Here is an 88,083-nt window from a genome sequence, read left to right as displayed (position 1 = left end):
GGAGACCGAGTAAGATGGGACGTAAACCAAAGAAAACTTGTAAAGAAATGACTGAGCTAGAACATATTCTGGAAGAGAATGAGCGTCTGCGTACCGAGGTAGCTTATCTAAAAAAGTTGAGGGAATTGCGCTTGAGGGACGAAGCCTTACAGCGCAAAAGGCGGAAACAGTTAGAGAACTGGTCTCAGGAGGATTTCGATTAGACCTCTTACTAAAAACCGCTAAGCTAGCTCGTTCTACTTATTATTATCAGTTGAAACGGTTTAATAGAGCTAAGAAAGATAAGAAGGTCAAAGAGATGATTCAAACCATTTACGTTGACCATAAAGGCAATTATGGATACCGTCGTATTTATTTAGAACTAAGAAACCGAGGATTTGTTATCAATCATAAGAAGGTTCAACGGTTAATGAAACTCATGGGACTCGCTGCTCGTACTCGTTGTAAGCGTAAATACTCGTCTTACAAGGGAGAGATTGGGAAGAAAGCTGATAATCTAATTCAACGTCAGTTTGAAGGGGCTAAGCCTTATGAGAAGTGTTATACGGATGTCACTGAATTCGCTTTACCAAATATTAGAGAGAAACTCTATTTATCCCCTGTTCTTGATGGATACAATAGTGAGATTATTGAATTCACCTTGTCACGCTCACCTGATTTAAAACAGGTTCAAACCATGCTTAAAAGAGCATTTCCGGCTACCTCTTACCAAGGAACTATTCTTCACAGCGACCAAGGGTGGCAATATCAACACCAGTCTTATCATGATTTCTTGGCATCCAAAGGGATTCGTCCATCTATGTCACGCAAGGGAAATAGTCCAGATAATGGCATGATGGAGTCCTTCTTTGGCATCTTAAAGTCTGAGATGTTTTACGGTTATGAAAAGACTTTTAAGTCGCTTGATAAGCTAGAACAAGCCATTACGGATTATATTTTTTATTACAACAATAAACGTATCAAGACAAAATTAAAAGGACTCAGTCCTGTGCAATACAGAACTAAATCCTTTCAATAATTTATTGTCCAACTTTTTGGGGTCAGTACACCTTGGATACTTTTTATTTTTTTTGTTTTCTGGCGATATTGTAACAGATAAATAGGAGGAGTCCAACTGATGATAACATTGTTCCTTCTTTAAAGCCTGTAGGCAGATAAGTCAGAACGACTTTGCCTTTTCCAGACTTGACGTCAACTTTCATAAAGCCGTCTTGAGCTTTTGATAAAGTGATTTTTTGGCCATTTTGAGTAGCTGTCCAACCTTTATCGTATGGAATAGTAAATAAGAGTGATGAAGCCTTGTCGGCTTTGTAGGTAGCTGTTACAGTGTTTTTATTGGTAGTAACTTTAACCTTTTGGCGATTAATGATTTCCATAGCCTTTTGATAGCTTGTCGTATCTAAGGCATAAAAGTTTGGTTGGTTAAAGGATACTTGGTTATTTTCAGGGAATGAAAGAGTAACATGCAAAGTTTGACTATCTTCAAAATATCCAAGATCAAAGAAAGTGTAGGCATTATCAGTTGTATATTCTGCCGTTTTACCATTGACAGTAATTTGGACCTTCTGGCTATTTTCATTAGAGAAGGTGATATTTGGAACGCTGATATAAAGTTGCGTATTAGGAGCGACAGTAAGGTTATAATCAGCATGCGAATTTAATTGTCCGTCATTACTAGTGGTTACACGACCATTTAGAATATTAGCTCCTCCTGATAATTGGGAGGGCACACGCGTGAAGTATTTTTCAGATAAGCCAGTGAGATTGTTCATCCAGTTAGTTTGGTTGTCAAGCGTGTTGACACTGAAGTCAACATCTTTGTACAGCCCATTGGTTAGAATTGCTAATTGGCTAGCGTATTGATTTTCATATAGTGATGTATTACCAGAGTTATCAAGGTAATGGAACCCAAATTTGTTGACATCAGTTTCTGAAAGATTGTATTTGACAGCAAATAAACTATCCATTAGCAAGGTATTATTTTGATAACGAAGGTTTAGATTTGTTCCAGTTGACTTAAAGCCAAGTCGATCAAGCGTGCTGCTGGATATCGTGTTTCGAATAGATGAGAACTGAGAAATACCATGATAATTGTATTTCATGCTGTCATTACCTGTTTGAGGAAGAAGCTCCTCGGTACGATAAAATGTCGTGTTTAGTTTTTGACTTTTTTGAATGAGTTTTTCAGTATCTGTCAAATTAAGCTCATAACTTTGCCGAGAAGGAAAGACCCATTCGCTATTTAGGGCTGTAATTTGATAATAGGTGTTAAGTGAAGTTTCAAATACTGTAAAGAGAACTGTAAAGCTAATGAATAAATTAAATGTTAAATACTGCTTAGCGTAGCTAATTAATATAATGGTGTAAGCAGCTAAGAAAGAAAAGGTGATAATGATTTGTGGTGCTTCTAAAAATTGATAATGATTTTTGAGCAGTACCGTAGTTAAAAAGCCAAGCCCTAGTGGAACAATACCAATAAGGTAATGCTTAACAGTTAATTTTTTGAGACGTGACAACGTTTCTGCGGCCAAAAGAATCACCATTAGTGAAAATGCCCAAGAATAACGGTGCAGAAACATATTTGGTGAGTGCATTCCTTGCCACATTAAATCTAATGGTTCAAGGTAAAAACTAGCAATAATGAGTAGTAAAACAATACCATAAGCTAAACGTGTTTGCCATTTGATTGACTTGATGGTAAAGAAGATAATAGCTAAGATTAGCGGGAAAATCCCTACATAAATCATAGGAATTGAGCCAAATTTTGTTGTGTCATAAGCACCAACAAAGTTTTTGGCAAACAAGTCTAGGAACCACGAATTTTCTGTAAACCATTCTGTAAAGGTAGAGAATTTCTCACCGTGTGTTGACAGGTCCAAGTAAGTAGGTAGCAGCATGACACAGCTAGATAACCCAGCTAAGATTGACACTACTGTAAAATCTACAAATTGACGTCCCCTTATTTTCCAGTGGCTTTCCTTGCTGATTTGAACAAGAAAATAAAGCACAAGGAAAATAGCAACCATATAACCAAAGTAGTAATTTTGAATAAAGAGAATGGTTAAAGTAAGGTAGTATAAGATGAATTTTTTCTGATTTAGTAATCGGTTAAGTCCTAGAATAATGAGCGGCAAAAGGATGAAAACATCCAGCCACATATTAATCTCAATCTGGCTAATAGCAAAGCTCATCAGCGCATATGAGCTTGAGAGGATAACGGTAAATGGTTTTAATACCTTTGGATACAGTTGGCGTAGGCTATGAAAGCTAGTTAATCCCATGCAAGCAACTTTTAGCAGGGTAAAGAGATAAATGGCATCGGGCATGCTTTTTAAGCTAAAGAAGTAGACAAAAGGTGAGAAGAAACTACCAAGATAATAGCTGATTAAAGCATAAAAATTTAATCCCAGCCCACTGGTAAAGGTATAAAATAGACTGTCTGAACCGTGTAAAATATTTCGTAAATTTTCAGCGAAAATAACGTATTGGTGAAAGCCATCACTAGCTAAAATAGTTGTCTCACCATTAAAGGAAATATTTTCAGCCAAAAGGGCTAGAAATAAAATCACGAAAGGCAAGAAGAATGCTGTTAGGTAGTAAATGGTGTTATTTGTTAGTTTAAAAGATTTTAGTTTCATAATGTTAGTAAGACAGGTTGAGATAATAATCCCAACCTGTTTCTTTTCTATAATGTAAAAATGTAAAATATGGTCATGTCATTTTTAGATTACGACATGATGATTAGTCTTTCCAAAGCTCTTTAACTTTTGCTTGAACTTCTTCATTTTCAAGGAATTCATCGTAAGTTTCATCGATACGGTCAATCACCCCATTTTTAGAAATGACAACGATGTGGTTGGCAAGTGTTTGGATGAACTCGTGGTCGTGACTCGCAAAGATGATAGATTCTTTGAAGTCTTTCAAGCCATCATTCAAGCTTGAGATTGATTCCAAGTCTAAGTGGTTAGTTGGGTCATCAAGGACAAGAACGTTTGATTTGAGAAGCATCAATTTAGAAAGCATCACGCGCACTTTTTCTCCCCCTGAAAGAACGCTAACTGATTTGTTAACTTCATCTCCAGAGAAGAGCATGCGACCTAGGAATCCACGAAGGAATGTGTTATCGTCTTCTTCTTTAGAAGCAAATTGACGAAGCCATTCAAGGATTGATTCACCTGAAGCAAAATCACGTGAGTTATCTTTTGGAAGGTAAGAGCGACTTGTTGTAACACCCCATTTGATAGTTCCTTCGTATTCGATATCATCCATCAATGCACGAATAAGAGCTGTTGTTTGAATATCGTTTTGTCCGATGAAGGCTGTTTTATCACCTGGACGTAGGATAAAGCTGATATTATCGAGAACAGTCTCACCATCGATTTTAACAGACAAGTTTTCGACTGTTAGAAGGTCCTTACCAAGTTCACGCTCAGCTTTGAAGTTGATGAATGGGTATTTACGACTTGATGGGACAATTTCTTCAAGTTCGATTTTATCAAGCATTTTCTTACGAGAAGTAGCTTGTTTTGATTTAGAAGCGTTGGCAGAGAAGCGAGCAACGAATTCTTGCAATTCTTTGATTTTTTCTTCTGCTTTAGCGTTACGGTCAGCTTGCAGGCGAGCAGCAAGTTCAGATGATTGTTTCCAGAAGTCATAGTTACCGACGTAAAGTTTGATTTTACCAAAATCAAGGTCAGCCATATGTGTACATACTTTGTTCAAGAAGTGACGGTCATGGGATACGACGATGACTGTATTTTCAAAGTCAATCAAGAAATCTTCTAACCAAGTAATTGATTGGATATCAAGCCCATTGGTTGGTTCGTCAAGAAGAAGAACATCTGGTTTACCAAAAAGAGCTTTGGCAAGAAGGACTTTCACCTTGTCACCATTAGCAAGTTCGCTCATGTTTTGGTAGTGAAGGTCTTCTGGAATATTAAGGTTTTGGAGCAATTGTGAAGCTTCACTCTCAGCTTCCCAACCGCCAAGTTCAGCGAATTCACTTTCTAATTCTGCTGCGCGGACACCATCTTCATCTGAAAAGTCAGGTTTCATGTAGATAGCGTCTTTTTCTTTCATGATATTGTAAAGGCGTTCATTCCCCATGATAACGACATCAATCGCACGTTCTTCTTCGTAGTCAAAGTGATTTTGACGAAGAACAGATAGACGTTCGTCTGGACCAAGGGAAATATGACCTGTTGTTGGTTCAATATCTCCTGCCAAGATTTTTAAAAATGTAGATTTTCCTGCACCGTTGGCACCGATTAAACCATAGGTATTTCCAGCTGTAAAGTTGATGTTAACCTCATCAAACAGTTTTCTATCGCTGAAACGTAGTGATACATCAGAAACTGTAAGCAATTTTTCACCTCATATTATTTATCTATAAGCTCATTGTACATGAAAAAGCCCCAATTTTCAATTAGAGAAGTGGGGCTTTGAGTTACGTTTGGATTACATTGGTAAAATGGCGTCTTTTTCGTTGAGCTTGTAGTATTTTTTAAGGCTGAAACCACGCCCCATAACTTGTGTAGCGGGCATCACAACGATAAAGGCAGCTTCATCGATTTTTTGAATATTTTTTTCTAAACGAGGGACTTCTTGGCGAGAAACGGTTGTCATTAACATAGTTTGACGGTCGCCAGAAAAACCACCAGTAACAGGGATTTCAGTGACACCACGGTCAGCTTCTGTTGAAATATAGTTTTTGATCAAGTCATTTTTAGGTGAAATAATTATCAAGTTACGAGATGAAGTAACACCGATTTGCATGCTATTTACCACGTATCCAATAACGAGTAAGGCAATAATCGAATACATTACTGTATCAGGATCAAAAGCAATAAATCCCATAGCAACACTACAGCCATCGACAATCGTCATGGCTACTGCTAAAGGAAGCGGTGTGTATTTATGGAGAATTTGGGTGATGATACCAGTACCACCAGTTGAAGAATTCCCCCAGAAAACAACCCCTAAACCAAAACCACAGATAATAGCTCCAAACAGAGCAGCTAGTAGCGGATTATGAGTCAGATTTGGTAGATTTTCTGTCAATTTGACAAAAATAGAATAAATCCATGACCCATAAATGGTTTTGAAGAAAGTTTCTTTTCCAAGGAAAAGCCAACAAGCTAACAATAAAGGAACGTTAGTAATCATAACAAAATTACCAGGATTCCAGCCAAATAGAGCTTTTAAGCTGACCGCTAGGCCGACCACACCACCAGATGCAATATGATTTTCAAGAAAAAAGCAATTGAAGCCAACAGCGGCAATAAAAGCTCCTGCAGTTACGAGTGCAAAATCAATCAGTCTTTTTTTCATAGTTAATCCTCTTTTTTATAATAAAACAAACGATTATATTATGGCAAAGAAGCAGCTTAACGTCAAGATTTTTGGGCAAAAGGAGTGTTTGGAAAATGCTGGTTTTAATCTTTCTAATTTAATTAAAATACAAAATGTATAATTATTCTTCGGGCATAAAGGAGCTCAAAATGCTGTACAAACTTGACAAATAACCCAGAATTTCATAAAATGAAGAAGATTCAGAAGAGTAATGTAAACGCGTACTTTTAGAGAGCTGATGGTGCTGTGAATCAGTAGTAAGCTTACATGAATGGGCTGATGGTAAAAGAGAATAATCTTTACATGAACCGTGTAAATTTTTATATAGTGGTAAGAGATGGTAGGCTAGTTCTATCAATTGAGGTGGTACCGCGTATTGACAACGCCCTCACGTAGTTTAACTACGTGGGGCTATTTTTTACTTTTGAAATTAATTTTGAGGTGATAATATGGCAAAACCAATTATTTTAACAGGTGACCGTCCAACAGGTAAATTGCACCTAGGACACTATGTTGGAAGTCTAAAAAATCGTGTTCTTCTACAAAATGAAGATAAGTATGATATGTTTGTCTTTTTGGCAGACCAACAAGCTTTGACAGATCACGCTAAAGAGTCTGAAATTATCAGAGAATCAGTTGGAAACGTTGCTTTGGACTACTTGTCAGTAGGACTTGATCCAGCTAAATCAACGATTTTCATTCAAAGTCAAATTTCTGAATTGGCTGAATTGACAATGTACTACATGAACCTTGTTTCATTGTCACGTCTAGAGCGTAATCCTACTGTTAAAACAGAAATTGCTCAAAAAGGATTTGGTAGCTCAATTCCAACAGGATTTTTGGTTTACCCAATTTCACAAGCTGCAGATATTACTGCTTTTAAAGCTAACTATGTGCCAGTCGGAAATGACCAAAAACCAATGATTGAACAAACACGCGAAATTGTACGTAGTTTCAATCACACTTACAAAACAGATGTTTTGGTTGAACCAGAAGGTATTTTCCCTAGAAACGAAGCAGCTGGTCGCTTGCCAGGGTTAGATGGTAACGCTAAAATGTCTAAATCTCTTGGAAATGGTATCTATCTATCAGATGATGCTGATACTGTTCGTAAAAAAGTAATGAGCATGTATACAGACCCTAATCACATCCGTGTTGAAGATCCAGGACAAATCGAAGGAAATATGGTTTTTCATTACCTTGACATCTTTGGACGTGAAGAAGATCAAGCAGATATCGCAGCTATGAAAGAACACTACCAACGTGGTGGTCTTGGTGATGTAAAAACAAAACGTTACCTTCTTGAAATTCTTGAACGTGAGCTAGCACCAATTCGTGAACGCCGTTTGGAATACGCTAAAGATATGGGCGAAGTTTTCAATATGCTTGAAAAAGGTAGTCAAGCTGCGCGTGAAGTTGCCGGTCAAACACTTGCTGAAGTTAAAGCAGCTATGGGAATCAACTACTTCTAAAATAAACAGAACTCTGAGGCGATGTCTTGGAGTTTTTTGGTAGATAACAACATTTGTTTTAAATGAGAATTGCAAAAATCATCAGTCTAATATAGGAAAGAATTTTTGGAAAAAATTGAATTTAATTTATTGACAAATGAATTTAGCGTGTTATTATAGTAACAATAAAAAATTAGCTAGGGTTAAAAATCCCCTACAAATATATAGAAAAGAGGGTTATTTAATGTCAAATTGGGACACTAAATTTTTGAAAAAAGGTTACACTTTTGATGACATACTACTCATTCCTGCTGAAAGTCATGTTCTTCCAAATGAAGTTAACATGCAAACAAAACTTGCAAAAAATTTGACATTGAACATTCCTATCGTGACAGCTGCTATGGATACTGTTACTGACAGTAAAATGGCTATTGCTATTGCACGTGCGGGTGGTCTTGGTGTTGTTCACAAAAATATGTCAATTCAAGAACAAGCAGAAGAAATCCGTAAAGTAAAACGTTCAGAAAATGGTGTTATTATTGATCCTTTCTTCTTAACACCTAAACATTCTGTCTCTGAAGCAGAAGAGTTGATGCAACGTTACCGCATTAGTGGTGTTCCGATTGTTGAAACCCTTGAAAATCGTAAATTGGTAGGGATTATCACAAACCGTGATATGCGTTTCATCTCAGATTACCATGCTCCAATTTCAGCACACATGACAAGTGAAAAATTGGTAACAGCTCCTGTTGGAACTGATTTGGAAACTGCAGAACGCATTCTTCACGAACACCGTATTGAAAAATTGCCTTTGGTTGATGAAGCTGGACGTTTGTCAGGTCTTATCACTATCAAAGATATTGAAAAAGTTATTGAATTCCCTAATGCCGCTAAGGATGAATTCGGTCGTCTTTTGGTTGCAGGTGCTGTCGGTGTTACTTCAGATACATTCGAGCGTGCTGAAGCCCTCTTTGAAGCAGGTGCAGATGCCATTGTTATCGATACTGCTCACGGTCACTCAGCTGGTGTTCTTAGTAAAATTGCTGAAATTCGTCAACACTTCCCAGAACGTACATTGATTGCTGGTAACGTAGCAACTGCAGAAGGTGCACGTGCCCTTTACGAAGCTGGTGTTGACGTTGTTAAAGTCGGAATTGGTCCTGGTTCAATCTGTACGACTCGTGTCGTTGCAGGTGTCGGTGTTCCTCAAATTACTGCTATTTATGACGCAGCAGCTGTTGCGCGTGAATATGGTAAAACAATTATCGCCGATGGTGGTATTAAATACTCAGGTGATATCGTTAAAGCTTTGGCAGCAGGTGGTAATGCTGTAATGCTTGGTTCTATGTTTGCTGGTACAGATGAAGCACCAGGTGAAACTGAAATCTACCAAGGTCGTAAATTTAAAACTTACCGTGGTATGGGATCAATTGCAGCTATGAAGAAAGGTTCAAGCGATCGTTACTTCCAAGGTTCTGTTAACGAAGCTAACAAACTTGTTCCAGAAGGAATTGAAGGTCGTGTAGCTTATAAAGGTGCTGTAGCCGATATCGTCTTCCAAATTCTTGGTGGTATTCGTGCTGGTATGGGTTATGTTGGTGCTGAAGATATCTCAGCTCTTCATGAAAAAGCTCAATTTGTTGAAATGTCAGGAGCTGGTTTGATTGAAAGTCACCCACACGATGTTCAAATTACAAATGAAGCGCCAAACTACTCAGTACACTAAGATAAACTGAGGTTAATCGTTAAATCTCTGATGAGTTTTCAAACTTATCAGAGATTTTTTTGTGTAGGCCTTTACAAAATAGTAGGTTTTATGATAGAATATGTAACTATGTTCGCAAAAAAAACATGAAATTTTCTTTTACTTTTCTGAAAAAGCGTTTTCATAAATAGCGAATGATTAATTATATATTTACAACAATGTAAATAACGTTTACTAATCTGTAAAACATATCGTAAAGGAGAAAAAATGCAGGGTATTTTATTTGCATTAATTCCCATGGTAGCATGGGGAAGTATCGGGTTTGTCAGCAACAAAATTGGAGGTAAACCAGATCAACAAACATTAGGAATGACTTTAGGGGCACTTTTATTTGCTTTTGTTGTATGGTTGTTTGTTCAACCAGAAATGTCAGTAACACTTTGGGTTGTCGGAATCATCGGTGGTATGCTTTGGTCTATGGGACAAAACGGCCAATTCCGTGCAATGCAATACATGGGTGTTTCAGTAGGTAACCCATTGTCAAGTGGAGCACAACTTGTATTTGGTAGCTTGATTGGTGCCATTGTATTTGGTGAATGGAGCAAACCAGTTCAATACACACTTGGTATTATTGCTTTGCTTCTTTTGGTTATCGGATTCTATTTCACAAGTAAACGAGATGCTGAAAAAGTTGAAACTAGCGAACTTACTGACTTTGGTAAAGGTTTCCGTGCTTTGACTTACTCAACAGTTGGTTACCTTTCTTACACTATTCTATTTAACAACATCATGAAATTCGATGCTTTAGCTGTTATCTTCCCAATGGCTGTAGGTATGGTTTTAGGTGCTGTAATGTTTATGAAATTTAACGTTAAATTTGAAACAGTTGTTATCAAAAATGCTATCGTTGGTTTGATGTGGGGTGTTGGTAACATCTTCATGCTTCTTGCTGCTGCTAAAGCAGGTCTTGCTATTGCCTTTAGTTTCTCACAACTTGGTGTTATCATTTCTATTATGGGTGGTATCCTCTTCTTGGGTGAAACTAAAACACGTAAAGAAATGCGTTGGTTGGTAATTGGTATTGCATGCTTTGTTCTTGGAGCTGTATTACTAGGAATTGTTAAATCTTACTAATTATCATTGACAACATTGTCAATTCAGTTGTAAACACACAAAAAAGCTGGCTTAGGCCAGCTTTTTTAGTTTTCTTCAATAGTTCCTTGATTAACAGTGAAAATTTTCAACTCTTCTGGAAGTTTTGAAAGGTGTTCAAGACTTGTCGTTGTGATAAAGGTTTGAACATTTTCAGCAATAATCATTTTTAACAATTCTGTTTGTCGGTAGTTATCTAGTTCACTCATGACATCATCGAGAAGTAGAATTGGAAAATCACCAGTAACATTCTTAATGAGTTCAATTTCAGCCATTTTAAGAGATAAAATCAAACTTCGGTGTTGTCCTTGGCTACCAAAATTGGCAGGCATATCGTTGATGAAAAATTCTAAATCATCACGATGAGGTCCAGCGCCAGTATTTTTTTTGAAGATATCACGTTTGCGATTCTTTTCCAATGTTTTTAAGAAGTATTCTTTGATTTCGCTTTTTTCTTGGAATGGCACAGATGATAGATAGCGAATTTTAAAATGTTCTAGGCCATTAGAGATGGCATAGTGATAGCGGTCGGCTGCTTTTTCGAGATTAGAGACGAAATCTAAGCGATGTTCCATGACGCGGCTACCAAAATCAGCTAATTGCTCATCAAGGACTGCTAAAAAGTCGATGTCAACTTTTTCAGCGGTTTTTAGGTAAGTGTTACGTTGTTTAAGAACATGATTGTAATTAGACAAATCAGAGAGGTAGACCGGCTTGATTTGCCCTAAATCAATGTCAATAAACTTGCGACGGAGACTAGGTGCTCCTTTGATAAGTTGTAAATCCTCAGGTGCAAATAAGACGACTGTCATCACTCCGATATAGTCAGATAATTTCGCTTGTTTGAGGTGATTAACTTTAGTGACTCGTCCTTTACTTGATAGATTGATTTCCAAAGGAACTGTCCCACTTGAGCGTTGCAGAATACCTGAGACGCGGAGTTCTTTTTCTTGAAAGTGAATCAGCTCTTTATCGGAACGTGTGCGGTGGCTACGTGTTAAAGATAAGAAATAAATAGCTTCTAAGAAATTTGTTTTTCCTTGAGCATTTTTCCCGATAAAGACATTTAGCCTGGGAGAAAATTCAAGCTCATTGGTTAAATAATTGCGATAATTTTTTAAGGCTATTTTTTGAATCCACATGCTTAAGTTCCTGGGAAGCGAACGGGTTTACGTTCTTTAGTTGGCTTCGCTTGTTTTTTCGCTTGATTTTGTTTCTTATCTTTTTTATTTTTAGCGTTTAATTCTTTAACGATAGCAGCAACACGAGCTTTTTCAGCTAAGGCTTCAAGATGTTCTTTCTTTTCTTCGTCTGTTGGTGCGATAATATCGATAGTGATACCATCTTCTGGAATGCTTACAACATCACCGAGACGAATTTTTTTACCGCGACGTTTTTCGCCTTCGCCGTTGAAGAGAACGGTTGTTTCTGCTAAATAGGCTTTAATAGCTCCACCGCTTTGGATAATACCTAGTTCTTTTAATAAAGCTTGTAAGGTAATATAGTCATCAAATAATTTGTATTCCATCGTTTTCTCCATTTTATAATTCAAGTAATTATAACATAAACGTGGTATAATTTTAGCTAATAAAGTGTTTTAGTAAGGAATTTGTAATGAAAATAGTTGATGGTGTTGAGTTACATCTAATCAAAAATGAGAAATTCAAAATGAACCACATTACCTTTCGGTTTTCAGGAGAGTTCAGCCAAAAAACGGTAGCCAGACGTGTTTTGGTGGCGCAGATTTTAGCAACAGCTAATGAGAAATACCCGACTGCACAGCGTTTTAGAGAGCGTTTGGCAAGCCTTTATGGAGCGACTTTGTCAACCAAGGTATCAACTAAGGGATTGGTTCATATTGTTGATATTGAACTAACTTTCATGAAGAATCAGTATGTGATGACTACAGAGAATCTCTTGGAAGAAGTGATTGAATTTTTATATCAAGTTCTTTTCTCACCGCTTGTAACAGTTGAGCAATATCAGTCTAAATTATTTGAGCTTGAGCAAGCGAACTTAATTAATTATTTAAAAGCTGATAAGGATGATAGTTTTTATAGTAGTGAGCTAGGTCTTAAAAAACTTTTCTTTACGAACCCAGCTTTTCAAACATCAAAATATGGGACAGCTGAATTAGCAGTTGCTGAAAATTCTTACACGGCTTTTCAAGAGTTTCAGAAAATGCTTCGTGAGGATCGCTTGGACATCTTTTTATTGGGAGAGTTTGATGACTATCGCATGTTACAATTGTTCAATCGATTTCCTTTTGAAGACCGTCAAAAAGATTTAGTATTTGACTACCAACAAGAATTTAGCAACATTGTTCAAGAAAAATTAGAAGTCAGAGAAGTTAATCAGTCTGTTTTGCAGTTAGGTTATTCTTTCCCAACTAGATATGGTGACAAGGATTACTTTACACTTCTTGTCTTTAATGGTTTGTTTGGAGGCTTTGCTCATTCTCGTTTATTTACAGAGGTTCGTGAGAAAGAAGGACTTGCTTATACTATCGGAAGTCATTTTGATATCTTTACAGGTTTACTGAATGTTTACGCTGGTATTGACAAGAAGAATCGCAATCGAGCGATGCAATTAATTAACAAACAATTTTCAACGATTAAGGTAGGTCGCTTTTCAGAAGCCCTTCTTAAACAAACGAAGAAAATGTTACAAGTCAATTTAAGATTGGCAGGAGACTCTCCAAAAGTATTAATCGAGCGTAGTTACAACGGTCAATATTTGAAGAATCATTACAGCGTTGACGATATGATTGACAACATTGACAAGGTTAGTAAAGCTGATGTGATGCAACTAACTAGAAAGATTAAACTGCAAGCACTGTATTTTTTGGAGGGAAAGTAAGTGACAAAATTAGTTGAAAAAGTTTTCCCTGAAATTGGTGAAACTTTGTATACTGCTGTACTGGAAAATGGATTGAAAGTTTTTTTGATTCCTAAGACTGATTTTCAAGAGTCTTGTGGGATGTTGGTTGTTAATTTTGGCTCCCTTGACAATAAGTTTACACTAGATAAAAGTGAAAAATGCTATGAGAAGGGGATTGCTCATTTTCTAGAACATAAGTTGTTTGAATTGGAAGATGGTCAAGATGTTTCAGAGCTATTTACAAATGCCGGTGCCAACAGTAATGCCTTTACAACCTTTGACAAAACATGTTTTTATTTTTCAACGGTAGATCATTTAAATGAAAACTTAGACTTGTTGCAGCATTTTGTGGCAGATACTGCCTTTACAGATGAGTCAATTGAGCGAGAAAAATCGATTATCGGTCAAGAGATTGACATGTATCAAGATGATGCGGATTATCGACTTTATCAAGGAATTCTTGAAAATTTATATCCTAAAACGGCTCTTGCTCAAGATATTGCTGGAACTCAAGAAAGTATTGCCAATATTTCAGTAGCGAACTTGAAAGAAAATCATGATGTCTTTTATTCTCCACAGGAGATGACACTCTTAGTTGTTGGCAATTTTGATAAGGATGATATCTTTAAGCAAATTCAAGAAAGTCAAAAAGGAAAAAATAAGACAGCTCATCATCTTGAGCGTCAAGAATTGGCTTACGAATCTGTTGTGCCGAAGGCATCGGTTCAAATGGAAGTGACACAACCTAAACTAGCTATTGGCTTAAGAGGCTCTGCTTTATCAGAAGGAGAATCTACCTTGCGTCAAGAATTAGCCTTGAGATTATTTTTTGCGATGATTTTGGGTTGGACTTCAAGACGTTATCAAGAACTTTATGAGAGTGGTCAGATTGATGACTCATTTGATTTTGAGATTGAAGTTTATCAAAATTTCCAATTCTTGATTATTTCTCTAGATACTTCAGTACCGATTGCTATGGCAACGAATCTGCGACAATATTTAAGTAAAGTAGCAATGTCTAGTGATTTGGAAGATTTGTCAGAAGAGCATTTTGAAATTGTTAAAAAAGAATTGTATGGAGACTTTTTCAAGAGTCTAGATTCAATTGATAACCTTTCAGCGCAATTTATCAATCATCTTGCTGATGAGGAAACTTATTTATCGGTGCCTAAACTACTAAAGACTTTAAGTTTTGAAGAAGTTCTTAAAAGAGGAAATGATTTCTTAATTCAATCAGACGCGACAGAATTCACAATCCTTCCAAAATAAAATCGAAATACTTATTAAAATTTGCTATAATAAATTTGATTATATTTTATTAAAGGAAACCTTGTATGAGAGAAGAAACGATTGGTGAAATCTTAAGAAAAGGTCGAGTTGCCAAAAACTTGACACTAGAAGATGTTGAAGAAAAAACAGCAATTCCTTCACCACATCTTTTAGCATTAGAGTTAGAAAAATTTAAATTAATTCCTAAAGATGAAGTTGAAACTTATCTTCAACAATATGCGGAATTGGTAGATGTAGATGCAGCAGAACTATTAAAGCGCTATCGAGCACAAATATTTGCATCAAGTATTGAAACAGCACCAGTGGTTGCTGAGGATGAGCAAATTACAATCGTACCGAGTCATAAAAAAGTAGCTAAAACAGCTCCAGTTTCAGTTTCTAAACCTAAACCTGAACAAACAGATGATTTTGGTGTTGGTTCACGTTCAAGTCGTTATAAAAGTTCAGAAAAAACAGCAACTTATCTTCCGATTATTCTGCTTTGCTTAGTTGCTTTAGGAATTTTAGCTTTTGTTTCATTTGTCACTTGGACACAGCTTCAAAGTGATAGCAATCAAGTAAAACCAAGCTACTCTGTTGTTCATAGTTCATCATCAAGTAGCTCATCAACTCCAGAAAGTTCATCAACCAGTGAATCTTCTTCATCTGAAGAAAAATCATTGAAGATGGAAACTGAAGGAGGCGGAAGCAATTTAACGGTTAATCTATCAAATGTTACAGATAGTTTGACAGTTGACATCAGCTTAGCTGGTGCTGATAGCAGTTGGGTTTCTGTAAGTAATTCAGAAGCTGGTGACGCAGGAACACTTCTTTCTTCAACAGGAGTTTCAAGTTATTCAGCAACCCTTCCTGCAGGTACAAAAACATCTGTGATTACACTAGGAGTCACTGCAGGTGTTAACGTTTCAATCAATGGTCAAGCGGTAGATACATCAGCTTTGACAAGTACAACATTAAGTTACATTACAATTAATATTCAATAATAAGGTAGGAAAATGAAAATCAATTTTACAAAAAAAGAAAACATCCCTAATTTGTTAACATTAGGTCGCATTGTTTTGATTCCAGTATTTATCTTGATTCTTTGTATCTGGAATAGCGTAGCTGGACATGCTGTTGCAGCAGTTGTTTTTGCGCTAGCAAGTATTACAGACTACTTAGATGGATACCTTGCAAGAAAATGGCAAGTTGTTACAAACTTTGGTAAATTTGCTGATCCATTGGCTGATAAAATGTTAGTGATGACAGCGTTTATTATGTTAGTTGAATTGGGAATGGTTCCTGCGTGGATTGCTGCGATTATTATTTGTCGTGAGTTAGCAGTAACTGGTCTTCGTTTACTACTTGTTGAAAATGGTGGAACAGTTTTAGCAGCTGCTATGCCTGGTAAAATCAAAACTTTTACTCAAATGTTTTCAATTATTTTCTTACTTTTGCATTTTTCAATGATTGGAACACTTTTGCTTTATGTCGCTTTGATTTTCACAATTTACTCAGGATATGATTATTTCAAAGGGGCAAGATTCCTCTTTAAGGACACATTTAAATGACAAATAGTATTGACGTCAAACATTTAAAATTCAAATATACTGATCATCAAGAACATTACACCTTAGATGATTTATCGTTTCACGTGAAACAGGGAGAATGGTTGTCCATTATTGGCCATAATGGTTCAGGAAAATCAACCACAGTTCGCTTAATTGATGGGCTTTTAGCAGCTGAATCAGGTCAAATCTTTGTTGAGGGAGAACTCTTAACTGAAGAAAACGTGTGGAACATTCGTCATAAAATTGGAATGGTTTTTCAAAATCCAGATAACCAATTTGTTGGTGCGACAGTTGAAGACGATGTCGCATTTGGGTTAGAAAACAAGGGAATTCCATTAGAAGAGATGCAAGCACGTGTCAAAGAAGCCCTTGAATTAGTTGGCATGTCAGCTTTTGCTGATCGTGAACCAGCTCGTTTGTCAGGTGGACAAAAACAACGTGTGGCTATTGCAGGTGCTATTGCTATGCATCCTAATATTATTATTTTGGATGAAGCGACTAGTATGCTTGATCCAGAAGGACGCTTAGAATTAATTCAAACAATCAAAGAGATTCGTGATCAATATAATATGACCGTTGTGTCTATCACTCATGATTTGGATGAGGTTGTGCTTAGTGATCGTGTCTTAGTCATGAAAAAAGGAAAAGTTGAGTCAAGTTCAACTCCACGCGAACTTTTTGCAAGAGGAGAAGAATTATTGACTTTGGGATTGGATATTCCTTTTTCAGCCAATCTTATCTCTACTTTAAAAGACAGAGGGTTTGAATTTACAGAGAATTATCTTACGGAAAAGGAATTAGAAGATCAGTTATGGGAATTACTCTTGAAGGCGTAAATTATACATATCAAGCGGGGACACCTTTTGAAGGGCGTGCCCTTTTTGACATTAATCTTACTATAAAAGAAGGCTCATATACAGCCTTTATCGGCCACACTGGGTCAGGTAAGTCAACAATCATGCAACTTTTGAATGGTCTTAACGTCCCTACAGAAGGGGCTGTTATTGTTGATGATATTAAGATTACGGCAAACTCAAAAAATAAGGAAATAAAACCCGTCCGTAAAAAGGTTGGACTGGTCTTTCAATTTCCTGAAAGTCAGCTTTTTGAGGAAACAGTTCTTAAGGATGTGGCATTTGGACCACAAAATTTTGGTGTTTCTATAGAAGAAGCTGAACAGTTAGCGCGTGAAAAACTTGCCATGGTAGGAATTCATGAAGAATTTTTTGAAAAGAATCCTTTTGAGCTATCTGGTGGTCAAATGCGTCGTGTGGCTATTGCTGGGATTCTAGCCATGGAACCAGAGGTTTTGGTTCTAGATGAACCGACAGCTGGCCTAGACCCTAAAGGACGCCGTGAATTGATGACTTTATTTAAAGAACTGCATCAAAATGGCATGACAATTGTTTTAGTAACTCATTTAATGGATGATGTTGCCAATTATGCTGATTATGTTAATGTTCTTGAAGGTGGTAAATTGGTTCGCTCAGGTTATCCTAAAGAAGTCTTCCAAGATGTCGCATTTCTTGAAAGTAAACAACTTGGTGTTCCTAAAATTACGAAATTCGCTCAGCAACTTGTCAAACGCGGCTTACATTTAGATGCTTTACCAATTACTATAGAAGAATTTGCAGAGGTGGTGAAACATGGATAAATTAATACTTGGTCGTTATGTACCTGGAGATTCCTTAATTCATCGTCTAGACCCTCGTAGTAAACTTCTTTCAATGATTTTATACATTATCATTGTTTTTTGGGCCAATAACCTTGTGACCAATCTATTGATGATTGCTTTTACTTTAGGAGTTGTCTTCTTATCGAAGATAAAACTTAGCTTCTTCTTAAAGGGAGTTCGTCCGATGATTGGAATTATTTTATTCACGACCTTATTTCAAATGTTCTTTACACACGGTGGTGAGACCTATTTCCAATTTGGTATTTTGAAAATTACTAGCTACGGGTTTAATCAAGCAATATTAATTTTCATGCGTTTTGTTTTGATTATCTTCTTTTCAACGCTATTAACCTTGACGACAACGCCTTTAAGCCTTGCTGATGCTGTGGAGTCATTGTTGAAACCATTTGTTCGTTTTAAGATTCCTGCTCACGAAATCGGCTTAATGCTGTCTTTGAGTTTACGTTTTGTCCCAACATTGATGGATGATACGACACGTATTATGAAAGCTCAGCGAGCGCGTGGGGTTGATTTTGGTGAAGGAAATCTCATTCAAAAGGTTAAATCAATCATTCCAATCCTTATTCCGCTCTTTGCTTCAAGCTTTAAACGTGCGGATGCTTTGGCTCTTGCCATGGAAGCACGTGGCTATCAAGGTGGAGATGGGCGTACAAAATACCGAATTTTACAATGGAAAATCAAAGATTCAGTGACCATTTTGCTTGTCATAATTTTAGGAATTCTCTTATTTTATCTTAAAGAAAGCTAAAACGTCTAATCTGTAGGCGTTTTCTTTATATTATAAGAATCTAATTGTAATATTTTTAATATAACTCTAAAGCCAGAGTAACATTAAGTCTGTATTATATAGTCTGTACTAATTTTTGAAACAAAAAAGGAGCATATAATGCAAACAAATATTTTTAAAACTAAATCGAAATCTATTAAACTTGGTCTTGCCGGTGTAGCAGCAGCAGCAGCACTTATTGCCCCAGCAGTTGCTAACGCTGATTCATACACAGTAAAATCAGGTGATACACTTTCTAAAATTGCTGTAACTTACAACACTACAGTTGAAAAATTGGCTTCAACTAACCAAATCGCTAACGTTGACTTCATCACTGTAGGTCAAATCTTGGAACTAGATTCAGAAGCTACTGCGCCAGCAGCAACTACAACTGAAACTGCAGCTGTAGAAGCAGCACCAGCTCCAGCAACAGTGGCAGCAGCACCAGCTGAAACAACAACTACTTCTTACTCATCAAACTTGGGTACTTCAGACGCTCAAGCTAAAGAAATCATTGCTCAACGCGAATCAAGCGGTAGCTACACAGCTCAAAACGGTCAATACTATGGTCGTTACCAATTGACAATGTCATACCTAAATGGTGACTTGTCAGCTGAAAACCAAGAACGCGTTGCCGATTCATACGTAGCAGGACGTTACGGTTCATGGTCAGCAGCCCTCGCATTCTGGAATGCCAACGGTTGGTACTAAGATAAGAGACTTTTCTTAGAGTTAATATTATTTACTATTTAGCGAATTACCAGTATTAGATAGATAAGCTTGAAGAATTTATCTTCAAGCTTTTTTATGTCTACAAAAGCTTGAATTTTAGCGTTTTCATAGTAAAAACGAGGTTAATTTCAATATCTCTGTAATATTTTTAACATATTTTCAATCTGCGAGTAATAAATAAATTATATGATAGGAAACAGGAGTTCTAGAGAGGTATATTTATTTAACATGTATAGTAGGATTACTAAAGCAAAACATAGAAAAATTAGAAATATTATTGTCAGCATCCTTGGAGCTATTTTAGTTGTAGCGATGGTTGTTGTCCTTATTCCAAAAATAGAAGCATTCGCAGAAACTATTACAACTCGTTCAGAGGCAGGAGCTGCGAAAGCTGTGTCAACAAGTTCTGAAAGCTCTGAAGTGTCATCAACAAGTATCAGTTCAACTACAGCAGAATCAGAAGAGTCTAGCAGTAGCTCATCAGAAGAAACTGAAGAAGTTGAGGCATCTTCTACCGAAGAGGTTCAAGAATCAGAATCAAGTTATGCTGAGGTTGCTCCAGCTAATGATAATACAACGACTGTAGCTGCAGCAACTACACCATCTTCAACGACATCCCAAACGGCACCATCAGTAGCTTCAAATGGTAATACAGCAGGTGCTGTTGGTTCAGATGCTGCTGCCCAAATGGCTGCTGCAACAGGTGTTCCACAATCAACTTGGGAAGTTATCATTGCACGTGAATCTAATGGAGATCCAACGGTTGCCAATGCTTCAGGAGCATCTGGTTTATTCCAGACTATGCCAGGTTGGGGATCAACTGCAACAGTTCAAGATCAAATTGCAACAGCAATTAAAGTTTACAATACTCAAGGACTGTCAGCTTGGGGATACTAATTTAATAGAAGAAAAAGCACTAATCATCCTATAAAGATGATAGTGCTTTTTTAATATCGTATGGATGGTGACAGATACTTTCTGCTCCATGTTCTTGTAAACTTTCTAAGCTACCAAATCCCCAGGTTACCCCAAGTCTTCGAACTCCTGTTTTTTGTCCACCAATCATATCAAACTTTGTATCGCCGATGATAACAGCTTCATGCGCTTGAATGCCTTGTTCCGTTAGACAGGCCTTAATTACATCAGCTTTGTGGAAGTGCTCGGGAGTAGACCCATAGACTTTTTTAAAGTGTGAAATAATACCAAGCTCTGTTAACATCAAGTTAGCCATAGGTTGGTGCTTACTTGTGGTAACAAATAGTGAGTAATTTAAATCATTTAATTCTTGTAGAGCTTCTGCGATACCAGTGTAAAGAGAGACTTGGTGGACTCCTTTTTCACCATAGTAATCTCTAAAGGTTTTGATAGCATGATTAACCTCGTCAGCTTGCTCAAAATAATGACCGAAAGTGACTTCTAGAGGTGGTCCGATAAATGTTGACAATTGTTTGTCAGTTTGTAAAGGTAGTTGTAACTTTTCAAAGGCATAATTAAATGCTGCTTTAATACCAGAACTTGAATTTACTAGTGTTCCATCAAGGTCAAACAAGATAGATTTCATGTTTACTCTCCTGTAAATTTTGTCAACAATGATTGATAAATACGTCAATTAGCAAGGAACCAAACAAATAGTATTCGAATACTATCGTCTATTCACCAAAGATTTTAGCTTGTAAGCGACGACCAGTAGGTGTGGCTGCTAAACCACCTTCAGCAGTCTCTCGAAAGGCTGTTGGTAAACTAGATCCTACTTGGTACATGGCATCAACAACTTCATCAACTGGAATTTGTGATTTAATGCCAGCCAGTGCCATATCAGCGGCAACTAAGGCAAAACTAGATCCAAGTGCGTTACGTTTGACACAAGGAACCTCGACAAGACCAGCGACAGGGTCACAGATCAAACCTAGCATATTTTTGATGACGAAGGCCACAGCTTGACTAGCTTGGTATGCAGAGCCTCCAGCAGCTTTAACAAGAGCTGCTGCGCTCATGGCTGAAGCAGACCCGACTTCGGCTTGACAGCCCCCTTCAGCACCGGAAATAGAAGCGTTATTTCCGATAACCAGTCCAAAGGCACCAGCAGTGAATAAGAACTCTAACTGCTCTTCTTCAGAGAGGTTTAATTTATCAATAGCCGTTGTTAAGACAGCAGGTAAGCATCCAGCAGAGCCTGCTGTTGGAGTTGCACAGACAAGCCCCATTTTGGCGTTTAGTTCGTTGACAGCAATTGCGTTTCGGACAGCTGTTAAAATGGTTGTATCAGACAAGGTTTTACCTGATTTTAAGTAGGCATCCATCTTGACAGCGTCTCCGCCTGTCAGTCCACTAATTGATTTACTAGGAGTGAGTCCATCAGTAACAGAATTTTTCATGACTTGAAGATTTTTCTTCATGATATGAAAAATTTCATCACGGCTACGTCCGTTCAATTCTGTTTCTGTGGAAATCATTAGCTCAGCAATATTGCCGTTAAAGTCTTTATCGGCTTGTTCAACTAATTCTTTAATAGAATAAAACATTCTTTTCCTTTCTAGTCAAAGAAATTGACATTGTGTAGGTGCGGAATGTGCTGGATTTGTTCCACAGCTTTATGACAATCACGTGAGTCAACTTCGATAATCATAATGGCTTTTTCCCCAGCGCGTTCGCGGGTCACATTCATTTGAGCAATGTTGATATTGTGTTCAGAAAGAATATCTGTTACTTTAGCAATCATACCAGGAATATCTTGGTGAACGATAATAAGAGTAGGGGTATTCATTTTAAGAGAAACAGAGAAGCCATTGAGTTCAGTAACTTCAATATTTCCTCCACCAATTGATACACCTGTGATACTCATGCTTTTATCCCCTTTTTCAACGGTAATCTTAGCAGTATTTGGGTGAGGGGCATTACTGTCCTTTAAAATATCCCAATAAATGCGTACCCCTTTTTGGTAAGCGTTTTCTAATGAATTTTTAATATCTGGATTGTCAGTATCCATTCCTAGGATACCAGCAACGAGTGCTTTATCAGTTCCGTGTCCACGGTAAGTTTTAGCAAATGAATTATATAAATGAAATGTTACGGAATCAGGAATTTCTCCGAAAATAGAGTTAACAATTTTTCCAATACGAACAGCACCAGCAGTGTGGCTGCTTGATGGGCCAATCATAACAGGTCCGATAATATCAAAGACGGATTGGAATTTTAGATTTTTCATATCTACTCCTTCTAGAATCTATGCTTACTTATTATAACAAAGGAAAGGAAATGGGTAAACGATAATAAATCATTTACTTTCATAGAAAATGAGAAAAAGATTTAAAAATAAGTCTAAATGCCTTACATAACTGGAAATTCATGTTATAATAGTCTTCGCGTGGATTTCTGCGCTCAAAATCGACCTTCAAATCGATTTTTGAAAAACAGGGCCCTTCAAGCCTATGTTCGAAAAAAATATCTTGATGGGAGGATTATCATGACAGATAATTCAAAAACACGTGTTGTTGTTGGTATGAGTGGAGGCGTTGATTCGTCTGTAACTGCTCTTCTTTTGAAAGAACAAGGTTACGACGTTATTGGTGTTTTCATGAAAAACTGGGATGACACAGATGAATTCGGTGTGTGTACAGCAACCGAAGATTACAAAGACGTAGCAGCTGTTGCTGACCAAATCGGCATTCCGTATTATTCTGTTAACTTTGAAAAAGAGTACTGGGATCGTGTCTTCGAATACTTCCTTGCGGAATACCGTGCAGGACGTACGCCAAATCCAGATGTAATGTGTAATAAGGAAATCAAATTTAAAGCCTTCCTTGACTACGCTATGACACTTGGTGCTGATTATGTGGCAACTGGGCACTACGCACAAGTCTCTCGCGATGAAGATGGTACAGTCCACATGCTTCGTGGTGCAGATAATAACAAAGACCAAACTTATTTCTTGAGTCAATTGTCACAAGAACAATTGGAAAAAGTAATGTTCCCACTTGGTCACTTGAAAAAACCAGAAGTACGTAAAATTGCTGAACGCGCGGGACTTGTAACAGCTAAGAAAAAAGATTCAACAGGAATTTGCTTTATTGGCGAAAAGAACTTTAAACAATTCCTTAGTCAATATTTACCAGCTCAAAAAGGTCGCATGATGACTGTTGATGGCCGTGATATGGGTGAACACGCTGGTTTGATGTATTACACAATCGGTCAACGTGGAGGTCTTGGTATCGGTGGTCAACAAGGTGGCGACAATGCTCCTTGGTTTGTTGTCGGAAAAGACCTTTCAAAAAATATTCTTTACGTTGGTCAAGGTTTCTACCATGAGTCACTAATGTCAACTAGCCTTGATGCTTCAAGTATTCACTTTACACGTGATATGCCTGAAGAATTTACAATGGAAGTTACTGCAAAATTCCGTTATCGCCAACCTGATTCAAAAGTTACTGTTCATGTTAAAGGTGACAAAGCAGAAGTTATCTTTGATGAACCACAACGTGCTATCACACCAGGTCAAGCTGTTGTATTCTACGATGGTGAAGAATGCCTAGGTGGCGGAATCATCGATATGGCTTATAAAAATGGCGTTGCTTGCCAATATATCTAGTTGACAAAGGTGTAAAGATAAGTTGACAGGTTTACTTTTGGGAATGATGCTAGGAGATTATCTTATGAGAGTGGGAGTTATTCAAGCGAGTACAAGGTCAGATATAAATGACCTCTTGTTTCAATCAGTGCAGAAAGCTGTAAAGTGACTACACGAAGTTGTTAACTTTGGAATGTTCCCAAATAAAGCAGCAAACTTTTCATATGTTGAAGTGGCTGTTATGGTAAGCTTGTTGATTGAAACACAAAGTCTAGATTTTGTGGTGACTGGTTGTTCATCTGGTCAAGGGATGATGCTTGCTTGTAATAGTTTACCTGGCTTGTGTTGTGGCTTTATTCAAACACCACAAGATGCTTATCTTTTTGGTCGTATTAATAATGGCAATGTTGTTTCTTTGCCATTAGGCTTAAATTTTGGGTGGTCAGGTGAGCTAAATTTACAGTACACTCTAGATAAGTTATTTGAAGATGAGTTCGGTTGTGGATATCCAAAAGAAGAAGCTAAACGTAAACGGCAAGACGCTGACAACTTGGTTAAGTTAGCGACTATCACCAAACGCTCTTTTAGTGATATCCTAGATCAACTCGATCAAAACCTTCTCCGAAAAATCTTATGTCGAGAAAGTTTTTATAACTATCTTATGACTAATGGGAAAAATCAACTATTGCTCGAAAAATTATCGGCGATTAAATTGACAATTTAACTTAATTTGATACAATAATCATAACAATAATCATGATGGTCAAAGCTCATGAGAATTGTGCGTTTTTGTCGCACAGTTTTCGAGGGTTTTGATCGTTTTTTTGTTTTACTAATCGTATTTTATATTTGGAAAGGAATGCTTTGAGTAGCTTAGCTAATCTTTTGATTATTTTAATTTGATAAAAAGAATGGCAAAGGTTTACTTGATATTGTAATTGAATCATGACACATGAATTTGCTGAAAATTATGATGTAATTGTTGTTGGTGCTGGGCATGCTGGTGTAGAAGCTAGTTTAGCTGCAGCTCGTATGGGTTGTAAAACAATGCTCGCAACAATCAATTTGGAAATGTTATCCTTTATGCCATGTAACCCTGCTATCGGAGGTTCTGCCAAAGGTATCGTCGTTCGTGAAATCGATGCTCTTGGTGGAGAAATGGGTAAGAACATTGACAAGACTTACATCCAAATGAAAATGCTTAATACTGGTAAAGGTCCTGCTGTACGTGCTCTTCGTGCACAAGCTGATAAGGCGCTTTACTCTCGTACAATGAAGCATACTGTTGAACAGCAAGAGAATTTGACATTACGTCAGTCAATGATTGAAGAAGTTTTAGTTGAAGATGGAAAAGTTGTTGGTGTTCGCACAGCTACTAATCAAAAATTTTCAGCTAAAGCTGTCGTTATCACAACTGGTACAGCTCTTCGTGGAGAAATCATTTTAGGAGAACTCAAATATTCATCTGGTCCTAATAACAGCTTGGCTTCTATCGGACTTGCTGATAACTTAAAAGAACTTGGTCTTGAAATTGGTCGATTCAAAACAGGAACACCACCACGCGTTAAAGCAAGTTCTATCAATTATGACGAAACAGAAATTCAACCAGGTGATGAAAAACCAAATCATTTCTCATTCATGTCAAATGATGAAGATTATCTCAAAGATCAAATTCCTTGCTGGTTGACATATACTAACCAAACAAGCCACGATATTATCAATAAAAACCTTTATCGTGCCCCAATGTTCTCAGGTATTGTTAAAGGTGTCGGTCCTCGTTATTGCCCATCTATCGAAGATAAAATTGTTCGTTTTGCAGATAAAGAACGTCACCAACTTTTCCTAGAACCAGAAGGACGTGAAACTGAAGAAGTGTACATTCAAGGATTGTCAACAAGTCTTCCTGAGGATGTTCAAAAAGAATTGGTTCACTCAATTAAAGGGCTTGAAAATGCTGAAATGATGCGTACAGGTTATGCGATTGAGTATGATATCGTTTTGCCACACCAATTGCGTGCAACACTTGAAACTAAGAAAATTTCTGGACTTTTTACCGCAGGTCAAACTAATGGTACTTCAGGTTATGAAGAAGCTGCAGGACAAGGGATTGTTGCTGGTATCAATGCCGCTCTTAAAGTTCAAGGTAAACCAGAAATGATTCTAAAACGTAGTGATGCTTACATTGGTGTTATGATTGATGACTTGGTAACAAAAGGAACTTTGGAACCTTATCGTTTGTTGACAAGTCGTGCAGAATATCGTTTGATTTTGCGTCATGATAATGCTGATATGCGTTTGACTGAAATTGGTCACCGTGTTGGTTTGGTTGATGAAGAACGCTATGAACGTTACTTGAACCGTAAACGTCAATTTGACAAGGAGTTGACAAGACTGTCAAGTCTTAAAATCAAGCCTATCAAGGAAACTAATGCACGTATTGAAGCACTTGGTTTCAAACCATTGACAGACGCCTTGACAGCTAAAGAATTCATGCGTCGTCCAGAAATCAATTATGAAATTGCAACAAGTTTTGTCGGTCCTGCGGAAGAAAAACTGGATAGCAAAGTAGTTGAACTTTTGGAAACTGAAATCAAATACGAAGGTTACATCAACAAAGCACTTGATCAAGTGGCTAAAATGAAACGCATGGAAGAAAAACGCATCCCTGCTAATATTGACTGGGATGATATCGATTCTATTGCGACAGAAGCTCGTCAAAAATTCAAGAAAATTAATCCTGAAACTATCGGACAAGCAAGCCGTATTTCAGGGGTTAACCCAGCTGATATTTCTATCTTGATGGTTTACTTGGAAGGTAAACAAAACCACCATCGTAACCAATAAGATTAAGTATCATTAAAACAAGAAAGCAACCCTTATTAACTGGGGTTGCTTTTCTGCTTTCCTACTATAAATTAAGCCTATTTTATGGTATAATTATAAGCTAAGAGGTTAACCAATGAAAAGATTTCGATTTGCAACTATCCACTTAGTCATGATTGGCCTTATTTTATTTGGCATCTTGGCTATCTGTGTCAAACTTTTTCAGACGGAGTCAGCTATTTTAGCTGCAATCTTTTTAGCGCTTTCTTTACTTGTAGCTTTGCTTTACTACCAAAAAGAAAATTACGAGTTATCGGAACTTGAACAAATTGAATTATTAAACAACCAAACAGAAGTTGGTTTAAAACACTTGTTGGAACAAATGCCAGTAGGGGTTGTTCAGTTTGATCAAGAAACAAATGAGGTAGAATGGTTCAATCCATACGCAGAGCTCATTTTCACTAGTGAAGAAGGAGAGTTTGAGGATGATGTCATTCGTAGAATTATTGGGGCTAAGCGAGAAGGGGACGCCACTCAGACATTTGAGTTAAATGGCAATAAGTACTCATCTTACATCGATTCTTCAACTGGGATTTTCTATTTCTTTGATACATCTATGGGAAATCGTCAGTTGGGGGATGCGGCCTTTTTACGTCCAGTTATTGGGATTATTTCCATCGACAACTATGATGATGTGACAGATGATTTATCAGACGCTGAGATTTCACAAATCAATAGCTTCATCGCCAACTTTATTTCGAATTTTACAAAGTCAAAAAATATTTTTTATCGTCGTGTCAACATGGACCGTTTCTACTTTTTTACAGATTATGCTGTGTTGAGTAGTTTGATTGACGATAAATTTGATGTTTTGGAAGCTTTTCGAAAACAAGCTAAAGAAGAACATAATTTGCCATTAACGCTTAGTATGGGTATTTCTTATGGTGATGACAATCACCAACAAATTGGACAAGTAGCTTTGCAGAATTTGAATACAGCACTTGTTCGTGGTGGTGATCAGGTTGTTATTTGTGAAAACGACGAGCATAAGAAACCATTATATTTTGGTGGTGGCTCAGTATCTACCGTCAAGCGTACACGTACGCGTACACGTGCCATGATGACAGCTATCTCAGACCATATCAAAGGTGTTGACCGTGTCTTTGTGGTTGGTCACCGTAATATTGATATGGATGCTCTTGGTTCAGCTGTAGGGATGCAATTTTTCGCAAGTAATATCAACAAAGAATCTTATGTTGTATACAATCCAGATGAGATGAGTCCTGATATTACGCGTGCTGTTAAAAGATTGCAAGAAGATGCTAAGACACGACTTATTACTATTAAGCAGGCGATGTCAATGATGACAGAACGCTCATTGTTAATTATGGTCGATCATTCTAAGATTGATTTGACCTTATCGCAAAAGCTTTACAATAAGTTTACAGATGTGATTGTTGTAGACCATCATCGTCGTGATGAGAACTTCCCAGAAAATGCTGTTCTCACTTTCATTGAAAGTGGAGCAAGCAGTGCTAGTGAGTTAGTTACAGAATTGATTCAATTCCAGAATGCTAAGAAGCGTTTGAGTAAAATTCAAGCGAGTGTCTTGATGGCAGGTATTATGCTTGATACAAAGAATTTCTCAGCAAGCGTTACAAGTCGAACATTTGATGTTGCAAGTTATCTTCGAGCTCACGGAAGTGATAGTATTGAAATTCAAAATATTTCTCAAACGGATTTTGAGGAATATCGATTGGTTAATGAATTAATCCTTAGAGGCCGAAAAATTTACGATAACATTATCATTGCTAGCGGGCGTGATGGTGTCAATTATAGTAAAGTGGTTGCTAGTAAGGCGGCTGATACCATGCTATCTTTAGCTGGTATTGAGGCGACATTTGTTTTGGTGCAAGTTGCTCCAAATAAAGTTGCTATTTCAGCGCGTAGTCGTAGTAAGATTAATGTTCAGCGCATGATGGAAGAACTCGGTGGTGGTGGTCACTTTACCCTAGCTGCATGTCAGTTGGAAAATATGTCAGTGAGCCAAGCAGAGAGTGCTTTACTTGATGTGATTGAAAATGATTTAAGAGAAAATATGGAGGCAGAGAGATGAAAGTAATTTTTCTAGCAGATGTTAAAGGAAAAGGTAAAAAAGGCGAAATCAAAGAAGTTCCAACAGGATATGCTCAAAACTTTTTGATTAAGAAAAATCTTGCAAAAGAAGCTACTAACCAAGCGATTGGTGAACTAAAAGGTAAACAAAAATCAGAAGAAAAAGCTCAAGCTGAAGTCTTGGCTGAAGCTAAAGCTCTTAAAGCTGAGCTTGAAAAAGAAGAAACTGTTGTTAAGTTTACTGAAAAAGTTGGACCTGATGGACGTACATTTGGTTCAATTACTGCTAAGAAAATTGTTGAAGAATTATCAAAACAATTTGGTCTAAAAATCAACAAACGCGCGATTAATTTGGATCATCCAATTCGTGCAATTGGTTCTGTTGAAGTACCTGTGAAATTACATAAAGAAGTTACTGCTGAAATCAAATTAAATATTAAAGAAGCATAATAATATTTGAGCTTATTAGGGGAGGTGAAAAAATTGGCAGAAGAGCCAGAATTGAGAGTTCAGCCACAGGATTTATTAGCAGAGCAATCTGTCTTAGGTTCTATTTTTATCTCGCCAGATAAACTCATTACTGTTCGTGAATTTGTTAGCCCAGATGACTTTTACAAATACTCGCACCGCGTAATTTTTAAAGCTATGATTACTTTGAGTGATCGTAATGAGGCTATCGATGCAACGACTGTAAGAACGATTCTTGATGACCAAGGAGACTTACAAAATATTGGTGGTTTGTCTTATATTGTTGAATTGGTCAACAGTGTACCGACAAGTGCCAATGCTGAATATTATGCTAAGATTGTTGCTGAAAAAGCAATGTTGCGTAATATCATCTCTAGGTTGACAGAGACTGTAAACCTTGCTTATGAAGGGGCAACTGATTCAGAAGATGTCATTGCGGGGGCTGAAAAAGCACTTATTGAAATTAATGAGCACAGCAACCGTAGTGGTTTCCGTAAGATTTCGGATGTCTTGAAAGTTAACTACGAAAACTTGGAAATTCGTTCACGTCAAACGAGTGATGTTACTGGTTTACCAACAGGATTTCGTGATTTGGATAAGATTACGACAGGTTTACATCCAGATCAGTTAGTTATTCTAGCTGCCCGTCCAGCCGTCGGGAAAACAGCCTTTGCTTTGAACATTGCTCAAAATGTTGGGACTAAGCAAAATAGACCTGTAGCTATCTTCTCTCTGGAAATGGGTGCTGAAAGTTTGGTTGACCGTATGTTGGCTGCTGAAGGGATGGTTGATTCTCACAACCTTAGAACTGGTCAGCTAACCGATCAAGAATGGAATAACATTACCATTGCTCAGGGAGCTTTGGCTGATGCACCAATCTATATTGACGATACGCCTGGTATCAAGATTACTGAAATTCGTGCACGTGCCCGCAAGTTGTCTCAAGAGGTCGAAGGTGGTCTTGGTTTGATTGTAATTGACTATCTTCAGTTGATTACAGGGATACGTCCTGAGAACCGTCAACAAGAGGTTTCTGATATTTCTCGTCAATTGAAGATTTTGGCTAAGGAATTGAAGGTTCCTGTTATTGCCTTGAGTCAGTTGTCTCGTGGTGTTGAACAACGTCAAGATAAACGACCAGTTTTGTCAGATATTCGTGAATCTGGATCTATCGAGCAGGATGCGGATATTGTAGCTTTCTTATACCGTGATGATTATTATCGTCGTGAAGGTGAAGAAAGCGATGATGCTGTTGAGGATAATACGATTGAAGTTATCTTAGAGAAAAACCGTTCAGGTGCGCGTGGAACGGTGAAATTAATCTTTCAAAAGGAATATAATAAATTCTCTAGTATTGCGCAATTTGAAGAGCGTTAAGCAAAAAAACTTTTATAAGGAGCAAACGATAAGATGAGTGATGCATTTGCAGATGTAGCAAAAATGAAAAAAATCAAAGAAGATATTAAAGCCCACGAAGGTCAATTGGTTGAATTGACACTCGAAAATGGTCGTAAACGCGAAAAAAATAAAATTGGTCGTTTGACTGAAGTTTACCCATCATTGTTTATCGTTGAATACAATGAAAACTCTGATGTTCCAGGTGCGATTAATAATTCATACGTTGAATCATACACTTATTCAGACATTTTAACTGAAAAAACATTGATTCGTTATTTTGATTAATTTTATCTAAGAATTAACATACAAAAGGCTTTACAGAGCCTTTTTTTTATGTTAAACTAAATTCCGTGTGAAATAATAGCGGGAGAGTATGAAGCTCGTCAACAGTTGGCTCTTCTATAGTTTTTCTTTCTATAGAAAAGCTTCTAGAAGTCGGAAAAGTAATCTTGGCTGTTTAGATGAAAGTCACCTGCACGAATCAGGATTCTCTAAATTGTTATTTCCTACAAAATTTTTATTTTATAGGAGGACATTTTAAATGTCACGTTATACAGGTCCATCATGGAAACAATCTCGTCGCCTTGGCTTGTCTCTTACAGGTTCAGGTAAAGAATTAGCACGTCGTAACTACGTGCCAGGTCAACACGGTCCTAACAACCGTAGCAAACTTTCTGAATACGGTTTGCAATTGGCTGAAAAACAAAAACTTCGTTTCACTTACGGTGTAGGTGAAAAACAATTCCGTAACTTGTTCGTACAAGCTACTAAAGTTAAAGGTGGAACTCTTGGTTTCAACTTTATGGTTCTTTTGGAACGTCGTCTTGACAACGTTGTTTACCGTCTAGGTCTTGCAACTACTCGTCGTCAAGCTCGTCAATTCGTTAACCACGGTCACATCCTTGTTGATGGTAAACGTGTTGATATCCCTTCATATCGCGTAACTCCAGGTCAAGTTATCTCAGTTCGCGAAAAATCAGCTAAAGTACCTGCTATCCTTGAAGCTGTTGAAGCTACTCTTGGGCGTCCAGCATTCGTATCATTCGACGCTGAAAAACTTGAAGGTTCATTGACTCGTCTTCCAGAACGCGACGAAATCAACCCAGAAATCAACGAAGCTCTTATCGTTGAATACTACAACAAAATGCTTTAATTCACTGTTTATTGAAGTATTTAAAACCACGGTTTTCCGTGGTTTTTTGTTTTCTTATTGAATATAAAAAAGCCACCTTTATGGTGGTTTCTGTTAAAGCGGCAAAAGTTTCAGGATGAGATTAGTCATTTGGCATGGTGATTCTTTTTTACCTTTAGCAATCCAGGATTGGCAAAGGCCGAAAAAGGCATAGGCGAAGTAAATACTGCTGTATTCTCTCTCAACAGGACTTAATTCATCACGGCCAAAACGGTCTTGTAAATCAGTATTAATGAAAATACGTACTTTATTAGTGATAAAAGCTTGGAATTCACGAGTTCCGTTAGCTGAAATCAAGGCAGATAAGAGCTGCTCACGTTTTAGAAATTCAAAAATTTCTAAAAAGGCTTGAGCTTTATTATCTTCGTGCTTTTCAAAAATGTATTCAACCTGATTAAAGAGCGTTTGTTGGCAAGAATCAATCAACTCAAATTTATCCTTGTAATGAGTGTAGAAGCTAGAACGGCTAATACCAGCTTCTTTAGCCAACTTAATCGTTGTAATATCATCAAAACTTTCTGTTTTTAGGAGGCTAACCATAGCTTCTTGAATAGCCCTCTTAGTGTTTGCTTTGCGGTTGTCATGTGCCATAAACAATTTCTTTTGAACACTTTTAGACAGAGTGTCCAAAATCTCCTTCTTTTGTCTTGAAATTATTTCATATCCTTGTATAATATATTTTATCATAATTTTTGAACAGTGTGTCTAAATTAGGAGAAAATATGTTAGAAGAATTAAAAGCACTTATTAAAAGTCCCAAACTTTGGGTAACAATGATTGGGGTTGCGCTTATTCCAGCTCTTTATAACTTGTCATTCTTAGGCTCTATGTGGGACCCTTATGGGAATGTAGAGAATTTGCCAGTGGCAGTTGTTAACGAGGATAAGTCAGCAACGCTAAATGATAAAACATTGACAATCGGTGATGACATGGTAGACAGTATGTCTAAAAATAAAGCCCTTGATTATCACTTTGTCAGCCAGAAAAAAGCTGATAAAGGTTTAAAGGATGGCGATTACTACATGGTTATCACATTACCAGAAGATTTGTCAGAGAAAGCCTCTAGCTTATTAACGGATAATCCGAAGAAATTAAACATTAAGTATCAAACAACAGCTGGACGTAGCTTTGTCGCTTCTAAAATGAGCGAATCTGCGATGACCAAGCTTAAAGATACTGTTTCTGAAAATATCACAGAAACTTATACAAAAGCTGTATTCAAGAGCATGTCTAGTTTACAAGATGGTTTACAAGAAGCAAGTGACGGTGGCAATGAATTGCTCTCGGGAAGCCAACAGCTTGAATCTGGTAGTCAAACCATTACAGATAATCTCAACACAGCAGCATCAGGCAGCCAAACTTTAGCAGACGGAACAGCAACACTTTCAAGCGGCTTGACAACTTATACAAATGGAGTATCCACTTTGGCGAGTGGTGCAAATGAATTAAATAGTAACTCAGTGGCTCTTATCAGTGGTATCGCTCAGCTAAAAGAAAGTTCTACACAAGTACAACGACTAGTTGATGGGGCTAATAGTTTAACAGATGGTTTACAGCAACTGGCAACCTCTACAACACTTTCAGCAGAAGAATCTGCAAATATTCAGTCATTAATTTCAGGTTTACCTCAATTAAATGCTGGAATTCAACAATTAAATGCTTCAGTTTCTGAGATTTCTACTAATGTTGGTATCACACAAATTTCGACTGTTTTAAGTGATATTGCTTCACAAGCTCAGGGAATTTTGAAGGCAGAAGAAAAGGATAGTTCAGACAGATTAGCTGCTATTCAAGCAACAGCTGCTTACCAAAGTTTAGATGCAAGTCAGCAGGCTGAACTGGTTAATGCATTAAATACTTCAGGAAACAGTGTTAGTCAACAAGCACAGCAAATTTTAACAGATGTTCAAACAATGAAGGCTTCTTTAACAGCGTTATCACCTTTATCAAGTAAGGTAACCGAATTGCAGGCGGGAGTTTCACAAATTGCAAGCCAATCAAATATTGCTTTACCTGGATCTGTTGCAGCTTTAACAAAATTATCTGCTGGTTTAACTAAGGTTAATACAGTTACCACTACACAACTTGTTCCTGGAAGTAGTCAAATCGCTTCAGGAGTCTCAACGCTTAACACAAAATTAAGTAGTGGTGCAAATGAATTGTTGACAGGGGCAACAACCTATACAAACGCTGTCTCGCAAATCGCTTCTGGTGCTAACCAATTGGTTGCTAATAATACTCAGCTAACAAGTGGTGCTTCTCAATTGCAATCTGGTGCAGAAGCATTAGCTTCTGGTTCAAGTCAGTTAGCTGCTGGCAGTGGCACATTGACAAGTGGCTTGACAACCTTGACAAGCGGTCTTTCAACATTGTCCTCTTCACTTACAGATGCAAGTAAGCAATTATCACTTGTTTCTGTAACAAATAAGAACGCCAAGTTGGTTTCCAATCCTGTATCAACAAAAGAAACAGACAATGATAACGTGAAAGTAAATGGTATTGGTATGGCACCTTACATGATTGCGGTATCACTTATGGTAGTTGCCCTTTCAACGAACGTTATCTTTGCCAGCTCATTGTCAGGACGCCCAGTGAAAAATCGTTTTGAATGGGCCAAACAAAAACTCTTTATTAATGGATTGATTTCAACTGTTGGTTCATTAGTATTGTATGGTGCTATTCAATTCCTTGGATTTGAGGCCAACTATGAATGGAGAACAATCTTCCTTATCATCTTAGGTGGTTGGACATTAATGGCTCTTGTAACGGCTCTAGTTGGTTGGGATAATCGTTACGGTTCATTCCTTTCGCTTGTTATGTTATTACTTCAAGTCGGTTCTGCAGGTGGTTCATATCCAATCGAGCTTAGTCCTAAGTTCTTCCAAGTTGTTCACCCATATATGCCAATGACTTACATTGTAACAGGTTTACGTCAAACCATTTCGATGACAGGTTCAATTGGTACACAAGTCGGTGTTCTTTCAGCATTCCTTGTTGCTTTCATGATATTTGGACTTATCATTTACAGACAACCAAAAACAGGAAATTAAGATTACTAGATTGAGGAAAACGTTCATTTTGGACAATTTCTTCAATCTTTTTTTGCTGTAAACGATGTTCTCAGTTTTTACAATCAGATTATTTGAAAAACGAAGGAAACTTTTATACACTTAAAGAGTTAACTAGAGAATGCTGATTAAGACAGCCTTTTTTTACAATATATTTACAGCGATGTAAATAATTAATTTGCTATTTAGATTGAGAAAACGATGTCACTTATTACTATTATTTTGTCATTATTGGTTGCTTTGGAACATTTTTATATTATGTATTTAGAAACAGTTGCAACACAATCACCTGCGACAGCGCGTGTTTTTGGACTACCGCAAGAAGAGTTAAAACGTGAGTCTGTAAGTATTTTATTTAAAAATCAAGGTGTTTACAATGGCTTGATTGCGGTATTTTTACTTTACGGTATCTTTACAGAAAATATTAGTATTGTGGTTATTTTTCTTTTGAACGTTATTTTGTCAGCAATTTATGGTAGCTTGACGGCTGATAAAAAAATCATACTTAAGCAAGGTGGCCTAGCTATTTTAGCTTTGTTAACATTTTTATTTTAATAAAATAAAAGGTATCGCATTGTGACCTGCACCCCAAAAGTTAGACAGAAAAAAATCTAACAATTGGGGTGTTTTTGTATGAAATTAAGTTATGAAGATAAACTCGAAATATATCAGTTAAGACAGGACAGCCTTTTCTAGTCTTATATTAGTCGAAAGTACGGTGTGTGTCTCTCCAATCTTAAATACATGGTACGGCTTATGGAGAGACATGGCGTTGAAGTGGTTAGAAAAGGTAAAAATAACTATTATTCTCCAGACTTAGAGCAGGAAATCATTAATAAAGTTCTTATTGAAGGCCAATCTCAGCTCACTGTATCGCTTGATTATGCTCTTCCCCACCAGTGTCTATACTCACAAATTGGATAGCACAATACAAGAAAAACAGGTATACTATTGTTGAGAAAACAAGAGGGAGACCAAGTAAGATGGGACGTAAACCCAAGAAAAATGGGAAGAGATAACTGAACTAGAACGTGTTTTTGAAGAGAATGAACGTTTTAGAACGGAGAATGCTTATCTAAAAAAGTTGAGAGAATTATGCTTGAGGGACGAGGCCTTACAGCGCAAAAGGCGGAGACAGTTAGAGAACTGGTCTCAGGAGGATTTCGATTAGACCTCTTACTGAAAACCGCTAAGCTAGCTCGCTCTACCAACTATTATCAGTTGAAACGGTTTAATAGAGCTAATAAAGATGAGAAAGTCAAAGAGATGATTCAAACCATTTACGTTGACTATAAGGGTAACTATGGTTACCGTCGTATTCATTTAGAACTAAGAAATCGTGGATTTGTTATCAATCATAAGAAGGTTCAACGGTTAATGACAGTCATGGGACTCGCTACTCGTACTCGTTGTAAGCGTAAATACTCGTCTTACAAGGGAGAGATTGGGGAAAGAGCTGATAAACTAATTCAACTTCAGTTTGAAGAGACTAAGCCTTATGAGAAATGTTATACAGATTTCACTGAATTCGCTCTACCAAACATTAAGGAGAAGCTCTACTTATCTCCTATTCTTGATGACTACAATAGTGAGATTATTGACTTTACCTTATCACGCTCACCTGATTTAAAACAGGTCCAAACCATGCTTAAAAAAGCCTTTCCAGCTGACTCTTACAGATGGACTATTCTTCACAGCGATCAATGGTGGCAATATCAACATGAGTCTTATCATGATTTTTTGGCATCCAAGGGAATCCGTCCGTCTATGTCTAGGAAAGAGAATAGCCCAGATAATGGGATAATAGAGTCTTTCTTTGGCATCTTAAAATCTGAGATGTTTTACGGTTATGAAAAGACTCTTAAGTCGCTTGACAAGCTGGAACAAGCCATTACAGATTATATTTTTTATTAAAATAATAAACGTATCAAGGCAAAATTAAAAGGACTCAGTCCTGTGCAATACAGAACTAAATCCTTATCATAATTAAGTGTCCAACTTTTGGGGGTCAGTACATATCAAATTAAACTAAAGAAAGCTGATTTTTCACCTGAGTAATAATGTAATGTTAGGGATTTGTCATAGTTTTTGGTGTTGTTTTAAAAGTGAGTAGTTAGGAGTAAAACAACCTTAAATTTCTTGTAGAGTAATTTCCATGTTTTAAGTGAAAAATCAATCGATTTTAGAATTATTTATCGTCTTTTTTAACCATATTTTTAACGCCTTCAATACCCCCTTCAACAGCCTCTTTGGTATCTTCGGCAACTTCTTTAACTTTTGAAACTACTTTTTCAGCAGCTCCTTCTTTTTCAGTTTTTTTATCATCAGTTACTTTTCCGATACCTTCTTTAATAGTACCTTTAGCTTGATTAAATTTTTCTTCTACTGACATAGTGTTATCCTCCATTGGGAAATTAGATTATTGAAAATGAACGTTTTTAAACTTTTTTAGGCATAAAAGAATTTAGTGAACTCTTGGTTCTGCTTTAGCTGTCGCTTCAGAGACAGTTCCAACACCTTCACTAACTTTTTCCTTTGCAGCTGAGAAGCCATCACTCAATCCCTCTTTTGCGCTTTCAAACTTATCGGAAGTAAATTTACTTGTTGATTCAACAACTCCAGTTGCTCGATCTTGCAGGCTTACTGAGTCTGCTTCATGTTGCTCTTTAGTCTTGATATCAACAACATCTACATTAACTTCAACTACTTCCAAATTAGTCATATTAGAAATTTCTGAAACAACAATCTCTTTGATTTTCTTGTATAATTCAGGAATATTCTTTTGATATTCGACAATTACGTTCAAATCAACAGCAACTTGCTTTTTACCGACTTCCACATTGACTCCGCTTGCAACGTTATCAGTATTGATAAGTTTTCCAGTTAGTTTTGAGAAAAAGCCGCCATCAATATCCAGTAAACCTGGAACATTTTCTAAAGAAAGACCAATAATTTTTTGAATGACTTTATCTTCATAGGTCAATTCGCCTTTTACTTCTTTTACTTCTTTTACTTTTTGTTCTACATTTGACATATAAATCACCTTTACTATTTAAATAATTGTTTTTGTTGAATATAATATCCAATTCCAACTCCTAGAGTGGCGCAAATCAAGACAAATAAAGTCTTAAAAAAACCATAGGATAGGATGAAGCACGCTAAGATAGCACCCGCCAATCCGGAAAGAAATAGATATTGGTATTTTTTAAACCATTCCATTTTTTTACTTCCTTACTTTACACGACTAACAGTTTTTTTACGTGGTGGTTTAGGCTTGTATTCTTTTACAGAAATATACAGTTTTACACGATGATTCATTCCAAAAAACTGTTTCAATCCATCAGCTATCTCATCTTTAATTATTTGAGTTCGTTTAATAATGTTGTCTGATGGAAGCATTTGTCCTTCTACGTGAACTAAACATTTATTCTTACGACAGTCTACCTTAATAGTAGGATCCTTTATAAAATTGTGATTAGCAACCACACAACGTACAAATCCTTCAATAGCTGAATTTTTTAATTTTAGGTTCCCATCGACATCAGGTAACTGAATCTCTAAATATTGTTTAGGATAAAAGAGTGTAACAAGCATTAGAAACAACACTACAGCTGAAAGTACTAGAGCACCCCAGAAAATATATCTTGAAAGATAAAATTCTAAAAAGGAATTTTTATTCCAACCAACTAAATGAAGTCCTAAGCCACTGAATTTAAGATAATCTAGTAAAATAGGAATCAAAATTGTCAAGATTATAATACATAAAATAAGGTAAAATATTTTTTTGTTTTTTGACATATTGAATCCTTTCATCAATAGAATTTGAATTTTAATCTATTCCTGTCAAGAAAGGTTCAAGTTCAATCTTTTCTCCCTAGGAAAAATGATACTACTGAAACAACAATAACCGCTCCTAAGATTGATGGAATTAATGCCATTCCAGCTAGACTAGGTCCCCATGCACCGAAAAGTGATTGTCCAACAGATGAACCGACTAAACCTGCAATAATATTAGCGATTATTCCCATGGAATCTCCCTTTTTAGTGATTCCACCTGCAATAAGACCGATAAGTCCTCCTACGATAATAGCCCAAAGCATAATGTCTTCCCCTTTCTAAATTGTGGAAAGTTAGATTATTTGGAAAATCAAATAATCTAAAGAGTTATATTTTAGCTAAAACATTTTTATATTAATCTTAACAATCATAAGATTAATGTTAGATATACCTGTTGACAACAGTATAAGTCAACCAAAATGATAAGTCAATTAAAATGTTTTCGTTTACAAAAAAAAATAGAATAAAAAGCATCAATCGCTTTTGCAAATGATTGCATAGATTTATAAGTATTTTATGTTATGATTCTTGTAGTTTTTTGAACAGTTTTGTAAATACTCTAAATATATAGTTATTATTATCAGACCATTCTGATAATTAAATGATTCATCAATAAAACATTTGATTATGTTGGTATATCCATAAGATTTTTAGTTAATTAAAACGTTAAAAAAACTCCCTAAGAAGCGAGAGTGACGAAAGTGGAAATAAAATGTATAATTGAAATATATAAACAATTACATACTTTTTCTTTATGAAGTATCATCCAATGAAAAGCCTAAATCATACACAGGATACTGTGTTATTTTCAGTAGGAGTTTAAAATTCAAAAAGCAGATAATTATGGATATTAGAGAAACATTGAATCGTCAGGATTACACTAAATTAGACGAATTTAGTAAACAGCTTGAGGGTTTTGAACGACTCTTTGCAGACAAAGATTTGCTTGAAATGCGTTAGGAATTGGCCAAAATTAATAAGGATGAGGCGTTGGTTTATGCTCATAAGTTAATGGATATAAAATTGGTTTTATGGATGCATTACCCCTATGGGATTCTGAACCAGATTTGCAAGCTTTCAAAGAATTGTTTGAGAAGTGGTGGATTAATTATGAATTTGATCAACGTATCAATGCACTACTTGGTCATTATCCTTATACCAATTTTGAGGAGAGAATTGATTATGAATTGAAAGAAGAATATGGAACAAGCTCTCGTAAAGAAGTTGCAAAAATAATGATTGACGATTTAGAAACATCATCAGAGGATGAAGCTAAAAAGTTATTTCTTCAGGAAATCCTTTCCTTACAAAAGAGATCAAATGATACCGATTAACTTCTTAAAAAGTGACTATACTAACAAAGAGGGAGTACTGTTATGGAAAAAATTTTGAAGGATGATAAACTTCATTCTTTAATTGAATTTAGGGAAAAAATCTATGAGGATTTAGAATTATCAAAAAGTGACTTAACCACTTTATTGTGTGCGATGTTGATTGCATCTATTGGTTTGAATATGAATTCTATTCCAACAATCATAGGGGCAATGTTGATTTCTCCATTGATGACACCTATCCTTGGAGTAGGTTTTGCGTTAGCAATATTAGATACAGAACTTCTCAAAAAATCGTTTAAAGTTCTTTTTATTCAAGTTGCAGTAAGCCTTTTAGCCTCTACACTTTATTTTTTACTTTCGCCCATTTCTTACGCAAGTACGGAAATTATTGCTAGAACTTCGCCCACAATTTGGGACGTTGTAATCGCATTCGTCGGTGGATTAGCCGGCATTATTGGAGCACGAAAGAAAGAAGCTAATAACATTGTTCCTGGTGTCGCCATTGCAACTGCTCTTATGCCACCCGTTTGTACCGTGGGGTATTCTATTGCCACAGGAAATCTTGAGTATATGATAGGGGCGTCATATTTGTTCTCCATTAACTGCAGTTTTATTATGATTGCTACATATATCGGCACTAATGTGATGATGGTTAAAAATCCTTATTTTAAACATAATCGTGAAGCCTCTAAAATGCGAAAAATATTAATTTTAGTCTCGCTTGTTCTTATTATTCCAAGTTTGGCTTCTGCAACTACCTTAGTTAGAGATACACTAATCAATGAGTCTATCAATAATTATCTATCTGATCAATTTGAAAACCATACTATTTTGAAAAAGAAATATAGTAAAGAAAACAATACACTAAAGCTAACCATTTCAGGTAAGTATCTTTCAGAATCTGAGTTACAAAGTATCATTAACAAACAAAATGAATATGGTTTGAAAAATATCTCGATTCAGGTTTCACAATTAACAAATGATAGATTAACTGAAAAAGAATTAGTCGACTACATCATTCAATATAAAAATGATGATGATCTTCAACAAATAGAAAAGGATAAGTATAAAGAATCCTCAAATAACAACAAGTAATGTGAGATATTAATTTGATAAGCATAAGAAATCGTTGAAAAGTATTGTCACTAGTAGTCCATAGGAGAAAATATCAATGAAAAAAGTAATGATAATTATTAATCCAACTTCTGGAGGAGAAACAGCATTAGATTATAAAGAGAGCCTGGAGAATAAGGCTAAAAAGTATTTTGATTATGTTGAAACTAAGATTACGCAAAAAGCCAAAGATGCAACTCAATTTGCTGAAAGGGCCTCTCAAGAAAAATATGATGCAGTAATTGTTTTTGGTGGGGACGGTACTGTAAATGAGGTTATTTCAGGGATTGCTGAAAAAAATCACATTCCAAAACTTGGTATTATTCCTGGTGGAACTGGTAATCTAATCACAAAGCTTTTAGAGATCAACCAAAGTATTGATCAAGCGATAGAAGAACTTGATTTCAATTTTACTAAAACCATTGATATTGGAAAAGCTAATCAAAATTATTTTGGCTATATTTTTAGTGTTGGATCTTTACCAGAAGCTATTCATAACGTTAATATTGAAGATAAAACAAAGTACGGTATCTTTGCATATGCAATCAATACGATGAAGTCCGTTGTGGAAGACGATGTATTTAATGTTCGTATTGAAAGCGAAAATGGCAATTATGAAGGTGAAGCTAGTCAGGTCTTAGTTCTTCTATCTAATTACTATGCAGACAAAAAACTATTTGATGAAAATACAGATGGATATGGAAATATCTTGATTTTAAAAGATGCAACTATCATTTCTAAACTATCGACTATCCCAGATTTGTTAAAAGGGGATCTAGTAGGTAACGATAATATCGAATATATCAAAGCGCGTAATATTAGGATTTCTTCAGAGGTTAAGTTAGAGTCAGATGTTGATGGAGATAAGTCGGATAATCTTCCAGTAGATATAAAAATACTAGGGAACCATATCGAAGTGTTTTCAGGCATGAAAGAATAGAGTATTAATATTGATAATTAGACATTAGTTCTATTTAATTAATCTAAGGAAGGGTATTTATGACAAAGGGAATACTAATTAAAGCTCCAGATCTTTTTACAGTTGACGAACAGTTAGAAATTTAAGAACGATTAAAAAGTAATGATATTGAAGTTGCTTTCCTTAGGGATGATCAGATTCAAGCTTCGTTTTATTCTTTTATTGAGATATTGGTTAATAATGACTTTTTAAATGAACTTAAAATAGCTCTATGTGTAGATATTTTGAAAGATATTATTAAGATTATTTCTAAAATAAAAAAAGAACGTAGTGATACTTGATGCTAAACAAAATGAAAAACCTGTTAAACTGACCATTAAATCTAATACCGATAAAGGAACAATATATCTAGAAGTGCCATGCGATATTCCTAACTATGGACTACAAGAGTCCATAGAAAAAATTATCGAAGCAAAATGTATTCTCGATAACAATAGCAATGAAGGTCTAAATGATTTGTATATTGTTGAAGATAAATCTGGAAATTTGTCAATTATGACATTAACCGAGTATATTAATTACAGGAAAAGTATTAGATAAGATATAATTACTATTATTTAATCATGATTAAGTTGACTTGGCTCAGTATGAACAGAAATCAATTAAGAAAAAGATAGAGTTTGAATTGAAATACCGTGCAATATATCTTATTTGGCAAAAAGAAAAAACGCTTGAAAATTGAACCGTACCCCAAAAGTTAGACACAAAATCTAACGATTGGGGTGCTTTTTGTATGAAATTAACTTATGAAGATAAACTAGGCATCTATAAACTCAGAAAAGAAGTAAGCGCATATAATTTCCCAGAGCCACTATTGCCAGCAATAGCTAGAGATGTCAATTTGTTAAATTTTAGAGTGAGATTTTTCATAATTGGAAGGATATCTTTTTCTTGCTTTTTTGAAAATTCCTCTAAATCTGAGATGATAAGACGTTCGGAAACTCCTTTTTTCCACGGAAAGAAGAGACCACGCTGAACGTGAATATCATCTGTATCAAGCGCCATAAAATAGGCTGAATTTTGCTTTAATAGGGTATAACGTGGATAAAGAGCAGCATTAGCGATTAGAAAAATTTTCTGATAAAGGTCATCATCAATGATATAGCCTGCTGGTAAGCGAGGAATAAACAGAAAGCCATTAGACATAATTTTAATATCAAAACTGTTTGTATAACTTGTTTCCCCCTGCATGAGAGCTCCAAGTCCCATATCGAGACTTTGGAGCAGATACTGGGATATCTCCTTGCTGGCCATTATTTTATCTCCTTGATACCACTTGCACGGAAATAGACATTATAGCCCACTTCACAGGCTTCCAATTTATCAAACTCTACCATTGCCATATAAGCTGGAAGCACCACTTCAGATTCAAATTTCACTTGAAATGGCGGTAGTCCCTTTTGAGAAAACCAAGATTTGTAGGCGATGATTTCGCGGGTTGGTTGTCCATTTTCAAATCTAATTTGTTGTTCAAGTTCAGTACTTAAGAAATAGATTGCTTGCTTGTTGTCAATATAATTATTGGCGGTATTAGAAGAATATCCAATTTTTCGGTTATTTGTTTTCATAATTTTTACCTCGTAAATTTTCTTGTCTTAGCTAAGAATACTTTTAGTTTATCTGGTTTTGACAAAATAGACTGTCAGAATTTCTGACAGTCTATTTTCATAATTGTGATATGAGTTAGCTACACATAAGGAAGTTCCATTGATAGAAATTTGATAATTGGAGTATAATATCAGTACTGATGTTTAAAAATAGTATTTGTTGAAATGTATATTTTATAGTGATTACTAATGTAAAAAGTAGTGTCATGAAAGAGTTCTGAAAAGCTATTAGAAAGGATAATATGAAATTTAAAGATTATAGTTGGGATAAGGAGTTTAAAATAAAAGGTTATTTTTCAGAATCTCCTGATGATATTGCAAACAAGAATAACTTAAGTGGTATTTTACATTATTCGCCAAGAGAAATTGTACTAGAATTATTTGGTGAGTTTGAAGAAGAGGGAAACCCATTCGGTTTTAGTAAGTATTTGGAAAAAATATATGGATTTTCAAATAATGGTGAAGTTTTAATTTTAAATACTTATGGTGAACCAATGTCCAACTTATCATATCCAGGATTTCCTATAACTAAATATAGGGTGAAGAATTTTAAAATTTATAAAGTCTTTTATCAAGAACTTGAAAATTTTGATGGTAGTTCGAAAGCTTTCAAAGATTTGCTTAATAAATTGAATCGTGAAGAAATCGATATGTATAAATTTAGTTTCGAACATATTGAGGAATGGATTGATAAATCATTGGTGACTATCAAATCTAGTGAAAACAAAACTGTTTTTGAAAGTGCAGTAGATGAATATCAATCAACAAATGTGTTAATAGAATCCTTGAAAATGAATTTTGAAGATACAGCGACTTTACATTCTTCATTTACAACTAAATTTTTTAGAAGTGACTATTTTATCAAACTTACCTCAGCTGATTCAGATAGAAGATGTTTTGATGAATATTACCAAGCTTCGCGTAAATTTAAAGATTTTATTGAGATTTTATCAAATATACCATTATCTTTTACTAATATTGGATTTCTTGTTCATTACAAAATGGTAGAAGATAAACGGTTACCGCTTATAACAGGAAAATTCTTTGTGCAGCATGACAGAAAGTTAAAAAAATGGAAAATAAATTCTCAGCAAGATATTTCTTTGAGGAAATTAGGAGGTAATTTTGAACAAATTTTAAATCAATGGTTTGATAAATCCGAGGAACTTGAATTTATAGTAAGACAATTTTCAAAGAATCTTCATGGTAATTTATACTTGGAAGATCAACTAGTTGATACTATTAGGAATTTAGAAGTTTACTCTAGGAATTTTAAAAACTTTGAAATTCCACAATGTTTATCTGATGATGAAGAAATGGCTAGACAATCTTTGATTGATTTTATAAATACACATATTTTAGAAGAATTTGGAAAAAAATTTAGAGGTAGGCTAAAAACTAAAAAAAAGGAGCCAAGGCTTGCTGAACGTTTGAAAAATTTATTTGATTCAATAGATGAAGTTAATCAAGATAAAATTTTTTCAGATAGAGATAAAGAACTACTAATAAAAAAATTAGTTGATACACGTAATTATTTTACTCACGGAGATTCAAAAGAAAAATATTCAGAATTAATTACAGATATTAATGAAATGTATGAAACCAAATTACTTCTTCAAGAAGTTTTGAGATATTATATCTATCAAGAATTGGAGATGGAATATGACTGTCAAGACTACTAAAGATATTATATTTCAATGAATTTCACAGTTGTGATATTAAGCAAGCAAACTCAGAAAATCAATCAGCTATTTTTTCAGCAACTTCGTAAGAAGTTTCTTCTTCTAAAAAATCAGGGAAAAAATTTGAAAGAGAAGTGAGAAATATTTTTTTGTGAGATTGAATAAAATTTTGAATATTTTTTTCAGAAAATCCGTCGATTTTTTGACTTAAATTTTGTCGTAAAAACGTGTTATTAAAGTTAGAGTCTATTAAAATAAGTGTCACTAATTGAATTAGCAACTTAATTTTAAAAGAATCATCTTGTATAAAAAAGAATCTTTGGTGTGCGATAATTAAGCGTTTCTTGAAAAGCAAGAGCAGCATTGTAAGTTATGTTTCGATTACCATTTAAAATTTGACAAACCGATGTTTCAGAAAGCAATACAGTCTCTTCATCAGTATCAGTGTAACAAATCTGATTTTGCAAAATATTCGCTTCTTTTAACTTATTTTTAATTGTTTTACCTAAAATTTTACAGTAAATTGATGCTATTAATTTTGTATATGTCATTTTTGTCCTGTTCTTGTTCAAAGAACAGAAAGAAACGAAAGCAGCACAAAAAGCGCACCAAACAAGTGATAAAAACTTTTTAGATACAGCTGTTTTTGCATATAACTGTATTTTGTTTCAATCTGTTCATTTGATGCGCATCAATTTTAACTAAAAAAATAAAATTACAAGATTTAAATCTTGCCACTTTAATTATATGAATTTCAATTGAAAAAAGATAGCGAATTTTCCTATGATAGATTTTTTGAATTTCTAACGTTTCAAAAGCTGATATAAAGGGTTTCGTCTATCTTTTTATAAATCTATTAAAAGCAGTTACATTAGTGATAAAATAATAAGTAAGATAAAATTTAGAGAATGAGGTTATTAGTGTAGTGGATGATGCTAAATGGGGAGTTGAAACAATTCAAGCAGCGGTTGTGTTGAACAATTTTGTTAAGAATGAAGAAGATTCCAATTACTAGTTGTTTTTATTGGAGTTTCTTAATCGTTCTAAATATTTTCAAGGGAAATCGAAGTATAATTTATATCAAAAGCCAGTCAAGGAAAGTAATGGAGAATGTGATGCCATCTCTATTGAGTATAGTATAGATTTTAAGTTATTAGTTTCACCATCTTGTTGTAAAGCGTTGAGATTAACAAGTAATTCAATTAAAAAAACTATAATGGGTATTGGTTATGGTAATGCAAGAACGAGAGAAAGTCAGAAAATGACTTGGCTTCATAATTTATTTAAAGATAAGAAATTAAATGATTTACTTTTGATACGTAACGAAGAAGAAAATATAAGTTCTGAAGATATCCATGACTATGATATCCTTAATACATTAAAAACGATGGAAACCCAAAAGAATTTATTATTATTTTTCCCATTTCGTTTTTATACTGATGAAGCAATAGCATTTGATAAAATGTTAAAGATAATTAACAAGAATTTGCAGTATTGGTTTGGAACATTAGCAGAATATAGGGAATTGTTTGGCACAGATTTTGAGGCATATCTATTAACTGAATATGACAATCACTTTTTGTTGTATTTGTTTTCTTCAAGTGGTTTTGAATTATTAGAAGTTTTGATGATTCTCAACTACCTACTTATCAAAAGTTATTAGATTATGCGGATCCACTAAGACATATTCTATTAGATTAGTGAAGGTTGAAAAAAGTACTAAATTACTTTATATGCTGTATCTTTCAAATAAAAAACACCCTAGCATTATTGCTAGGGTGTTTTTGAATATTCAAATTTCTAATTTTATTTCACAAAAAATGTAGTCATTTGGTTGATTTTTAATGCAATATACTGAAATTAAAAAAATCAATAATCGCATAAAATCAAGGTTTTAAACGTCAACTGACGTGTAATGACCTATTTATTTAACTTCAGTAAAGATTACGTGTTTACGCAATTTTGGTGAGTATTTTTTCAATTGAAGACGGTCTGGAGTGTTACGTTTGTTTTTTGAAGTAAGGTACAAGCGTTCACCAGATTCTTTGTGTTCAAGTGTAATATTTACGCGCATGGTATCTCCCTTCTATTATTTAGCTGCCTTAGCGATTTTACGTCCTTTGTAGTATCCTTTAAGTGATACACGGTGAGAACGTGAGTAATCTCCAGTAGTTTCGTCAAATTTAACTGATGGAGCAGTCAATTTGTAGTGTGTACGACGTTTGTTTTTCTTCGCTTTTGAAGTGTGACGTGCAGGTACTGCCATGTTTTATTTCCTCCGATAATATTTTTAATTTGTTCTTGATTTTGAATCAACTTTAACATAATAACATATCTTTTTTGTAAAGTAAAGTTACTTGACAAAAAAATTGAAAAAGTTGGCAATTTAACGTTTTCAGGCGAGTTTGGATTTAATAAAATACGAAAAATAAATAGTCCCTTCTTCTTTAGCTGCCCTTTTTATGATAAAATAAAGAGTGATTGAATAGCTACAATAGTAGAAAGGAATTAATGGGCTGAATTTGCAAAAATTTGGTGCCGGTATATCTTATTTATGAAATTACAAAAACCTAAAGGAACACAAGATATTTTACCTAGCGAAAGCGCTAAATGGCAATATATCGAAGCTGTTGCACGTGAAACCTTCAAAAAATATAACTACAGTGAAATTCGTACACCAATGTTCGAACATTATGAAGTTATCAGTCGTTCAGTCGGTGATACAACTGATATCGTAACAAAAGAAATGTATGATTTCCATGATAAAGGTGACCGCCATATCACTTTGCGTCCAGAAGGAACAGCGCCAGTGGTTCGTTCTTTTGTGGAAAATAAATTATTTGCACCAGAAGTTCAAAAACCAGTTAAAATGTACTACATTGGCTCAATGTTCCGTTACGAACGTCCACAAGCTGGTCGTTTACGTGAATTCCACCAAGTCGGTGTTGAGTGCTTTGGTTCAGCAAATCCAGCTACAGACGTTGAAACAATCGCTATGGCTTACCAATTGTTCCAAACATTGGGTATTAAAGATGTGACACTTCACTTGAACACTCTAGGAAGTGCTGCTAGCCGTGCTGCTTACCGTCAAGCTTTGATTGATTATTTGACACCTATGCGTGACAAATTGTCAGCAGATAGCCAACGTCGTTTGGATGAAAACCCACTTCGTGTTCTTGACTCAAAAGAAAAAGAAGATAAAGTAGCTGTTGAAAATGCACCATCAATCCTTGATTACCTTGATGAAGAAAGTCAAGCTCACTTTGATGCCGTGCGTGAAATGCTTGAAACACTTAACATCCCATATGTAATTGATACTAATATGGTTCGTGGACTTGACTACTACAACCACACTATCTTTGAATTCATCACAACTGTTGATAAATCTGAGTTGACAATCTGTGCAGGTGGTCGCTACGATAGCCTTGTTGAATACTTTGACGGACCAGAAACACCTGGATTTGGTTTTGGACTTGGTCTTGAACGTTTGCTTCTTATCTTGGACAAACAAGGTATTGAATTACCAGTTGAAAAAGAAATGGACGCCTACATCGCTGTCTTGGGACAAGGTGCTAACATTAAAGCTTTGGAATTGGTACAAGCTATCCGTAACCAAGGCTTCTCAGCTGAACGTGATTACCTTGGACGCAAGATTAAAGCACAATTCAAATCAGCTGACGCTTTCAATGCTAAAACAGTCATCACATTAGGTGAAAGCGAAATTGAAGCAGGTCAAGTCACTGTTAAAAATAATAAAACACGTGAAGAAGTTTCAGTCAGCTTTGCAGATATCGAAACAAACTTTGCAGAAATCCTTGCTAAATTAAGCTAAGAAAGCAATCTTTGCAAAAAGTTATGAGCTCTTTGTTAATGAAAAGGCTTAATGAGAAAAGAATTTGAAAAACTCCCCCACATGGGTGGGGTTTTTCTTTGCTTTTTGCTATAATAGATGGGAATGAATAAATTTAAAACGGAGAATCATATCAAATGAAACGTACAATGTATGCTGGTCGTGTTCGCAGCGAACATATTGGCCAAGAAATTACTCTAAAAGGTTGGGTCGGACGTCGTCGTGACCTCGGTGGACTTATTTTCATCGATCTTCGTGACCGCGAAGGTATCATGCAATTAGTCATCAACCCAGAGAAAGTTTCAAGTGATGTTATGGCAACTGCAGAAAGCCTTCGTAACGAATTTGTTATCGAAGTAACTGGTGTCGTTGCACAACGTGAACAAGAAAACACTAACTTGCCAACTGGTGCTGTTGAATTGAAAGTATCAGCATTGATAGTTTTGAACACCGCTAAAACAACACCATTTGAAATCAAAGATGATGTGGAAGTTAGTGATGATAACCGTCTTCGTTACCGTTACTTGGATCTTCGTCGTCCAAAAATGCTTAATAACTTCAAATTACGTGCAAAAGTTACTCACTCAATCCGTAACTACTTGGATGGTTTAGAGTTTATTGATGTTGAAACACCAATGTTGACAAAATCTACTCCAGAAGGTGCGCGTGACTACTTGGTACCAAGCCGTGTGAACCAAGGTCATTTCTACGCTTTGCCACAAAGTCCACAAATCACAAAACAATTGTTGATGAACGCTGGTTTCGACCGCTACTATCAAATCGTTAAATGTTTCCGTGATGAAGACTTGCGTGGTGACCGTCAACCTGAATTTACACAGGTCGATATGGAAACTTCATTCTTGTCAGATAAAGATATCCAAGATATCACTGAAGGAATGATTGCTAAAGTCATGAAAGATACTAAAGGAATCGACGTTACATTGCCATTCCCACGTATGTCTTATGATGATGCAATGAACAACTACGGTTCAGATAAACCTGATACTCGTTTCGAAATGCTTTTACAAGACTTGACAGAAGTTGTCAAGGATGTTGACTTCAAAGTCTTCTCACAAGCTCCAGTTGTAAAAGCTATCGTTGTTAAAGGTAACGCAGACAAATATTCACGTAAGAACATTGATAAATTAACAGAATTCGCGAAACAATTTGGTGCCAAAGGTCTTGCTTGGGTTAAATTTACTGATGGTTCTCTTAACGGACCTGTTGCCAAATTCTTGACAAGTATTGAAGATAAGTTGACAGCAAGTTTACAACTTGAAGACAATGATTTGGTACTTTTCGTTGCTGATACACTTGAAGTAGCTAACAACACACTTGGTGCACTTCGTACACGTATCGCTAAAGAACTTGATATGGTTGACAACTCTAAATTCAACTTCCTTTGGGTTGTTGATTGGCCAATGTTTGAGTGGTCTGAAGAAGAAGGGCGTTACATGTCTGCTCACCACCCATTCACATTGCCGACTGAAGAATCAGCTCACGAATTAGAAGGTGACCTTGCTAAAGTTCGTGCTGTTGCATACGATATCGTTCTTAACGGTTATGAACTCGGTGGTGGTAGCCTACGTATCAACCAACGTGAATTGCAAGAACGTATGTTCAAAGCTCTTGGCTTTACAGCTGAAGAAGCAGCTGACCAATTTGGTTTCTTGCTAGAAGCTATGAATTACGGATTCCCACCACACGGTGGACTTGCTATCGGTCTTGACCGTTTCGTTATGCTTCTTGCTGGTGAAGACAACATTCGTGAAGTTATTGCCTTCCCTAAAAATAACAAAGCAACTGACCCAATGACACAAGCACCTAGCCTTGTTTCAGACAAACAATTAGAAGAATTGGCCTTAGCAACTAAAACTAATAACTAATGATTAAAAAAGCATCTTTAAAAAAGAAAACAAAGTATATCGTTAGCCGTTGGGCTAAGAAATATGGCCTTTTAAAAACGATGCAAAGCATTTCAAGAGAGAAGTACGCGGAAAAAATTTCCGCTTCTCTTTTTTATGGTTTGCTTTCAGCTATCGCGGTAAACTTCTTCTTCCAACCAGGACATGTCTATTCAAGTGGCGCAACTGGTTTGGCACAGGTTTTGTCAGCGATTAGCGAGCGTTTGATTGGTTTTAGATTACCGATTTCTATCGTTTTTTATGCCATTAATTTGCCGCTATTAATCTTGGCTTGGTATAAAATTGGTCATAAATTTACCGTTTTTACTCTGATTACAGTTTCTATGAGTTCATTCTTCATCCAAATTGTTCCAGAGATTACGCTAACAGCGGATCCACTTGTCAATGCTATTTTTGGTGGTTTGGTTATGGGTACTGGGGTTGGATTTAGTTTGAAATCACGTATTTCTAGTGGTGGTACTGACATTGTCAGCTTGACCATTCGTAAAAAAACGGGACGTGATGTCGGAAGTATTTCCCTTGTGGTAAATGGCGTCATCATGATTTTTGCGGGCATCCTATTTGGTTGGCAGTATGCCCTTTACTCAATGGTGACTATTTTCGTCTCAAGTCGTGTGACGAATGCGATTTTCACAAAACAAAAGAAAATGCAGGCAATGATTGTAACCAGCTGCCCAGAAAAAGTTATCGCTATGATTCACACTAAACTTCATCGTGGAGCGACACAGATAAATAATGCTGAGGGAACTTACAATCATGAAAAGAAAGCAGTTCTGCTAGCTATTATTACTCGTGAAGAGTACAATGATTTCAGATATTTGATGAGGAAAACAGATCCTAAGGCCTTTGTTTCGGTTGCTGAAAATGTTCATATTATTGGACGTTTTGTTGATGACTAACCTTTTGATTAATTTCCTATAATTAGTTTTAGGAGGAGTGTAATATGGCTCAAAAGCTTAGACAAGTACGAAGTTTATTGTTGATTGCTCTTGGTGTAGCAATGTATACCTTTGGTTTTGTTAAATTTAATATGGCAAACGCTCTTGCTGAAGGTGGAGTTGCAGGGGTAACCTTGATTATCCATGCGCTTTATAAAATTGACCCAGCTTATACTTCTCTCATTTTAAATATTCCTTTGTTTATCATGGGAGCTAGAGTTTTGGGGCGAAAATCATTAGCTTTGACCATTTATGGGACAGTTTTACTTTCCTTCTTTATCTGGTTTTGGCAACAAGTACCAGTGAAAATTGTGTTACAAAATGACATGATGTTGGTTGCTGTTGTTGCTGGTTTATTTGCTGGTGCAGGTAGTGGACTGGTTTTTCGATATGGTGCAACGACAGGTGGTACAGATATCATTGGACGCGTGATTGAGGAAAAATTTGGCTTTAAATTAGGTCAAACGCTTCTATTTGTGGATGCCCTTGTATTGACAGCGTCACTTGTTTACATTGATTTGCAACACATGCTTTACACTTTGGTAGCAAGTTTTGTGTACAGCCAAGTGCTAACAATTGTGCAAAATGGTGGTTATACAGTACGTGGTATGATTATCATTACCCAAAAATCGCAAGAAGCTGCGGATGCTATTTTGAATGGTATTAACCGTGGTGTCACTTACCTAAATGGACAAGGGGCTTACTCAGGAAATGAAAAAAATATCTTGTACGTTGTTTTGAATCCAGGTGAAGTTCGTAATGTCAAAGCTATCATGGCTGATTTGGATCCAGATGCTTTTATTTCCATTATAGATGTTGACGAAGTTGTTTCTTCTGACTTTAAAATCAGAAGAAACAACTACGATAAATAGTCAAAAAGACGAGGTGATTTCACCCGTCTTTTTTTTGATTGACATAAGTGCGGAAAATTCATAAACTAAAGAAAACGATTACAATGCATAGGAGTGATTTGAGATGGCAAAAAGAATTAATATCACAATTGCCAAAGTTTCCATGATTATTAAAGGTTATGAATGTGGACCAGGTGTTCCAAAACTTTTGGTACAGTTAACGCATAAAGTGTCAGGAGTTGTTGCTGATAAGCTCCTAGTCAGGACTGCAGGTAAAGAACGTCAGATTAGTAGAGTGTACTTGTCAGATGATAAGGGACAAGAAGTCAGCAGTGCCAGTGAGTATCTAGTTATCAAAATGCCAGTGACTTTTGATAATCAGAAAAATGCAGCTATAGCTTGTCCATTTTATTACAATCTAGAAACCTTGCATAACACTTGGTTGGAAGATTATCCAGTTACTATAAATGGATTAGAGGTAATTTGTGACGGTGAAGTGGCTGAACTATCTGGAAGCTATGATATTATTCATAACCGTCTATCACCTGATACTGATGTCTTTAATAAGCGTGGCTTTTATTCTGGGACTTACCTCAATCCATTAACGAAGCAAACAGAAAAACTCACCCTTCATTATGTGGCTTACGAACCTAAGCACTTAAAATCGGGAGAAAGTTTTCCTTTGTTAATCTGGTTGCATGGTCAAGGTGAAGGTGGGGTAGACACGGACATTACCCTTCTTGGAAATGAAGTTGTAGCTCTTGCAAGACCTGAGATTCAATCGCATTTTTCAATAAATGATCAAAAAGGACTTTATGTTTTAGCGGTTCAAACCCCAACATATTGGATGGATGAGGGCGATGGGAACAATGGTGCTGGCGCTGGCGATTCGTGTTACACAGAGATTCTGATGGATATCATCAAAAATTATGTTGCGAGTACGCCTGCTGTGGATACCAATCGCATTTACCTAGCAGGTTGTTCAAATGGTGGCTACATGACGATTAATCTTGCTATTTCAAATCCTGGTTATTTTGCGGCTCTAGTTCCTCAAGCGGCAGCCTATTCTTATTATCAATATGAGAGAAACGCTGACGGTTCATACGCCACTTCACCTTTTTCTAATAGCTTCATTCGTAAAGATGCCCTTTATTTTGATGAGGAAAAAATGCTAGCGTTAAAAGAGACACCAATGTGGTTTATTCACGCAGCCAATGACACTATTGTCAATCCAAAGGATTATTCATTGCCTATTTATAAGACTTTGCTAGATAGTGGAGCTGAGAACAAGTGGTTTTCTTACTTTGAAAGTGTCGAGGGAACAGACATGCAAGGTGTCTCTTACATTGGGCATTTGTCTTGGATTTATTTCTTTAAAGACCAAGTGTCAGGGGTGCAGGATGCCTCTGCTATCAAAAGTGCGAAAGACTTATCAGGCTTTTCTCCAAGTAATAAAGGAAAAGGCGGCACAAGCACAACTAAAGTCTCAGGGAAAACCTATCACAATATCTTTGATTGGTTAAATGACCAGAAGAAAGCGTAAAAAAAGACCGTTAAAATGGTCTTTTTGACTATGGATGAAAGAGGCTGCCTAGCATAATAGCAGTAGCGGCATGACCTTTATATTTTTCAGGGCTGTCAGCAATTTCTTTGTAAAGTGCTGTAATTTCAGGTGATGTCTTGAGTTTATGCGTTAGCAAATACATAGAAATGGCATGAGCCAGTTTGGTACGTGCTAGTTGATCGTGTTCGTTTTTTTCCAAATCTTTAGCAAGTGCAAAGATGTCTGCTTTTAGAGGTTCGGTTCGCTATCAGGTAAGCTAGCATAAGCTTTACCGAGCAATTCCATGAGATGATTTTCCCTTGTCATAATAAAAATCTCCTTTATGATTATGGCAATAGTTTATTATTTTAGCTCAAAAAGATCAAGAAAAAAGAGAGTGGACAGATTCCAACTCTCTTTTTTATATATTGTCAGAAATGATTACATTTCGTTTGGTGCTTCAACGCCAAGAAGACGAAGTGCTTCTTTAAGAACTGTAGCAGTTGCGTAGCTGAGGGCTAGACGGCTGTCACGTTCTGGACTTTCGTCAAGGATACGTGTGTGTGCGTAGTATTTGTTGAAGCTTTGTGCAAGGCTGATAGCGAATTTTGCAATGATTGATGGTTCAAAGTTGTCAGCTGCACGTTTGATAATGCGTGGGAAGTCTTGGATAAGTTTCACAATTTCCCAGCTTTCAGCATCATCAAGGCTGTAAACGTCGTTTACAGATGGTGTAAACTTGGCTTTACGAAGGATTGATTGGATACGAGCGTGAGCGTATTGCACGTAAGGTCCAGTTTCACCTTCAAATGATACCATAGCGTCAAGGTCGAAGTCGTAACCGTTCAAGCGGTCTGTTTTCAAATCGTAGAATTTGATAGCGCCGACACCGACAGCATGAGCAATAGCTTCTTTATCAGCAAGGTTAGGGTTTTTAGCGTTGATTTGATCTTCAGCTCGTTTAACAGCTTCAGCGATTGTTGGTTCAAGAAGGATAACGTTACCTTTGCGAGTTGAAAGTTTTTTACCTTCTTTAGTAACAAGACCAAATGGCACGTGAGTGATGTCTTCATTCCATTCAAAGTCCATTTCGTTAAGAACGGCTTTCAATTGTTTGAAGTGAGCTGATTGTTCGTTACCAACAACGTAGATAGCTTTGGCAAAGTCATAAGTACGTTTGCGGTAAAGAGCGGCAGCCAAGTCACGTGTGATGTAAAGTGTTGCACCATCAGATTTTTTAATCAATGCTGGGTGTTCGATACCGTATTTTTCAAGGTTAACAACTTGAGCACCTTGAGATTCTTCAAGAAGGCCTTTTTCAGTCAAGATATCGACAACTTCATCCATTTTGTCATTGTAGAAAGCTTCACCGTTAAAGCTATCAAATGAAACACCAAGTTCATTGTAAAGGCGGTTGAATTCTACAAGACTTTCGTCACGGAACCATTGCCATAGTGAGATAGCTTCTTCGTCGCCTGCTTCCAATTTACGGAACCATTCGCGAGCTTCTTCATCAAGTTCTGGTTTAGTTTCAGCTTCAGCGTTGATACGAACGTAAAGTTTCAAGAGTTCGTCGATTGGATGAGCTTTAACAGCTTCTTCGTCACCCCATTTTTTGTAGGCAACAATCAACATACCGAATTGTTTACCCCAGTCACCGAGGTGGTTGATTTTAACAGCTTTATAACCAAGTTTTTCAAAAATGTTAGCCAAGCTATCACCGATAACAGTTGAACGAAGGTGTCCAATTGAGAATGGTTTAGCGATGTTTGGACTAGACATATCGATAGCAACATTGCGGCCGTGTCCTTCATCCTGGCTAGCGTAGTCGCTTCCGTTTGCGATAACTTGCCCTAGGACATCAGCAGAGATGCTTTTTTTGTCAAGGAAGAAGTTGATGTATGGTCCAACAGCTTCGATTTTTTCAAAACCAGCTGTGTCCATTTTTTCAGCAATTTCTGCTGCAATCATTTGTGGTGCTTTACGAAGGATTCGAGCCAATGAGAATGCTGGAAAGGCAAGGTCCCCCATATCAGAATTTTTTGGCACTTCAAGCAGATTAACAATTTGTTCTTGGTCTAATTCTGGAACAATAGTGTGAATGCGTTCTGCAATTGTACGTTTAGTATCCATGATTTTCTCCTAAATTAGTTAGTCACATTATTTTAACATAAAAATAAGAAATAAACGAGGCAAGTGACAAGAAAACGTTTGAAGGAGTAAAAATTAAGACTTTATAAGGAAGATAGCCCAAGGAAAGGTGAAAAAATTCCATTTTTTTGGTATAATTTTAAGGATAAATATACACAAAGGGAAAGTTAAATGAATAAAATAGAACGTCAAAATCGAATCAAACGTTTGATTCAATCAGGCCATATCGGCACACAAGAGGAAATCAAGCGACATTTGCAGGAAGAAGGCATTAACGTCACTCAAGCGACCTTGTCACGTGACCTTCGTGAAATTGGACTGTTGAAATTGCGCGATGCTTCTGGAAAACTTTATTACAGTTTGTCTGAAACGTCAGAGACCACTTTTGGAGCTAACATTCGCTCATATATTTTGAAAGTGGCTCGTGCTGGTTTCATGCTTGTGCTTCATACTAATCTTGGGGAAGCTGATGTTTTAGCCAACTTGATTGACAGCAGCGATATCGCTGAAATTTTAGGAACTGTGGCTGGCGCTGATACTTTGTTGGTCATTTGTAAAGATGAAGAAACAGCAAAAGCCTTTGAAAGTGACTTGTCAACAGGCTTATGAGCAACTATGAAGAAGCCGTAGAACGATTGCTAGAAGTCATAAAAAAGCATGATAGCGTCATCGAATTTCAAAAGGCTGAAGAAAAAATAAAGGACTTTCCAGAACTAGAAGAATTGATCAAAGATATGAAGGCTTATCAGCAGGAGGCTGTGCTTTTTCACAAGATTGATAAAGCGCACGCTGAGAAAAAAGCTGGTGAGCAAGCTGACCAGTTGCAAGAAGAACTATCAGACCTTCCAATTGTCAAAGATTATCGTGCAAAAATGCAGGATGCCAGTGACCTAGTTCAATATATTACAAATAGCTTGGAAACGAAAATTAACGAGGAGTTAAGTAATGGCAAAAGATAAAATTTCTCCAGGCATGCAACAGTATTTGGATGTCAAAAAAGACTATCCAGATGCTTTTTTACTTTTCCGCATGGGAGACTTTTACGAACTATTTTATGAGGATGCTGTTAAGGCGGCACAGATTTTAGAGATTAGTTTAACTAGTCGTAATAAAAATGCTGACAATCCTATTCCAATGGCTGGTGTTCCTTATCATTCAGCCCAACAATACATTGATGTCTTAGTTGAGATGGGGTATAAGGTTGCCATTGCTGAGCAGATGGAAGATCCGAAGCAGGCAGTTGGTGTGGTTAAGCGTGAAGTCGTTCAGGTGATTACACCAGGGACAGCGGTTGATTCTTCTAAGCCAGATAATGCTAATAATTTCTTGGTAGCTATTGATTCTGATGGCAAAAACTTTGGTTTGGCTTATATGGATGTGTCAACGGGTGAGTTTTACGCGACAAGTTTGTCTGATTTTACAAGCCTAAAAAGTGAGATTTTAAACCTCAAGGCTCGTGAAATCGTGGTTGGTTATGACCTTTCTGAAGATGAGCAACACAGCTTGGTTAAACAACTCAATCTCTTATTATCGTTTGAGCAAGAGCGCTATGAAGATGTGCATTTGATTGACCTGAATTTAACAGCGTTAGAGATTTCTGCTGCTGAAAAATTACTTCAATACGTTCATACGACACAAAAACGTGAACTCAGTCACCTGCAAAAGCTGGTTCACTATGAAATCAAAGACTATCTTCAAATGTCTTATACGACAAAATCAAGTCTTGATTTACTAGAAAATGCCCGCACAAGCAAGAAGCACGGTAGTCTTTACTGGTTGCTTGATGAAACTAAGACGGCTATGGGGATGCGTTTGTTGCGTAACTGGATTGATCGTCCATTGGTTAATCAAGAACAAATTGAGGAACGCCAAAATATTGTCCAAGTTTTCTTAGACAACTTCTTTGAACGTAGTGATTTGACGGACAGTCTAAAAGGCGTTTATGATATTGAGCGTTTGGCTAGTCGTGTGTCATTTGGAAAAGCCAATCCAAAAGATTTGCTTCAACTTGGTCACACTTTGGGACAAGTGCCAACTATTAAAGCTATCTTGGAATCTTTTGATAGTCCTTACCTTGACAAGCTTGTCAACAGCATTGACACTTTACCAGAGCTAGAGTCATTGATTAGCTCTGCTATTGACCCAGATGCTCAAGCAGTGATTACGGAAGGAAGTATTATCAGAACTGGTTTTGATGAGACTTTGGACAAATATCGTAAAGTCATGCGCGAAGGGACAAGCTGGATTGCTGAGATTGAAGCCAAAGAACGTGCGGCAAGTGGTATTACAAACCTAAAAATTGATTACAATAAAAAAGATGGTTACTATTTCCATGTAACAAATTCTAACCTTTCTTTGGTGCCAGATTACTTCTTCCGTAAAGCAACTTTGAAGAATTCAGAGCGTTTTGGTACGGCAGAATTAGCTAAAATTGAAGGTGAAATGCTTGAGGCGCGTGAGCAATCAGCGAGTCTGGAATACGATATTTTCATGCGCGTTCGCGCACAGGTGGAACGTTATATTTCACGTCTGCAAGATTTGGCAAAAGCTATTTCTACAGTCGATGTTCTGCAAAGTTTGGCAGTGGTTGCGGAAAACAACCATTATGTTCGTCCAAGCTTTAATGATAGCCATGAAATAAAGATTGAAAAAGGTCGCCATGCGGTTGTTGAAAAAGTCATGGGTACGCAAGAATATATCCCAAATACCATCACATTTGGCAGAAATACTAATATTCAGCTGATTACTGGTCCAAATATGAGTGGTAAGTCAACTTATATGCGTCAGTTAGCTTTGACGGTTATCATGGCGCAGATGGGGTCATACGTTGCTGCTGAGAGTGTCAGTCTTCCCGTTTTTGATGCGATTTTCACACGTATTGGTGCGGCGGATGATTTGATTTCAGGTCAATCAACCTTTATGGTGGAAATGATGGAAGCCAACCAAGCCATCAAACGAGCCAGTGAAAAATCTTTGATTCTCTTTGATGAATTGGGACGCGGGACAGCAACTTACGATGGAATGGCTTTAGCACAATCTATTATTGAGTATATCCACGATCACATTCGTGCTAAGACCATGTTTGCGACCCATTATCATGAGTTGACATCGCTGTCAACTGCCTTGACACACCTTGTCAACGTCCATGTTGCAACGCTTGAACGTAATGGTGATGTGACTTTCCTTCATAAAATCGCAGAAGGACCAGCTGACAAATCTTATGGTATTCACGTTGCGAAAATTGCAGGTTTGCCAGAAGATTTGTTGCAACGAGCAAATAGTATTTTAACCAATCTCGAATCAGGTGCTGCGCAGCTTCATTTGACAGCAGAAACTGAAGAGAAAACTCAAGTGAAGACAGAAGCGGCAGAACCTGTTGCAGAGCAGCTTAGCTTATTTGCAGATGACTCAAGTAACCAAGAAGTGATTGAAGCTCTTAAAAAAGTGGACTTGATGAATCTAACACCAATGCAAGCTATGAATGTCATTTATGAATTGAAAAACATGTTATAAAAGTAAGAGGCAATCTAAAAGCAGATTGCCTTTTTACTTTGTGTTATAATTAAAGGTAAACAATCCTGAATGAAAGGAAAAGGAATGCCGCTTCAAAACTGCATTCTATCAGATAAATTATGAGCAAAATTATTGAGTTGCCAGAGGTTTTGGCCAACCAGATTGCTGCAGGTGAAGTGATTGAACGACCGGCCAGTGTGGTTAAAGAATTGGTTGAAAATTCGATTGATGCTGGAAGTAGTCAGATTACCATCGAGATTGAAGAATCAGGTCTTAAGAATATTCAAGTCACTGATAATGGTGAGGGAATTTCTCAAGAGGATGTGGCTTTAAGTTTGCATCGCCATGCTACAAGTAAGATTAAAAGCCAAGCTGACCTTTTTCGTATCAGAACTTTGGGATTCCGCGGTGAGGCCATTCCTTCCATTGCCTCAATTAGCCACTTTACAGTGAAAACAGCGACTGCTGATGAACACTATGGAACGCTTTTAGTGGCAAAGGGGGGCGAGATTGAGCGACAAGAAGCAATTTCAACACCTGTCGGGACAAAAATTACCGTTGAAAATCTTTTTTACAACACTCCTGCTCGTCTCAAATATATGAAGAGCTTGCAATCAGAGTTGGCTCATATCGTTGATGTGGTTAATCGCTTGAGCCTAGCTCACCCAGAAATTGCCTTTACTTTGATTAATGATGGTCGTCAAATGACAACGACTTCTGGGACAGGTGATTTGCGTCAAGCCATCGCTGGTATTTACGGTTTAAATACAGCTAAGAAAATGATTGAAATCTCAAATGCTGACCTTGATTTTGAAGTCTCAGGTTATATTAGTTTACCAGAATTGACGCGTGCAAATCGCAATTACATTACCATTTTAATTAATGGTCGCTACATCAAAAACTTCTTGCTCAACCGTGCGATTTTGGATGGTTATGGATCAAAATTGATGGTTGGTCGTTTCCCAATTGCGGTCATTGACATTCAAATCGACCCTTATCTTGCCGATGTCAATGTTCACCCAACTAAACAAGAAGTTCGTATCTCAAAAGAAAAAGAACTCATGGGCTTAATTAGCTCAGCTATTGCAGAGAGTTTGCGTGAGCAAGATTTGATTCCAGATGCTCTTGAAAATCTAGCTAAGTCAAGTACTCGAGGTTTTTCAAAACCTCAGCAAACGAGTCTGCCTTTAAAACAAACCAACCTTTACTATGATAAGGAACGTCACGATTTCTTTGTGAAATCAGATACGGTTGAAGAAGAGCCAGCGCAGTTATTTAATGAGGTTGACAAAGCTGTCAAGCAAGTTGACAAGCAATCTTCAGTTAGGTATGCACAGCGTTCATTGGCAGGTCAAGCGTATGATGAGCATGATGATCTTGATTTTAAAAATAAAACGAAAATCAATCGCATGATTGAAAGTCTTGATAAGGAGGAAGTTTCTACTTTCCCTGAGTTAGAGTACTTTGGGCAAATGCACGGCACTTATCTTTTTGCGCAAGGCAATGGTGGGCTTTATATCATTGACCAGCATGCGGCTCAGGAACGTGTCAAGTATGAGTATTATCGTGACAAAATTGGCGAAGTTGATGATTCATTACAACAGTTGCTGATGCCATATCTATTTGAGTTTTCTGGGGCAGATTTCATCAAAATTCAAGAAAAAATGGAGCTTCTAAAGCAAGTTGGCATTAATTTAGAACCATACGGCAATAATACTTTTATCCTTCGCGAGCATCCTATTTGGATGAAGGAAGAGGAGATTGAGACAGCTGTTTATGAAATGTGCGACATGTTGCTGTTGACCAATGGAGTTTCTGTCAAGAAATACCGCGCTGAGTTAGCGATTATGATGTCATGTAAACGATCAATCAAGGCTAACCATACACTTGATGACTATTCAGCCCGACAACTCATTGTTCAATTATCTCAATGTAAGAACCCTTATAACTGCCCACACGGACGTCCAGTACTTGTTAATTTTACCAAGTCAGACATGGAAAAAATGTTCCGTCGTATTCAAGAAAATCACACAAGTTTAAGAGAGTTAGGAAAATACTAAATGTACGATTATATCAAAGGAAAATTAACTAAAATTACTGCGAAATACATTGTCATTGAAGTAGGGGGATTAGGCTATATTGTCAATGTTGCTAATCCTTACAGCTTTTCAGATTTGATGAATCAGGATATCCAAGTCTACCTTCATCAAGTAATTCGTGAAGATGCTCAACTTTTGTTTGGCTTTCATACTGAAGACGAAAAGGCTGTTTTTCTTAATCTGATTTCAGTTTCTGGGATTGGTCCTACAACTGCGCTAGCTATTATCGCAGTGGATGATAATGAAGGTTTGGTCAATGCTATCGACACAAGCGACATCAAATACTTGATGAAATTTCCGAAAATCGGGAAAAAGACTGCCCAACAAATGGTATTGGATTTGGCAGGAAAATTCGTCGATGTTTCTGTGGAAAATGGCAAAGTTTCTCAGACCAAAGCGGCAGCAAACGAGCAGCTTGAAGAAGCCATGGAAGCTCTTTTGGCACTTGGCTACAAAGCAGCAGAGCTTAAGAAAATTCGTAAGTTCTTTGAAGGCACAAATGAAACAGCAGAACAATACATCAAATCAAGCCTTAAGATGCTGATGAAAGGCTAAGAATCAAGGAATTTTAGGAGATGTTTCACATGAAACGTTGTAGTTGGGTAAAGGAAAGTAATCCTTTATATGTTGCTTACCACGATACGGAGTGGGGAAAACCATTGCATGATGATCAAGCATTGTTTGAACTTTTGTGCCTTGAAACTTATCAAGCTGGTCTTTCGTGGGGGACCATTCTTAATAAACGCGCCTCATTTAACCAAGCCTTCTATGATTATGATGTGGCAAAGGTAGCGCAGATGTCTGATGATGAACTTGAGGTTCTTCTTCAAAATCCAGCAATCGTTCGAAATCGTCGTAAGATTTATGCGACACGTACAAATGCTAAAGCTTTTATCAAGATTCAGAAAGAGTTTGGCTCTTTTGATGAGTATCTTTGGCGTTGGGGTGGTTACGCTCCTATCGTAAATAAGGTGGAGGATTACGCGAATTTTCCAGCTAGCACGCCTTTATCTGAAAATCTTTCTAAGGATTTAAAAAAACGTGGCTTTAAATTTGTAGGTCCTGTTTGTGTTTATTCTTTTCTTCAGGCAGCAGGTTTGGTAAATGACCATGAAGTAGATTGTGATTTTAAATCAATTTAGTCATCTGATAGTGTCAGGTGGCTTTTTTTGACACTCTTGTCAATTATCTGTAAAACATCTTGACAGTATTAGTGAAATAAGGTATTTTGTAAAGAAAATTCTGTGAAGGATTGGTGGGGGATATGGAAAGTTTAAGTATAAAAAGGAACACATTAGTTTTTTTACTATCAAATTTTCTGGTTAGTGTGGCTTATTCGCTGCCGCATTCTATTTTGACAGTAATTTTATTAGCAAAAGGTTTAAGTTTATCACAAATTCTAATCATTCAGTCAGCTTATAGTATTGCTATCGTCTTATTTGAATTTCCAAGTGGACTATTAGCAGATAATTATTCCAGAAAAAATCTTTACAGCCTGTCAAAGCTATTTTTAATCATCATGTTTTTGATTGTGCTATTTAGCAATCAGTTTTACTTGATTTTTGCGGCTTGGTTTTGTTACGGGATTGCCGCAGCTTTAGATAGTGGAACGCTTGATGCTTACATTATTAATCAGCTTAAATTAGCACACCATGGAGCAGAACTTCGAAAATTTCTGGCCTTAAGTAATCGTCTAGAAATCGTTGGACTCTTACTAGGAAGTAGTTTAGGTGGGATTCTTTATCACTTTATCGGGATTAACATTTATGTCTTAGGAACAGTTTTTCTTGTGGCTTCAACCCTTATCAGTTTTTTCTTTTTTAAGGAAACAACAAAGTCAGACTTACTACAAGATAGTCATGTAATGGTTTTGAAAAAGCAAATTACTGATAGTTTTAAAGAACTTCGCAAGCAGCCACGTTTGAGTTTAATTCTAATTTTTGATTTTCTAACTCAGATTTTCTTTCAGACACATTTTCAGCTTTGGCAATCATTTTTCTTAAGCAAGGGGATTGATAGTCAGTATTTTCCGTTCTTTTATATTACTTTTCAAGTCATCACGCTTTTTTCATATTCTATCAACATTGATGGTGTTAAAAAGTATGCTGGTGTGCTTAAGTTCAGTCCGTTGATTGTTTTTCTACCGTTGACATTCTTTTTAGGGAAGATTGAGATTTTCTTGACAGCTTATTTCATATTTGTTTTTGTCTTTTATGTGATTGAATTTATTTTAAATTATCAATTTAACAAAATGGTTTCTGTTGAGAATATTTCTTCTTTGATTTCATTTAAGTCAACAGTAAGTCGTATAGGAAGTGTTTTACTACTATGCATATTAAGTTTTATGGTGAAGCAAATGTCTGTTTCAGCAGTCATGGCAATCAACTTTATGCTATCTTTGGTTTTGCTTGTAGTCTTGTCTGTGATAATTATGAAAAAAACTGTCGTTGACAGTGATGTAAAGTAAGTTTACAACATTTTTACACTTGTTTACGTGAAGCTTATTGCAAAAAAACGTTAATTTTCAGCAATTTTTGATAGAATAAAACTAAATTACGAATAGATAAGTAGGTGGCAATTATGAAAGCTGAGATTATCGCTGTAGGAACAGAGATTTTAACAGGACAAATCACAAATACCAATGCGCAATTTTTATCTGCAGAATTTGCCAAGTTAGGGATTGATGTTTTTTTCCAAACAGCTGTTGGGGACAATGAAGAGCGTCTTTTGTCTATCATTGATTTGGCAAGTAAGCGTAGCGATTTAGTTGTTCTCTGTGGTGGTTTAGGACCAACTGAGGATGATTTGACAAAGCAAACCTTAGCAAAATATTTAGGGCGTAACCTGGTCTTTGACGAACAGGCAAGTAAACGTCTAAATGAGTTCTTTGCGACACGTCCTCAATTTACAAGAACAGCTAACAATGAACGCCAAGCTCAACTGATTGAAGGTTCAACTCCTTTGCAAAATAGCACTGGTTTGGCTGTAGGTGGAGTGATTGAAGTTGACGGCGTCACTTATGTTGTTCTTCCTGGCCCACCAAGTGAGCTTAAGCCCATGGTCTGGGATTATTTAGTGCCTTTGTTATCTAGCGACCATAAGCAACTTTATTCACGTGTTTTGCGTTTCTTTGGCATAGGAGAAAGCCAACTGGTAACTGTTTTATCAGATTTGATTGACAACCAAACTGATCCAACCATTGCGCCATATGCTAAGACAGGTGAAGTAACGCTGCGTTTGTCAACGAAAGCAGACGACATTGAATCAGCTAAGGAAAAACTAGACCAGCTAGAGCAAAAAATTCTTTCTAAGAAGACTTTAAATAGCATTCCGCTTGAGAATTTGCTTTATGGTTATGGTGATGACAATAGTATGGCGCGTGTTGTTTTTGATTTGCTTAAGAAAAAACACAAGACTATCACAGCTGCAGAAAGTTTAACAGCAGGGCTATTTCAATCAAGTATTGCAGACTTCTCAGGCTCTTCATCAGTCTTTAATGGTGGTTTTGTGACTTATAGCATTGAAGAAAAATCAAAAATGCTTCAGATTCCATTAGAAGAGTTGCAAGAACACGGGGTTGTTAGTCACTTTACAGCTGAGAAAATGGCTGAGCAATCTCGCAAGTTAACAGATGCTGATTTTGGGATTGGATTGACAGGAGTTGCAGGACCAGATAGCTTAGAAGGTCACCCAGCGGGAACAGTTTTCATTGGTATTGCTACTAGAGAAAAAGTTCATTCTATTCGTGTTCTCATAGGTGGACGAAGCCGTTCAGATGTGCGTCATATTGCATGTTTGTATGCATTTAACTTAGTACGTCAAGCTTTATTACAAGATTAAATTCTGCTATAATAGAGCTAGTTTGAACAAACAGAAAGGGAAAAATTTGGCTAAAAAGACAAAGAAAACAGAAACTATCACGAAGAAATTCGGTGATGAGCGTAAAAAAGCACTTGATGATGCTTTGAAATTAATTGAAAAAGATTTTGGTAAGGGAGCTGTTATGCGCCTTGGCGAACGCGCTGAACAAAAAGTTCAAGTGATGAGTTCAGGTAGTTTGGCTCTTGATATCGCTCTTGGTGCAGGTGGTTACCCTAAAGGACGTATCATTGAAATCTATGGTCCTGAAAGTTCAGGTAAAACAACTGTTGCCCTTCATGCTGTAGCACAAGCTCAAAAAGAAGGCGGTATCGCAGCCTTTATCGATGCTGAACATGCCCTTGACCCAGCTTATGCAGCAGCCCTTGGTGTTAATATTGATGAACTTCTTTTGTCACAACCTGATTCAGGAGAACAAGGTCTTGAAATCGCTGGAAAATTGATTGATTCAGGTGCGGTTGATCTTGTTGTTGTCGACTCTGTTGCAGCTCTTGTTCCACGTGCCGAAATCGATGGTGATATTGGTGATAACCACGTTGGTTTGCAAGCTCGTATGATGAGTCAAGCTATGCGTAAACTATCAGCTTCTATCAATAAAACAAAAACAATTGCCATCTTTATCAACCAATTGCGTGAAAAAGTTGGTGTTATGTTTGGTAACCCAGAAACTACACCTGGTGGACGTGCCCTTAAATTCTACTCTTCAGTTCGTCTAGATGTGCGAGGAAACACACAAATCAAAGGTACTGGTGATCAAAAAGATAGCAACATTGGTAAAGAAACTAAAATCAAAGTTGTTAAAAACAAAGTTGCTCCACCATTTAAAACTGCTGAAGTGGAAATCATGTATGGTGAAGGAATTTCACGCACTGGTGAATTGATTAAAATCGCTAGTGATTTGGATATCATTAAAAAAGCTGGTGCTTGGTTCTCTTACAATGGTGAGAAGATTGGTCAAGGTTCTGAAAATGCTAAGAAATATTTGGCAGATCACCCAGAAATCTTTGACGAAATCGACCACAAAGTTCGTGTTCATTATGGACTTGTTGAAGAAACTGAAGATGAAAAAGCAGCAAAACTTTCTGAAGAATCAGCAGTAACTACTGAAAATGTAGATGAAGTTATTCTTGATTTGGATGATGCGATTGAAATTGAAGAATAATTTTGAAAGCACTTTAAAGCTTGAAACGATGCGTTTCAGGTTTTTTTTGTTATCTGTGGTTCAAAAGTCGTTAATTTTTGCAAAAAAATAAATCTTTTTAATTGACTTTTCGAAAAAAATAGGTCTTAGGTCCCATGTGCTCCATTATGTATGTGTGCTATAATACAACTATCATGGGATAGAAAGTGAGAGTGCACATGATTAAAATTTACACAATTTCAAGTTGTACAAGCTGTAAGAAAGCCAAAACATGGCTCAACGCTCATCAGCTCCCTTATAAAGAACAGAATTTAGGAAAAGAACCACTATCACGAGAAGAAATCTTAGCGATATTAACAAAAACAGAAAACGGTATTGAAAGTATTGTTTCATCTAAAAACCGTTATGCAAAAGCACTTGACTGCGATATTGAGGAATTAAGTTTAAGTGAGGTTATCGACCTTATCCAAGCTAATCCACGTATCCTAAAAAGTCCAATTTTGATTGACGATAAACGCCTTCAAGTAGGGTACAAAGAAGATGATATTCGTGCTTTCTTGCCACGTTCCATTCGTAATGTGGAAAATGCAGAAGCTCGCCTTCGTGCAGCACTGTAATAAATATCTAAAAGCTCCGTTTTGGAGCTTTTTTAATATTTTCCTTAGCGTGGATTGTTAGAACCAAAGAATTTTTAAAGGTTATAGTAGTTGATTGCGCGTGGAAAAAACGAGTGCTTTGCTCTTTTTTATTTTTATAAAGATAGTAAAAAGTTCGGTGATAGTTGAGGTATGGGGAGCAAAGGTTGCTTAATGGGACAATTGAAACGAAGGATTTGAAAATGAAAATAAACTTTGGTGAAATAAAGTCAGATTCTTGTGAAATCTTTGTGAATAAGCTATAATGAATGGTGACAGCTATTTTAGAAAGAAGGTGTAAGTATGGGATTTACAGATGAAACTGTACGCTTTAATTTAGACGATAGCAACAAGAAAGAAATTAGTGAAACCTTAACAACTGTGTATCGTTCTCTCGATGAAAAAGGGTATAATCCAATCAATCAGATTGTTGGTTATGTCTTAAGTGGGGACCCTGCTTATGTTCCTCGTTACAATGATGCCAGAAATCAAATTCGTAAATACGAACGAGATGAAATTGTTGAAGAGCTTGTCCGCTACTATCTCAAAGGAAATGGAATTGACTTGAAATGAGAATCATGGGACTAGACGTTGGCTCAAAAACAGTTGGCGTTGCTATCAGTGATCCGCTAGGCTTTACAGCACAGGGCGTAGAAATTATCAGAATTGATGAAGAAGCTGGCGAATTTGGTTTTGAACGACTTGGAGAGTTAGTTAAACAGTATAAGGTTGATAAGTTTGTTGTTGGTTTGCCTAAAAATATGAATAATACAGAAGGCCCTCGCGTGGAAGCTAGTAAAGTATACGGCGATAAAATCAACAAACTTTTCAATATTCCTGTTGATTATCAAGATGAACGTTTGACAACTGTCCAAGCAGAGCGAATGCTGGTTGAACAAGCTGATATTAGCCGTGGAAAACGTAAGAAAGTTATTGATAAACTGGCTGCACAGCTTATTTTGCAAAATTATTTAGATAGAATGTTTTAATCTAATCATTAATTCATTAAAGGAGAAACTTTATGGCACATAACCATAATCACGATCATAATCATGATCACGAACATGAAGTTATTACACTTGTAGATGAACAAGGTAATGAAACACTTTTTGAAATTCTTTTGACTATTGATGGTCGTGAAGAATTTGGTAAAAACTACGTTCTCTTGGTACCAGCGGGTGCTGAAGAAGATGAACAAGGACAAATTGAAATTCAAGCTTACTCATTTACTGAAAATGAAGATGGAACTGAAGGAGACCTTCAACCAATTCCTGAAGATTCAGATGCTGAGTGGGATATGATTGAAGAAGTTTTCAATAGTTTTTTAGATGAGGACTGATATTGTCTTGATATGTTGAAGGGAAGTGTAGGTTGTGCCTATGCTTTTTTTCATGCTCTTTTACGAATACTAAGTAAAGGAGGTGTGAATCATGATAAAGAAAGCGTGTTTGAGCCAAGAAGAAAGAAGCTTCTTGAAGCGCTATAAAACCAAGCCTTATCACCGTTTTAGGGAAATTTTAGTTTACTGTGCTATACTCCCTAAATTGACTAATGATTAGTTTCTGTTATACTTAAAGTATGATAATTCAAGGAGAGAATAAGTGAATACATCAGAACAAGTAAATGTAGATCAGAGTACTGCACAATCTTACAGCTGTTCAAGTCGTTCAGCTCGTAAGGTTAGTGAGAACAAAAGTCACCAAGAGGCGTCTAGAAGAACAAAAGTCCCACAACCTCATAAACTTTACCTTTAATATTGAGTGTTGTTATTAGTTGTTTGTCTGTATCAATGCCAGTCTTTACAGATATGGCAAATAGTGTGCAATCTCAAAACCTTTACATTGGTTTAATGTTTACTAAAGGACAACTTCCGTTTACAGATATGTTTGCGACAGGTGGTTTTCTTTATTATGCTTTGATTGCTTTGGCTTACTATCTTGGTTCTACGTTGTGGTTGGTGCCAATTCAAATTGCAACATTCTACTTGTCAGGAATCTATTTCTATAAATTGGTCAATTACTTTACTAGCAGTCAACGTGTAGCAGTTGCTTTTAGTGGTATTTTTTACCTATTAAACATTGCTCTTGGTTTTGGTGGTCTGTACCCTATCCAATTTGCGATGCCATTTGTCATGGTATCTTTGTGGTTCCTAACAAAATATTTTGCGGATATTATCAAAGACGAAGCCTTTATCCTTTATGGATTTGCTGGCGCAGCAGCAATGCTTTTAGAGCCACGTACTTTGGTGTTCTGGGGAATTTCTTTCCTAACTATTATCGTTTATAATTTAACACAAAAACATTTTGCTCGAGGATTTTATCAATTATTGTGTATCATTTTCGGAACAATTCTTGTCTTTTACACAGTTGGTTACTTTATCCTAAATTTGCAGGTATTATCATCCTATATTTCTCAAGCAATTGTTTATCAATTTACGTATTTTGCGACAAGTGATAGTAATTTTATCTTGACATTGCTATTCCAAGTTGTTGTGGCTCTAGTTTCAGGGATTTTACTTGGTGCCTTTTCTTTTGGAAAAATCATCAAGGGAGCTAATGACAAGGTATCTAAATGGCTTATTTTTCTTGTTTTTTTAGGCTTCTTAATCATAGATCTTTTGTCACAAAGTTACCATTTCTATCATTTATTAATAGTATTGCCTTTTGGTTTGTTGTTAACTGCAATGGTATTGAGTGAATGTTATCAACGCCATTTAACGAAAATATCACATCGTCGTAAAAAATCATCTAGTGATGACAAAGGCATTTTTGGATTATATCTAAGTCGTCATCTTTATTTTCCGATTTTGTTGCTTATTATCGGTGTAGGGCAACCTGTGGTTTCTTATTTCTTATCATCTGGTACTGATAGTGAACGCTCGACTATTGCAAGCTATTTGAAAAAACAAACATCTAGTAACGATAAGATTTATGTCTGGGATACGTCATCTAAGATTGGTATTAAGAGTCAATTAGCAAGTAGTTCACAATTTACATCACCTGTTGTGAATACAACTAAAACATCTAATGAAAAAATATTAGAAGATGAGTTGTTACAAAATCTAGCGTCATATATTGTGGTTAATAATGATGAAAAAATTTCTGATACGATAAAAAATGATATTTCTTCAAACTATGAAGAGGTCTCAATCAGCGGTGTATCAGGCTTTACCGTCTATCATAAAAAATAGAGACTAAACGCAATATCTTGTGGTCTAATAAAAAAACGACCACAAGATATTGATTTTTTTTTCTTGCGTGTTATAATAGACGAGTAAGAAGGAGTGTTCATATGATTACATTAGAAAAAGAAACAATTGCGACTCAACCAGCTGTCAAAGTTATCAAACGTGATGGACGTTCTGTGAACTTTGATGCAGATAAAATTTATAATGCTTTGGTTAAAGCAAGTAATAATGTGACAAAAATGTCACCAGTTGTTGAAGCAAAATTGGAAGCTATTTCAGATAATATCATTGCTGAAATTTTTGATCGCTTCAAAGATAATGTCAAAATTTATGAAATTCAAAATATCGTTGAGCATGAACTTTTAGAAGCAAATGAATACGCGATTGCACAAGAATATATTAATTATCGTACAAAACGTGATTTTGCGCGCTCTCAAGCGACAGACATCAACTTTACGATTGATAAACTATTGAAAAAAGACCAAACTGTCGTAAATGAAAACGCTAACAAGGATAGTGAAGTTTTCAATACACAACGTGACTTGACTGCAGGTATTGTTGGTAAATCAATTGGCCTTAAAATGTTACCAGCTCACGTTGCCAATGCTCACCAAAAAGGTGATATTCATTATCATGACCTTGATTACAGCCCATACACTCCGATGACAAACTGCTGTTTGATTGATTTTAAGGGTATGCTTGCAAATGGCTTCAAGATTGGTAATGCTGAGGTAGAAAGTCCAAAATCTATCCAAACTGCAACAGCGCAAATTTCACAAATTATTGCGAATGTTGCGTCAAGCCAATATGGTGGTTGTACAGCTAACCGTATAGATGAATTTTTGGCACCATATGCTGAACTTAACTATAAAAAACACCTTAAAGATGCTCAAGATTGGGTAGCAGAAGACCGTCGTGAAGATTATGCTCGTACAAAAACGAAAAAAGATATTTATGATGCTATGCAAAGTCTTGAATATGAAATTAATACGTTGTTTACATCAAATGGACAAACACCATTTACTTCTCTTGGATTTGGTCTAGGAACGAACTGGTTTGAACGTGAAATTCAAAAAGCGATTCTTGAAATCCGCATAAAAGGTCTTGGAAGCGAACACCGCACAGCTATTTTCCCTAAACTTATCTTCACTTTGAAGAGTGGTCTTAACCTTGAAGTGGGAACACCAAACTATGACATTAAACAATTAGCTTTGGAATGTGCGACAAAACGTATGTATCCAGACGTTCTTTCATACGATAAAATCGTTGAATTGACAGGTTCATTTAAAGCACCAATGGGATGCCGTTCATTCTTACAAGGTTGGAAAGATGAAAATGGTGTCGAAGTTAACTCAGGTCGTATGAACCTTGGTGTTGTGACTGTAAACCTTCCACGTATTGCTATGGAATCAAATGGCGACATCAATAAATTCTGGGAAATCTTCAACGAACGTATGGGTATTGCTAAAGATGCACTTGTTTATCGTGTAGAACGTGTCAAAGAAGCGACACCAGCAAATGCGCCAATTCTTTACCAATACGGTGCTTTTGGTAAACGTCTCGGCAGATATGATAATGTTGATGAACTTTTCCGTCATCGCCGTGCAACGGTTTCACTTGGTTATATCGGACTTTACGAAGTTGGTACAGTCTTTTATGGTCCAGAATGGGAAACAAATCCAGAAGCCAAAGAATTCACCGTTGATATCATTCGTAAGATGAAAAAATTGTGTACAGAATGGTCAGATGAATTTGATTATCATTTCTCAATCTATTCAACACCGTCTGAAAGCTTGACAGACCGCTTCTGCCGTCTTGACACAGAAAAATTCGGTATCGTTAAAGACATTACAGATAAAGAATATTACACAAATTCATTCCACTATGATGTTCGTAAGAACCCAACACCATTTGAAAAATTAGACTTTGAAAAAGCTTATCCAGAAGCAGGTGCAACAGGTGGATTTATTCACTACTGTGAATACCCAGTTCTTCAACAAAATCCAAAAGCTCTAGAAGCTGTTTGGGATTATGCTTACAGCCGTGTTGGTTACCTTGGAACAAATACGCCAATTGACCATTGTTATAATTGTGGATTTGAGGGTGATTTTACACCAACTGAACGAGGTTTTGTTTGTCCAAACTGTGGTAACAGCGATCCTAAAACAGTAGATGTAGTTAAACGTACTTGTGGCTATCTTGGAAACCCACAAGCTCGTCCAATGGTTAATGGTCGTCACAAAGAAATTTCTGCTCGTGTAAAACACATGAACGGATCAACAATTAAAAATTCTGGTGACTACCACATGCACAAAGATAAGAGTTGTTAATAAGACTCGTTAACCAATAATTATGGTTTAGACAGTTTCATGACATATTGAAGCTGGAGACGCTTGTCCCAGCTTCTTTATTATATTGATAAAAAACTTGAAGAAAGGAAAAAATCGTGGGAAAATACCAATTAGATTATAAAGGCATGCAACAGGTTGAGCGTTTTCATGAAAAACATTCAACTGCTAAAGGTAATAAAAAAGCGCGTGTCAATGAATTGAAAGCACAATTTTTGGAAAAAGCGAAGAAAAAAAGTAAATAAGAGGTAAGCTTATGCAATTACGAAGACCTGAATTATCAGATAAAGCAGCCGTTATTGAGATGATGAAAGAGTTTGAAATGAGCCAGTCTGCCCACGATGGTGGTTTCTGGGATGTGGATAACTTTGATTACGAGGATTGGCTTGAAAGCAATCGCCTGAGTGAGATGGGGATTAATGTGCCTGCCAACTTTGTTCCAGCCGTTCAGTTTGTGTCTTTTTCTGATGATGGCAGGGCTTTAGGATTTTTGCATTTGCGCTTACGCTTAAATGAGAATCTTTTGAAGCAAGGTGGACATATTGGGTATTCTATCCGTCCATCTGAACGTCGTAAAGGATATGCTAAAGAACAGCTACGCTTAGGATTATTAGAAGCGAAGAAGAAAAATATCACCAAAGCTTTGGTCACATGTCATGATGACAATGAAAGTAGTCGTAAGGTAATATTAGCCAATGGTGGCCAGCTTGAAGATGTTTTAGATGCTGTTGAGCGTTACTGGATAACTTTGGAGACTGATTAATCAGTATAATAGAAATAAAAAGGTAGAAAGAAGGCTAGGATGGAAGAAAAAAACTGGAATACTCCCAAGCCTGGTGAATGGAAGTCAGAAGATTTAAGTGAAGGTCGCGTTATCGATTATAAAGCCTTTAACTTTGTTGATGGTGAAGGGGTGCGTAACTCACTTTACGTATCAGGTTGTATGTTCCACTGTAAAGGGTGTTATAATGCTGCAACTTGGTCATTTAAGGCAGGGCAGCCTTACACACAAGAGTTAGAAGAGCAAATTATGGCTGACCTGGCGCAGCCTTATGTTCAAGGCTTGACGCTTCTTGGTGGAGAACCTTTCTTAAATACAGGTTTTCTCTTGCCACTAATTAAGCGTGTTCGCCGTGAACTTCCTGAAAAAGATATTTGGTCTTGGACTGGATATACTTGGGAAGAAATGATGCAAGAAACACCAGATAAACTAGAAATGCTAAGCCTAATTGATATTTTGGTAGATGGTCGCTTTGATATCACTAAGAAAAACTTGATGCTACAATTCCGTGGGTCATCTAACCAACGTATCATTGATGTTCAGAAATCTTTGAAAGCCGGAAAAGTTGTGATTTGGGATAAATTAAATGATGGCGATCAAAAATTTGAACAAGTTAGTCGTGATGACTTACTATAAATGTGGAAAAAGAAGCTGATTTTCAAGAATTGGCTCCTTTTTTTTGCCCAAAATAACCTAAAAATAGAAGTTATTAACAGAAAGTTTTCCAAAAATGTGGATAGCTCTCAAAGCTTGATATAAAGGTATTTGTTCTTAGTTTATACACAAGTTATCCCCAATATATAGCCATACTTATCCACAACTTGTGAATAACTCTGTGTAAATTGTGTAAAAATAAGCGAATTTTCAAGATATTTTACCATTTTTAATAAAATAGGCTTAAATGATATGAAAATTTCATGTAAAAAAGCCGGCAAAAAGAAGTTTTTACCGACTTTTATCTATTTAAGATCTCCAAAGAGACTTATTATAAACGGGAACAGAAAATAAAGAATAGTTTATCAAGTAAGTTTTACTGAACGATTTCCTTTTAAACTATGAATAAGTTAATACTATTAGTGATTGCTTAGCTAACTAAGTATTGAATTCTTGTCAACTAACAATGGCATAGTGTCAACTTATAGGAAAATGGGAACGGTAAATCTGTCAATGTTAGCGTTTTTCTTGTCAACTTTATGGTAAAAAGATGTCAAGAAAGGTGGGTATAGGCATGATTACGAAAATTTCAGAAAATAAATATCCCTATCTTTTATTTCTTATCTTTATATGTTCTTCTGAAGGGGCATTGAAGTAACTAGGGATAGAATTAAAAAGAAGGGATAAGTTTTTTGCAATGAGTTCAGGTTCTTCAGGCTCGTCTTTACTTAGCCAAAATTGTAGGATGTTAAGATAAGCACCGAATAAACCTTTGGAAATGTAATCGATATTGCTATCTACAGTATCATCAACACACCATGGCAGATTGATGGTTTTATAGATTTGAGCAGATTTTTGATTGAATTTTTTTGTTAGTAATGAAAAGTGCCCACTTTCAACAAGTGATGAAATAAAGGCTTTGTTTTCATACATAAAATTCAAAGTAACTAAGAATACATCTTCAGGTTTTTTCGCCAAGATAAAATTATCTCGCTGAAGATAATATCCTCTGACAAAGTTTTCTAGACAGAAATCCATTAAATCAGTTTTATCATCAAAGTAGCGATAAAATGTTCGACGTGAGATAGTGGCCTTATCTAAGATTTGATAGATAGTGATTTTGTCATAATGTCGTTCAGTAATCAGTAGATAAAGTGCTTTTGATAAACGGTGTTTAGTTTCTAAAACTTGTTGGTGTTTTTTTGATAAATTTGTCATAAACAATCCTCTACTTGAATGATGTAATATTTCTGAAAAGACAAAAAATTATACCTAATCAATTTAGCATTGTAACATAAAGCTAAAAATTAAGCTACATCAATCCTACGAAATTAACAATATATGACTTTAGATATTTATCATTGTTAGCTTTCCTAACAATGATAGAGGACGAAATATTAAGAAAATTAGAACTAGGAAACAAAATCTTAAAAAAGTATCACTTGTACAAAATCCCTTTTCAAAATCGCGAAAAATATTATAATGCTCTTCAAAACGCCTATATATAAAACGACAAAATGAAAAATGTTTATCTAGTCTTTATTTTTTCAAAATTAGAATAAATATACATTTAAAATTATGTGAGTTTTATGTGAAAACGAATACTAAAAAGAAGGCCCTAACGTGCTTGATGCTAAACAATTAAGAAAACTTCGTCGTTCAGATTTGTTTGAGCTGCTTGTAGAGCAAGCTAAAGAAATTGAAGAGCTTCAAAATCAAGTAAAAGAACTTGAAGGTAAACTTGAGAGTCGTGAGCTAGAAGTCACTGATGAGGGTTCCATCGCTGAAGCAGCCTTGGCAATTAGTAAAGTTTTTGAAGAAGTTCAGGCTGCGGCAGACACGTATCTTTATAACGTCAAACGTATGGCGGATGCAAAAAAGAATACTGAGGATGAGGCCTAAGGGGTTAAGCTTTTTAAATGAAACCACTATTTGAGAAAAAATCAGAGAAAATTGCCTTAGCTGACTTACCGAAAGCTGAGGAGCTTTCAAAAGAGTTAGGAAAAATTAAGTATCGTGAGCGCTACATGCGCACCTTACGTAGCACTGTTTTCACCCTAGTAACCGTAGCAGCTTTGGCTGTATTGGTTGCGACAATTTGGTTACCTGTTTTGCAAATCTATGGAAATTCGATGACTCCTACTTTGAAAGCTGGAGACATGGTTGTTTCTGTTAGTAAAAAGAATTTGAAACAAGGTGATGTGGTCGCTTTTTATTATAACAATAAAGTTTTGGTTAAACGTGTTATTGCCACATCAGGACAGTGGGTCAACATTGACAAAAAAGGTAATGTCTTTGTTGATGGGAAAAAGATTAATGAGCCTTACCTACAAAGCGGTGAAAAAAATTATGGAGAAACCAATATCGAGTTACCTTATCAAGTACCAGATGGAAAGTACTTTGTGATGGGAGACCACCGTGAGGTTTCAGTCGATTCACGTAATGAAGCTGTCGGCCCAGTAGACAGTGAATAGTTAGTTGGGAAACTAATCTTAAGAATTTGGCCACTTAACCGTATGGGGTCAATCGATTAGAGAGTTAACAAAAATTATGTTTAGAAAGGAGTTTGGATGTTAAAGCTATGGGCAAGGTTAGCAATTTTAGTAAAAAAGCGAGTCCGAGATAGTATCATTGCAAAGATTGCTTTGGTGCTATCTCTAGTCGTTGTCTTTTGTACGACTTACTTTCTAATATTACCAGCCCTAACAATTAGTACGGGAAATAGTTCATCTGTTTTCCAATCCTCGGAAAGTACCTCCTCGCAGGTTGAGTCTCCGACGGATGATTCTCAAAAAGAAAATAACCAGACAGAAGCTTCTTCACAAGCCAGTCCGACTGACTCAAGTCAAGAAAAGAAGGACATGTCACAAGCAGGTACTTTGACTACTGAAACGTCAGATGTGACGGTAACGGTCTCGTATGAGGGAGATACCTTTACAGAGCCAGTTCAATTAAAGGTAAAGCCTGTTTCTGACACGACTGCCATTGATAACAAGTTAACATCGCTTTTAAGCGAAAGCAAGCAAAGCTTGTCACAAGCACATTCTTATGATATTTCATTTATCACTGATGGTGGCAAGGAGCACGAGCTCACTTTCTGCTCCCTTTACTCTTGCAACGGTGGGGAGAGCTCTTTAATATGTTGAAAAAATTCAAAGAAAATTTTTTGACAAATTCACTTATTTTTATCTTAATAATCGGGCTGTCTCTCTTGTTGTATCCGACAGTTAGCGATTATTGGAACTCATTTCACCAATCAGAAGCGGTAGCAGGATATGTCCAGAAGGTTCAGGACATGGGTCAGCAAAAGAAAGATGACATGTTGGCAGCAGCTAAGTCTTATAATCAGACCTTGGCTAAGGGTGTTATGCCTGATTTGAATTTATCAAATGCTGAGAAGTCTGTTTATAATAAAACCCTTGATGTGACTGGTACAGGAATTATGGCTTATGTCGATATTCCAAAGATTAACACGACTTTGCCAATCTACCATGGTACGGATGATGCGATTTTGCAGGTCGCTGTTGGTCATATTCCTGGAACATCTTTACCGGTTGGTGGCAAGGGAACACACGCTGTGATTTCAGGTCACCGTGGTTTGCCATCGGCTAAGCTCTTTACAGACATCGACCGTTTGGTTGATGGTGATACCTTCATGATTCAGGTCTTAGATGAATCCTTGACTTATGAGGTTGACCAAATTCTGACGGTCTTGCCAGATGATGTTTCAGCGCTAGCCATTGACCCAAATCAAGATTATGTGACCTTGGTGACGTGTACGCCTTATGGTGTTAATAGTCACCGTCTCTTGGTGCGTGGTCACCGTATTCCAAATAAAATTAAGAATGCGCGTGTGATTTCTGAGGCTAGTCGTGTTGAACCGTTATTGGTTGCACCGATTTTAGCAATCTTTATCCTCATTTTGCTTTTGTTGGTGATTGCCGTTTATCGTAAACTGCGGTACTAAGGTGTGAGTTATCCAAAAGTTGGCTTAGAGATAGGCTGGCTTTTGGATTTTTTTGTTTGGGCGATAAAAGCAGAGCTTGGAAATTTATTTTTAAAAATCCTTGTAACTGTTATTCTTCTGAATTTTTGATAGAATGTTCTTAACAGATTAGAAGGAGATTCCTATGACTCGATACCAAGATGATTTTTATGAAGCCGTCAACGGCGAATGGGAAAAGACAGCTGTCATTCCTGATGATAAACCGCGTACTGGAGGTTTTTCAGATTTAGCTGATGAGATTGAAGACTTAATGCTAGCAACCACAGATGAGTGGTTGGCTGGTAAAAATCTTCCAGACGATAGCATTTTGCAAAATTTTGTTAAATTCCACCGCATGACATCAGATTATGAAAAACGTGAAGCTGTTGGTGTAGCACCAGTTCTTCCTTTGATTGAAGAATATAAGAAATTGTCTTCTTTTGCGGATTTTGCCGGACAAATTGCGGATTTTGAAATGGCTGGAAAACCAAATGAATTTCCATTTGGTGTGGCACCAGATTTTATGAATGCGCAGCTTAATGTTTTGTGGGCAGACGCACCTGGAACAATTTTGCCTGATACAACTTATTACGCTGAAGACAACGAAAAAGGTAAAGAATTGTTAGCGACATGGCGTCAGATGCAAGAAGAATTGTTAGCAAAATTTGATTTTTCAGTAGAAGAAATCAAAGATTTGCTGGATAAAACCATCGAACTCGATGCCAAATTAGCTAAATATGTCTTGTCACGCGAAGAATCTTCTGAGTATGTTAAGCTTTATCACCCTTATGATTGGGCTGATTTTACCAAACTAGCACCAAATCTTCCTTTGGATAGCATCTTCACACAAATTCTTGGGGAAATTCCTGACAAAGTCAATGTTCCAGAAGAACGTTTTTGGAAAGAATTTGCGGCAGAATATTATTCTGAAAAGAACTGGGAATTGCTTAAAGCAGATTTGATTGTTTCAGCAGCGACAAGTTATAATAGCTATTTGACAGATGAGATTCGAGTGCTTTCAGGGACTTACAGTCGTGCTCTTTCAGGAACACCACAAGCCATGGATAAGAAGAAAGCAGCTTACTATCTAGCATCTGGTGCCTATAGCCAAGCCCTTGGTCTTTGGTATGCAGGTCAAAAATTCTCACCTGAAGCAAAAGCTGACGTAGAACATAAGGTTGCAACGATGATTGATGTTTACAAGAAACGTCTCGCATCTGCAGATTGGTTAGCTAAAGAAACACGTGATAAAGCGATTGTCAAACTCAATGTCATCACGCCTCACATTGGTTATCCGGAAAAATTACCAGAAACTTATGCGAAGAAAATCATTAATGAGTCTTTGTCACTCGTTGAAAATGCGCAAAACCTTGCTAAGATTTCTATCGCACACAGCTGGAGCAAGTGGAACAAGCCTGTTGATCGTAGTGAATGGCACATGCCAGCTCACATGGTCAATGCTTATTATGACCCACAACAAAACCAAATTGTCTTCCCAGCGGCTATCTTACAAGCTCCATTTTATAGCTTGGAACAAAGTTCATCTGCTAACTATGGTGGGATTGGAGCGGTTATCGCCCATGAAATTTCACATGCCTTTGATACTAATGGAGCATCATTTGATGAAAATGGTAGCCTAAACAACTGGTGGACTGAGGCAGATTACAAAGCCTTCACGGAACGTACCGATAAAATCGTTGAACAATTTGATGGGCTAGATTCTTATGGCGCTAAGGTCAATGGTAAATTGACAGTCTCTGAAAATGTGGCTGACCTTGGTGGTGTGGCTTGTGCGCTTGAAGCAGCAAAACAGGATGACGATTTCTCAGCACGAGATTTCTTTATCAACTTTGCAACCATTTGGCGCATGAAGGCGCGTGATGAATACATGCAAATGCTAGCAAGCATTGATGTGCACGCACCAGCCAAACTTCGTACCAATGTCACTTTGCCAAACTTCGATGACTTCCATGAAGAATTTGACATCAAAGCAGGTGACCCAATGTGGCGTGCACCAGAAAATCGAGTTATTATTTGGTAACTATTATCGATAAAATCGTGAGAAACAAGAACTTGGTTTAACCAAGTTCTTGTTTTTTGCTATTCCTTTTTTAAAAATGTGATACAATAAACATTAGTATACCTAGAATATACCTAGATTTTTAAAATAGAAATATAGACTATGATTTTTCTAAGTTGTTTAGGATAACAGCTAAAGACCTTTTTTGCTGGGAGAATTTGAAAATCATAGATTCAAAAAAGGAGACTGTATGAAACTCGAAAAATCAATGCAATTGGGTGAACTTTATCGCGAACTGCGAATCGCGCGTGGTTTGAAACTAAAAGACGTTGCACGAGAAAACCTCTCTGTATCTCAACTCTCACGTTTTGAAAATGGACAATCCATGCTTGCCGCAGATAAACTCTTAATCGCCATCTCAGGAATCCACATGACCTTCTCAGAATTTGGCCACGCGATTAATAACTATCAAGAACCGAAATATTTTCAATTATCAACGAAAATAGCTGAGTTATATAACAAACAAGATATTGAAGGTCTTAAAGCTTTACTTGAAAGTGAAAAAGGATCTGAAGTTTTTGATGTTTATGAGCGTTTAAACGGATTGATTATAAAAGCTTATATTTATAATCTTGATCCCACTTATGTAATACCTGAAGAAGAGACAAATTTTTTGACTTCGTATCTTTACGAAATTGAAGAATGGACAGAATTTGAATTATTTATTTTTGGAAATACTATGTCCATTCTATCAGAGTCGGATTTGATTTTTTTGGGAAAAGCTTTTGTGGATCGAGATAAGCTTTATCAATCACTTACAAGTCATAAAAAAAATGCAGAAGTTGTTTTCTTAAACCTAATTGTCTTATTGGTTACTTATCGAAAGTTTTATCAAGCTACTTATTTTATTGAATCTCTAGAAAAAATAATTACTTACCAAGACATGCTTGCCATGACTTATCTTAATTTTTTAAAAAAATTAATTGCTAATCTTGAAGACGGGACAGATGACTTATCGGATTTGGAGCATTTTATTGTCTGTGTTGAAGAGATTGGGAACCCTTTAGTTGCTTCGTATCTCAAGATGAATTTATTAAGAATTACTAATAATAGTGAGAAATGATATTGACTGGATTCTAAAACATAAAGATAATGGGGAGAAGAACAGCAGGACCAATCAAAGCATAGTTAACCAATTGTTTAGCGGTTTTTTTCAATGTGAACATAATAAGTATCCTCCAAATTTTATATATTACGTATTATTCATAAGTTTTGTGAGTAATAACATTTATTAGGGCAGGGGAAGGGATGAATGTTATTACTTGGGGCTGATTGATTATTTTGAATAGGTTTTACGGGTAATGTACAAAGAATGTAAGTACCAGAACGACTGTTTTAAGTAATTGTTTAAGGGTTAGTTTAAGCATTAGTAGTATCCTCCTTAATGTTATGTCTTCATTGTATCAGCGAAAATATTAAAATCGGTTTATTTGCAAATACGCAAATAAACTTTTTTTGTTAAGAAAATATACAATTTTCAGAAATCTTAACTTTAGGATGATATGATGTTAGTGTAATCTGTTTAGATAGTTTACGTTATCGGTAATTATTTTTCGAAAAAGAACACCTGATAGATAAGAGTGATTTGCCATTTGTATGGGCATTTTTTGTCCACTTATTTTTAAAAAGTTGAAAGGAAAACATAAGATTATGTTGGGATTTATGGATAACTACTTGGTTGCTTTGCAAGCTAAATATGCTTCAAAAGTGACTGTTAAGTGGGTTTGGGCAGTTTGCGCTCTTGTCTCTGTCATTGCTGTCATTGGTTATGCGGCTTATTGTACGTCACAATCAGGGAATTTTGCTGGTGGAATCAAGTTAGGTGTTCCTGATGTTATTCATGTAACATTTAACTGTACTAAATAATATCGCTCTTCTTTTTATTTTTAAGAGAAGGTGTTAGAATAAGGAATTTATGATTAAGATTGAACACTTATCTAAAACATATAAGCGCTTGGTTTTAAATGATATTTCAGTGACTTTCCCTGAAAGACAAGTGAGTGTTATTGTTGGTATTAATGGTAGCGGTAAGACGACATTTTTAGATTGTGTCGTTGGTTTGAAACGCCCGAGTGAAGGAGAGATTTGGATTGATAGTCACCATAATCAATCTGATCCCTTCAAGGAGCAAGTCTTTTACATTCCATCTGATTTTTATCTTCCGGATTACATGACAGGAGATGAATACATTCAATTTGTTTTGGCGCGTTATCAAAATGCAGACCTTGATAAGGTCGATTCTTTCTTTGAATTATATAATTTAAAGGAAGCTAAGAATCAGCTTTTAGAATCTTATTCTTTTGGGATGAAAAAGAAAGTTCAAATTATCGCTGCTGTCTTATCAAATGCTCCTTATGTTTTGGGAGATGAAGTTTTTAATGGTTTGGATTTTGAAACCACTTTGATTACAGTAAAACTATTTCAGGCTTTACTTGATCATCGCAGTTTTGTCTTAATTTCACATAATATGACCATAATCAATCACTTTTGTGACCATATCTTTTTGATGTCTAATGGGAAATTAGTTCCTTTTACTGGCGATGCTAGTCAATTGAAAGCAGAGGTGTTACGCACGGAGTCTGTTCATGATAAAATCACGTTCATTCAAAGATACGCAACTTTTGATGACAATGTTTCTGAATAATGCTTTGAAAGGTTTCTTAAATCGCCCGATTTTCAAATCAAAATGGGTAAGACGTTCCTTTGTCACTTTCCTATGCCTGCTTTATATTTTGTATTATCTCTACAACATGAAAGAGCTGGCAAAAATATCATCCATCAGAACAAATGTTCCTCTTGCTATTTTGGAAACAGGGCAAAAGCAAATCTTTTTTAGCTATTTCAGCAATACTTTTGTCTTGGGTTGCTTGCCCTTCCTTTTCGTTGAGGCAACCTTGGCTTTGGACAAGACGTCTTTGTATTTCGTTAAAGCTTTACCATTTCGAAAGCGTGATATTCAAAGGGCTTACTCTTTGTTTCGTTTGTTGTTAATGGTTGGGATTTATGAATTAGTCATGATCATTGCAACGCCTGCTATCAAGTTGGTTACAACTTCTGTGGGAGATTTTGGCTTGTTTTTCCTTAGTCAACATTTTTCGTTCTTTCTTGTTATCATCAGCTTAGAATGCTTATCTTTAGGGCTAGACAGGCTTTTGCAAAATCAGATAAAACACTTGCTTGTGATTAAACTACTCCTAGCAAATTTAATTTTAATAACTAGTTTGGCTTATTTCTTTCAATGGCGTTATGCACTAGAATCACGATTAGCTTCTTCTCCATTTTCCATTCATGAGTTGATTCTAGGGGCATTCCTTGGTAGTTTTGGCTGTCTAGTTTTCGTTGTTTATTTGCTTTTACATTTGCCTTTGGCTGACACTTTAGTTACTAGTCGCAGTCGCTTTATTAAAGTACCTGTTCTTGATAAAGTCACCTTTCGTTATAAAACAAATTGGTATTACTTGATTTTTCCTGTGATTGTTATTGACATTATGGCTTATCAGAGTGGTGTAAAAGCAGTTCTGGCAGTCTTACCAACATTACTTGCATTTAATGGCTTATTATTACTTTCACATGGCGATAGCACAGAGAATTTCCGAAATCAGTATAATCTCCTGAGGATTACAGTATGTGAAGAATACTTTGGTCAGTATTTACTTCTTGTATTGTTGGAAATATCTTTATTGATTTGCTTTGCCTTTCATTGAGCTACCATTAACCAAGTGATGGTGTCAGTTGCTTTTGTTTAATCTGCTTTTATGCTGGGCTATCTTTTCCCAAAATCACGCGGAAATCTCAATGAGATCACGTCAATGTTTTTATTAGGGATTGTTTTTATCTTAGTCACGCTTGTTGTGAAAAACGCGAGCTTGGGTTTGATAGTTATTATCCTATTAGCAGGTATTCACTATAGTCTTCTTAGGAGGTTAAGATATGAAAGATTTTAGTCGTTGTCTTGGGATTAGTGTAGTGACCTATGCTGCCTTAGTTGTGTTTACAAGCCTTTGGAAATTATTTCAGCTTGGCGGATCGTCAGCTTCAGTAAAAACTTTGTTAGGCATCACCATTGATAACAAAATTACTGAGCATAATATTTCCACAACGTTTGGCTTGTCTTGGCAAACATTAATTGCATTTATCATTTCTTTTTGCCTTGTCTGTGCTTTAACTTATCTCACTGATAAATTCAGCGAAAAGAAACATGACTGAGTTATTCATTCTAGTCGTTGTTACGATTCTGTCAGTTTATGCTGCGGTCAGATTACATGAGATATTGCATTACTTGGTGGCACGAGCATTGCATTACCAAGCGTGTTTTAAACACGTTGGTGTTCTGGCTTTTCAAGTAGAGTATAGAAATCAAAACCGTCCCTTAGACAATTTCTTAATTGCTTTTATATCACCATTTCTGTTAACTCTAATTGGCATTTTAATCCCTCTAAATTACTACACCCTCGTATTGAAGGTAACTTGTCTAATGAATCTGTTTAACCTCTTACCATTCACAGCAGATGGCGAGGTGATTTTACTGTCAATTGTTCAACTGATTCAAAAGGAGAAAAATAGTGAAAAATAAAAAACTGTGAAACTTGGTCTCTTTATCATTTTGTTTGTGATTATTTTTGGTGGTAGTTATATCGTTACCAATAAATTAAACGGAACAAGTGCTTATGTTGATGAAACGGCTCAGCTGGTTAAAGATAATCAAGATGATGTGGTTAGTCGCTTAGAAGCTAAAGAACAAGGCATGTATTATTCTGGCTTTCCAACCTGTCCGTGGTGTGTTGAGTTATTGCCTGTCTTAGACAAGGAATTACAAGCAGACCATGGTAAAGCCTATACAGTCGATGTTCGAGGTAAACATTATAGCGACGCTGACAATGCTATCGTGAAAAAATTCTCTCAAACTTATACCAAAGAAGACAAATTATACGTTCCTTTTGTCGTTGCAATTAATAGTTCAGAAGATGTTAAAGTTCACGTTGGTATGGTCGATGACCATGATGCCACTAAAGATAAAATGACTAAAGATCAAGAACAACGTCTAGTTAAAATCCTAGATAAAATGATTGCATTTAGTCAAAGCTGAAAGATAAATAAATACGCCCTTTCGTTTTAAAACGAAAGGGCGTATTTTTGAATTGAGGTTTTTAACATCAACTATTCTATTTTTTATTGTAACTTCTTTAGTTTCCTGAATTGTGATTCATTACAGGGGAGTTTTATTCCTTGATATGGATAGATAATTCATCAGTGTCAATGCTTGCTTGGGCGCCGATAGTGATTGTAAAGAGTGGCTGAGTGTGGGCAAAATCAAGGTCATACATGACAGGAATGGTTTTAAGAAGTGGGTGCTTGTCTAGGATATAGGTTAATATTTCGAGTGTCATTTGGCATTCCTTTGGGAAGCGTCCGATAAGCACTGCTTTTGGATTGGGGTAAGCTTGTAAAATGGCTGCTAAATTGCGGTCAAAATCATGATAGTCATCTTCTTCTGCCTCTTCTAAGAAAAGGACATAATCGTTGACTTGAGGGGCGTAAGGTGTCCCGCGAAGAAGTCCAAAAGTAGACAAATTTCCACCAATAATGGTTCCAGAAGCTTTCCCTGCGTTGTAAATTTTCCATTCTGTTGGCATAAAATGACGTGGTTGTGTTGGGTCATACCAAGGGTCGCTTGACCACTCCTGACTTGGAACAAGGTCATAAACTGATTTTGTCATGGCATTTAACCAAGCCTTGCTCTGGTAATCTTGACCTTCTTTCATTTTAAAACTAGAATATGACGGTCCCATGTATGTCAGCATTCCAGTTTTAGCATAGATAGCATTTAAAAAAGCTGTTGAATCAGAATAACCGCAGATAATTTTGGGGTGTTTGGCAATTAAGTCGTAGTCAAGATAGGGCAACAGTTCGTTAGAATTAAAACCACCAATCGTAGCCAGAATGGCATCAACAGAGTCATCAGCAAAAGCAGCGTGCAAATCAGCAACACGGCTCTTGATTGAAGAAGAATAGAGCATATCAGATTCTAAATAATGTTCTGAAAATGACACACGAAATCCCAGATTTTCTAAGGTTTCTTTGGCAGAAAGATTGGCTTCAACTCCGCCTAAGCGAGCAATAGAAGATGACGGACTAAGGATACGAATATGACTGTTAGGACTTAGTTTTTTCATAAAACACCTCCAAAGATTTTTAGTATTATAGCATAGATTGTTGAAATTTCAAGGGTAAAGCCGTGAATTCTTTTATTTTCATAATCCTCTTTCAGAATTTCACGAAATAGGCTTGACGTGTTTTTGATTTTAGGGTAAAATATTATCTGTTATGGCGGTATAGCCAAGTGGTAAGGCACGGCTCTGCAAAAGCTTGATCGTCGGTTCAAATCCGTCTACCGCCTTCATAATGCAAAGTAAGCTCGATTAATCGAGTTTTTTTGTTTTTATCTTGGAAAAAATCGTGAAAATATAGTGGTTATTTTTAGTTATCAAAAGGCTCCAAAAAGCCTAAAATAAAAACTCTTTCAAGCCGTATATGGCTTGCCAATAGCTTGCTTTTATGGTAAACTATGATAGTTGTATTATGCAACAAATACTCATTCTGGATGTATTGTGAGTCTGTTGCTCATTATGAGTGGATTTGCAAGATGAAGTCTGGAAGAGGAAAAAACATTTTATAAAGGAGAAACTACTCATGGCAGTAATTTCAATGAAACAACTTCTTGAAGCTGGTGTTCACTTCGGTCACCAAACTCGTCGCTGGAACCCTAAGAT

At 36.4% G+C, this 88,083-nt stretch carries 85 protein-coding genes, 1 tRNA gene, 5 pseudogenes and 1 other annotated feature; of the genes and pseudogenes, 67 read left to right on the top strand and 24 right to left on the bottom strand.

The window, feature by feature from the left end; genetic code table 11:
• Positions 1-1,018 (top strand): annotated as a pseudogene (locus STRINF_RS02705) (IS3 family transposase); the annotation flags it as partial.
• Positions 1,019-1,061: 43 nt separating this feature from the next.
• Here the strand turns inward: STRINF_RS02705 and STRINF_RS02700 are convergent.
• From STRINF_RS02700 to STRINF_RS02690, 3 genes are all read right to left on the bottom strand, one after another.
• Positions 1,062-3,638, bottom strand: coding sequence for a YfhO family protein (locus tag STRINF_RS02700; protein ID WP_006531482.1), 2,577 nt, complete (start codon positions 3,636-3,638; stop codon positions 1,062-1,064).
• 103 nt (positions 3,639-3,741) lie between these two features.
• Positions 3,742-5,364 (bottom strand): ATP-binding cassette domain-containing protein, encoded by a 1,623-nt coding sequence (locus STRINF_RS02695; RefSeq protein ID WP_006531481.1) that lies wholly within the window; start codon positions 5,362-5,364, stop codon positions 3,742-3,744.
• 93 nt (positions 5,365-5,457) lie between these two features.
• Complete coding sequence (locus STRINF_RS02690; protein WP_006531480.1) at positions 5,458-6,330, bottom strand: YitT family protein; 873 nt, start codon at positions 6,328-6,330, stop codon at positions 5,458-5,460.
• 207 nt (positions 6,331-6,537) lie between these two features.
• Positions 6,538-6,744, top strand: a binding site (T-box leader).
• Between the two features lie 56 nt (positions 6,745-6,800).
• Here STRINF_RS02690 and trpS point away from each other — a divergent pair.
• From trpS to STRINF_RS02675, 3 genes are all read left to right on the top strand, one after another.
• The gene (gene trpS / locus STRINF_RS02685; protein WP_006531479.1) at positions 6,801-7,823 is read left to right on the top strand and encodes a tryptophan--tRNA ligase; all 1,023 of its coding nucleotides are present in this window, start codon (positions 6,801-6,803) and stop codon (positions 7,821-7,823) included.
• A gap of 223 nt (positions 7,824-8,046) precedes the next feature.
• Positions 8,047-9,528, top strand: coding sequence for an IMP dehydrogenase (gene guaB / locus STRINF_RS02680; protein ID WP_015695840.1), 1,482 nt, complete (start codon positions 8,047-8,049; stop codon positions 9,526-9,528).
• A 246-nt stretch (positions 9,529-9,774) separates the two neighbouring features.
• On the top strand, positions 9,775-10,641 hold the full coding sequence (locus STRINF_RS02675; RefSeq protein WP_006531477.1) for a GRP family sugar transporter: 867 nt from the start codon (positions 9,775-9,777) through the stop codon (positions 10,639-10,641).
• A 65-nt stretch (positions 10,642-10,706) separates the two neighbouring features.
• Here the strand turns inward: STRINF_RS02675 and recF are convergent, their stop codons facing one another.
• Together recF and yaaA are read right to left on the bottom strand one after the other, a co-directional pair.
• On the bottom strand, positions 10,707-11,801 hold the full coding sequence (gene recF / locus STRINF_RS02670; RefSeq protein ID WP_006531476.1) for a DNA replication/repair protein RecF: 1,095 nt from the start codon (positions 11,799-11,801) through the stop codon (positions 10,707-10,709).
• Between the two features lie 2 nt (positions 11,802-11,803).
• Positions 11,804-12,187 carry a S4 domain-containing protein YaaA gene (gene yaaA, locus STRINF_RS02665; RefSeq protein ID WP_015695838.1) on the bottom strand — a complete coding sequence of 128 codons (384 nt, stop codon included), beginning with the start codon at positions 12,185-12,187 and terminating at the stop codon, positions 11,804-11,806.
• An 86-nt stretch (positions 12,188-12,273) separates the two neighbouring features.
• Here yaaA and yfmF point away from each other — a divergent pair, with 86 nt between their 5' ends.
• From yfmF to STRINF_RS02620, 9 genes are all read left to right on the top strand, one after another.
• The gene (gene yfmF / locus STRINF_RS02660; protein ID WP_006531474.1) at positions 12,274-13,518 is read left to right on the top strand and encodes an EF-P 5-aminopentanol modification-associated protein YfmF; all 1,245 of its coding nucleotides are present in this window, start codon (positions 12,274-12,276) and stop codon (positions 13,516-13,518) included.
• Positions 13,519-14,808: an EF-P 5-aminopentanol modification-associated protein YfmH gene (gene yfmH / locus STRINF_RS02655; protein WP_006531473.1), complete on the top strand. Its 1,290-nt coding sequence runs from the start codon at positions 13,519-13,521 to the stop codon at positions 14,806-14,808. It begins immediately after the preceding gene.
• A gap of 65 nt (positions 14,809-14,873) precedes the next feature.
• A complete protein-coding gene (locus STRINF_RS02650) occupies positions 14,874-15,812 on the top strand; it encodes a helix-turn-helix domain-containing protein (RefSeq protein ID WP_006531472.1) in 939 nt (312 codons plus the stop codon).
• A gap of 12 nt (positions 15,813-15,824) precedes the next feature.
• On the top strand, positions 15,825-16,379 hold the full coding sequence (gene pgsA, locus STRINF_RS02645) for a CDP-diacylglycerol--glycerol-3-phosphate 3-phosphatidyltransferase (RefSeq protein WP_006531471.1): 555 nt from the start codon (positions 15,825-15,827) through the stop codon (positions 16,377-16,379).
• A complete protein-coding gene (locus tag STRINF_RS02640) occupies positions 16,376-17,215 on the top strand; it encodes an energy-coupling factor ABC transporter ATP-binding protein (RefSeq protein WP_006531470.1) in 840 nt (279 codons plus the stop codon). Before pgsA ends, STRINF_RS02640 begins: the two co-directional genes overlap by 4 nt.
• Positions 17,191-18,033 carry an energy-coupling factor ABC transporter ATP-binding protein gene (locus STRINF_RS02635; RefSeq protein WP_006531469.1) on the top strand — a complete coding sequence of 281 codons (843 nt, stop codon included), beginning with the start codon at positions 17,191-17,193 and terminating at the stop codon, positions 18,031-18,033. The genes STRINF_RS02640 and STRINF_RS02635 overlap by 25 nt, the downstream gene beginning before the upstream one ends.
• Positions 18,026-18,823 (top strand): energy-coupling factor transporter transmembrane component T family protein, encoded by a 798-nt coding sequence (locus tag STRINF_RS02630; protein ID WP_006531468.1) that lies wholly within the window; start codon positions 18,026-18,028, stop codon positions 18,821-18,823. Before STRINF_RS02635 ends, STRINF_RS02630 begins: the two co-directional genes overlap by 8 nt.
• Before the next feature lie 138 nt (positions 18,824-18,961).
• Positions 18,962-19,552 carry an aggregation-promoting factor gene (apf, locus tag STRINF_RS02625; protein ID WP_006531467.1) on the top strand — a complete coding sequence of 197 codons (591 nt, stop codon included), beginning with the start codon at positions 18,962-18,964 and terminating at the stop codon, positions 19,550-19,552.
• 249 nt (positions 19,553-19,801) lie between these two features.
• A complete protein-coding gene (locus STRINF_RS02620) occupies positions 19,802-20,470 on the top strand; it encodes a transglycosylase SLT domain-containing protein (RefSeq protein WP_043878301.1) in 669 nt (222 codons plus the stop codon).
• A gap of 28 nt (positions 20,471-20,498) precedes the next feature.
• Here STRINF_RS02620 and STRINF_RS02615 read toward each other — a convergent pair whose 3' ends face one another.
• From STRINF_RS02615 to sdaAB, 3 genes are all read right to left on the bottom strand, one after another.
• Positions 20,499-21,134: an HAD hydrolase-like protein gene (locus STRINF_RS02615; protein ID WP_006531465.1), complete on the bottom strand. Its 636-nt coding sequence runs from the start codon at positions 21,132-21,134 to the stop codon at positions 20,499-20,501.
• 88 nt (positions 21,135-21,222) lie between these two features.
• Positions 21,223-22,095: an L-serine ammonia-lyase, iron-sulfur-dependent, subunit alpha gene (gene sdaAA / locus STRINF_RS02610; protein ID WP_006531464.1), complete on the bottom strand. Its 873-nt coding sequence runs from the start codon at positions 22,093-22,095 to the stop codon at positions 21,223-21,225.
• Between the two features lie 11 nt (positions 22,096-22,106).
• Positions 22,107-22,778, bottom strand: coding sequence for an L-serine ammonia-lyase, iron-sulfur-dependent subunit beta (gene sdaAB / locus STRINF_RS02605; protein WP_006531463.1), 672 nt, complete (start codon positions 22,776-22,778; stop codon positions 22,107-22,109).
• Positions 22,779-23,036: 258 nt separating this feature from the next.
• Between sdaAB and mnmA the strand changes: the two genes are divergently transcribed.
• The 8 genes and pseudogenes from mnmA (at position 23,037) to rpsD (ending at position 32,094) form a co-directional block, all read left to right on the top strand.
• Complete coding sequence (gene mnmA, locus STRINF_RS02600) at positions 23,037-24,158, top strand: tRNA 2-thiouridine(34) synthase MnmA (RefSeq protein ID WP_015695831.1); 1,122 nt, start codon at positions 23,037-23,039, stop codon at positions 24,156-24,158.
• Positions 24,159-24,222: 64 nt separating this feature from the next.
• Positions 24,223-24,861: pseudogene (locus STRINF_RS02595) on the top strand (RpiB/LacA/LacB family sugar-phosphate isomerase).
• A gap of 221 nt (positions 24,862-25,082) precedes the next feature.
• Positions 25,083-26,981: a tRNA uridine-5-carboxymethylaminomethyl(34) synthesis enzyme MnmG gene (mnmG, locus tag STRINF_RS02590; protein ID WP_006531460.1), complete on the top strand. Its 1,899-nt coding sequence runs from the start codon at positions 25,083-25,085 to the stop codon at positions 26,979-26,981.
• A 115-nt stretch (positions 26,982-27,096) separates the two neighbouring features.
• Positions 27,097-29,076, top strand: a complete 1,980-nt coding sequence (locus tag STRINF_RS02585; RefSeq protein ID WP_006531458.1) for a DHH family phosphoesterase — start codon at positions 27,097-27,099, stop codon at positions 29,074-29,076.
• On the top strand, positions 29,073-29,525 hold the full coding sequence (gene rplI / locus STRINF_RS02580; RefSeq protein ID WP_006531457.1) for a 50S ribosomal protein L9: 453 nt from the start codon (positions 29,073-29,075) through the stop codon (positions 29,523-29,525). The genes STRINF_RS02585 and rplI overlap by 4 nt, the downstream gene beginning before the upstream one ends.
• Positions 29,526-29,558: 33 nt before the next feature.
• Positions 29,559-30,920: a replicative DNA helicase gene (gene dnaB / locus STRINF_RS02575; RefSeq protein ID WP_043878300.1), complete on the top strand. Its 1,362-nt coding sequence runs from the start codon at positions 29,559-29,561 to the stop codon at positions 30,918-30,920.
• Between the two features lie 33 nt (positions 30,921-30,953).
• Positions 30,954-31,226 (top strand): Veg family protein, encoded by a 273-nt coding sequence (locus tag STRINF_RS02570; protein ID WP_004233634.1) that lies wholly within the window; start codon positions 30,954-30,956, stop codon positions 31,224-31,226.
• A 256-nt stretch (positions 31,227-31,482) separates the two neighbouring features.
• The gene (gene rpsD / locus STRINF_RS02565; RefSeq protein WP_006531455.1) at positions 31,483-32,094 is read left to right on the top strand and encodes a 30S ribosomal protein S4; all 612 of its coding nucleotides are present in this window, start codon (positions 31,483-31,485) and stop codon (positions 32,092-32,094) included.
• Positions 32,095-32,187: 93 nt separating this feature from the next.
• Here the strand turns inward: rpsD and STRINF_RS02560 are convergent, their stop codons facing one another.
• Positions 32,188-32,724, bottom strand: coding sequence for a TetR/AcrR family transcriptional regulator (locus tag STRINF_RS02560; RefSeq protein ID WP_174221230.1), 537 nt, complete (start codon positions 32,722-32,724; stop codon positions 32,188-32,190).
• 131 nt (positions 32,725-32,855) lie between these two features.
• Between STRINF_RS02560 and STRINF_RS02555 the strand changes: the two genes are divergently transcribed.
• The 3 genes and pseudogenes from STRINF_RS02555 to STRINF_RS09795 all read left to right on the top strand — a co-directional run bounded on the left by STRINF_RS02555 (position 32,856) and on the right by STRINF_RS09795 (position 37,187).
• Positions 32,856-35,183 (top strand): YhgE/Pip domain-containing protein, encoded by a 2,328-nt coding sequence (locus tag STRINF_RS02555; RefSeq protein WP_006531453.1) that lies wholly within the window; start codon positions 32,856-32,858, stop codon positions 35,181-35,183.
• A 219-nt stretch (positions 35,184-35,402) separates the two neighbouring features.
• Positions 35,403-35,756, top strand: a complete 354-nt coding sequence (locus STRINF_RS02550) for a DUF1304 domain-containing protein (RefSeq protein WP_006531452.1) — start codon at positions 35,403-35,405, stop codon at positions 35,754-35,756.
• Between the two features lie 78 nt (positions 35,757-35,834).
• Positions 35,835-37,187, top strand: a pseudogene (locus tag STRINF_RS09795) (IS3 family transposase).
• Between the two features lie 202 nt (positions 37,188-37,389).
• On the opposite strand, the gene STRINF_RS02540 reads toward STRINF_RS09795, so the two are convergent.
• The 5 genes from STRINF_RS02540 to STRINF_RS02520 form a co-directional block, all read right to left on the bottom strand.
• Positions 37,390-37,593: a CsbD family protein gene (locus STRINF_RS02540; protein WP_043878299.1), complete on the bottom strand. Its 204-nt coding sequence runs from the start codon at positions 37,591-37,593 to the stop codon at positions 37,390-37,392.
• Between the two features lie 72 nt (positions 37,594-37,665).
• Complete coding sequence (locus STRINF_RS02535; RefSeq protein WP_006531448.1) at positions 37,666-38,235, bottom strand: Asp23/Gls24 family envelope stress response protein; 570 nt, start codon at positions 38,233-38,235, stop codon at positions 37,666-37,668.
• Between the two features lie 14 nt (positions 38,236-38,249).
• Positions 38,250-38,420 (bottom strand): DUF2273 domain-containing protein, encoded by a 171-nt coding sequence (locus tag STRINF_RS09790; RefSeq protein WP_006531447.1) that lies wholly within the window; start codon positions 38,418-38,420, stop codon positions 38,250-38,252.
• A 12-nt stretch (positions 38,421-38,432) separates the two neighbouring features.
• A complete protein-coding gene (gene amaP / locus STRINF_RS02525; RefSeq protein ID WP_043878302.1) occupies positions 38,433-38,999 on the bottom strand; it encodes an alkaline shock response membrane anchor protein AmaP in 567 nt (188 codons plus the stop codon).
• A 62-nt stretch (positions 39,000-39,061) separates the two neighbouring features.
• The gene (locus tag STRINF_RS02520; protein WP_006531445.1) at positions 39,062-39,301 is read right to left on the bottom strand and encodes a GlsB/YeaQ/YmgE family stress response membrane protein; all 240 of its coding nucleotides are present in this window, start codon (positions 39,299-39,301) and stop codon (positions 39,062-39,064) included.
• Between the two features lie 768 nt (positions 39,302-40,069).
• Between STRINF_RS02520 and STRINF_RS02515 the strand changes: the two genes are divergently transcribed.
• From STRINF_RS02515 to STRINF_RS02500, 4 genes are all read left to right on the top strand, one after another.
• Entirely contained in the window at positions 40,070-40,372 is a 303-nt protein-coding gene (locus STRINF_RS02515) for a hypothetical protein (RefSeq protein WP_006531443.1), read from the top strand.
• A gap of 42 nt (positions 40,373-40,414) precedes the next feature.
• Complete coding sequence (locus STRINF_RS02510) at positions 40,415-41,467, top strand: TIGR00341 family protein (protein WP_006531442.1); 1,053 nt, start codon at positions 40,415-40,417, stop codon at positions 41,465-41,467.
• A 76-nt stretch (positions 41,468-41,543) separates the two neighbouring features.
• A complete protein-coding gene (locus STRINF_RS02505; RefSeq protein WP_006531441.1) occupies positions 41,544-42,425 on the top strand; it encodes a diacylglycerol/lipid kinase family protein in 882 nt (293 codons plus the stop codon).
• A gap of 309 nt (positions 42,426-42,734) precedes the next feature.
• Complete coding sequence (locus tag STRINF_RS02500) at positions 42,735-43,004, top strand: hypothetical protein (RefSeq protein ID WP_006531440.1); 270 nt, start codon at positions 42,735-42,737, stop codon at positions 43,002-43,004.
• A gap of 228 nt (positions 43,005-43,232) precedes the next feature.
• Here STRINF_RS02500 and STRINF_RS02495 read toward each other — a convergent pair.
• A pseudogene (locus tag STRINF_RS02495) lies at positions 43,233-43,718 on the bottom strand (cell division protein FtsK); the annotation flags it as partial.
• Positions 43,718-44,032 carry a hypothetical protein gene (locus STRINF_RS02490; protein WP_006531438.1) on the bottom strand — a complete coding sequence of 105 codons (315 nt, stop codon included), beginning with the start codon at positions 44,030-44,032 and terminating at the stop codon, positions 43,718-43,720. The gene STRINF_RS02490 and the pseudogene STRINF_RS02495, both read right to left, overlap by 1 nt.
• A gap of 281 nt (positions 44,033-44,313) precedes the next feature.
• Between STRINF_RS02490 and STRINF_RS02485 the strand changes: the two genes are divergently transcribed.
• Positions 44,314-45,753 carry a HEPN domain-containing protein gene (locus STRINF_RS02485; protein WP_006531437.1) on the top strand — a complete coding sequence of 480 codons (1,440 nt, stop codon included), beginning with the start codon at positions 44,314-44,316 and terminating at the stop codon, positions 45,751-45,753.
• 58 nt (positions 45,754-45,811) lie between these two features.
• Here STRINF_RS02485 and STRINF_RS10440 read toward each other — a convergent pair whose 3' ends face one another.
• Positions 45,812-46,018 (bottom strand): hypothetical protein, encoded by a 207-nt coding sequence (locus STRINF_RS10440; protein ID WP_223903597.1) that lies wholly within the window; start codon positions 46,016-46,018, stop codon positions 45,812-45,814.
• A 31-nt stretch (positions 46,019-46,049) separates the two neighbouring features.
• Positions 46,050-46,304 (bottom strand): hypothetical protein, encoded by a 255-nt coding sequence (locus STRINF_RS10435; RefSeq protein ID WP_006531435.1) that lies wholly within the window; start codon positions 46,302-46,304, stop codon positions 46,050-46,052.
• Positions 46,305-46,777: 473 nt separating this feature from the next.
• Here STRINF_RS10435 and STRINF_RS02475 point away from each other — a divergent pair, with 473 nt between their 5' ends.
• The gene (locus tag STRINF_RS02475) at positions 46,778-47,416 is read left to right on the top strand and encodes a hypothetical protein (protein WP_223903596.1); all 639 of its coding nucleotides are present in this window, start codon (positions 46,778-46,780) and stop codon (positions 47,414-47,416) included.
• Between the two features lie 261 nt (positions 47,417-47,677).
• Here STRINF_RS02475 and rpmG read toward each other — a convergent pair whose 3' ends face one another.
• Positions 47,678-47,827 carry a 50S ribosomal protein L33 gene (rpmG, locus tag STRINF_RS02470; RefSeq protein ID WP_002262412.1) on the bottom strand — a complete coding sequence of 50 codons (150 nt, stop codon included), beginning with the start codon at positions 47,825-47,827 and terminating at the stop codon, positions 47,678-47,680.
• A gap of 15 nt (positions 47,828-47,842) precedes the next feature.
• On the bottom strand, positions 47,843-48,019 hold the full coding sequence (gene rpmF, locus STRINF_RS02465) for a 50S ribosomal protein L32 (RefSeq protein ID WP_003066947.1): 177 nt from the start codon (positions 48,017-48,019) through the stop codon (positions 47,843-47,845).
• 288 nt (positions 48,020-48,307) lie between these two features.
• Here rpmF and hisS point away from each other — a divergent pair, with 288 nt between their 5' ends.
• The 5 genes from hisS (at position 48,308) to STRINF_RS02440 (ending at position 54,860) form a co-directional block, all read left to right on the top strand.
• Positions 48,308-49,585 (top strand): histidine--tRNA ligase, encoded by a 1,278-nt coding sequence (gene hisS, locus STRINF_RS02460; RefSeq protein WP_006531431.1) that lies wholly within the window; start codon positions 48,308-48,310, stop codon positions 49,583-49,585.
• Between the two features lie 155 nt (positions 49,586-49,740).
• Complete coding sequence (gene aspS, locus STRINF_RS02455; RefSeq protein ID WP_006531430.1) at positions 49,741-51,489, top strand: aspartate--tRNA ligase; 1,749 nt, start codon at positions 49,741-49,743, stop codon at positions 51,487-51,489.
• Positions 51,489-52,427 (top strand): YitT family protein, encoded by a 939-nt coding sequence (locus STRINF_RS02450; protein WP_006531429.1) that lies wholly within the window; start codon positions 51,489-51,491, stop codon positions 52,425-52,427. The genes aspS and STRINF_RS02450 overlap by 1 nt, the downstream gene beginning before the upstream one ends.
• A gap of 44 nt (positions 52,428-52,471) precedes the next feature.
• Positions 52,472-53,338: a YitT family protein gene (locus STRINF_RS02445; protein WP_006531428.1), complete on the top strand. Its 867-nt coding sequence runs from the start codon at positions 52,472-52,474 to the stop codon at positions 53,336-53,338.
• Positions 53,339-53,441: 103 nt separating this feature from the next.
• A complete protein-coding gene (locus STRINF_RS02440) occupies positions 53,442-54,860 on the top strand; it encodes a prolyl oligopeptidase family serine peptidase (RefSeq protein WP_006531427.1) in 1,419 nt (472 codons plus the stop codon).
• Positions 54,861-54,888: 28 nt separating this feature from the next.
• Here the strand turns inward: STRINF_RS02440 and STRINF_RS10430 are convergent, their stop codons facing one another.
• Together STRINF_RS10430 and argS are read right to left on the bottom strand one after the other, a co-directional pair.
• Complete coding sequence (locus STRINF_RS10430) at positions 54,889-55,080, bottom strand: bacteriocin immunity protein (protein WP_006531426.1); 192 nt, start codon at positions 55,078-55,080, stop codon at positions 54,889-54,891.
• A 221-nt stretch (positions 55,081-55,301) separates the two neighbouring features.
• Positions 55,302-56,993 carry an arginine--tRNA ligase gene (gene argS, locus STRINF_RS02430; protein ID WP_006531424.1) on the bottom strand — a complete coding sequence of 564 codons (1,692 nt, stop codon included), beginning with the start codon at positions 56,991-56,993 and terminating at the stop codon, positions 55,302-55,304.
• 189 nt (positions 56,994-57,182) lie between these two features.
• Here argS and argR point away from each other — a divergent pair, with 189 nt between their 5' ends.
• The 18 genes and pseudogenes from argR (at position 57,183) to nrdG (ending at position 75,230) form a co-directional block, all read left to right on the top strand.
• Positions 57,183-57,620: an arginine repressor gene (argR, locus tag STRINF_RS02425; protein WP_006531423.1), complete on the top strand. Its 438-nt coding sequence runs from the start codon at positions 57,183-57,185 to the stop codon at positions 57,618-57,620.
• A complete protein-coding gene (locus STRINF_RS02420; protein ID WP_006531422.1) occupies positions 57,617-57,970 on the top strand; it encodes a YlbF family regulator in 354 nt (117 codons plus the stop codon). The genes argR and STRINF_RS02420 overlap by 4 nt, the downstream gene beginning before the upstream one ends.
• On the top strand, positions 57,957-60,524 hold the full coding sequence (gene mutS / locus STRINF_RS02415) for a DNA mismatch repair protein MutS (RefSeq protein ID WP_006531421.1): 2,568 nt from the start codon (positions 57,957-57,959) through the stop codon (positions 60,522-60,524). The genes STRINF_RS02420 and mutS overlap by 14 nt, the downstream gene beginning before the upstream one ends.
• A gap of 119 nt (positions 60,525-60,643) precedes the next feature.
• A complete protein-coding gene (gene mutL, locus STRINF_RS02410; RefSeq protein WP_006531420.1) occupies positions 60,644-62,584 on the top strand; it encodes a DNA mismatch repair endonuclease MutL in 1,941 nt (646 codons plus the stop codon).
• The gene (ruvA, locus tag STRINF_RS02405) at positions 62,585-63,178 is read left to right on the top strand and encodes a Holliday junction branch migration protein RuvA (protein ID WP_006531419.1); all 594 of its coding nucleotides are present in this window, start codon (positions 62,585-62,587) and stop codon (positions 63,176-63,178) included.
• Positions 63,179-63,207: 29 nt separating this feature from the next.
• Positions 63,208-63,765 carry a DNA-3-methyladenine glycosylase I gene (locus tag STRINF_RS02400; RefSeq protein ID WP_043878298.1) on the top strand — a complete coding sequence of 186 codons (558 nt, stop codon included), beginning with the start codon at positions 63,208-63,210 and terminating at the stop codon, positions 63,763-63,765.
• Positions 63,766-63,887: 122 nt separating this feature from the next.
• Positions 63,888-65,090 (top strand): MFS transporter, encoded by a 1,203-nt coding sequence (locus STRINF_RS02395; RefSeq protein ID WP_006531417.1) that lies wholly within the window; start codon positions 63,888-63,890, stop codon positions 65,088-65,090.
• Positions 65,091-65,203: 113 nt separating this feature from the next.
• Complete coding sequence (locus STRINF_RS02390) at positions 65,204-66,463, top strand: competence/damage-inducible protein A (RefSeq protein WP_006531416.1); 1,260 nt, start codon at positions 65,204-65,206, stop codon at positions 66,461-66,463.
• Between the two features lie 46 nt (positions 66,464-66,509).
• Positions 66,510-67,664 carry a recombinase RecA gene (recA, locus tag STRINF_RS02385; RefSeq protein ID WP_015695804.1) on the top strand — a complete coding sequence of 385 codons (1,155 nt, stop codon included), beginning with the start codon at positions 66,510-66,512 and terminating at the stop codon, positions 67,662-67,664.
• Between the two features lie 197 nt (positions 67,665-67,861).
• The gene (spx, locus tag STRINF_RS02380; RefSeq protein ID WP_004233512.1) at positions 67,862-68,260 is read left to right on the top strand and encodes a transcriptional regulator Spx; all 399 of its coding nucleotides are present in this window, start codon (positions 67,862-67,864) and stop codon (positions 68,258-68,260) included.
• Positions 68,261-68,581: 321 nt separating this feature from the next.
• Positions 68,582-68,851 carry an IreB family regulatory phosphoprotein gene (locus tag STRINF_RS02375; RefSeq protein WP_003066890.1) on the top strand — a complete coding sequence of 90 codons (270 nt, stop codon included), beginning with the start codon at positions 68,582-68,584 and terminating at the stop codon, positions 68,849-68,851.
• Positions 68,848-69,267, top strand: a complete 420-nt coding sequence (ruvX, locus tag STRINF_RS02370; RefSeq protein WP_006531414.1) for a Holliday junction resolvase RuvX — start codon at positions 68,848-68,850, stop codon at positions 69,265-69,267. Before STRINF_RS02375 ends, ruvX begins: the two co-directional genes overlap by 4 nt.
• Before the next feature lie 32 nt (positions 69,268-69,299).
• Entirely contained in the window at positions 69,300-69,617 is a 318-nt protein-coding gene (locus STRINF_RS02365) for a DUF1292 domain-containing protein (RefSeq protein WP_006531413.1), read from the top strand.
• 262 nt (positions 69,618-69,879) lie between these two features.
• Positions 69,880-71,468 (top strand): annotated as a pseudogene (locus STRINF_RS02360) (glycosyltransferase family protein).
• Between the two features lie 101 nt (positions 71,469-71,569).
• Complete coding sequence (nrdD, locus tag STRINF_RS02355; RefSeq protein WP_006531409.1) at positions 71,570-73,795, top strand: anaerobic ribonucleoside-triphosphate reductase; 2,226 nt, start codon at positions 71,570-71,572, stop codon at positions 73,793-73,795.
• Positions 73,796-73,911: 116 nt separating this feature from the next.
• On the top strand, positions 73,912-74,058 hold the full coding sequence (locus STRINF_RS10285) for a hypothetical protein (protein WP_006531408.1): 147 nt from the start codon (positions 73,912-73,914) through the stop codon (positions 74,056-74,058).
• Between the two features lie 11 nt (positions 74,059-74,069).
• Positions 74,070-74,576 carry a GNAT family N-acetyltransferase gene (locus STRINF_RS02350; RefSeq protein WP_006531407.1) on the top strand — a complete coding sequence of 169 codons (507 nt, stop codon included), beginning with the start codon at positions 74,070-74,072 and terminating at the stop codon, positions 74,574-74,576.
• A 39-nt stretch (positions 74,577-74,615) separates the two neighbouring features.
• Positions 74,616-75,230 (top strand): anaerobic ribonucleoside-triphosphate reductase activating protein, encoded by a 615-nt coding sequence (nrdG, locus tag STRINF_RS02345; RefSeq protein WP_006531406.1) that lies wholly within the window; start codon positions 74,616-74,618, stop codon positions 75,228-75,230.
• Between the two features lie 624 nt (positions 75,231-75,854).
• Here nrdG and STRINF_RS02340 read toward each other — a convergent pair.
• On the bottom strand, positions 75,855-76,466 hold the full coding sequence (locus STRINF_RS02340; RefSeq protein WP_006531404.1) for a TetR/AcrR family transcriptional regulator: 612 nt from the start codon (positions 76,464-76,466) through the stop codon (positions 75,855-75,857).
• Between the two features lie 405 nt (positions 76,467-76,871).
• Between STRINF_RS02340 and STRINF_RS02335 the strand changes: the two genes are divergently transcribed.
• The 12 genes from STRINF_RS02335 to STRINF_RS02280 all read left to right on the top strand — a co-directional run bounded on the left by STRINF_RS02335 (position 76,872) and on the right by STRINF_RS02280 (position 86,399).
• The gene (locus tag STRINF_RS02335; RefSeq protein WP_006531403.1) at positions 76,872-77,150 is read left to right on the top strand and encodes a hypothetical protein; all 279 of its coding nucleotides are present in this window, start codon (positions 76,872-76,874) and stop codon (positions 77,148-77,150) included.
• A 17-nt stretch (positions 77,151-77,167) separates the two neighbouring features.
• Positions 77,168-77,722 carry a signal peptidase I gene (gene lepB / locus STRINF_RS02330; RefSeq protein ID WP_006531402.1) on the top strand — a complete coding sequence of 185 codons (555 nt, stop codon included), beginning with the start codon at positions 77,168-77,170 and terminating at the stop codon, positions 77,720-77,722.
• A gap of 96 nt (positions 77,723-77,818) precedes the next feature.
• Complete coding sequence (locus STRINF_RS02325) at positions 77,819-78,394, top strand: hypothetical protein (protein WP_006531401.1); 576 nt, start codon at positions 77,819-77,821, stop codon at positions 78,392-78,394.
• Entirely contained in the window at positions 78,388-79,215 is an 828-nt protein-coding gene (locus STRINF_RS02320) for a class C sortase (protein ID WP_006531400.1), read from the top strand. The genes STRINF_RS02325 and STRINF_RS02320 overlap by 7 nt, the downstream gene beginning before the upstream one ends.
• 163 nt (positions 79,216-79,378) lie before the next feature.
• The gene (locus tag STRINF_RS02315; RefSeq protein WP_006531397.1) at positions 79,379-81,274 is read left to right on the top strand and encodes a M13 family metallopeptidase; all 1,896 of its coding nucleotides are present in this window, start codon (positions 79,379-79,381) and stop codon (positions 81,272-81,274) included.
• 229 nt (positions 81,275-81,503) lie between these two features.
• Positions 81,504-82,376: a helix-turn-helix domain-containing protein gene (locus STRINF_RS02310; RefSeq protein WP_015695793.1), complete on the top strand. Its 873-nt coding sequence runs from the start codon at positions 81,504-81,506 to the stop codon at positions 82,374-82,376.
• A 587-nt stretch (positions 82,377-82,963) separates the two neighbouring features.
• Positions 82,964-83,179: a hypothetical protein gene (locus STRINF_RS02305; protein WP_015695792.1), complete on the top strand. Its 216-nt coding sequence runs from the start codon at positions 82,964-82,966 to the stop codon at positions 83,177-83,179.
• 49 nt (positions 83,180-83,228) lie between these two features.
• A complete protein-coding gene (locus tag STRINF_RS02300) occupies positions 83,229-83,957 on the top strand; it encodes an ATP-binding cassette domain-containing protein (RefSeq protein WP_006531393.1) in 729 nt (242 codons plus the stop codon).
• Positions 83,899-85,017, top strand: a complete 1,119-nt coding sequence (locus STRINF_RS02295; protein WP_223903593.1) for a hypothetical protein — start codon at positions 83,899-83,901, stop codon at positions 85,015-85,017. The genes STRINF_RS02300 and STRINF_RS02295 overlap by 59 nt, the downstream gene beginning before the upstream one ends.
• Positions 85,018-85,243: 226 nt before the next feature.
• Complete coding sequence (locus STRINF_RS02290) at positions 85,244-85,519, top strand: hypothetical protein (protein WP_006531390.1); 276 nt, start codon at positions 85,244-85,246, stop codon at positions 85,517-85,519.
• Positions 85,512-85,886, top strand: a complete 375-nt coding sequence (locus tag STRINF_RS10280; protein WP_006531389.1) for a hypothetical protein — start codon at positions 85,512-85,514, stop codon at positions 85,884-85,886. Before STRINF_RS02290 ends, STRINF_RS10280 begins: the two co-directional genes overlap by 8 nt.
• 6 nt (positions 85,887-85,892) lie before the next feature.
• Positions 85,893-86,399 (top strand): hypothetical protein, encoded by a 507-nt coding sequence (locus tag STRINF_RS02280; protein ID WP_006531388.1) that lies wholly within the window; start codon positions 85,893-85,895, stop codon positions 86,397-86,399.
• Positions 86,400-86,532: 133 nt separating this feature from the next.
• Here the strand turns inward: STRINF_RS02280 and STRINF_RS02275 are convergent, their stop codons facing one another.
• Positions 86,533-87,486, bottom strand: a complete 954-nt coding sequence (locus STRINF_RS02275; RefSeq protein WP_006531387.1) for a S66 family peptidase — start codon at positions 87,484-87,486, stop codon at positions 86,533-86,535.
• A 153-nt stretch (positions 87,487-87,639) separates the two neighbouring features.
• Here STRINF_RS02275 and STRINF_RS02270 point away from each other — a divergent pair.
• Positions 87,640-87,710, top strand: a tRNA-Cys gene (locus STRINF_RS02270).
• A 293-nt stretch (positions 87,711-88,003) separates the two neighbouring features.
• Positions 88,004-88,083 (top strand): 30S ribosomal protein S2 (locus STRINF_RS10795; protein ID WP_043878297.1); only part of this gene is annotated, 80 nt, incomplete at its 3' end.

The sequence above is a fragment of the Streptococcus infantarius subsp. infantarius ATCC BAA-102 genome (assembly GCF_000154985.1).
In the GTDB taxonomy this organism is placed as follows: Bacteria; Bacillota; Bacilli; order Lactobacillales; family Streptococcaceae; genus Streptococcus; species Streptococcus infantarius.
The sequence above is the reverse complement of the archived record's forward strand: the minus strand, read 5'-3'. Positions and strand labels throughout refer to the sequence as shown.

What these genes read in the sequence shown, in the direction of transcription:
- rplI (WP_006531457.1), top strand. Translation starts at nt 29,073, where the DNA reads ATGAAAGTAATTTTTCTAGCAGATGTTAAAGGAAAAGGTAAAAAAGGC.
- STRINF_RS02540 (WP_043878299.1), bottom strand. Translation starts at nt 37,593, where the DNA reads ATGTCAGTAGAAGAAAAATTTAATCAAGCTAAAGGTACTATTAAAGAA.
- STRINF_RS02520 (WP_006531445.1), bottom strand. Translation starts at nt 39,301, where the DNA reads ATGCTTTGGGCTATTATCGTAGGAGGACTTATCGGTCTTATTGCAGGT.
- STRINF_RS02325 (WP_006531401.1), top strand. Translation starts at nt 77,819, where the DNA reads ATGTTAAAGCTATGGGCAAGGTTAGCAATTTTAGTAAAAAAGCGAGTC.
- STRINF_RS02450 (WP_006531429.1), top strand. Translation starts at nt 51,489, where the DNA reads ATGATTAAAAAAGCATCTTTAAAAAAGAAAACAAAGTATATCGTTAGC.
- STRINF_RS02560 (WP_174221230.1), bottom strand. Translation starts at nt 32,724, where the DNA reads ATGGCACATGACAACCGCAAAGCAAACACTAAGAGGGCTATTCAAGAA.
- STRINF_RS02635 (WP_006531469.1), top strand. Translation starts at nt 17,191, where the DNA reads ATGGGAATTACTCTTGAAGGCGTAAATTATACATATCAAGCGGGGACA.
- STRINF_RS02375 (WP_003066890.1), top strand. Translation starts at nt 68,582, where the DNA reads ATGGGATTTACAGATGAAACTGTACGCTTTAATTTAGACGATAGCAAC.
- STRINF_RS02320 (WP_006531400.1), top strand. Translation starts at nt 78,388, where the DNA reads ATGTTGAAAAAATTCAAAGAAAATTTTTTGACAAATTCACTTATTTTT.
- mnmG (WP_006531460.1), top strand. Translation starts at nt 25,083, where the DNA reads ATGACACATGAATTTGCTGAAAATTATGATGTAATTGTTGTTGGTGCT.
- mnmA (WP_015695831.1), top strand. Translation starts at nt 23,037, where the DNA reads ATGACAGATAATTCAAAAACACGTGTTGTTGTTGGTATGAGTGGAGGC.
- argR (WP_006531423.1), top strand. Translation starts at nt 57,183, where the DNA reads ATGAATAAAATAGAACGTCAAAATCGAATCAAACGTTTGATTCAATCA.
- STRINF_RS09790 (WP_006531447.1), bottom strand. Translation starts at nt 38,420, where the DNA reads ATGGAATGGTTTAAAAAATACCAATATCTATTTCTTTCCGGATTGGCG.
- rpmF (WP_003066947.1), bottom strand. Translation starts at nt 48,019, where the DNA reads ATGGCAGTACCTGCACGTCACACTTCAAAAGCGAAGAAAAACAAACGT.
- STRINF_RS02570 (WP_004233634.1), top strand. Translation starts at nt 30,954, where the DNA reads ATGAGTGATGCATTTGCAGATGTAGCAAAAATGAAAAAAATCAAAGAA.
- yaaA (WP_015695838.1), bottom strand. Translation starts at nt 12,187, where the DNA reads ATGGAATACAAATTATTTGATGACTATATTACCTTACAAGCTTTATTA.
- STRINF_RS02555 (WP_006531453.1), top strand. Translation starts at nt 32,856, where the DNA reads ATGTTAGAAGAATTAAAAGCACTTATTAAAAGTCCCAAACTTTGGGTA.
- guaB (WP_015695840.1), top strand. Translation starts at nt 8,047, where the DNA reads ATGTCAAATTGGGACACTAAATTTTTGAAAAAAGGTTACACTTTTGAT.
- mutL (WP_006531420.1), top strand. Translation starts at nt 60,644, where the DNA reads ATGAGCAAAATTATTGAGTTGCCAGAGGTTTTGGCCAACCAGATTGCT.
- STRINF_RS02305 (WP_015695792.1), top strand. Translation starts at nt 82,964, where the DNA reads ATGTTGGGATTTATGGATAACTACTTGGTTGCTTTGCAAGCTAAATAT.
- STRINF_RS02440 (WP_006531427.1), top strand. Translation starts at nt 53,442, where the DNA reads ATGGCAAAAAGAATTAATATCACAATTGCCAAAGTTTCCATGATTATT.
- STRINF_RS02640 (WP_006531470.1), top strand. Translation starts at nt 16,376, where the DNA reads ATGACAAATAGTATTGACGTCAAACATTTAAAATTCAAATATACTGAT.
- STRINF_RS02675 (WP_006531477.1), top strand. Translation starts at nt 9,775, where the DNA reads ATGCAGGGTATTTTATTTGCATTAATTCCCATGGTAGCATGGGGAAGT.
- hisS (WP_006531431.1), top strand. Translation starts at nt 48,308, where the DNA reads ATGAAATTACAAAAACCTAAAGGAACACAAGATATTTTACCTAGCGAA.
- rpsD (WP_006531455.1), top strand. Translation starts at nt 31,483, where the DNA reads ATGTCACGTTATACAGGTCCATCATGGAAACAATCTCGTCGCCTTGGC.
- STRINF_RS02490 (WP_006531438.1), bottom strand. Translation starts at nt 44,032, where the DNA reads ATGAAAACAAATAACCGAAAAATTGGATATTCTTCTAATACCGCCAAT.
- ruvA (WP_006531419.1), top strand. Translation starts at nt 62,585, where the DNA reads ATGTACGATTATATCAAAGGAAAATTAACTAAAATTACTGCGAAATAC.
- recF (WP_006531476.1), bottom strand. Translation starts at nt 11,801, where the DNA reads ATGTGGATTCAAAAAATAGCCTTAAAAAATTATCGCAATTATTTAACC.
- STRINF_RS02630 (WP_006531468.1), top strand. Translation starts at nt 18,026, where the DNA reads ATGGATAAATTAATACTTGGTCGTTATGTACCTGGAGATTCCTTAATT.
- yfmF (WP_006531474.1), top strand. Translation starts at nt 12,274, where the DNA reads ATGAAAATAGTTGATGGTGTTGAGTTACATCTAATCAAAAATGAGAAA.
- sdaAA (WP_006531464.1), bottom strand. Translation starts at nt 22,095, where the DNA reads ATGTTTTATTCTATTAAAGAATTAGTTGAACAAGCCGATAAAGACTTT.
- pgsA (WP_006531471.1), top strand. Translation starts at nt 15,825, where the DNA reads ATGAAAATCAATTTTACAAAAAAAGAAAACATCCCTAATTTGTTAACA.
- amaP (WP_043878302.1), bottom strand. Translation starts at nt 38,999, where the DNA reads ATGTCAAAAAACAAAAAAATATTTTACCTTATTTTATGTATTATAATC.
- STRINF_RS02365 (WP_006531413.1), top strand. Translation starts at nt 69,300, where the DNA reads ATGGCACATAACCATAATCACGATCATAATCATGATCACGAACATGAA.
- STRINF_RS10435 (WP_006531435.1), bottom strand. Translation starts at nt 46,304, where the DNA reads ATGACATATACAAAATTAATAGCATCAATTTACTGTAAAATTTTAGGT.
- aspS (WP_006531430.1), top strand. Translation starts at nt 49,741, where the DNA reads ATGAAACGTACAATGTATGCTGGTCGTGTTCGCAGCGAACATATTGGC.
- STRINF_RS02390 (WP_006531416.1), top strand. Translation starts at nt 65,204, where the DNA reads ATGAAAGCTGAGATTATCGCTGTAGGAACAGAGATTTTAACAGGACAA.
- STRINF_RS02615 (WP_006531465.1), bottom strand. Translation starts at nt 21,134, where the DNA reads ATGAAATCTATCTTGTTTGACCTTGATGGAACACTAGTAAATTCAAGT.
- apf (WP_006531467.1), top strand. Translation starts at nt 18,962, where the DNA reads ATGCAAACAAATATTTTTAAAACTAAATCGAAATCTATTAAACTTGGT.
- spx (WP_004233512.1), top strand. Translation starts at nt 67,862, where the DNA reads ATGATTAAAATTTACACAATTTCAAGTTGTACAAGCTGTAAGAAAGCC.
- STRINF_RS02400 (WP_043878298.1), top strand. Translation starts at nt 63,208, where the DNA reads ATGAAACGTTGTAGTTGGGTAAAGGAAAGTAATCCTTTATATGTTGCT.
- STRINF_RS02275 (WP_006531387.1), bottom strand. Translation starts at nt 87,486, where the DNA reads ATGAAAAAACTAAGTCCTAACAGTCATATTCGTATCCTTAGTCCGTCA.
- ruvX (WP_006531414.1), top strand. Translation starts at nt 68,848, where the DNA reads ATGAGAATCATGGGACTAGACGTTGGCTCAAAAACAGTTGGCGTTGCT.
- STRINF_RS02550 (WP_006531452.1), top strand. Translation starts at nt 35,403, where the DNA reads ATGTCACTTATTACTATTATTTTGTCATTATTGGTTGCTTTGGAACAT.
- STRINF_RS02515 (WP_006531443.1), top strand. Translation starts at nt 40,070, where the DNA reads ATGGATGCATTACCCCTATGGGATTCTGAACCAGATTTGCAAGCTTTC.
- STRINF_RS02420 (WP_006531422.1), top strand. Translation starts at nt 57,617, where the DNA reads ATGAGCAACTATGAAGAAGCCGTAGAACGATTGCTAGAAGTCATAAAA.
- STRINF_RS02700 (WP_006531482.1), bottom strand. Translation starts at nt 3,638, where the DNA reads ATGAAACTAAAATCTTTTAAACTAACAAATAACACCATTTACTACCTA.
- STRINF_RS02295 (WP_223903593.1), top strand. Translation starts at nt 83,899, where the DNA reads ATGATAAAATCACGTTCATTCAAAGATACGCAACTTTTGATGACAATG.
- STRINF_RS02340 (WP_006531404.1), bottom strand. Translation starts at nt 76,466, where the DNA reads ATGACAAATTTATCAAAAAAACACCAACAAGTTTTAGAAACTAAACAC.
- mutS (WP_006531421.1), top strand. Translation starts at nt 57,957, where the DNA reads ATGGCAAAAGATAAAATTTCTCCAGGCATGCAACAGTATTTGGATGTC.
- STRINF_RS02535 (WP_006531448.1), bottom strand. Translation starts at nt 38,235, where the DNA reads ATGTCAAATGTAGAACAAAAAGTAAAAGAAGTAAAAGAAGTAAAAGGC.
- sdaAB (WP_006531463.1), bottom strand. Translation starts at nt 22,778, where the DNA reads ATGAAAAATCTAAAATTCCAATCCGTCTTTGATATTATCGGACCTGTT.
- rpmG (WP_002262412.1), bottom strand. Translation starts at nt 47,827, where the DNA reads ATGCGCGTAAATATTACACTTGAACACAAAGAATCTGGTGAACGCTTG.
- STRINF_RS02510 (WP_006531442.1), top strand. Translation starts at nt 40,415, where the DNA reads ATGGAAAAAATTTTGAAGGATGATAAACTTCATTCTTTAATTGAATTT.
- STRINF_RS02395 (WP_006531417.1), top strand. Translation starts at nt 63,888, where the DNA reads ATGGAAAGTTTAAGTATAAAAAGGAACACATTAGTTTTTTTACTATCA.
- STRINF_RS02290 (WP_006531390.1), top strand. Translation starts at nt 85,244, where the DNA reads ATGAAAGATTTTAGTCGTTGTCTTGGGATTAGTGTAGTGACCTATGCT.
- STRINF_RS02690 (WP_006531480.1), bottom strand. Translation starts at nt 6,330, where the DNA reads ATGAAAAAAAGACTGATTGATTTTGCACTCGTAACTGCAGGAGCTTTT.
- STRINF_RS10280 (WP_006531389.1), top strand. Translation starts at nt 85,512, where the DNA reads ATGACTGAGTTATTCATTCTAGTCGTTGTTACGATTCTGTCAGTTTAT.
- nrdD (WP_006531409.1), top strand. Translation starts at nt 71,570, where the DNA reads ATGATTACATTAGAAAAAGAAACAATTGCGACTCAACCAGCTGTCAAA.
- STRINF_RS02315 (WP_006531397.1), top strand. Translation starts at nt 79,379, where the DNA reads ATGACTCGATACCAAGATGATTTTTATGAAGCCGTCAACGGCGAATGG.
- lepB (WP_006531402.1), top strand. Translation starts at nt 77,168, where the DNA reads ATGAAACCACTATTTGAGAAAAAATCAGAGAAAATTGCCTTAGCTGAC.
- STRINF_RS02445 (WP_006531428.1), top strand. Translation starts at nt 52,472, where the DNA reads ATGGCTCAAAAGCTTAGACAAGTACGAAGTTTATTGTTGATTGCTCTT.
- STRINF_RS02505 (WP_006531441.1), top strand. Translation starts at nt 41,544, where the DNA reads ATGAAAAAAGTAATGATAATTATTAATCCAACTTCTGGAGGAGAAACA.
- argS (WP_006531424.1), bottom strand. Translation starts at nt 56,993, where the DNA reads ATGGATACTAAACGTACAATTGCAGAACGCATTCACACTATTGTTCCA.
- STRINF_RS02585 (WP_006531458.1), top strand. Translation starts at nt 27,097, where the DNA reads ATGAAAAGATTTCGATTTGCAACTATCCACTTAGTCATGATTGGCCTT.
- STRINF_RS02620 (WP_043878301.1), top strand. Translation starts at nt 19,802, where the DNA reads ATGTATAGTAGGATTACTAAAGCAAAACATAGAAAAATTAGAAATATT.
- nrdG (WP_006531406.1), top strand. Translation starts at nt 74,616, where the DNA reads ATGGAAGAAAAAAACTGGAATACTCCCAAGCCTGGTGAATGGAAGTCA.
- STRINF_RS02650 (WP_006531472.1), top strand. Translation starts at nt 14,874, where the DNA reads ATGAGAGAAGAAACGATTGGTGAAATCTTAAGAAAAGGTCGAGTTGCC.
- STRINF_RS02300 (WP_006531393.1), top strand. Translation starts at nt 83,229, where the DNA reads ATGATTAAGATTGAACACTTATCTAAAACATATAAGCGCTTGGTTTTA.
- STRINF_RS02350 (WP_006531407.1), top strand. Translation starts at nt 74,070, where the DNA reads ATGCAATTACGAAGACCTGAATTATCAGATAAAGCAGCCGTTATTGAG.
- STRINF_RS02485 (WP_006531437.1), top strand. Translation starts at nt 44,314, where the DNA reads ATGAAATTTAAAGATTATAGTTGGGATAAGGAGTTTAAAATAAAAGGT.
- trpS (WP_006531479.1), top strand. Translation starts at nt 6,801, where the DNA reads ATGGCAAAACCAATTATTTTAACAGGTGACCGTCCAACAGGTAAATTG.
- STRINF_RS02310 (WP_015695793.1), top strand. Translation starts at nt 81,504, where the DNA reads ATGAAACTCGAAAAATCAATGCAATTGGGTGAACTTTATCGCGAACTG.